The sequence below is a fragment of the Rahnella bonaserana genome, assembly GCF_019049675.1.
In the GTDB taxonomy this organism is placed as follows: Bacteria; Pseudomonadota; Gammaproteobacteria; order Enterobacterales; family Enterobacteriaceae; genus Rahnella; species Rahnella bonaserana.
Genome location: NZ_JAFMOW010000062.1, coordinates 57,672 through 173,014 on the forward strand (window position 1 = coordinate 57,672; position 115,343 = coordinate 173,014).

The window sequence follows — 115,343 nt, forward strand, 5'->3', positions numbered from 1 at the left end:
GTACCAGCGTGATGCCGAGCCCGGCAGACACCGCCATCGCGTAGGTTTTGGTGAATGCCAGCGGCGAGAACATCCGGCCTTCCTGCGCCTCCAGCGAAAATACCGGAATAAACGACAGTGTGATGATCAGCAAACTGCAAAACAGTGCCGGACCGACCTCTGTGGCGGCGCGCTCAGACACTTTCCAGTAATCCGCAGATGTTGGCTGCTGGCCAGGATGATCGTGCCGCCATTGTTCCAGCACCTTATGCATATTCTCGATCATCACAATCGCCGCATCCACCATCGCCCCGATGGCAATTGCTATCCCGCCAAGTGACATAATATTGGCGCTGACGCCCTGATAATGCATGACGATAAACGCGCCGAGAATGCCAAGCGGCAGGGTGATGATCGCCACCAGCGCCGAGCGGAAGTGGAACAGAAACAGCGCGCAGACGACGGCCACTACCACGAATTCTTCCAGCAGTTTGTGCGAAAGCGTTTCGACAGCGTGTTCTATCAGCGGCTGGCGGTCATACACCGGCACGATTTCCACGCCCGCAGGTAAGGTTCGGGCAAGAGCGTTAAGGCGCACTTTTACGGCTTTCAGCGTTTCAAGCGCGTTTTTGCCTGAGCGCATGACGATGACGCCACCTGCCACTTCGCCTTCACCGTTAAGTTCCGCGACGCCGCGCCGCAGTTCAGGGCCGGTGCGTACCGTCGCAACATCGGAAAGCAGCACCGGAATGCCGCTGTTTACCGTCACCACCACATTATTGAAGTCCTCCAGACTTTTAAGATAGCCGGAGGTGCGCACCATATATTCGGCTTCGCCCATTTCCAACAGCGAACCGCTGCTTTCCTGATTGGCGCTCTGTAATGCGCTGACTAACTGCTGATGGGTGACGCCACGGGCGCGCATCCGCTGCGGATCGGCGACTACCTGATACTGACGCACCATGCCGCCGATGCTGGCAACTTCAGACACATTCGGCACGGTTTTCAAATCATAACGCAGCGTCCAGTCCTGCAATGCCCGCAACTGCTCCAGACTGTGTTTACCGGTTTTGTCGATCAGCGCATATTCGTAAATCCAGCCGACGCCGGTGGCATCCGGTCCCAGCGAGGCTTTGGCTCCGGCAGGCAGTGAAGATTGCACCTGACTCAGGTATTCCAGCACGCGGGAACGTGCCCAGTAAGGATCGGTGCCATCATCGAACAGCACATAAACATAGGCATCGCCGAACATCGAAAAGCCGCGTACGGTTTTGGCACCGGGGACGGAAAGCAGCGTAGTGGTCAGCGGATACGTCACCTGATCTTCAATGATTTGCGGCGCTTTGCCCGGATAACTGACGCGCACGATCACCTGCACATCAGACAGATCCGGCAGGGCGTCGAGCGGTGCTTTCTGCAATGACCAGATGCCCCAGCCCGCCATCATCAGCGCGGCCAGTAACACCAGCAGCCGGTTCTTCAGCGACCAGCGGATCACGGCGGCAATCATAAATCACCTCCGTGCTGATGCGTTTCCAGGGCCGGAGTGTTGGCGGCAGGCAGCGCACTGCGCAGGCTGGCTTCGGAGTCGATCAGGAACTGTCCGGAAGTGACAACAGACTGACCTTCCTCAAGGCCGGAAATTACCTGCGTCCAGCCATCACGCATCGCACCGGTCGTCACTGCCTGCGGAGTGAAATGCCCGTTGCCGTCGTCGAGCAGCACGGTATTGCGGCTGCCGGTCTGGATCAGGGCTTCCTGCGGGATCGCCAGCACCTCCGTCTGCGCACTGACATCCGGCGAGAGATTGAGATACATGCCGGGGCGCAGTTTTTCCTGCGGATTATCCATTACCACCCGGGCTTTCAGCGTGCGGCTGACGGTATCGACATCCGGCAATAATTCGCTGATCGTGCCGTGAAATACCTCGCCCGGCTGGCTTACGGCGGTGGCGGTCACTTTACTGCCCGTCTTAATCTGACCGGCGGCAGAAGGCGGGTAGTCCAGAACAATCCACACCTGTTTCAGGCTGGTCAGTTCGAACAACGGCTGCGTGGCGCTGACCTGTGCGCCTTCGCGGACGAAAAGCTGGCTGAGATAACCGTCTTCCGGCGCGAGCACATCAATGCGGGTTTGCGGCTGCCCGGTTTTATCGACGCGGTGCAAAATGTCTTCCGGCATAAACTGTAACGCCAGACGCTGGCGTGCGGCGGCGTTGAGGTTGCGGTCACCCAGCTGACGCACTGCCAGATATTCCTGCTGCGCAGCGGTCCAGTCGGGTATCCACAGCGTCGCCAGTTTCTGGCCTTTCTTCACCGGCTGCTGGCTGGCGGCGACATACAGTTTTTCGACTAAACCGTTTGCACGCGCCGCGACCGTACGCAGACTGCGTTCATCGGTGCTGACAGTGCCGTAAACATTCAGCGGTGCCGATAACATCCGTCGTTGCACCTTTTCACTGCGCATACCGAGATTTTGCTGCTGACGGGCGCTGACCGTCACACCGCCGTCATCCGTCACTTCATCGGCATAGCGCGGCATCAGGTCCATATCCATAAAGGGTGATTTACCCGGTTTATCGAAACGCTGATCCGGTGTCATCGGGTCATACCAGTACAGCACTTTGCGTTCAGCGGGCGCGGCGGAAGCCTGCGTTTGCGCGGGCTGGCTGTGGCGGCCGGCGACATAACCGGCAGCCAGTGCGGCCAGGATGGCGGCAGCCAGCAGGCTGTAAGTTTTCATGCCAATCATTATTGATTCTCCTGTGGCGCAAGATAGCGCAGGGCGACCCAGGAACGGGCAACCTCCAGTTCGGCATTACGTTCGGCAAGCTGGCTGTCCAGCAGGGTGCGACGCGCTTCGAGGACGTCATTCAGGCTGCTTTTTCCTGCGCGGTACTGCGCCTGAATCACGCTGATACGCTGGCGTTGCAACGGGATAACGTCATTTTTCTGCCGCTGCCAGAGCGTACTGGCGGCCTGATATTGCGCCAGCAAACTGGTCAGCTGCGCCTGATGGTCACGCACCAGCTGTGCCAGCCGGTCATTACTTTCCAGCGCCATCGACTGATCGGCGGCGTGATCTTTATCCTGCCGCGACGCGGTAAACAGAGGCAGATCGACGGTAAACATCACACCCGCCAGATCCTCATAACGGTCGGCGCGGTGGGCGTAATACACTTCCACGCCGACATCCGGCAGGGCGGCAATCGCCGACTGCGAAGATTTCGCCTGCGCGACCTCGGCCTCACGCCGCGCCTGAATAATTTCAGGGTGCTGCTCGACGCTGCCCGACCGCGAAGCCTGAACCGGCAGGGACACAACATCCGGAATAGCGCCGTTGATTTCAGGCTGATCGATGCCAGTCAGCTGGCTTAACCGGGTACGCGCCAGCTGAACATCGCGTTCTGCCTGCGTCAGCTTGTCCTGCATGCTGATCAGGGTCAGGCGGGCATCGAGCACGGAAGCGGGCAGCGAACTGCCACTGCTGACACTGCCGCGTGAAACGCCAATCTGCCGCGAGCTCTCATCCACCAGCTGCTGTATCTGGCTGACGTTTTGCTCGCCGATAGCCAGCTCCATCCAGGCGAGGGCAGCATCACGCTGCAGGCGCGCCCGGATACTCTGGCTGGTGGCGGTGATCTGGCGGGATTCGGCGCGCAGCGTGTCGGCTTTTCGCTGGCGTTTATTGCTGCTGACGTAATCCTGCATGATGCCGATGCGTTCCATGGTCATGCCTTCACGGCTGAACCGGTCGGTATTGCCGCCACTAACCGGCAGATTTTCGATGCCAAATTTCAGCTTCGGATCCGGCAGCTGCATGGCTGAATCCGCACGGTTATCCAGCGCGTTAATCTGATGACGGCTGGCAGAAAGCTCGGCGGAGTAATCCTGCGCGGCGACCAGCGCCTGCGGCAAAGTGACGGGTGTGGCAAAGGCGCTGAGCGGCATAAAAGCCAGCAGCCATTGCCACGTCACCCCTGGGTGACGCGGTAAAATAAACATGGTGTAACTCCCGGTCAGTTTTTCAGCGGTGTCAGGGTCTGTAACTGATAAGCGGACTCAGTTTTGACAAAGCTAAAGGCGACCGGTGTTCCGGCGGGCAGGGAGCTGGCGGCAATTTCCGCCGGCAGGCCGAAGTTCATGGTCATCGCTGGCCATTTCAGTGCCGGAATAGCGTGATGTGAAATGCTCACGCGGTCAGACTGCCATTGAGTGATCACGCCCTGCGATTCATATATCTGCGCAGTTTGCTGCATCGCCATATGATCGTGATCCATTGGCATGGAATCCGCAAAGGAATAAACGGGAATAAAGAAAAGACTAATGAATAATAAATTTAAAACTGCACGCATGGGAATAACTCCAATACTGTCATCAGATAAAAATAGCCATTTTTCGGTTAAATTAATGGCAAATAAATTTCATTGAATATTGAGTGCTGAAAAGCACTCAGGACAGCGGGGGCTATTCTCTGTATCGGCAGAACTGAACTTCAGCGGGAGGCGCTATGACCGGCGGAGCAACCCAGTCCGCGGTGGTGACAGCTGTACTGGCATTGACGAGGATCACCGGCAAAGCAGGAACAACAGGCAGGGCAACAACAGGGGCAGAACCGCTGTCAGACTGGGTTCTTTCCGGTACACAATGCTTCTCACACAACACCGACTGACTTTGCATATGCTCAGGGGAATCAGGCATTTGCATCGTGATATTATGCGCCATTGCGGAGTTTTCCACCGGCGGGCGCATGTCGCACTGATGGCTGGCGAGCGCCAGCTGGGAATTGAGGATCAGCCAGCACAACGCGAACAGCAACGCACTGACCCGCTTGCCGGGCAAGCGCAGTGAATGCATAAACTGTGAAATCGCGAAACGCACTGACATGATGAATATTAATTCCAAAAGGAGAATGTGACCGAGTATATAAGGAAATAATGTGAAGAGGAAAGAAAGAAACAGGGTTAGTCAAAACTAAATTGTCAGGAAAATTAAAGAATGCGAATAACAGCCGTTTCTGTTATTCGCATGTTAATTAACTTGCTGCTTCCGGTGATAATAAACTTAAAGCCAGCCGGATTTTTTGAGTTTCCAGTAAAGCCATCCGCAACCGACGACAGTCACACCCAGTGTTACCGGATATCCCCACCAGTCGTCCAGCTCCGGCATATTTTTAAAGTTCATACCGTACAGACTGAAAATCACCGTCGGGATTGCCAGGATCGCCCCCCAGCCTGCCAGCCGCTGAACCACTTCATTCTGATGCACCGACACCAGCGCCAGATTGACGTGCATGGCGTTGGAGAGCATTTCGCGCACATCGTCGGTGGTGCGGATGACCTGATTGGCGTGGTCCTGTACGTCGCGGATATAGGCGCGCAGGCTTTTAGGCATCAGTTCTTCATAATGATGACTGAGCTGATTACAGATATCTTCCATGGGTACCGCGGAATTGCGCAGCGATAGTAAGTCACGTCGCAGGCTGTAAACTTGCTGAACTGCATGCTGATTAAAGGTGTTCTGGAACATCATTTTTTCGATGGCATCAAACTGCCCGGTATACTGATGCAAAATTTCCAGATAGTTATCAACGATGGAATCGAGCACGCAATACAGCGCATAAGCCGGCCCTTTACTCATCATTTCCGGGCGTTCTTCGGCATGTTTACGGATGTCTTTGTAACTGGATGAGGCACCGTGACGCACGGTGATCAGGAAGTTTTTGCCAAGAAAAAGGTGTGTCTCGCCGTACTCGATGGTTTCATTCACTTTCTGCGCAGTGTGCGTGACGATAAAAAGGGATTCGCCGTATTGCTCGATCTTCGGCCGCTGATGGGCGGTCAGCGCATCTTCAATCGCCAGGTCGTGCAGGCCGAATTCTTCCTGAATGCTGCGCATGTAGGCGTCTTCAGGTTGCCATAATCCCAGCCAGACAAAGGTATCTGGTTCTTTCAGCACTTCGCTGATGTCTTCGACCGTCACATCCTGCAATCGCTTACCGTCGCGGTAAGCCACGCTGTTGATCACTGAATCACAGCTGGGTTTTTTATCTTCGTTGGAAATGGAATTCATGGTTTTACCCGATTGTTATTCAGACGAAAATCCCGCCCGCAGGCAGGATGATTTCAGTGTCTGAACAGAATAGCGCAGTCTGATAGAAAAGCGCTGACCGGGAATCTTAAAAGATGAATCACTTTGTAACGGTTATCCTGACAGATTTTTCATTGCCTGCCCGACCACGCCTTCTGATTTTATCTCTTCGCATTGATCCTGTTGTATGAACTTGCGTTACGGTGTCACGCCGGACGTGGTTTGTACTTTCACATCTGGCGTCGCCGCCGGACCAAACACGGTATAGGTCGGCAAATCAACGTTCTGATAGGGTTCCCAGCCGCCGCCCAGCGCTTTATACAATGACACCAGGTCGGTGCTGGTTTTCACTTTCGCTTCAGCGGATTGCTGATGCGCCTGCGCCAGCTGACGTTGTGCATCAAGCACGTTGATGAACGTCGATAGCCCCTGGCGGTAACTGTCGCTGGCCAGATCAAACGCGGTTTGTAACGCTTCAGTTGTCTGGTCTAAACCGCTGACCTGATCCTGATCGGTACGGTAATTCACCAGCGCATTATCGACATCCTGTAACGCAGTCAGCACGGTCTGACGGTAATTCAGCGCTGCATTGGCCTGTTGCGCACGGGAAAGATGCACGCTGGACACCAGACGACCGCCCTGGAAAATCGGCAGGGAAATCTGCGGGCCAAACGAGTAGAAATGGCTGCTCCAGTTATCGAGATAACTCACGTCGGTATTACGCATACCGAACTGTCCGGTCAGGGAAATACTCGGGAAAAGCTGTGCGACGGAAACCCCGATATTGGCAGTCGCTGCGTGTAAATCCGCTTCGGCTTTACGCACGTCCGGACGACGGCGGGCCAGCTGTGACGGCACGCCGACCGGCACGGCAGCGGGCAGGGCAGGCATCGGTTTCGGCGCGGAAAGTTCAGCATCCAGCGAGCCCGGTGTCTGACCGAGTAACACCGCCAGTCCGTTCATCGCCTGACGTTCCTGTGCCTGATATTGCGGCAACTGAGCGCGCAAAGATCCTAACTGCGCACGGGCATTTTCAACATCTAATTGGGGAGAGAGCCCGTTCTGCTGACGGTTTTGCGTCAGATCTAACGTTTGCTGCGCCACGTCGATTTGCGTCTGAATGGCGGCTGTCACACTTTGCGCGCCACGCAGTTGCAGATAAGCACGTGCGACTTCCGCTTCCAGCGACACCAGTGCATCGTTGCGCTGTTCGATGGAAGACTGAGTCTGCGCGTTTGCGGCTTCGACCTGACGGCGCGTGCCGCCAAATAAATCCAGTTCCCAGCTGGCGTCGAAACTGCCCTGATACAAGTTCACCGGGCGGGTGGCGGTATCAATGGCACCGGACGCTTCCGGACCAAGTTCGTTGAGCTGCTGGGATGCGCCGCTGGAATCGAGAATACCTTTCAGGCCGAGCTGCTGACGCGTCATTTTCGCGCTGCCCTGCACTGAAGGCAGCCACGCACCTTCGGCCTGTTTCACCTGCTCACGGGCACCGGCGATACGCAATACCGCCTGTTGCAGGGAGATATTCCCGGCAATGGCGCGGGTGATCAGACTGTCGAGCTGCGGATCGTTAAACGCTTTCCACCACAACGGATTCGGCTCAGAAGGCAGGGCAATTGACGCGCCGTCTTTGTCTTTCGGAGGAGTCATATCGTTATACGCGGTCGGAGTCACCGGGTTGGGCTTCTGGTAATCCGGGCCAACAGAGCATGCTGCTAATACCAGCGTTAATGTCGAGAGTGTCAGGAAACGGGTGCCTGTATGCAAAACCCCCTCCCGGCCTCCCCCTTCGCAGGGGGAGGAGCAGGAAGGCATCACGGATGGCTGAATTCTCAGAGTAGAGCTTTTCTTGTTCAACTTAATGTGCTCCGGCATTACCTTCGCTCTTAACTGGCGAAAGCAGGAAACAAAACGGGATCAAAATAACGGCGACGATGGCGCAATAACCGAACACATCGATGTAAGCCAGAATGCGCGATTGCGAAATCATCTCCTGATACATGCGCACGGTCGCCAGCTGCATCGGGTCGCCGACGATGTGGGCGAAATCACGAATAGCCTCGGCGCTTTTGCTGACCGCCTGATTAAACTGTTCGTTGAGCGGCGACATGTTATGCACCATATGGGCGCTGTGTGCCTGCGTTCGTTCAGTCACACCGGCAGTCGCCAGCGAAATACCAATCGACCCCGCAACGTTACGGAACATGGTAAACAGCGCGGCGGCGTCGGCGTTCATTTTTTGCGGGATGGTAATAAATGCAATAGTCGTCAGCGGCACAAACAGGAAACCGAGGCCTATCGACTGCGCACTGCGATACATCACCAGCGTGGTGAAATCGACATTCGGTGTCAGCGTCGCCGAATAGATAAACGAAGCTGCCAGCAGGAAGAAACCGAACGCAATGATGTAACGCGTCTGCACGACGGGCATCAGTTTCAGCACCAGTGGTATCGACAGCACGATCAGTATCGCGCCCGGCGACATCACCAGCCCGGAAAGCGTGGCGGTATACCCCAGCTGCTGTTGCGCCAGTTGCGGGATCACCACAGAGCTGCCGTACAGAATCATCGCCATCCCGGCCATCAGCAGACCCGCCACGGCGAAGTTTTTATCCTTCATACAGCGCAAATCGACCACCGGTTTTTTGGCGTACAGCAACCAGTAAATCGCCCCGACAATCCCGGTCGCGGCCAGCACGGCGAAGGTCACGATGAAGCCGGACTTAAACCAGTCGTCATCCTCACCACGGTCCATCATCACCTGTAAGCACCCTAAGCCCAGCGCAATCAGCCCGATACCGATGTAATCAATACTGAGCTTGCCTTTGGCCTTACGCTCCCACGGTGGATCTTCCAGCAACTGATAAATCGCCAGCAGGGCGATAATGCCCACCGGAATGTTGATCAGAAACACCCAGCGCCAGCTGAAGTTATCGGTGATGTAACCGCCCAGCGTCGGGCCGACAACCGGCGCGACAATGATGGCAATCGAAGACAGACCAAATGCCTTGCCGCGATCTTCCGGTTTGAAGTAATCGAGCAGAACCGATTGCTGAATTGGCTGCAAACCACCGCCGAAAAAGCCCTGCAAAATGCGGAACAGGATCATCTGCCACAGTTCGGTGGCGATGCCGCACAGGAAAGAGCATACGGTGAACATACCAATACAAATCAGGAAGTAGGTTTTGCGGCCCATGACGCGGCTGAGAAACGCAGAAATAGGCAGCACGATACCGTTCGCCACCAGATACGACGTCAGTACCCAGGTCGATTCATCATAACTGGAGGACAGCGAACCGGCGACGTGCGGCAGCGCCACGTTGACGATGGTGGTGTCCAGGATTTCCATGAACACCGCAATGGTTACAACGGCGGCAACTGCCCACGGATTGGCCTTGGGTTTCCAGTAGCTGCGATCTTCATTCATTCGACGGTCACCGTCGGTTCGACTGACAGACCCAGCGGCAGGTGATGATTTTCATCCAGACCGCTGTCGATGACGATTTTCACCGGCACGCGCTGAACAATTTTCACGTAGTTACCGGTGGCATTTTCAGCCGGGAAGGCCGAGAAGCGCGAGCCGGTGCCTTGCTGAATACTGTCAACGTGGCCGTGAAGTTTGATGTCCGGGAAGGCATCAACGGTGATTTCCACTTTATTGCCGGGACGCATACGTTCGAGTTGTGATTCTTTATAGTTAGCGGCGATCCAGATATCTTTCGACACCACGGAGAACAGCGAAGTACCGGCCTGAACCAGCGTGCCGAGCTGCACATTACGCTTGGTGACATAGCCGTCGAACGGTGCCCGAACCTGCGCATAGGAAAGATTCAGCGTGGCAGTTTCCAGCTGGGCTTTCGCCTGCTCAACCTGTTGCTGGCGCGCCTCAACGTTAGTTTCGGCCTGACGGATATTCAGCTGCACCTGCGCGGCAACCTGCACCTGCGCTTTGGCATTTTCCAGATCAGCCGTTGCAGAACGTACCTGCGCATTGGATGTATCAATATTTTGTTGGGTGGTGGCACGTGGATCGACACCGCGCTGGCGGCGGAAATCCGCGGTGGCATTCAGCAAGTTGGCTTCCGCACGGGTTTGCTGGGCTTTTGCCTGCGCCAGCTGCGCCGGATATTGCACTTTCGCCAGGTCGTACTGCGCCTGCGCCTGATGCAACTGGGCGACGGCCAGACCGAGCTGCGCCTGTGCCTGATCGCGTTGCGCGGTGGCGTCACGCGGATCAATCTCGACCAGCAGATCGCCTTTTTTGACGAACTGGTTATCTTTCACCGCCAGTTTCGTGACATAACCGGCGATTTTCGGTGCGATGGTCACGGCATCGCCTTCGGTGAAGGCGTCATCGGTGCTTATCTGATCTTTGGTCATCAGCCACCAGACCAGCGACACCACCACCATCACTACCACGACAATCCCGAGGATGATCAGTGGCTTCTTGCCCGGACCTTTACGCTTTTCCTCGTTATCCTGATTGTCGTTATCGGACTCTTTATCGGACCCTTTCTGGTCTTTAGTGTCTTGCTTGTAACCTTCTCCTGATTTGACCTGGCTGGAATCGAGTTCTGAGTGTGCGTCTTCAGACGCGGAAGGCTTGTTGTTTTTTTCGTTTGTCATAATGCTCATCTGATTATCGGTGCGCGCGCGCCGGAACAAAGAAATCTTGTTTTAAGCTAGATTGTATTGATGTAAATGCAAGTAAATATAGGTCAATAAACCTCAGCGAGAGCACGAAGATCCAAACCATAGGGAAGGTCTTAAAATGACGAAATGGGTTATACTGCGGAGCTGGTATTTGTATTTATCAAATAAATTTGATTCTTTGCTTCAGGAAATTCTTGTGATCACTTCCCAAAAACATCTGCTCCGCAGGAGCAAACCATGAGCCGTCCAGCGCCTTCCTATAAAGGCCTGACGCGCATTGCCTCGCTGGTATCCTTGTGTGTGGCGCTGGTTCTGGTCTGCGTAAAAGTCTGGGCATGGGCCGCAACCGGATCGATTGCATTGCTGACCTCAGCGGCTGACGGACTGGTCGATGTGCTCGCTTCGATGGTGACATTAATCGGTGTGCGCTATGCCATCCGGCCGGCAGATAAAGGCCATCGGTACGGGCACGGTAAAGCCGAAGCGGTCGCGGCCTTTGTTCAGGCGTTGCTGCTGGGTGCGGCGGGGCTGGTGCTGGGCGGTGAATCCATCGGACGTATCATCAATCCTGAACCTCTGGCGCAACTTGGTTTGGGGATTTGGGTCATCATCGGCAGCTCCCTGGCGGCCACCGGTTTAGTGCTGATGCAAACGTACGTGGTGAAACGCACGGGTTCCACTGCCATTGCCGCTGACCGCGCGCACTACGTCACGGATGTCGCGGTGAATATCGCCGTCCTGCTGGCGCTGGTGTTCGAACGTTACTTCGGCTGGACGCGTTCCGACTCCATTGGCGCATTGCTGATTTCATTCTACATGCTCTGGAACGCCCGCGGCATGGCGGCAGACGCACTGAAACAATTACTGGACAGGGAACTGAGTGCTGATGACCGTAAGCGTGTCAAAGCGGCGGTATTAAGTGTCGAAGGCGTTCGAGGCGTTCACGACATCCGTACCCGCAACGGCGGCGACCGCGTGTTTGTCGAGTTCCACGTTGAGGTCGATGGCGCCCTGACGGTTGATATCGGACATGATATTGGTGATGCAGCTGAAATGGCGGTAAGCAAACTGTTCAAGTCAGCGGATGTGACAGCACATCTGGAGCCGGACGGAATTGATGACGATCGGTTAGATAATTTATTGCACTAAGGTTTAGGCATTGGGTTGCCACCCAAACTGGCCTTAAGGTCAAGACCGTGGGCGTCGGCCCACACCGACCAGAGACCCGGTAACGCGCGGGCCTCTGGACTCCGCGCTTTTTCACTGCGCGCTATCGCTGGAACGACGAACATGTTCTGGTGCATTGGTGAGTGGCGCAAAATGTCATCGCTGCGCGATTCCCGAGTTTCAGGTTTCGAGCCTCGGGTCTCGAACCATTCACTCGGTGCCATTTTTGATCACGCCAATCCACTGTTCTAAAAGATAAAAACAGTCTTCCTTTGATTTTAAGATCGTGCGGGCGATTCAGAAATCTTGCTGAACGGAGCGGCCTGGAGACCAAAGGCTTCAGGACCGAGAGAAGGAACCGCGCAGCGGCAAGATTTCCAGCCTGTCGCTGCGATACCTGAAACATAGCCAGCGAGCGGAGCGCGCAGTGAAAGAGCCGGAGATTCCTAAGAGGCGCGGCGATAGGCGCCTCTTAGGGCCAGTTTGGGTGGCAACCCAAGGTGTTGACGTTAGCAGCGTTCAATGCAACTGAGAAGCCGAAACTCACTCAATCCTGTTTAAAGGTTCCAAAGGGATATCCCCTTTGAAAAACCATCACTTGATCGCCATGGCATCCCGCATCGTATAGAACAAATCCGTCTGGTCTGTCAGACCTGTGACATTCGCGGCATGCGGTCCGAACGCGGCGATGCGCAGCTGTGTCCCGGTGTGGCCCTGCGAATCATCTTCTGAGTTGCCGTAGCTGATGGTCATCGGTGCGCCGTCTTTGGTGGTCAGCGTCTGCGTCAGGCCAGGGGCTTTGGCATCGGCTTCAATGATCTGGCTGGAATGCGCGTGGTCGGCGGTGACGATAACCAGTGTGTTGCCGTCCTGACGGGCGAACTCCAGTGCTTTCTGTACGGCTTCATCCAGATCGACCGTTTCTCCAAACTGTCCGCATGGATTAGCAGCGTGATCCTGCTTATCAATCGAGGCCCCTTCAACTTGCAGGAAGAAACCGTTTTGACTGGTTTTCAGCAGGTCGATAGCTTTTTCTGTCATCGCCGCCAGCGTCGGGATGTCTGCAGTGCGTTGCGGATTGGCTTCACAGGTCACGGCTGGCTTATCAATGTTGCCGTGATAAGTGGCTTTCGGACCCTGCCAGCGTACCGGCATGTTGCCTTCTGAGAACAGGCCCAGCAGCGGTTTCTTCTGGTCTGCCTGAGTGATTGCACTGAGCTGTTCAGCGTTCTCCACCCACACATAACCCTGCGCCAGCGCCTGGTCTTTCAGTGATTTACCCTGATACTCACCGGCTTTTGCCAGCTGGCTGAAAGATTTTCTGCCGCCGCCCAGTGTGACATCCGCGCGAGCCTGTAATAACTGTTCAGTGATTGAACCGCGCCCGCCGTTTTCCAGGGCATTGCCGGCACATTTCTCTGCCGTTTCTTCCGGGCCGTAGCATTTGCGCGAAGTGACATGGGCGATTTGCGCTGCCGGTGTGGCGTCCTGCAATTCAGCGGTGGAAACGTTGCCGGTGGCCTTGCCGGCTGCTTTGGCAATTTCAAGGATGGTCTGGTGATCTTTACCGTTTACATCCACGCCAATTGCGCCGTTATAGCTTTTGACGCCGGTGGTCCAGGCAGTGGCGGAAGCGGCGGAGTCGGTCACATAACTCGGTTTCTGAGTCTTCTTATCGAGGGAATAATGCGTGTACTGGCCGGTCAGCGGCAGGGCATCGATGCCTTTGAAATAGCCGCCTGCGCCTTCGGCATAGTTACGCGCAGAGGTAATTTCGGAATCACCCATGCCGTCGCCAATCAGCAGAATTACGTTTTTCACCGTTTTGTCGGACAACGATGCTTTCAGTGCGGCAGTCTGATCACCACTCAGGCGGCGTGCGCCACCCGGTTCTGTCAGCACACCTTTCGCTGCGCGGTCAGTCAGCGTGTCAGTTTCAGCGGCAAGGGCGGTTGCAGAAGTGGAAAGCAGCAGGGCGGCAGTCACGGCACGGGCGATCAGAGATACAGATTGTTGCATTGTCAAAACTCCTTTTTATAAACCTTAGGAAATAAAAATACACATATAGATATTTTTTGTTACCAGCAGGTTAAGGGAGAGTTGTGACGGTTTAATGACAGCCGGAGGCTGAGGTAAAGGTCAATAATGCGGTCTGGCAATATCTTAAAACTGGTCAGCGAGGGGGGGCGCGTAGTGAAAGAGTCCGGGGGACTTTGGAGGGCGGCAATAAACTGACTGGACGGTGTGGGCGGCGAGCCCACGACCTTATATCTGATTTCGAATTTCAATGCTTTAAAGTTTGCCCACCTGCAAAACCTGATATCCGAAGAAGGGCGCACTTGCTGCGCCCTGGATTAACCCGCTATTCAGGTGTAGCCGCCTTCTTATATGGAGGTCTTAATGGTCTTTCAACAAACTCCATCGTGACAGCATTAAAGTAACGACTGGGCCAAATCGTGGAGGGAGGAACCCCAATTGCCTGACCGATCAACAATTCGCCTTTTGGCCACGGGCGGGACAAAGCATTGGACAGAGTGGATGAACCCAGACCTGCCGCGCGTGACACCGCGGCCAGAGTGGTACCTTTTTTGCGCAGTGCCGCAATAATGTCGGCAGGGTGCCAGTCCTGAAAAGGAAAAGATATATTGGGTGGATAGTTTGTGGTCATTTCGCAGTTTCCGTTGCAAAGCGATGAGATAACTACCACAAGAGGTGCAAATCTCTGGGTGATAGCTCAGACGGAGTTTGCACTACCGGGCACAACGGATGCCGGCCAGTCCGGAGACTGCCCCCTCTGAGCCACCATTGAGACATGCATATTACACGAAAGCGTAATAAGCAACAGGTGTGCAAAGGCCTCGACATATAACGTAAAGTATATATATATCGACGTTGTGACATCCGGGGTGCAAATCCCGGCCACGGATTTTGCCGCAGCAAATGCACTATAGCGTAAATAGGTAGCGTAAACCAAGCGGATAAAAACAGGCATAAATGTTGATTTATTTAGAGTTTTTATCTGTTCAGCTAATACAAAAAAAAGCCTCCCGCATCAGGGGAGGCTGGAACCATGGCTATCAACGGGTTGGATGATTCACTTCAACCGGACGTAAATCAAACAGCAATACTTCTGCCTGATCCCCGTCGGTAAAGGTCAGTTTATCTTCCTGACGAACCCGCGCACCGTCGCCGGTTCTGAACTCGATACCGTTCACCTTAATGCTGCCGCGAGCCACGTGAATATAGGCATAACGTTCTGGATCAAGAGCAACCGTAGCTTGTTCAGCACCATCGAAGAAACCGGCGTATATCTTCATATCCTGACGAACGGTCAGCGAACCTGCATCGCCTTTTGGCGAGACAATCAGGCGGAACTGACCCCGTTTGTCCGCTTCCGGCACAGAGACCTGCTGATAGCCCGGTTTGGTGCCGTTTTCCGCTGGCACAATCCAGATTTGCAGGAAATGTACGCTTTCTTCACCGGAATGGTTGAACTCACTGTGCGTCACGCCGGAGCCTGCGCTCATCAGCTGTACATCCCCCGGGACGATCACTGAGCCGGTACCCATTGAATCTTTATGCGCCAGTGCGCCTTCCAGCACGTAAGAAATAATTTCCATGTTGCTGTGAGGATGCGCGCCAAACCCGCGACCCGCTGCCACCTGATCATCGTTGATGACCAGCAGATCTGAGAAACCGACCTGTTTTGGATCCCAGTAACTGGCGAAAGAGAAAGTGTGACGGGAATGCAACCAGCCGTGGTCACCTAAGCCGCGTTGTTCAGAGAGACGTTGTTCGATCATGGTGTACTCCTCAGTGTGTCAGGGAGGAAGTGCGTTTGCGCTTCCGATGAACAGAGAATACACGTAAACTAATTTGCTCAACAATGAGGTGGCTTGACTATCACTGTCACGTTTTAGTTGACAATAATGCGGCGTGTGCAAGAGGGGAGAAAGTGATGCAGATAGAAGATCTTCGTATTTTCGTCGCGGTGATAAAAGCCGGCAGTTTCACTGCCGCTGCCGAACAGCTGTTGTTGTCTAAACAGTACGTCAGCCGTCGTATGGCTACACTGGAAGCGGGGCTGAACGCCCGACTGCTCAACCGCAATACCCGCAAACTGTCGGTTACCGAATCCGGTCAGCTGTTTGCCACACACGCGCAGCGTATCCTCGACGATATTGAAGAAGCAGAGCGGGCGGTGTCGCAAAAGCGTCAGGTGTTGCAGGGTTCTTACCGCCTGAGTATTCCGATGTCGTTTGGTATCAGCCACCTTTCGCCGCTGATTGCCGAATTTCTGGGGCAGCATCCGGCAATTCAGTTTCAGGTGGAGCTGGTGGACCGGTATGTCGATCTGGTCGGGGAAGGATTTGATATCGCGCTGCGCATCGGTAATCTGGCCGATTCTTCGCTGGTGGCGCGCCGTCTCGGTGAACTGAAACGGGTGATCTGTTGCAGCCCTCAATATCTGGAGCGCATGGGCGCGCCGCAAACGCCGGAAGAACTGTTGCAGCATCAGTGTCTGCGTTATGGCCGTGAAGGACAGACCGGCTGGGAGCTGGATCACAACGGCAAACGCCGGTTATTCGAGGTGCGCGGGCCGATTGTCAGTAACAACGGTGAAGTGCTGCGTGATGCCGCCGTGGCCGGACTCGGGCTGGTGTTGTTGCCGGAATTCATCGTCGGACCGGCGTTGCAGTATGGCGCACTGGTGCGGGTGCTGGACGATTTTCACCCCGGCGCGCTGGATCTGCATGCTATTTATCCGCAGCACCGACAGCGTAGTGAAGTCACCCGCGTGTTCCTGGACTTTTTACAGGAACGCCTTAAAGCGCAGCGCGTCTCCGCGGCGTAATTTACGGATAAAGAACGACCTCGCCGGAAATAAATGTTGTCTCACACTTTTTTCGCCATCACACAAAAATCCAGTATTTCGTAGGTTTTGCATCGTTTTTTCCTATAAAAACTGCCGTACTTTGATGTTACGCAAACGTTAACTGAAGGGGCGAAACATGAACATGTCAACTGAACAGTATCTTGATGCACTCAGTGCCACACAACCGCTGACACCGGCGCAGGCCGACGAGCTGGAAACCCGGGGTTACATTGTTATTCATAATGTTATCGACAAAGACTGGCTGGAAGATATGCGCACAGCCTTTGATTCTCTGGTGGAAAAAGAGGGTGACAATCTGGCCGTTGAACATCATCAGGAAGCGACGGCGACCCGCATCGCTAACATGATTAACAAAGGTACGGTGTGGGAAAAGGTGTGGTCGCATCCGCTGATCCTGTCCGTCTGCCATCATATTTTCCGGGGCGCGTTTAAGGTTTCCAGCCTGAACGGTCGCGAAGCGCTACATCACGGCGGACATCAGCCGCTGCATGCGGACTGGAAAAAGCCGCGCCCGGATTTCCCGAAGGTGCATCTGGTGAATGCCATCGTGGCGATTGATGATTTGAGCGCAGCCAACGGCGCACCGCGCATTATCCCGGGTACCCATCACCGGCCGGAATTGCCGGAAGAGGTGCTGGCCGATGTCGGCCTGCCGCATCCGGATGAAGTGGTGTTTGAGGCACCGGCAGGCAGCGTGATGATCTACAACGCCCACGCCTGGCACGGCGGCACTAACAACCAGACCGGAACCCGCCGCCGTGTGCTGCACAGTTTGTATATCGACCGTGAAGATGCCCAGCAGCAGGATCAGCGCAAATGGCTGAAGCCTGAAACCGCCAGCCGTCTTACGCAGGCACAAAAATGGCTGCTTGATGTGCTCTGAAACCGCATAACTGATGTATGAACACCCAAAGCCCGGTGCTGTCCGGGCTTTGATTGCCCGTTATTTTCGCAAGTTGTTCCCGCCCGTTGATCCTGCTCACACTCTCCGATTTCTCTGCCGGTCCTTAGTTGTTACGGATATGTTATTCTGAAAAGAAATCACAGAGAGAACGCCATGCTGCCAGATGTGATAGAAACACTCTTCCGGTCGGTTTCCGGCAGCGATGCGTTCGCCATCCGGTTCCCTGATAATTCCCAACCACCACCCGAACTGGCCTCGGTGGTGAGCTTCCCGCGGATAGAATTTGTTATTGAAGGCGAAGTTCGCGACCGCAGCGTGCTGGCGGAAAAAGGCCTGCTGCGCGAAGGGGATGCCATTTATATTCCCGGCGGAAAATGGAATCTGACGGTCTGGCAGCGGCCAGCCATTTTGCTCAGCATTCTGTTCAGCAAAGAGAAGCTCGGGTTCAGTTTGCAGTTCTGGGATGGCGAAAAATTTACCGGTACGGATAAGCAGAGCGTGCCACGGCTCGGGCCGCGTGTCGGATCATTTCTGCTGCAGGCGATGAATGAAATTGTCTCTAATCCCGACGATCAGCAAACCGCCCGCTGCGTGGTGGCCGGGCTGCTGAGTCACTGTCAGGAACAGCTTGCTAACCGCGCGCAGATCCTCACCCGCAGCGGCGCACTGTTTGAAGTGATCAAAAAATACATCGAAGAAAATGCCTCGTTGCCTCTGACGCGCGAAAATGTCGCGAAGCGTTTTCATATCACGCCCAATTATCTTTCCCACCTGTTTCGCAAATCCGGCGATATTGGTTTCAGCGAATATCTCAATCATGTCAGGCTCGAAAGAGCGAAGCTGTTGTTAAAAGGCTACGAGCTGAAGATCAAAGAAGTGGCGACCAGCTGTGGCTTTGTTGACAGCAACTATTTTTGCCGTGTTTTCAGAAAAAGCACCGCCCGTTCTCCCTCACAATACCGCAGCCAGTGGTTGAGTCAGTTGCCGTAACGAAGATCATGAACAGGCAAGTTGGCAGGATCAGGCAAGAAATAAAGAGAACTGTGGCTTGTTGCTGCGGGCTTTAAACCTATAGTAAATGGGTCATTAACCATTCAGGAGCTGACTGATGAAAACTGTTGGATTTGCGGCCTACGATCCTAAAAAACCGCTTGCCCCGTACGCTTTTGAGCGTCGCGGCCTGCGTGATAACGATGTGGCAATGGAAATTCTGTACTGCGGTGTCTGCCATTCAGATTTGCATACGGCGAGAAATGACTGGGGCTGGAGCTATTATCCGATTGTTCCCGGCCATGAAATTGTCGGACGCGTGACTCAGATTGGCAGTCAGGTCAGCCGGTACAAGATTGGCGATCATGTCGCAGTTGGTTGCATGGTGGACAGCTGTCAGGAATGTGATCAGTGTAAAAAAGGCGAAGAACAGCTGTGTCGTGAAGGGAATACCGGAACCTACGCCGGTTATGACCGTTTCACAAAAGAGCCGACGCAGGGCGGATATTCCAAGCATTTAGTGGTGCGCGAAGAGTTCTGTCTGCGTATGCCGGAAGGATTAGATCTCTCCAAAGCTGCACCTCTGCTGTGCGCCGGGATCACCACCTGGTCGCCGCTCAAAACCTGGAACGTTAAACCGGGCAGCCGTGTGGGCGTGATTGGTCTGGGCGGGCTGGGCCATATGGCGGTAAAACTGGCGGTCGGTCTGGGTGCAGACGTCACCGTAGTCAGCCGTTCAAATGCAAAAGAAGCCGATGCACTGGCCTTAGGCGCGAACCGTCTGCTGGTCAGCGCGGACAGCGATGCCATGGCGCAGGCACACGATCATTTCGATTTAATCATCGATACCGTGCCGGTAAAACATGACGTCACGCCGTACCTGCCGCTGCTGGATGTGGACGGCACGCTGGTGCTGGTCGGGCAGGTCGGGCCGATGGACGAATTCAACACTGTTCCGTTGCTTTTAGGCCGTCGTCGCGTTGCCGGTTCGCCAATCGGCGGGATCCGCGAAACTCAGGAAATGCTCGATTTCTGCGCGGAGAAAAACATTCTGCCGGATTGTGAAATGATCCGTATGGATGAAATCAACGAAGCGTTCGAGCGTATGGAAAAAGCGGATGTGCGTTATCGTTTCGTGATTGATATGGCGTCGCTGGATGCCCCTGCGGCCGTCTGATCAGTGACATAAATTAAAATGGCTCCTGATGAAGGAGCCATTTTTTTATGCAGAAACCGGCAACGCTCTGCGTCTTTTCAGCGGCACGGTGATGAAAATCAGACACGCAATCACCAGCCCCATCCCCGTCCAGCCCAGCGCGGGCAGCCTTTCTCCGACAATAAGCACCGCCAGTACCGCCGCCACAGCCGGTTCAAGCAGGGTGATGGTGGTCGCCATACTCGCCGGTATCCGCGCCAGCGCATAGCCGAAACAGACGTACCCCACGAACATGGGGATCAGCGCCATGTAAGCACCGACCGCCGCATTATTCCATGACGCCAGCAGCGGGGTACCGGTGGCGAACAGCACCGGCATCAGAAACACGCCGCCGAGCCCGAAGGTGGCGCCCATTGCTGCCCGTGAGCCGATTCCTCGCTGCATAAGATGACGTGCCGCCCAGGAATAAAGTGCGTAAGTCAGACCGGCAATCAGTCCCAGCCCGATCCCGATAATAACGCCGGAACCCTGACCGGCTGCCGAATGACCGGTACTTTCGGCCACGCACAGCAAAATCATTCCTGCTACGCCGATGGCAGCGCCGCTCATCCAGCGGCGTGAAAGACGTTGCCCGTCGAGCGAATATTCAATCAGCGCCGACAACAGCGGGGCGGAACCGATGGAAATCACCGTGCCCACCGTTACACCGGCCAGATGCATGGAGGCGTAAAACGCCAGCGGATAGATGCCGACTGCCAGCGCGCCGGTGACTAACATCCCCCGGTTTTGCCAAAATCTTTGACGGCTGGCAATGATGCCTTTGGCGGAAATCAGCGCCTGCAATAATCCGCCCAGTCCCATCGCCACCGCGCCTATCGCCAGCGGGCTGACGTCGGGCGCAAAGGTCGCGGCGGTGCCGGTCGAGCCCCATAAAACCGAAGCGAACAAAACGGCGAAGATCCCCAGCATGCGTTCCCTGCGCCCGACCATTAAGACGCCTCCATCATTTCAGCCGCCATCTCCATCGCCTGACGCACGCACCTGCCGTTTCCTTCCAGTCCGGCACGGGAAATCGCGCCTTCCAGCAAAAACGAAAAGTGGCGCGCCATCCGTTGTGCTTTGGCCTGGTCAGCGGGGAAGAGTTCGCAAAGATGCGCGGTCACGATTGCTTCCACCTGTTCTTTGTGTCCGCGCACCGCCACCCGTCCGGGCGCACCGGCGGGCAGTTCAGCGGCGGCATTCAGCAACCCGCAGCCACGAAAGCCGCGCTCATAAGAAAACTCAGCATGATCGTCATACGCCTGAAACACAGCCAGCACTTTCTCTTTCGGCGTGACCGCGTTTTCCACTCTCCGGGCGTAAAGTTGCAGCCATTCGTCGTGGCGGATTTCAATGTACGTCGCCACCAGTTCGGCCTTGGATTCAAAGTTGTTGTAGAGGCTTTTTTTCGCCACACCGGCTCTTTTAATAATGGCGTCGATGCCGGTTGCGGCGATGCCGTCGTTATAAAACAGAACGCGTGCTGCACCCAGAAGGCGGTCGCGGGCGCTTTGCGGTGAAGAGTCTGATGTGGACATAAGTTTTCTCGTCGCAATGAATTTGCAGTAGGTATACCAGTCTACCTACTTGTTGTAAAGTCGGTCAGCGATCAGAAAAAGTGACGATTTTGGCCGTGCCTTTATTGTGGGAAAGGGACATAATCCGGCAAAAGCCGTGGAGAGACAGCAGGTTGGACTCATCCGGCGAACAGCATTGTCGTTAACTTTTGGAGAGAAAAATGATTCATGAATGGCTGAATGCCTTACACCTTATAGCAGGCGTGTTATGGACTGGCGGGTTACTGGCGCTGGCATTAGTGAGCGTGGTGTTTCGCAGTGCGGGAACCGGCGCAAAAGAGGGACTGCGTACGCTGGCCGTCGCCGTGCAAAAATGGAACCGTTGTATCACCAGTCCGGCGATGATCCTGCTGTGGGTGGCGGGGATCTGGATGATTGTCAGTCACGGTCAGTTCCCGCACGCCTGGCTGCTGATCAAAATGGTGGTGGTACTGGTGCTTTCCGCGCTGCACGGTCTGCTTTCCGGCAACTTACGGCGTCTCGCCAGCGGTCAGCCCGCCAAAGATTTTGCGCTGGTACGCAATGCCGGAACGGTGATTGTTATCGGCGTAATCATTATCGGCATTATGGCCATCATCCGGCCTTTTTAAGTCGCTGACTCAGCACAGATCCCCGGCAGATTGATCCACGTGAAAGCGTGGATTTTTTATGTAGCGGGGTACAGATTATCAGCAGTGATTAATAGTCAGGTATGTTTTGTTACAATCTTGAATCTGGTGCAAGGATTTGCAGCGTATAAAATAGTGTTTTGAAACACGCTGAGCTGTTGATTTAACGATGAAATGGTTAACAAAAAATGCGCTCCTGTTCTCAGTCAAAACCTGTATTGCGGCATTTTTAGCCCTGTATATAGCCCTCGAACTCAATCTCGACAAACCGGCCTGGTCGATGGTGTCGGTGTACGTCATTTCACAGCTCTATTCCGCGTCAACACTTTCCAAAGCCACGTACCGCTTTCTCGGCACCGTGCTGGGAGGGGTTTTTATTTTTCTGGTGTATCCGTTTACGGTCACCGATCCGGTGCTGTTCAGCCTCAGCGTGTCGCTGTGGGTGGCGTTTTGCCTGTATCTTTCGCTGCATGACCGCACGCCTAAAGGCTACGTTTTTATGCTGGCAGGCTACAGCGCGGCGATCATGGGATTTGCCGACGTCGATACCCCCATGTCGATTACTTATACGGTGATTTCGCGTGTCGAAGAAATCACCGTCGCGATTGTCTGCAGTACCCTGATCCACATGCTGGTGTTTCCGGTGCGGATGCGCAATTTGCTGGAGAACAGTGTCAACAACTGGTACGAAAGCGCCAAAAAGTTGTGCAATGAATTGCTGACCGTGACCGCCAAAGATCCGCTGCCGGAGCGCGAACATATCCTGGTGCAGATGGCGAACTATCCGCTTAACGTGGAAACGCTGATCACGCACTGCGTGTTTGAAGGGGATTCTGCGCGCAGGCTGATCCGCCTGGTGATGGCACAGTATCAGCACCTGTCGTATCTGATCCCTACGCTGACGGCCATCGAAAAGCGTCTGAATCTGCTGGCCGAACAGCAAATCCCGTTCCCTGATTTTGTCTCTGAGACGTTCAGCCAGTTCCTGCTGTGGCTGAACAGCGCGGAACTCAGCGGCAATGCGCAAGGCATACAGGCAGAAATCCGGGCCGCGCAGGCGCGCATCAAAATGCTTTATGAAAGCGGCGAAATGACGCCGGAAGAAGGGCTGCTGTTTACCGGCCTGCTCGAGCGTTTGCAAAACTTTGTGCATATCACTGAATCGTATTACGGCGTAACCGAGCGGGTAACGCAGTTCAGCAAGGAGAAAAAGCGCAGCAAAATAAAACTGGGGCTCAGAAAGCATATCGACGAAGGGATGATCCTGCTTTCGGCGTTTTGCGCCTTCACCGCGACCATGATGGGTTGCCTGTTCTGGATTGGCACCGGCTGGCGTGACGGTGCCTCTGCGCCGATGATGGCGGCGGTTATCTGCTCTTTCTTTGCCTCGCTCGACAGCCCGATTGCTTCAATGAAAGTCTTTCTGAAAGGGGTGCTGATCGCCATCGTCATCAGCGTAATTTACGCGGTGATCTTTATCCCGATGGCGATCACCTTTGAGTCGCTGATTATCTGTCTGGCACCCGGCCTGCTGGCGCTTGGGCTGGTCATTGCTAATCCTTCGACCAATTTTATCGGCCTGATTATCGCCACGCAGATCCCCGGTTTTATCGGCATGGGGCATGATTTTAAACCTGACGTACTGGTGATTGTGAATGCGGCGATGTCGACGATTGTCGGGATTATGATTGCGCTGCTGACCACCGCGCTTATCCGTAACAAACGGCCATCGTGGACGGCCAAACGTGCGTTGCGCAAAGGTATCAAAGAGCTTTTGCAGTTCACCAGCGAAATCAAAATCAATGCGTCTTCGCTGCGCGGGCGTCAGCAATATGTCGCCAGTATGCTGGATAAAGTGAACATTATTTTGCCGCGCAACAAAGCGGATCCGTCACCCAAAGTCGCGCTGGGCGGGAATCTGATCACCGAAATCTGGCTGGGTGTGAATTGCTATGATTTTTATGCGCGTCATCAGGACGTATTGAAAAATCATAACGTTGAAACGGAAGTGCTGATGTATGAGATTAATAATTACATCAAAAAGCGGCTGAAAAATATCTACATCGGACCGCCGGATTCGTTGCTTAATGAGCTGAATCAGGCGCTGGTGCGGCTTGAAGCGTTATGCCGCGCGGACATCGAACTGTTCACGCCGCTGTTCCATCTGTTTAACATCCGAATGGCGCTTTACCCGACCGCGCGCTGGCCGGAACTGGCGTAAATAAAAGGGCAAAACTGGCCGCGCCGCTGTTCCTGAAGATGAAACAGCGGCGCGTTTTTTTATGCTTCGTTTTGAACCAGTGCAATCAGCGTGCAGGGTACCGGCGGGGTATTGCCTTCCCTGAGCACCATCAGCGTGTCGTTTTCACGCACAGCAAACAGAGGCAGCACGCCGCTGTTTTTCTCCAGGTAGTCTATCCAGCCAAAACTTTCATTGAGCTGTGTGGCTTTAATCACCGCACCTTTTGCCAGCAAAGAACTGAGCTTCGAATAGGTCGCGTCGCTGCTGAACAGCACTTCATGGCGCTGAAAACGGCTGTTTTCCTGCGAGCGGGCACCTTTGAGCGCCGGGCCGGAGCGCACAGCAAACACCTTTTCCCGCCCGAATATATGACTGAAATGATATACCGCCAGCGCGTTCTGATGACGGTTAGGCGAAAGCGCCAGCACCTGCGATACGCCGCTCAGATCCAGAAAGTTTTCCGCATGTTCCGACCATGCATTGCCGTAATAGGCCGGAATGCCGTCCATCCGCGCCTGCCGGTAATATTCCCAGCTGCTGTCGGTCAGCCGCACCGGAATATCCTGCTTCATCAGCACTTTTCCCAGCATCCGCGCCACGCTGTTTGCGCCGACGATCAGCACGCCGCGCGGTGTTTTCTGCTGCACCCGCAGCGCACGGGAAATCGCCCGGCTGGTCAGACTTTGCAGCACCACCGTGCCGATGATAATGGCGAAGACGACGGTTACCAGTTTGTCGGCCTGCGGGTAACCCATGCGCTGTAACGTCAGGGCGAACAGCGAACTGACAGCCGCCGCCACGATGCCACGGGGAGAAATCCAGCACAGCAGCAGGCGATCGCGCCAGTGCAGGGAAGAACGCCACGTTGAGACGGCAATGCACAGCGGGCGGGCGATAAATTGGACTACCAGCAGCAGGCCAATCAGCGGCCAGCCCATTTCTACCAGCGCCTGAATATCCAGCCGCGCCGCAAGAATAATGAACAATGCAGAAATCAGAATGGCCGAGAGTTCCTCTTTAAAGGCCAGAATGTCAGTGGTATCGACATCGCGCATATTCGCCAGCCAGATGCCCATCACGGTGACGGTCAGCATACCGGATTCATCTGCAAGGGCGTTGGAAAGCCCGAACGCGGTCAGCATGACCGCCAGTACGCCAAGGTTTTGCAGATAAGCGGGGATCCACACACGGCGCAGTGCGACGCCCAGCACGTAACCAGAAACTGCGCCCAGTATCAGCCCGGCAGCGGCAGTTTCGCCCAGCGTCCAGAGAAGGTGCGTCAGCGATTCGGCGTGTTCGCGCAGGGTAATGAATTCAAACACCAGCAGGGTAAAAATCGCACCCACCGGGTCGATCACAATACCTTCCCAGCGCAGCACCTGGTTAATAGCCGCATTCGGGCGCACCACGCGCATTAACGGCGCAATTACCGTCGGGCCGGTCACCACGGTCACCGCACCGACCAGCGCCGCCAGTTCTGGCTCAAAACCGAGCAGCCACCAGCAGGCGAGGCTGATCACGGCGAACGTTACCAGCATCCCGATAGTGACCAGATTGCGCACCACGCCGCCCAGCCCGCGGACTTCGTCCACACGCAGCGTCAGCGCGCCTTCAAACAAAATGATGGCGACCGAAATCGACACCAGCGGAAACAGCAGATTACCGAACAGGGCATCGGGCTGGATAACATGCGTTACCGGGCCAAGTACGACGCCCAGTAAAAGTAAAGGCAGAATAGCCGGGATTTTTAACAACCAGGCCAGCCACTGCGCCAGCAAGGATCCCAGACCAATGATGACCAGCATCAGCGGAGCCGACAGCATCATAAAATTTCCCTTTTATTAAAAGACACGAAAGACCGGCTGACGGCCAGAGACAGGTTTTGTTAATCAGCATAATCGGGCATCAAAAAGCCCGCAAATTTGCGGGCCTGTTTTTATTGCTTAGAAACAAAATTCTTGCATAGAAACAGAATCTTATTTTTTCTTGTACACATCGGCATTGCCGTGAATTTTGTTGTTAGTGTTACCTGAGGTTAAAACGATAACGTCACCGCCTTTCTTATCTGCCTTTTTGGACAGATCTTCCAGCGCGCCAGACTGAGACGTTTTATTTGAGGTGCTGACAGTACCAATTTTGGTGTACTGAGATTCTACTTTTTTGAACTCAGACTTTTTCATCAACTGAGCAGAAAAAGCGCTGGAAGAAATCAGACCGGCCAGAGCCACTGCAATAACGACGCTAATCTTTTTCATGTATGCCTCAAATGTCAGAAACCCGTAAGGGAGTTAACTGTGCTTGCCATAAGCGAATTTATAATTACCCTGTTGGCGAAGAAACCTTGCTTTAAAACAACGGTTTATCGCTAATATTAAGTAATAGGCAAGGAACTGAATAATTTCAAGGCTGAAATAAATTATTTAGCGCTAAGTGCGTTTTTAAGCTTTCCATGCTCACCCCGTTTATTCCGTTTTCTGCCGCCTTTGTTGTACTGGTGTTAACCCCTATTCGAAATATGTTTCATCACCACACTTCAATGTAGATACCGGTCACAATAATGATGTTCGCACCCTCGGGCAGATTGTCAGAGATAAAAATCGCCCAGATAATGTTACCGATAACATGTTACCGGTAACGCCATGATGGCCTTCCGGGGCTTAATGGAGAACAAGATGACTGATGAGACACTATCCCGCGTGACGCAACGCATTATCGACCGCTCCGCGAAAACCCGTGAAGCCTTTCTGGTGCGTATAGCCGCTGCCCGTTCGCAAACCGTTCACCGCGCGCAGCTGGCGTGCGGCAATCTGGCGCATGGCTTTGCCGCCTGCCAGCCGGAGGAAAAGAATGCGCTGAAAAATATGGTGCGCAGCGATATCGCTATTATCACCGCTTACAACGACATGCTTTCTGCGCATCAGCCGTATGAACATTATCCGCAGCGTCTGAAAGAGGCGCTGAAAAGCGTCGGTGCGGTTGGGCAGGTGGCGGGTGGAGTACCGGCGATGTGTGACGGTGTCACGCAAGGGCAGGACGGGATGGAGCTTTCACTGATGAGCCGCGACGTCATTGCCATGTCGGCGGCCATCGGGCTTTCCCACAATATGTTCGACGGCGCGCTTTATCTCGGCATCTGCGACAAAATCGTGCCCGGATTAGTGATGGCGGCGCTGTCATTTGGGCATCTTCCCGCCGTGTTTGTACCTGCGGGGCCGATGAGTACCGGTTTGCCAAACAAAGAAAAAGTGCGCGTACGTCAGTTGTATACCGAAGGCAAAGTGGATCGTCAGGCGCTGCTGGAAGCAGAAGCCGCGTCCTATCACGGCATCGGCACCTGCACGTTTTACGGCACTGCCAACACCAATCAGATGGTGATGGAAGTGATGGGTCTGCATCTGCCGGGTGCCTCGTTTGTAGCGCCGGATTCTGCATTGCGTGATGCTCTGACGGATTGCGCGGCACGCCAGATTACGCGGCTGACCGAAAACAGCGGCAACTGTCAGCCGCTCGGTCAGATGGTAAATGAGAAAACGATCGTTAACGGCATTATCGCCCTGCTGGCGACCGGCGGTTCCACTAATCTGACCATGCACATGGTGGCGATGGCGCGCGCGGCGGGCATTATCATCAACTGGGATGACTTCTCTGAATTGTCCGACGCGGTGCCTTTGCTGTGCCGTATTTACCCGAACGGTCCGGCGGATATCAATCAGTTCCAGGCGGCCGGAGGTGTACAACTGGTTATCCGTGAGCTGCTGAAAAAAGGCCTGCTGCATGAAGATGTGAATACCGTCGCCGGTTTCGGGCTGGCGCGGTACACGCAGGAACCGTGGCTGGACAACGGTAAGCTGGCATGGCGTGAAGGAGCAGAAACGTCGGCGGATAAGCAGGTGATCGCCAGTGTGTCCCAGCCGTTTGAGCATCACGGCGGCACCAAAGTGCTGTCGGGCAATCTCGGACGTGCGGTAATGAAAACCTCGGCGGTACCTGCGGATAATCAGATTATTGAAGCCCCTGCGGTGGTATTTGAAAGCCAGCATGACATCGTCCCCGCATTCGAGGCCGGTAAGCTGAATCGCGATTGCGTGGTGGTGGTGCGTTTTCAGGGGCCGCAGGCCAACGGTATGCCGGAGTTGCATAAACTGATGCCGCCGCTGGGTGTATTGATGGATCGCGGATTCCGTGTCGCGCTGGTGACTGACGGGCGACTTTCAGGCGCTTCCGGCAAAGTCCCTTCCGCTATTCACGTCACGCCGGAAGCCTGTGACGGCGGGCTGCTGGCGAAAGTGCGTGAGGGGGATATTATTCGCGTCAACGGGCGAACCGGTGAGCTCGAATTACGTGTTGATCCTGCTGAGCTTGCCGCACGCAAGGCGTATCAGCCGGATCTGAGCGCTGAACACATCGGTTGTGGACGCGAATTATTCAGCGCGCTGCGCAGCCAGTTATCGGGGGCAGAACAGGGCGCGTGTTGCATCAGATTTTAAAGGCGCTTATTTTACGTTCCTGTCATTGCCAGTCAGCCGTCCGGTCAATAAGGAAAGTATGTTTTCACTCGAATCTCTTGAAGCCCTGATCAGAGCGCACGGCCTGCTGATCATGACGCCGCTGGCCATCCTGGAAGGGCCGGTGGTGACGGTCATCGCCGGTTATTTCGCTCGTCTCGGTTATTTAAGCTTAACCGGGATTTTTGCTGTGGTCATGGCAGTGGAAGTGTTCGGGGATCTGCTTTTTTATTCGCTGGGGCGCTGGGTTATCGGCGCGGACGGAAAACCGCCGCGCTGGCTTATCCGTCTCGGGCTGACGCAGGAACGGCTGGAAAAAGTGGTCAGCAGTTTTGGCAGTAAGGGCGGACGAATACTGGTGACAGGCAAACTCACGCATTCTGCTGGTGCGCTGGTGCTGACTGCCGCGGGTATGGCGCGTATGCCGCTGATGCCTTTTATGTTTTACAACATTATCGCGGCCATTCCCAAGACCTTGTTTCTGATGGCGATTGGTTGGTTGTTCGGCGATATGCTTGCCGAAGTGAATAGCTGGCTTCTTTACGTCTCTTTCATCCTGCTGATTGTGATGGGCGGATTGATCGTGAACTGGCTGAAATCAAAACAATAATCGCGTAAATTTTCACCTGCTTACAATTAACCCCTGTTTTTCAGCAAATTTACATTTCTCACGCAATCTGTTGCAAATCCTCATACTCCATTTCTTCCCAGTCATTGCGCCAACTGATATCAATTATCATTAATAATTTGATAATGCTTCTTGTTGCTGGAGTCACCTTTGTTAGCCACCTTTATCATCGGTCTGCGTGAGGGCCTTGAAGCCGCACTGATCGTCGGCATTATTGCGGCCTTTTTACGTAAAAATGGCAAAAGTCTTTTTGCGATGTGGGTGGGCGTCGTGCTGGCGCTGGTGCTCTCTGTCATTGTCGGTATTGCGCTGGAAATGACAGAGCGTGCCTTGCCGCAGGCCAGTCAGGAAGGGATGGAATCGGTCATCGGCGCGGTCGCGGTGTTCTTTGTCACCGGCATGATCATGTGGATGAACACCCACGCTCACAACATGAAAAAAGAGCTGGAAAGCGACGCCGCTGAAGCCATCAGCCAATCCAGTGCCTGGGCGCTGGCCAGTATGGCATTTCTGGCGGTGCTGAAAGAAGGATTTGAAACCAGCGTCTTTCTGTTGGCGACATTCTCGGTGGCGCAGTCTGCGATGTGGGCCGCCGTCGGTGCGGTGACCGGCCTTATCGTGGCGGTAATCATCGGCTGCGGTCTATATTTTGGCGGTATCCGCATCAACTTATCGCGTTTTTTCCGTTTTACCGGCCTGTTCCTGATACTCGTGGCAGGCGGACTGATCATCACTTCACTGCAAACCGCACACGAGGCGGGCTGGCTGAATATCGGTCAGCAACGTATCGCCGATCTCTCCTGGCTGGTGCCGCCGGGTACTGTCCGTTCAGCGCTGATCACCGGTGTGCTGGGTATTCCTGCCGATCCTAATCAGATCCAGACTGTGGCCTGGTTGTTGTATATCGGCATGGTTTCGGTGATGGTTTACTGGCCAGCACATCGTCGTCCGGCACCGGAAAAAGCGGCAGGTCTTTCGATGGTCTTCGCCGGTGTGATGGCGCTCGCTGCGCTGTCGCTGTGGTTATTTTATCCCCCGTTTACCCTGCAACTGCCGGACAGCGCGCCGCTGGTCAGTAATGCGCAAACGCCTGCCGGTCAGGTGCAACTTCTGGTCACCGCGGATAACGGCTATCAGCTCAGTGTGCAATCTGCCGCCGGGAAGATTACGCAGATACCGCTTGCGCGCGATGCCGCCATGAGCGGCGAACGTGCTGGTTTGCCGACCCGTGAATGGAATACCAAAACCTCCCTGACGCCCGCGGGTGCGCCGGATGTCGTCTCGCTGGATCAGGTCGTGGCGCTTTACGGTAACCGTATTCCCATCGGGCTGAATCCGGCCATGCATCCGGGGCCTTATCAGGCGCAGTGGACGGTGCATTGCAACGTTCAGGTTGTTGCTGCCGGTGATGCTTTACTTGACGCCAGCGGGCAGGCCGACGAGGTCATCACGCTTTCGGGTAGTGGCCTGCAGTCCCCACGCACGGTAACGGTCCGGACACCCACCGCCGACGTTTCTGCCTGCAACTGGCAGCTGAGCTACGCCTGGCAGCAGCACGTTTCTGAAGCGCTGCAACAGAGGCAACGTTATCAGGACACTTATCGTTTCTGGGCTTACATGCTGCCTGCTTTGCTGGCGGCGCTGGCCCTGATTTTTGCTGTATCTGCACTGCGGGTTTTACTGAAATTCCGACATGAACGGTCATCTGTCAGCCGGGAATATGACCTGTCGTTCGGTTCCCAACCACACACACATTTGCCAAAAAATAAAGGATAAGTAATTCATGCGTAAGAAGAATTTTAAGAAAAGAGAATCGCTGATGACCGCTGCGGGCCTGACCGCAATGTTGATGCTTTCGCTGGATGCTCCGGCCAGTGCCTCACAGGCACCGGTGACGAACGGCGTTTCGCAGGTGAATATCACCATGACCGGCGACAAGGGCGGCACCTGTGTGGTGGAACATCATTCGGCAAAAGCCGGTCCGGTGACATTTAACGTGGTTAATAAAACTGCGACGGCCATTACCGAACTGGAACTGCTGAGCAACAACCGGATTCTGGGCGAAAAAGAGAACCTGGCTCCGGGGCTTCCGGCGGTCAAATTCACCCTGACGCTGGATGGCGGCAAATATCAGATTTACTGCCCCGGCGCAGAACATGAGATGACTGATTTTACCGTGACCGGTAAAAGCGCCGCGCAACCGGCGGGCAGCACCGCAACTATTCTGGCGCAGGGCACCAAAGATTATGCCACTTATGTCAATGGCGTAGTGGATGCGATGGTGGTGGCGGTTAACCGCCTGAAAGCGGATATCGATGCCGGTGATCTGGCTACGGCCAAAGCGGATTACGCTAAAGCGCGTCCGTTCTACGAGCGTATCGAATCTGACGTGGACGGTTTTGTACTGCCGGGCTTCAAGGCGACCGAGAACTCCGGCAACCTGGATTACCTGATCGACATGCGCGCCTCAAATCTCGATCCGAAGGCGGGCTGGCACGGCTTCCACGCCATCGAGCGCGACCTGTTCGGACAGGGCAAAATCACTCCTGAAACCAGACAACTGGCGGCAGAATTGCAGAAGAACGTCGCGCAGCTTGATACGCTGACCAAAGCCCTGACCTACAAACCGGAAGATCTGGCTAACGGTGCTGCCGACCTGCTGGAAGAAGTGCAGAACACCAAAATCAACGGTGAAGAAGAAGCGTTCAGCCACTTTGATCTGGTGGATTTCGCCGGCAACGTCGAAGGCGCACAACAGGCGTTTGCCTTCCTGCAACCGGGGCTGGAGAAAATCGATCCGTCGCTCACGAAGCAGGTCGCCGCGCAATTCGCTGCCGTCCATGCGCAGCTGGAAACCTACCGTGATGCCAGCGTCCCCGGCGGATACAAATATTACACCGCTGAACTCAAAGCCTCTGACGCTGCGAAGCTGAGCCGTGCTATTCAGGCGTTGCAGGAACCCCTGTCTAAAATTGGTGAGAAAGTGGCAGCTAATAAGGGAGCCTGATGAATGAGTGAACAACGCGAACCGGCCAGGGAGGCCGGTAAGTTTTCCCGCCGTGATGTGCTGAAAGGCGCGGTAGCCGGTGCCAGTGCACTGGCGATCCCGACCGTTGCCCATGCGCACGTTCAGGCGGTGGCGGCACACGACCCTGAAGACAGAATCGACCTGTCGCGCCAGTATCCGTTTTACGGAAACGGCGGGCAGGTGGGCGTCACCACGCCGCCGCAGCGCCATATTATGTACATGACTTTTGATCTGACCACCACCAGCCGTCAGGATTTGCAGGTCCTGCTGGCGCGATGGTCATCGGCGATTGCACAGTTAATGAAAGGCGGCATCATCGGTCAGGTGGAACCGGCACGTGACAGCGGTGTGGGCATGGACACCGGCGAGGCAATGGATCTCGGCCCGGCGTCACTGACCGTCACCGTGGGGCTTGGTCCGCGTGTATTCACCGACACCTTCGGGCTGGCAAAACAAAAACCGCCACTCCTGCGCGAACTGATGCAATTGCCAAGTGACGATATGCAGCCGGAACTGACCGGTGGCGATCTTTCGTTGCAGGCCTGCGCTGACGATCCGCAGGTGGCCTATCACGCCATCCGCGATTTAGCGCGTATCGCCAAAAGCACTGGCGCGGCGGCAACGCGCTGGACGGTCATGGGATTTGGTCGCGCGTCTGCCGGTAAAGGGCAATCCACGCCGCGCAACCTGTTTGGCTTTAAAGACGGCACCCGCAACATCACCGAGAAAGCGGATTTTGATAAGTATGTCTGGATCAAAGATGGCGGTCCGGCGTGGCAACAGCAGGGCAGTTATCAGGTGGTGCGGAAAATCAAAATCCACATTGAAAGCTGGGATACGGACCGGGTCAGTGACCAGAATAATGTGTTCGGACGCCATAAAGTTTCCGGTGCGCCGCTGACCGGCACCAAAGAGTTTGATACCCCGCATTTCACCCAAAAAGATGCCGACGGCAATCTGGTGATCCCGGCAACGGCGCATATCAGCCTGGCGGCACATGAGAACAACGGTGGGATTAAAATCCTGAGGCGTTCGTATAACTACACCGACGGCCTGAATAACATGGCGCAACTCGATGCCGGACTGTTATTTATCAGCTATCAGAAAGACCCGGCGCAATTTGAAGCCTTGCAGACAAAACTCGGCGCATCCGATGCGCTGAATGAATACATCTCGCACATCGGTTCGGGGATCTTCTTCGTGCCACCGGCTCCGAAAGAGGGCTCTTATATCGGGGCGGAGATGTTTGAGGTGTGACGGTTTAAACGGTTTTACGCTGTATAAGGTTCATGCAGCGTAAAACCTACCAATAACCCAATCGGGTCATAAGAAACCAGGTAGCAAAACCTGTAAGTCCGGTACCAAAAACAATATATAAAAACACGTTAAAATAAAATCCAAAGTCACCGCGGTAATAATAATCCTTTTCAGGAGTGCCCTTTCTCGTCTCAATAATAAGCCCTGTCTGAAACCCTCGTATACCGTGTAACAGCATCCAAACCGCTGTAATGTACATAGCAAGCGCAATTCCAATAATTTCTAAATCCATACCATCCTCTGGTTTTATCTGTTTCCGTTATATCTGCTTACGGATAGTTTACCCTGCTGTGTAAGTTCACTGAATAACCCAGATTAACGTTCTCTGCCTGCAACGCCACATGCTAAAGCTACTCCATATAATATAATGCTTTGAGCAAATCTGCTTCACCCAACCCTCTGCGCAAATCCCTCCAGCAGCCAGTCGATAAATACCCTCAGGCGCTGGGGGACGTGGCGGTTTTGCGGATAAACCACGTGGAACGGATACACCGCCGGACGCCATTCTTTCAGGATTTCCACCAGCGTTCCCTCACGTAGCGCGCTGTTTGCCGAATAACTGAATGTCTGGATGATCCCGAGTCCCGCCAGTCCGGCGGCAAGATGGGCATTGCTTTCGTTGACGCCGACGCGGTGCGCGACTTTGATTTCAGTTTTTTCACCGTCCCGTTCAAAACGGAAAGGGAAGGCGCGGCCATTTTGCGACGAGACATAGCTGACCAGCCGGTGACCGTTTTTTAATTCATCGGGATACGCCGGGGTGCCAAAAGATTTAAGGTAAGCCGGCGTTGCGCAGGTGATAAGTGTGGCGACGCCAATCTTGCGGGCAATCAGCGACGAGTTATCCAGCGGACCGCCGCGGATCACGCAATCTATATTATCGCTGATCAGATCGACAGGCCGGTCAGAGACGCCCAGATCCAGGCAAATGTCAGGATAGCGCGTCATGAAGTCAGGCAGCATCGGGATCAGAACATCACGCGCCGTGGAACCACCAACGTCAACGCGCAACAGCCCGCGTGGTTTGCTGCGCGCGGTGTTGAGCGAGGTATCGATGTCTTCCAGGTCGCGTAGCACACGCGCTGTTTTTTCATAATACCCGCGACCTTCCGGTGTGACCGTCACCCGCCGCGTGGTGCGCTGCAACAGCCGCACGCCGAGATAGGCTTCCAGATCCTGCACCAGTTTGCTCAGGGTTGCATTGGGCATATCCAGTGAATCTGCCGCTTTGGTAAAATTTCCGGCTTCCACCACGCGGGCAAATGCCCGTATTGCTGTCAGCTGATCCATCCGATTTTCTCCGCCAGTCAGTCTGTTTTGATTATACACAGCCATGAATAGTCATTTTCATTTTCCACTATTTTTCAATAAACCGTGCAGGACTACAGTAAGTCCATGCCGCAAACGCGGCTCACCGAAAACTCCACAGATAGTAAGGAATGAAAATGGGCAAATTACTGAAAGGAAAAATTGCACTGGTTACCGGCGGCACCAGCGGTATTGGCCTGGCGAGCGCGAAAGAACTGGCTGAGCAGGGCGCAATGGTATTTATCACCGGTCGCCGTCAGTCAGAACTTGATGCGGCAGTCAGCGAAATCGGCAGCGCCGCAACGGGGATCCGCGCGGATGCCTCGGTGCTGAGCGACCTCGATGCGGTTTATGCGCAAATCTCTAAAAGCGCAGGACATCTGGATATTCTGTTTGCTAACGCGGGCGGCGGCGATATGCAGCCACTGGGCGCAATCACTGAAGAACATTTCGACCGTATTTTTGGCACCAACGTGCGCGGCGTCCTGTTCACCGTACAAAAAGCGTTGCCGTTGCTACGCGAAGGGGGTTCGGTGATCCTCACCGGTTCGACGACTTCGATTCAGGGGACGGAAAGCTTCAGTGTCTACAGCGCGAGTAAGGCCGCGGTGCGTAATTTTGTCCGCTCCTGGGCGCTGGATCTGAAAGGGCGCGGCATTCGTGTGAACGTCGTCAGTCCGGGACCGGTACGCACGCCGGGTCTTGGCGGGCTGGTGCCTGATGAACACCGTCAGGGATTATTTGATGCGCTCGCCGCACAGGTGCCGCTGGGACGACTGGGTGAGCCGGAAGAAATCGGCAAAGTGGTGGCGTTTCTGGCTTCCGATTCTGCCAGCTTTATCAACGGTACTGAGCTGTTCGTAGACGGCGGTATGGCGCAGGTGTGATGCGCGATTAATTTCAAGATAAAAAAAACCGGCCAGCGGTGATCCACGGGCCGGTTTTGCTTTTTCAGAAAGCGTATCAGAACATCAATACCATCCACGGATAGGCAATCAGCATCATGCCGCCGAGGAAGATAGCACCGAAGATGGTGCCCAGACGCCAGTAGTCTTTGGTTGGCAGATAGCCGCTGCCGTAGTAGATCGGACTCGGGCCGGTGCCGTATGGGGTGATGATCCCCATCACACCCAGCGATGTCACCATCATCAGGCAGTAAACCGGCATGTTGATGCCCGGAATAGCCGCGGCAATCGTCAGCATCGCCGGTAACAGCGCGGTGGTGTGTGCCGTGGTACTGGCGAATAAATAGTGCAGCAGGAAGAACGCAATCAGTAGCATGACGGCCGCAACCTGCGGGTCGAATCCATCCAGCAACTGACCGCCTTCTTTACCCAGCCAGGCAATAAAGCCGACACGGGCCAGACCATCCGCCAGTGCCACCAGCGTGGCGAACCACGCGAAGGTGTTCCAGGCCGGTTTGTTACTGGTGATATCGTTCCAGTTCAATACACCGGTCCACAGCATCAGCACGACGACCAGCAGCGCAGCCATCGCGGGTTCAATCCACGACGCGGCAAAAATCCACATCAGCAGGGCAGAACAGACGAAGATCAGCAGCAGGATTTCGTTGCGTGAAAGTTTACCCAGTTTGTCGAGCTCACTTTTCGCCCAGCGGGGCACTTCGTCATTAATTTTTACTTCCGGCGGATAGAACCAGTAGGCCAGCAGCGGCATGGTCAGGATCAACAGCACGCCCAGTGGCAGGAACGCCAGGAACCACATGCCCCAGGAGATAGTAAAGCCGGTGATGCTTTTGACTAACGCCAGCGCCAGCAGGTTCGGCGCCAGTGCAGAGAGAAACATTGAGCTGGTGATACAGGCGGCGGTAATCGCCACCCACATCAGATACGAACCGATTTTGCGTGCGCTCGGGTCATTGGGCTTGGAGCCATATAAAGGCGGCAGGTTGGCGATGATTGGGTAAATCGTGCCGCCGCTGCGCGCGGTATTGGACGGCGTGAAGGGCGCCAGTAACAGGTCGGCGAAAGTAATCGCATAACCGAGCGTCAGACTGCGGCGACCGAGATATTTCACCAGGATCAGCGCCAGACGGCGGCCAAACTGTGTTTTGTCATACCCTGCGGCAAACATAAACGCGCCGAAAATCAGCCAGACCGTTGAGTTACCGAAGCCACTCACCGCCCATTTGAACGCTTCGGTGGGCATTTTAAATTTAGGGTTGGCGATTTCTTCCGGGCTGAATAACAGCCACTGGCTGAAGAGGGCGATGACGACCACGCCGGTCAGGCCAATGACAGCGCCCGGCAGGGGTTCGAAAATCAACCCGACTATCACGCCGACGAAGATGGCGAAGAAGTGCCATGCATAAGGTTCAAGCCCCGCGGGTACTGGCGTCAGCAGTAACAGCACTGCCACCAGGACCGGCAGGAATAGCATAATAAGATGTTTTTTTTGACTCGCGGCAGGCGGTGCGGCCTTGGCGGGATCATTGAGCGTGGATGTGGGTTTCATAAATTTTTCTGCCCGTAATTGAGAGTGAGCCTGATGCCCCGGTTATCGTGTTCTGGTTCAACGAACCCTTAATTATGCTTTATCAGAAATGTGTTAAGCGGTACGTAATGATGATGGAGCCTCTGTGACGCAATTAAGTCGTTACTATTATTCTTAGGATAAATGAAGAGAGAATTCATTTATATTTAACCTAATATCATTACAAAAATTGTGGTTATTTATTTCTTACAAGAATCCGCTTGTGTGAATGTAGAGTAAATTTGAGTAAACGCCAACTTTCACATCCAACTTGCTGATTTTGCAGGTGAGATTTTTTATGTTAATCTAAAGTTGATTTTTGTCAACTCATCATTAACACTTGAGGGTGGTATTGGTTTTCATGTCGGGTAAATAAACAACTCCTGCTTCCAGCACGTTTATAACGCCAATTTCATCGCCTGATGCAAATAAATTAGCCAATAGATTTCTATATTCGCCTGCTTCGGATTGCTTAATTAATCGGTAGTTTTCTAACGGTAAGTAATGCGGCCACGGAAAAATTCAAGACTTACATATTTCGGAGTTGATCATAATGAATAAGCTGACCCCGGTACTAAATCCGCTCACGCTTCCTAACGGCGCGGTACTGAAAAACCGTCTGCTGATGGCACCCATGACCACCTGTACCGGCTTTTATGACGGTACCGTTACCAGTGAGCTGGTGGAATATTACCGCGACCGTGCCGGCAGCATCGGCACGATCATCGTCGAATGTTGCTTCATTGACCGTATGGGCCCGGCGTTCCCCGGCGCTATCGCTATCGACAGCGACAACAAAATTGCCGGTCTGAAGAAAATTGCTGATGCGATTAAATCCAAAGGCTCAAAAGCGATTTTGCAGATTTATCACGGCGGAAGAATGGTGGAGCCGGAACTGATCGGCGGCCGCACACCTGTCGCGCCAAGTGCCATCGCTGCTCCGCGTGAAGGCGCAACCCAGCCGAAAGAACTGACCGGCGAAGAAGTGGAAACCATGATCACCAAATTTGGTGATGCCGTTAACCGTGCCATTAAAGCCGGATTCGACGGCGTGGAAATCCACGGTGCCAACACCTATCTGATTCAGCAATTCTATTCGCCTAACTCCAACCAGCGCACCGACAAATGGGGCGGTGACCGCGACAAACGCGCCCGTTTCCCGCTGGAAGTCTTGGAAATCACTCATAAGATGGCAGAACGCTTTGCCGACAACTCCTTTATTATCGGCTACCGTTTTTCGCCGGAAGAACTGGAAGTGCCGGGCATCCGCTTTGACGACACGATGTATCTGCTGGAAAAACTCGCCGCGCGCGGGCTGGACTACGTGCATTTCTCGGTCGGTCAGCTGCTGCGTCCTTCCATTGTCGATACGCAGGACCCGACCCCGCTGATCACTAAGTTCCGCGCCATGCGCTCAGAAACGCTGGCTAAAGTGCCGGTGATTGGCGTCGGCGGTGTGATCAATAAAGCGGATGCCGAGAAAGGGCTGGAATACGGCTTTGATCTGATTGCCGTCGGTAAGGCCTGCATCGCCTATCCGGACTGGGCCGATCGCATTGTTAATAACGATCATCTCGAGCTGTTCATCGACAGCCATAAACGCGAAGAACTGAAAATCCCTGAGCCGCTGTGGCGCTTCTCACTGGTTGACGCCATGATCCGCGACACCAGTGTTACCGGCCGTAAATACAAAGCCGGTGTCTATCAGGAGAAAGTCGAGGCCGAAGCACTGAAGCTGAAAATCAGCGTCACGCTCGACACCGACCGTATTACTGATATTGCGCTGGTCAAAGACGACTCTCTGGACGTCGATTTTACCACCACGTTCGAGAGCCTGCGTACCCGTATGCTGGTTGCCAACAGTCCGCACGTTGATGCGATCACCGGCGCGACCACGCAGAGTGAGGCGTTGAAAAAAGCCGTTTCCCGCGCGCTGGCGACGTCCAGCAAAGAGCATGTGATTGAAGAAGGCGGCAACCCGCAGGCACCGCAAAACTTCGACGTTGTGGTGATCGGCAGCGGTGGCGCAGGTCTGGCAGCGGCTATCCAGGCGCACGACGAAGGTGCGCATGTGGTGATTATCGAGAAGATGCCGACTATTGGCGGTAACACCATTAAAGCGTCAGTCGGGATGAACGCCGCAGAAACGCGCTTCCAGAAACTGAAAGGTATCGAAGACAGTAAAGAGCTGTTCTATGACGAAACCCTTAAAGGCGGCAAGTTCAAAAACAACCCGGTCCTGCTGCGTGAGTTTGTGGAGCTGGCACCGGAAGCCGTCGAATGGCTGGCAGCGAAAGAAATTGAACTGAATGACATCACCATCACCGGCGGGATGAGCATTGACCGTACGCACCGTCCGGCGGACCGTTCAGCTGTGGGTGGCTTCCTGATCAGCGGTCTGGTGAAAAACATCAACAGGCGCGAAATCGAAGTGCTGCTGGAAACGTCGGTGGCAGAAATCTTGTCCGATAATGGCGTCGTGACCGGCGTGAAAGTGGTGGATGAATACAACGACAGCCGCATCCTGAATGCGAAAAGCGTGATTGTCGCCACCGGTGGTTTCAGTGCTAACCGCGAGATGGTGGTGAAATACCGCCCGGAACTCGATGGTTTTGTGACGACCAATCATGCGGGCGCGACCGGCAGCGGTATCGCCATGCTGCAAAAACTGGGCGCGGATACCGTGGATATGGGCGAAATTCAGATCCACCCGACGGTGGAGCAGACAACGTCCTATCTGATTTCCGAAGCTATCCGTGGCGGTGGCGCGATCCTGGTCAGCCAGGCCGGGAAGCGTTTCTATAACGAGATGGAAACGCGCGACAAAGTGTCTGCTGAAATCATTGCCTTACCGGAGAAAAGTGCCTGGGTTATTTTCGACGAACAGGTGCGGTCGAATAACAAAGCGGCCGACGAGTATATCGCCAAAGGCTTTGTGATCAGCGCGCCAACGCCGGAAGAACTGGCGGTGAAGCTGAATATGGATCCTCAGACGTTGTCGGAAACCCTGCTGCGCTACAACCTGTTTGTGGTGGAGAAAAAGGACGAAGACTTTGGCCGCACCACCGCGCTGCGTCACCCGCTCAATCAGGGACCGTTCTTTGCCATCCGCATCGCGCCGGGCGTGCATCACACCATGGGCGGTGTGACCATCAACCCGGATACTGCCGTGCTTGATGCGCAAAAACAGGTGATCACCGGTGCGTGGGCCGCCGGAGAAGTGGTCGGCGGTATCCACGGTGCAAACCGTATCGGCGGTAATGCCGTCGCCGATATCATTATCTTCGGTATTCTCGCCGGGAAAAACGCGGCGGCGCTGGCGAGGCAATAATCGTCAGAATGTGAAAGCGGTTAACTGAAAACCCACGTGAGAACGTGGGTTTTTTTATGGTGGAAGGGACGTCTCAGCCAAACGTCTCCCGGACAGCCTGAATAAAACTGCGGATCTTCACCGTCTGGCGTAATCCTGCCGGTGTCAGCACATGCATCGGACGTGAAGGCCCGCCGTAATCCGGCAACACCTGTACCAGCCGTCCCGCCCTGATTTCCTCACTCAGTACATCTTCCGGCCCCAGCGTTACACCGTATCCGCTGACGGCGGCGTGCAGCAACGCGCGCCAGTCATTGGAACGCAGACGGCCTGCCGGCTGGATTTCCTGCATTTTACCGTCCTGGTAAAACTGCCAGCGGCAGGGTGCCTGAGGCGACCAGATACCGTAAACCAGACACGAATGGGCGGCGAGTTCCGCAGGGGTTTCCGGCACGCCGTTCTGTGCGAGATAACCGGGGGAGGCGCAGGCAATCAGCCGGTAGGGCCGCAGCGGATAAGCAATCATCTGGCTGTCGCTGAGTTCACCGATTCGCAGGATCACTTCGTAACCTTCCTCAACCGGATCGACCATCCGGTCGCTGAGCGTCAGTTCCACCTGCGTTTCGGGAAACTTCGCCAGATACTGCGTAATGAAAGGCGCCAGCGAAGACGTGCCGAAGGTCACCGGCGCATTGACTCGCAGGGTACCGGAAGGCGTGACTTTCATCTCAAGTGCGATGGCATCTGCCGCTTCAGCCTCAGAAAGCACGATTTTACAGCGCTCATAATAGCTGCGCCCGATGTCTGTCAGGTGCTGACGGCGCGTCGTACGGTTAATCAGCGCTGTCCCCAGCCGGGATTCCAGCCTGGCGATATGTTTCGCCACCATCTGCGGGGAAATACGTAACGCCTCCGCCGCGGCTGCGAAAGAGCCCAGATCCGCGGTTCTGACGAACACATTCATGCTGGTTAAGCGGTCCATGATTCCCTCTTGTTTGTTGTTTGTTTATGGCTGTGAAGGAGATTTATCAATATTGAGTGTGGAATTATTCTTACCCCATCGATAACAAAATGAAAGGTAAGAATCATGAAAATAGGCATTATTGGTGCAGGGTTTGTGGGCAGGGCGGTGGCTAAACTGGCGATCAAAGCCGGACATCAGGTCATGCTCAGTAATTCACGTGGTCCGCAGACGTTGTTCAGCCTGAAGCCGATGATCGGTTGTGAAATCGGTACTGCGACACAAGCCGCTTCCTTTGGCGATATTGTGGTAATTGCGGTGCCACTGACGGCTATTGGCCAACTGCCGGTGGCGGAAATCGCCGGAAAACCGGTAATCGATGCGGTGAATTATTACCCGGAACGCGACGGGCAGATTGCTGAACTTGATGATCAGTCAACGACCACCAGCGAATATCTCGCAGGTTTTCTGCCACATTCACAAATCACCAAAGCATTCAATGCGATTCAGATGACAGATCTCGAAAGCGACGGTTTGCCCGCTGGCGACCCGCAGCGTCGCGCACTGCCGGTGGCCGGTGATGATGTGGAAACCAAAAGGGCAGTGATTGCGCTGTATGACGCTTTTGGTTTTGATGCTGTCGACGCAGGCGCACTTTCTGAAGGCTGGCGCTTCCAGCGCGGCATGTCCTCTTACTGTGTGCGGATGACGGAAAGCGAATTACGGGCGGCGCTGGAAAAAGCGGTAAGGCCGGAACCCGCGGCACGATAAAAGAGCGGTTTGTATTTTTCCTCCCTCTTCGCAGGGGGAGGCGCTGCCCGAACAGCCGGTAAGTCGTTGAGTGAGTTTTGCTTTTCTCCTGTCTTTAAACCCCTTCCGGTACCCAGGCCCCCTGCAAATCTACCTGTGGGAATCCTGAGGTCAGAATGCGCAATTCGGCATCGCGCGGGGTGTTGTCGCCCTGACCCTGAATGCTGACGATGTCTTGCGGACAGGCTGAGAAGGCGACATAGCAGTCCATTTCGGCGCGCAGGATGATGTAATCGCCAGGACGCGTGACCACGGGCAGCGTTTTTAAAGTGCGGCCATCCGGTTGTACCTGAATATTCATAAAAATATTGAACGAGGCCAGGTTGCCGTGCGGCAGTTTTACACCCAGTTCCGCCATACCTTCGAACAGGTTGTCATGGCAGTTGCGGTGCGGTTTGGTGCAGCCGAGCAGTTCATAACGCCGGGCATCGCAGGCGGCCATAAAGGTGTCATGCACGCCCGGTGAGGTGTCAGCGACCAGCGTCAGAATCGGGTGGCGCTGGCTGGTGATAAAGCTATCACCCACCTGTGGATTCAGCCGCTGGTTCCACACGCGGGTGGCTTCCATACACATATACTCGCTGACATCTTCAGCGTTATACGCCCAGCAATCCACCACCTGCGTGCCGTACAAATTCACCACCTGAACGGCTTCTCCTTTTGCCAGACGCACGGCTTTCCCGTGGCGGGCGGCAATTAACTGGATGTCACGATGCTCAAATTCAGCCGACATTTTTTTCTCCTGGTTAATGTTGCATGCCGCGACGATAGCGCGTCATGCGAAATTCAATATGGCGCGCCAGCCAGTCAATCAGACTGTTCAGCACCCAGTAACACAGCGCAACCGTGAGATAGATCTCCAGCGGCGCATAAGTCTCAGAAATCGCCTGTTTGGCGGCGTACATAAATTCCTGCACCGACACAATCGACAGCAGCGCGGAATCTTTAATCAGGCCGATCATCAGTCCGACCAGCGGCGATAACATCTGCGGCAGCGTTTGAGGCAGCACCACGTCGCGTAGTTGTTCTGTACGGCTCAGTCCTAAAACGCGACAGGCTTCCCACTGGCCGCGCGGCAACATCTCAGTCGCCGAGCGCACCACCTGCGCGATATACGGCGCGTAATACAACGTCAGCGCCAGCACGCCGACCTGCGGCGAAGTAAAAGTGATGTCGTATTCCGGCAACACGAAATAGAGCAGATAAATAACGATCAGCAGCGGAAGCGCCAGTGTCAGGCTGGTATAAAGATGCAGCAACCGTTGCCAGAAAGGTGGGGCACGCATCAGTGCGACCGCCATCAGCGTGCCCCACAACAGCGAGCAGAACGCCGCAATCGCACAGAGTTTTAGCGTGGCAATCATGCCAGCGCCCAGCGACGGTAAAGAGGTGATGATTGCCTGCCAGTCCATTATGCCGTCCTCCGTTTTGCCTGCAGATACCGCACCGCGCTAATGAGCGGCAGGGCGATCAGCAGATATCCGGCAGACACCAGCAACAGCACCTGAGTGGCGTCATAGGTGCGGGCGATAACGATTTGTCCGGCGTAGGTCAGTTCGGTCAGCGCCACGACCGACGCCAGCGGTGTGGTTTTCAGCAAAATGGTAAACTCATTAACCAGCATTGGCAGGCTGGCGCGGATCACCTGAGGGTTGATCACGTACCACCACGTCAGCCAGCGACTCAGCCCCAGGGTGCGCGCCGCTTCACGTTGTCCGCGTGTTACCAGACTCTGATTAACCCGTAAGATTTCGGCAACGTACGCGGCGCTGTTCAGGCCAATCGCCAGTACCGCTGCCAGCATCGGCTGACCGCCGAGGCCGAGACGCGGCAGGGTGAAGAACACCACAAAAAGCTGCACGATGGCCGGTGTGCCGCGCATCAGGCTGACATAGAACCGCCCGATGCCACGCCACAGCCAGGCATTGCGCAGCTGGAGAAAGCAGATGATTTGCCCGAACACCAGACTCAGCAGCGCCGCGAGTACGGTCAGCGTCAGCGTCATCAGCAGGCCGTGACCTAATTCGGGAAGTGCCGCAATCACCTGTTCATCCAGCCCCAACATGCGTTATTCCTCGCCAAATGCTGACAGGTTTTCCGCCACTGAAAGCCGCAGCGGAGCGGGTTTATCATTGCCGTCGATGCCCGTGCAGCAGGCGGAAACGATAAACAGCGTGTCTGCGACCACGCGACACGTGATGCTGTCACCCGTCTGTGTGCGGTTGGTTTCCGGCAAGATATCGCCTTCACGCGTCAGCCGGACGTGCATAAACAGATTGATAGGATCAGGCAGTTTCGGCACGGTCATCCCCAGCCGCGCAAGCTCTGCGCTGACTGATTCGATGCAACCTTCACCCTGATAACCGCGTTCTGCCAGCCATGCACTGGTCGATGCCGGCAGCAGCAGGTCATGACGTTTTACACTGTCTTTGCCCAGCACCATCACCGGACGACGACGGTTATTTACCAGACGCATTCCTGAACCCAGCAGATAGCTGTTGCTGAATACGCGGGTGTGATGGACTGACAGCCAGACCGCAGGATCGCTCAGGCTGAAACCAAACAGAGAGGCCACCGCGCCTTCGCCTGCCGCCGTAATACGCAACAACTGCCCGCGCAGCACGCGGATGGAGCCCGTTTCACCGGCTTTGATATCCACCGGCGCGGCCAGAGGACGAACTTCGTTTTCGGCCCAGGCCTCACGCATTAACAGCATGCTGGATCTCCCCGTGGTAATGGTTGCTGATCTGAATATCAACCGGCGTCACCTGTAAACCGTTGCCGGGAATGATGTCCTGCGGACAGGACGACACCGCGCAAATCAGGTCACATAATGCTTCGAAGACAATAAAGTCACCGGCTTTACTGTTCGGATCGGTCACTTCCATACGGCCATCGGCGGTGACGGGGCCGTTCTGAAACAGGTTGAACGGCTCCGGCAGACTGAAATAGGTCACACCGTGCGCTTTCATACCCTCCAGTAGGTTATCGACACAGTTGCGATGGCCTTTAACGCCGAAATCGACACTGAAACGCGTGCGGTCGCAGGCCGGAACATTGGCGTCATGAATACCAATGGTGTCGGCGACGATACGCAGCATCGGTCGGTTTTCGCTCGACCACAGCGCATCTCCCGGTTTGAAGAACAGTGAGCGCAGATGCTGACGCGTATGCACCGGCGACAGTTTTTCATTCAGGTTCGCGGCATTTACAGCCACAAAATCGGCGGCTTGCTGACCGTCGGCGTCAATGACGGTGATAAATTGCCCTTTGTTCACGGTAAAGGTTTTGCCATGACCAGCGGGCACCGTCAGCAGGGATTGGCACATAACTTACTCCTGGGGAATGAAATCGCTGGCGGGCACGGTAAACGTGGTGCCGAGATATTGTTTTTGCAGCGCGGTGAGTTCGCCGTCTTTTTGCATCATCAGGATGTGATCGCTGATGGCTTTGTTCAGGCTGGTGTCGTCTTTACGCGTGGCCCACGCCATCCACTGTGACGGGCCAGCCTCGCCAACCTGAGCGACTTTGTTCGGGTATTTTTTAACGATCGGGGCGAGCACCGAGATATCGTCAAACACGAAATCCGCACGTCTGGTCATCAGCGTGCTGACGGTTTGATCCAGCGTATCGACGCTGATAATCGTGATCGGCTTTTTACCTTCTTTGGTCAGCGTTTCATTAAAGCCCTTCAGAAGCTGTTCCGGCACACTGGCGCTTTTGACGGCACCGCTCAGGCCCGACAACTGTTCAGGTGACAAATTTTTGCCGCTGAATTTTTTAACATCACTTTCACGGACCAGCACGCCGTTGACGGTCTTGCTGTAGGGCACTGTGAACAGCACTTTTTTGGCGCGTTCAGCGGTGACGTTAAGGGAAGAACCTTCGGCATTGAAAGAGCCGGAAATCAGCCCCGGCAGAATGCCGCTGAAAGCCGTTTTCTGAAATTCCAGTTTCACGCCCAGATCTTTGGCAAAAGATTGCATGATCGCCACGCTGTAACCGGTGATCTCGCCTTTATCGTTGGTGAATTCATAAGGAGGAAAGGTCGGGTCGATACCGACGGTGATTTTGCCGCTGCTTTTAATGTCTGACAGCGTGTCAGCCTGTGCTGTGGCAGCCGCGCCAACAGTGACTAGAGCGGCGATCAGCAATGCTATTTTTTTCATTATGGTGGTTCCCTGGTGTTGGTGAAATGTCACTAACCTCAGAGCAGTTTTCATGCCACATTTTTAATCAGTCGCAGCCGGAATCGGACGAGAAACAGTTTTTTCTCAATGAATCAATGAGAAACAATTGTTTCTTATTTTGATATTTTAATTTCACTGATTTCACAAGCGAAAAGGGGAAAGCGACAGGGATGCCTGTCGCTGCACTGATCTGGAGCGAAACTATTGATCCAATGCGTCAGCGTGGCGCATTACTCCAGCTCTTCCAGACTCTGGTGCAAGGTTTCGATGGAGGCGAGATGGTAGCTGCCGGTTTTTCCCATTCTGCGGGCGACCAGCGAACAGAGCAGATTACAGACGCCGGAAAGGGCCACGGTGCTGTCGAAAATCAGATTCACGTCAGTATGGCAACGCAAAACCCAGTTAGCATATTTCGCCGGCTTACCTGCAAGCACATCGGAGATATACAGCATCGGCACCTGCATTTCAGAAAGGGCGCTCATGGCGGTTTCCAGTGCAGGCATCCGGCGGCGCAGTCCGACGCAAATCACCACATCCTGCGGGCCAAGGGCGGCCAGATGTTCCGCCAGTGAATCACCGGCTCGCGGCAGCAGACGCACATCAGGATGGATGTGGATCAGATCCCGGTAAATCAGCATGGCGATCGTCTGACTATGACGCCAGCCCATCACCACAACGCGTTTCGCGCTGGCGATAGCCTCAACGCAGGCTTCAAGCTGGTCGTCTTCCAGTGAACGGAAGGTGTTTACCAGACTGGACACCTCTTTTTCCAGATGATCTTGTATCAGTGTGCCGAGTGGCGAAGCGCTGGGTGCCGCCTGAAGATACAACGGCGAGCCGCTATTTTGCATTTCACGCGCCTGACGGCGTGCCGCGTCATAGCTTTCATAACCGATATGACGAAAGAATCGGGTGGCTGTCGCCTTGGATACGCCAGCGCTCTGTGCCAGTTCGGTGGCGGTATTCATCGCTAACTGGCCCGGCGCGGCTAACAGGACATCCGCTAAACGTTGTTCGTGCAACGAAAGCTGATCCCATTGCTGCCGGATGCGGCTTTCCAGCGATGCCGTTTTTGCGCTCATGAATGATCCCCGGAAAGAAAAAACTCATCCTGCACAGAACGTGCCGGGTTGTCATCAGGAAAATTGGCTCTGGCCTGATCATGACCAAAACCGGGCGGGGCGGTCACAATCCTTTACTGACCAGTTCTGCCGCCTTCACAAAGATTTCATCCTCCAGTCCGTCACCTTTTTTGCGTCCCAGCCTGCGAAGCTCCTCGGTGATGCTGTAACTGTTAATGGTTTTCCCGCTGGCAATCAGACCCATGACCGCCGCACCGATCGCCAGACCGATCAGGCTGGTTTTCTCGTCTTGTTCCTTCATCTTCACTCCGGTTGTTTTCTTTAAACTTATCAGCCGTCAGTTTGTCAGGCCTGAAAATTATTTTAGAAGCGTTTTTGCGGATTATGAAGAAGAGTTAATCTGATATCAGGCGGGAATTATGTCAGACAGACAGCTTTTCTAAGGCTGCCCCTCTTATCCGAAAAATCCTCAGATAAGAGGGGAATCACTGGCTTACTTAATTTCAGTCACGAAGTTCTCGCGGCTGCGGCGGACTTTTTTCAGGTTCACCAGCCAGTCGCCTTCGTGAGCGCGATAGCCCAGCGGCAACATCACCACGCTGCGTAAGTTTTTCTCTTTCAGGCCGAGGATTTCATCAACGGCGGCAGGATCGAACCCTTCCATCGGTGTGGCATCGACTTCTTCAAAGGCGGCAGCAATCAGTGCCGCGCCCAGGCCAATGTAGGCCTGACGTGCGGCGGCCTGGTAATTCGCTTCAGTACCGCGTTCAGCCACAATGCCCAGCAGCATCTGGCGGTAGTTTTCCCAGCCTTCGTTTTTAAAACCACGCACGTCGTTGGTCAGGTCAAACATCATGTTCACGCGCTCCGGCGTGATGTCATCCCATGCTGCGAATACCAGCAGGTGAGAACAGTCGGTAACCTGCGCCTGATCCCAGGAAACGGTGCGAATTTTGGCACGGATATCCGGGTTAGTGACCACAAACAGTTCGAAGGGTTGCAGCCCGCTGGACGTCGGTGCCAGACGAACGGCTTCGAGAATGCGCTCCAGTTTTTCAGTTTCTACAGTTTTGGTGGCATCAAATTTTTTGGTGGCATAGCGCCACTCAAGGCGTTCATTTAAGGTCGTCATATTTCATTTCCGTGGATGTGTGTAAAGCGTGAATATTCGCATGATCCCGCAGTGCAGTTTTATGCATTTGAGCCCTGCGCAGGCCAATACGGTGAAGGGTAAATAACGTGGGTATTCAATAAGGTTCCGGCGTATTTACGTGCGTAGTCAGCTCTTGCATAAAGTGCTCGCAGAAAGCGGATACCAGCGGCGCAGGGCGGTTGGGAAGCCTGAGCAGGTGCATCGGTCTGGGGACCGGCGCGTAATCAGGTAACACGCGGCGCAGCCTTCCGGCATCGATATCCTCCTGCAACATCACGCAAGAATGCATGACGATCCCAAGCCCGGATAAGGCGGCCTGACGGATAGCTTCACCAGAATCGACGGTAAGTCTCGGAGAAACCTGTGCATCAACCAGCCCCTGCGGTCCGTTAAGTGGCCAGAGATGATCGGCACGCCACTGGCTGAAACTGATGCAGTCATGTGCAGATAAATCAGCGGGAGACGCGGGCGTGCCCTGTTTATCCAGATACGCAGGCGATGCCGCCAGCACCATTTCATAGGGCGGAAGCGGCACGGCGATATAGCCTTCATCCTGCAGGCTGCCAATGCGGATGGCTATCTGAAAGCGTTCTTCAATCATATCCACGCGCCGGTCGCTCAGTACCAGACAGGCATTCACGGCAGGATAACGCTGCAAAAATGTCGACAATATCGGCGTCAGGATCCGCTGTCCGAACGAGACCGGTGCGCTGATACGCAACAGACCGGTGACTTCTTCGTTAAGATGCCGTGCCAGTGAATCCGCATCCTCCACGGTCGCGAGGATCTGCACGCCGTACAGATAAAAGCGGTGCCCGGCCTCTGTCAGTCCCTGACGCCGTGTCGTGCGGTTGATCAGCACGCAGCCGGTGCGTTTTTCCAGCATCTGGATATGTTTGCCTACCATCGCTGGCGTAATGCCCAGCTTATCGGCGGCTGCGGTAAAACTGCCGGACTCTGTCGCGCTGATAAAGGATTCAATGCACTTTAAGTAATCCATTGTTTCGTCCGGTTGGAATAAAGAATCACATTATAAAATTTTATTATCGAATTAATAAAGCAGACGTCACTTTATCTGTGCTATCCACATGCCGATAATCGCCGACATACTCGTAAAATTCATTTTAAGGAACGGCAATGCAGGCACTGGTTTTTGAAGTTACAGGTACGGCAGAGGTGTTACACATGCATGAAGCTGCAGATCCGGTGCCGGCCGCCGATGAACTGCTGGTGGCGGTGACCGCAGCCGGGCTGAATTTCGCCGATATTTACCGCCGTCAGGGGCGGTATCCGCTGGCGGGTAATTCACCGTATATCGCCGGTTATGAAGGTGCCGGGCGGGTGATTGCCGTCGGAGAAAACGTGAAAGGCTGGAAAACCGGCGATCGCGTCGGTTTTGCTGATGTCCCTCAGGCACATGGCAGCCAGCTCCGTGTGCCCGCTGAACACGCTATCCGCCTGCCGGAATGGTTGTCAGAATCTGATGCCGCAGCCGTGTTATTGCAGGGGCTGACCGCCGATTATTTGCTGCACGATGTGTTGCCTCTGCGTGCAGGAATGCACGTCGCGGTGCTCGCCGCGGCGGGGGGTGTTGGCCGCTTGTTGTTGCAGATGTTGAAACATCAGGGCATCCACGCGTTTGCCGTCGCATCGAACCAGGATAAGCAGGCTGCCTGCCTTGAACTGGGCGCGGAAGCCGCTGCCGGTTACGAAACGTGGGCTAAAGAGGTGAGGGAATGGCAGAGCGCAGGGATTGACGTTGTCTTTGATTCCGTAGGAACCACGCTTTCCGAAAGTCTTGATTCGCTGAAAGACGGCGGGCGGGTGGTGTTGTTCGGTATGTCAGGCGGCGCGCTTTCTGCGTTTGATCCCTCACGTCTTCAGCTGAATTCGCACGGCATACTGGGTGCCGATCTCTGGACGTATCTGACATCCGGTGAAGAGCGCCAGCGTCGCGCAGATCGTCTTTTCGCCCTGATAAAAGAAGGAAAGGTGACATTGCCGCCGGTGACTGAGTTTGCATTATCGTCCGGGGCAGAGGCTCACCGTCTGCTCGAAACCCGTAGCTTCAGCGGCAAAATTATTCTTAAGCCTTAAAAGTCTGCACCGGAGAATGTTGTTAACAACGGTTGCCTGATGAAATGAAAAATCCACGGTTTGCGTGGATTTTTTGTCAGTGCCTGAGCGCCTATTTTTTCTGAGGAAGTGTTCTAGAATTGAAGCACAACTTGTCTGGTAAATAGCTTCTTACTTGCTGATAAGACTTTCTTAAAAGAACAATTATTCTCAAACCTGGGTGGGTGCTGTTTATGGTTACGCGGCGTGACTTGATTACTTATACTTCATTTTCGATGGTGCTTTCCGCGCTGGGTTTCACGCCAGCCGTCTTTGCTGCACAAGGTTTAAAACTGGGAGCGGATACGCCTTTTAACTTCGAATGGCTGATTCAGCAAGCTAAAGAGAGCGCCAAAAGTCCCTATGTTGCGCCCACGCAGGTGCCCGACAGCGCAGTGGCCAGCATCAATTACGACGTTTACAGCAAAATCATGTATAAGCCGGAATATGCGCTCTTTAATGAGGGCGTCAGTCGTTTTCCGGTGACCTTCTTTAGCGTCAGCAGCCTGCATAAATTGCCGGTAAAAATGGCGGTGGTCGAAAATCAACGTGCGCGGGAAATCCTCCAAAATGCGGATTACTTTACCTTCCCGGACAATAGTCAGGGTGCGCTTTCTGCCTTGAAAGGTAACGTTTTTAGCGGATTTCGCGTACTGGATCGTCAGCAACCCCTTAACAAGCCAGCAGTGAAAGACTGGGTTTCGTTTCTCGGGGCGTCCTATTTCCGTGCTGTGGGCGAACTCAGTCAGTTTGGGGTGTCTGCACGCGGGATAGCGATTAACACCGTTTTTGGTGACACCAAAGAAGAGTTCCCCGATTTCACGCATTTCTGGTTCGAAACCCCGGAAAAAGACAGCGATCATCTGGTGGTTTACGCGCTGCTGGATGGCCCCAGTATTTGCGGTGCCTACCGTTTTGACATGCAGCGCACCAGCGGTGTGGTGATGGATGTCGACTGCGTACTGTTTTTACGCCGTGACGTCGGTCGTTTAGGTATCGCCCCGCAAACCTCAATGTTTTGGTTTTCCGAAATGGCGAAAGGATCCGCTTCTGACTGGCGACCTGAAGTCCATGACTCCGACGGATTAGCCCTGTGGACCGGCAGTGACGAACATATCTGGCGGCCACTGAACAATCCGTTGCAGATCAGAGTCTCGGCATTTAGTGACAATAATCCGCGGGGTTTTGGCCTTATGCAGAAACAACGTGACCCGGAGAGTTATCTTGGCTCGGCCGGATATGAGCGGCGGCCGGATCTGTGGGTTGAACCGAAAGGTGACTGGGGCAAAGGCTCGGTACAGCTGATAGAAATCCCTACCGATGACGAGATATTCGATAACATTGTCGCGATGTGGGTACCTGAGCAGGAAGCTAAAGCAGGCAGTGAGTATAAGTTTAGTTATCGCACGCACTGGCTGGCCGATGAGCCTTATCCTTCAAAACTGGCGCGCTGTGGAATAACGCGACTGGGAAGAGGGGGCAATCCCGGTGCTTATACCGATCCTGCGGCTCGCAAATTTATGGTCGAATTCCACGGCGATGTACTGGAGCAACTGCCCGCAGACGCACACATCGACGCGGTGGTCAGTGCATCACGCGGCACGCTGAAAGATATTAAGGTGAACAAAATCCCTTCAGATAAAGGCCACTGGCGGACGTTTTTTGATTTGCACGTCGACGGTAAGGAACCGGTTGAACTCCGGCTCTATCTCAAATCCGGCGAAAAAACACTTTCCGAAACCTGGATGTACCAGTACCTGCCATTTACCTCGTCACCGAAACCGATGCAGGGAGTCTGACGGCAGGATAGCCGCTTGCTGAACCCGCATAAAAACGGGGATGCAAATTGCATCCCCGCTGATAATAACAATCGGGATCAGAAGTCGTAAGTCATGGAGACTTTCAGAGAACGCGGATCGCCCTGATAGATATAGGTGCCGGTACTGTCGATATTTGACCAGTATTTTTCATTGGTCACGTTATCAACGCCGGCACGCCAGACCATATCGTTCTGGTTGATTTTTGTGCGGTAACGTACACCAAGATCCAGAACGGTGTATGAGTCAATTTTCTTGCTGTTGGCAGAATCTGCCCATTGTGAACCAGAATGATTAATCAGCGCCGTTGCCGTCAGGCCTTCCACCGGTTTGATGTCATATTCTGCGCCCAGCACCAGGTTATAGCGCGGCACGCCAATCGCGTCTTTCCCGTTGTAAGTATTGTCTTCAGTTTTGGTCATCTTCGGATCAATCCAGGTCGCGCTGCCGTTTAAGCGCAGGCCCAGCACCGGTTCGCCAAAGACATTCAGCTCCACGCCACGGTTACGCTGTTCCCCGTCCATGCCGTAGTAACCATCACTGTTAAGGATGCCGGAAGGCTTTTTGATCTCAAAAAACGCCAGTGATCCCCCGATGCGACCAAAATCTGTTTTTACGCCCACTTCGTTCTGTTTTGAATGCGCGATCCCGGTGGTTGCACCGTAGTTTTTCGCGGTGTCCGGCGCCACATCGCCCGGCTGTAAAGACTCGGTGTGGTTGGCGTAGAGAGATAGTACCTGCCACGGTTTATAGACCACGCCGTAGGTCGGCATCCAGCGGCTGGCGTCGTAACGCGATGAGACATCTTCCGCGCCGGTCTTATTGCTGTAGTTGCGCACGACCACTTTCTGATGACGGGCACCGACGGTGAATAACAAGGTGTCATCGAGCACGCCCATCGTGTCGCTGAGTAAATAGCCCTGAGTGCGGTTACGTCCGGTCGTCAGCGGATCGTCGTAATTGCCGCCAGAGAGATTAGGTGTCGGGTTCGGGACATTGGTGGTGTCATAAATATTGGTGTTTTCAGCATTGGCACCGTAAGCCATCCGCCAGGCTGTGTTATTGCGCGAAGTCAGCGCGGAATAACCGAAGTTCACTTTGTGGGTGATGAATGCAGTATCGAAATTGCCGCGAACGCCCGCCATACCACTGAAATTATTGATGATGCGGTTCGTATCCAGACGACCTATCGTTGCCGTTCCGTCTGCATCTTTCAAAGCAGGGGACGCATAGTCGCCAGTTTCATGCGAATGCTGAGCGCCTGCGCCGCCATAGACAGTCCAGTTATCCGTCACATCGTATTCTGCTTTTGCCATCCCGAACTCAGATTCAATGTTGCTGTATACCCAGTCCTGACTGTAGTTGTGGCTGTTAGATGGCACTTTCGGGATGAAATCCACACCACTGATATTCACGCCAAGACGGGCGTCGTGGAAGGTTTTCTTCTGATAGCCCATGTCTACGGAAGTGCGAAGGCGATCGCCGCGATAATCAAGCCCCAGAGAAGCTGCCGTGGTGCGTTTTTTCTCACCATCAATATCGGTTTCGCCTTCGCGGTTAACGGCATTGAGACGGACACCAAACTGATTGTCATCACCAAAACGACGCCCCAGATCCAAGGTGCCGCCGACCTGTGAGGAAGAGGTGTAGTCGACACCCACGCGGGTCAGGGGTGTGTCATCCGCATGTTTAGGTTCGAGGTTGATCATGCCACCGACGCCTGTGGCTGCCGCGCCGTTCAGCAATCCGTTGGCACCTTTAAAGATTTCTACCCGGTCAATTAATGAGGCATCCATTACCTGACGGGGAACGACGCCCGGCAGTCCGCCATAGGTCATGTCATCACCATCGAGCTCAAAGCCACGGATGCGATAGGTTTCGGCGAAGTTGCCGTAACCCTGAACATTCTGAACGGTGGCATCATTACGTACCACGTCTGCGATGGTTTTGGCCTGCTGATCCTGCACCAGTTTCGAGGTGAAGCTCATCACGTTGAATGGGACATCCATCGCATTCTGTTCGCCGAGCATTCCGAGACGGCCACCGTGCGCAACCTGTCCATCGAGATAAGCCGGAACCAGCTCATTCCCACCCGGTTTGAATTCGTTATCCGGCGCGCTGACGATGGTCATGGTATCGCCTGACGCTGCGGTCGAAGAGGTCGCCGGGGCAGGGGCGTTTGCCGCCATTGCAGGCAAGCAGGTGACGCTGACAAAGAGTGCCAGCAGGCTCGGTTTAAACCCTGTAATTGTTACTGAATCGCGCATAATGTAACCCTGATGTAAAGAGGACTGAGAATCATTATTATTTGGATTTGCGATTATGCTTATGACGATCCGGGATGCAAGGAAAATCTTAGGGGACTCACTTATTTGGCGGGGACCACCTGGCGGAGCATAAAAAAATCCACGGCATGGCGTGGATTTTGGTTAAAGAAGAGGTTTTAAATTTTGCCTCAGGAGCGGAATCGACCCTATTTCTTTTTATTCAGCATCGCCTGTAAATCAGCAAAAGGGTTGTAGGTGGCAGCACCGACATCTTTTTGCGCATCTTCACCTGCCACTACGCGAGTACCGTACTGGTCGGCTTCGGTGTACTTCGAGTGCTCATGGTCATGGCAATACAGACACAACAATTCCCAGTTGCTGCCATCTTCCGGGTTATTAGTGTGGTCGTGATCGATATGATGAACCGTCAGTTCGCGCAGATTTGAATACACAAACTCCCGCGAACAGCGGCCGCACACCCACGGATAGATTTTGAGTGCTTTCTCGCGATAGCCGCTTTCCAGTCGCTGGTAGTTTTTTGGGATAAGTGCCATTGAGATGTTACCCGTTACGAAGAGAAAATTTTAAAGTATGTCGCCATTATATCCTGTAACGGGGCGCCAGGAAAAATGAAAGCGTTGCCGGATGGTCGCTTTTACACAGAGCATTTCTGCCTCAGCGTTTTGCCAGTATCGACCTTCCTGAGTGCATAGCGCCATGCCCAGGAAACTTTATACTAAGCCGTAACGTGTTTTTAATCATACGGCGGTAACAGGCATTATTTCATGCATGTTATAAATTCATGGATTGGTCTTTTTTTTTATTGCATAATATTACTAAAAATCAGGGGGAGGGACGAGTTGACAATGCGTTTTACAAATCTCATTCATTAACTAAATAAACCTTTTTAAAGATATTGGAAAATATAATGGAATGTCGCCCAGGAAGGGAAGTTCTTGACGAACATCTTGAAGTACTCTTTGCGTTACTGATTCCTTACTCTGAAAAAATTGATATTTGTGACTCTGGCCATATTTTATTTACTGAAAACCATGAGGATTGTTTTATATACCTGATCAAGTCTGGTTGCTTTTTGATTAGAGACGTAATAACAGGATTTAATACTAAAACTATCTCACCGCCGGCTATGTTAGGCATTGGTCAGTGTATGTACCCAGGATGGATAAAAGGTTTTTCCATCGAACACATATCAAATGGCGTTATTTATAAAATTGATAGTCAGAGGGCATTTGAAGTTATTGACTCCAATCATTGCTGGCGTTCGGTTGTTTATATTCTTTCCTATCAGTTAGGATTTATGACAAACAGGCAATGCCATTTATTAAATAAAAGCAGTTATATCTTGATAAAGACCTTACTTCTGGAAATGAGTCAGGAGCCAGAAAAAATACTTAAAAATGTGAGTGTGGAGAAATACATTTCTGAGCGATGCCATCTGGGCCGGAGCGTCATTATGAAAATCCTTTCTGATTTGCGAAAAGGGGGATATATAGAAATAAACCGAGGTAAATTGGTGAAGGTGATTAAATTACCAGAAAGATATTAGTTAGTCATCAAGAGCCCGGTGAATGGGTCCTTAATAATTACTATTTCTGTAGGGGGTCAATCATAAAGGATGTTAAAGGTTGCTTTAGCGTTAGCTTTACCGGCAGTGACAATCTGACTGGTCTGATAATACTCTACGCTAAATGGAAGTGATGTTCTTCCTGATGGGCCGCTAAAAAAAGGTATTTTATTTTTTAAAATAATGGGCTGGTTTTTATACTTAATTCTTATCGAAATCCCCTGTGCACTTCCGGCTGTATTATCTAACGCCACTAACCCAGTTGATGGTTTAACGCTGGGTTCGTGGCCATCAAAAATTACGTTGTATTGCATATGAGCATCGCAGTTTAGTTCAATATTGAAGGTTTTTTCACCCAGCGTTGTTCCCGGCCCGGTGAAATTTTTCACATCAAACTTACCAAGATCAACCTGGATATTTTCATCCTGAATACTACAGGTAGCAGGTGTGATTTTTGTGCCATTAATATGAAGCACGGTAATGTCTTTGCCATCATCTGTTTTAACTGCTGCGTAACGCCCGGAAATTAATGTGCCGGCAGTGGTGTTGCGATCATTTGTTTTAATCAACTCCAGTTTATATTGCGTATCCATAGGGAAATCGTGCATGCATTGCGTGCTGTTACATTTTAGAACCATGCCATAGGGGAATGGGTTTCCGTTCACAGAAAACCGATATCCGATTCCCGGGATATTAGTAGAAAAGATATTGTTTTTTAATAAAGTACCCGGAATGTTTCTGGCATAAATTTTCCCTTCGCCCTGACAGTTAAGCGTTTGGCCAGAACCACTACCGTGCGGGTCCGAAAGTGTCTGCTCATAAAGAACATATCCGGCTGGAAGATTATGCGAAATAACAATATCCCCAGGTGTGAAAAAAATATCGCGAGTTTCAGATTGGGCAGTGCATTGTGCATAAGCTTGCGATGGAGTACAAAATAAAAATAATATTGCTGCCGAAACCGGTAAAAAGATAAATAGTTTCTTCATTACGTTTTTAATCTGTTGCTGTGACATGATTATTATCCTCTAAATGCAAAGGGCATCGATTTCTACTAATGATATTTTGTGTTCTGCTGTATCATTTTCTGCGGGCAACTCAAAGGGCGCTTCACATTGTTCGCTGTTTTCTTCACCCCATGTTACTTTTACGATCCCTTTACGTGGCATACCAATTAAATACACTAATCCGTCATCAGCAACGATACTGCTGCCCGTGTCTTCTCCCGCCGTCGCCATCGCACCAAAAGGAATGCTTTTATTTGCGGGGCGAGACAGTGTCATTAAAACACGCTCACCTGAACGTACACTGAAATTAGCTAATATCATCGCTCCGTCAGAGGGCGTAACATGATTAATTGTTGAGGTGATATCGAGTTTATTATCAAGTCTTTCAGTATTGATGCTAATGTCATTGATTCTGTAAGGTTGTAAGTTAGGGATCACGGCATATCCACGTGAATCTGTTTTAATTCCTGCTCCATTATTGATGGGAACGCCACCCTGGTCTGGAATACGAACTAAAGCCAGAGACGTGTCATCGGATAAATATTGAGAAAGTGTAACACCATAGGGATGTGTTACAATAGCGCCACGCATTCCATAACTTAAACGCCGGGTTGACAGTGTTTCACTATAATTACCATTGAATTCAGCCTGTGATCCTTTATAGTTCGCGGTAATACTGCCACCATCACTTTCACTTCCTTTGCTACCATTTATCCCGTAATTAAGATTTCTCTCTTCAAGAAGGGTTCCGTTTATTCCGACGGTTTGAGTAATGTGATGTGAGCTGTCAGATGTCATAGAGTAATTAGCCCAGGTTTGTGGCAATAGGCTTTCCAGGGGAATTTGCACATTTAAAGCAAGTTGCCTGTCAGGTTCACCGGTATCGCTGTGCGTGTAACTGTAGCTAAGACTCAGGTTCATGCCATTGTAATTCCCATTGTATGAGAGGGAAAAATAATTTTCAGGATCATTAATCCAGTAATTCTCACGGCTGGCGTATAATGAAATTGAACCATACTCACTTAGCGGTTGACTCAAACTCACTTCATATCGGTTTCGCTTTTTATCAGTATAAAAAGAGCTCGTTTGTGGATCACTCTCTGAAATATTTAATGAGTCTTCAAAGGTATAATAATTTTCATCAGGAAAATGAAATACGGATGCATTGATCTCTGTACCCGTCATTGAAACTGACTTCGAATACTTAAGACGATATGCTTTCCCACGCAATTCTTTTTCCTGATGCCTGGTTATTGCCTGCGTAGCATCTATTGACACTGAGCCAAATATTCCCAACCCCATACCATAACCAGCCTGACCTGCAGAATATTTTTCACTTTTTGTTATGCCGCCATAGAGAGTTGTATCATGAGGTAAACCATAGAGGCCCGTCACCACAAAAACATTGGGATCTGCTGAAGTATTGCTCTCATTATTATACTTACCGGCCATCAATTCATATTTCAGATGACCTTCGCGTTGCATTATTGGTACAGAACCAAAACTTTGTGTGAAAATACGCTCGCTGCCGTCAGACTCTTTTATAGTGACTTGAAGGTCGCCACCGCCCGTGCTGGGGAATAAATCTGTAAGTTCAAAGGGGCCAGCCGGCACATACGACTGGTAGACGATGTAACCTCCCTGACGAACCGTGATCTGTGCATTAGCCATTTTCGCTATACCGCGGATGACAGGGGCGAACCCGCTCTCCCTATTTGTTAGCATGCGATCCTCAGAAGCGATGCGTATGCCACTAAAAGCGAAGCTGTCGAAAACATCGTCCTGAGTTGAATCGTCACCCAGAGTTAACTTGCCTTTGATTTGAGAGATGTCACGTTGAAGATAAGTATTTATATTGTCCCATTGGTCATTTCCCGAAGAGTTATGACTGTACGTAGTATAATTTCTGAGTCGCCACGCACCCAGATTGACCCCATTACGTAAACCCAGATATTGGTCCTGTTCTGTCGAGTCTTGTGTTTTATTCAGGCTCTGCGCGCCACTGAGATCGTAACTGGAGAACATGGCTAAGAGGCCATTATCCCATTGGGAAGGATCAATATAATCTATAGGGCTTTTATTCATTAACGCCTGCGGGATGTTGATATTCAGGCTTTGTTTTTTGAAATTAAAATTTGTATAGGCACCGTCGATTATTTTATCCAGACCGGTGACGACATCCGTATCCTGTTTATTTTTTAATTCTTTAATGTCGTTGATTTTTAATCCTGCATTTCTATACTCTTTTAACAAAATTTCTGGTGTTAAGTTTTTTTCTTCGTCTTCAACAAAATTGACGTCGTGTTTACCTGTGTGTTTATTATTGATGAATATATCAACATGGTAAATCCCCGGTAACTGCTTCCCAGGCGTTGTAAAACGTGAGAGATCAACTGGCTGTATGCCATCTGGACCTTCTAACTCCAGCGCACTGGCATCAAAGTATTTTTCTACCCCCAGGGCTAATGGGGAATACAAAAGTATCAGTAATTCTGCGCTGGCAAGGCAGACTAACTTTCTCCGATATCTGAAGATAAATGTTTCAACCTTCGACGTAGCCAACTTTTGCATTATTAATCCCTGATCCCTAACTCTAACTTTCAATACCAGTGAAACGAAATACACCAAGACTGTCTGGAAGCTATTATTATTTTATAAAAAATGTTCTTATTTGACGTTAACTAACGTTAAACTTAAGATAACAATAAAAATTATTTAATCAGTTATAATTTGGCTGACATGGCGTCAGTTATTTGCCCTAAATCGCCCAGTGTTTCCCAACTGACAGTCTTTGTATTTGAATATTTCCCTAAGTCGTATCGTTGCGATGAACGCGGAGAAAGCATTACCTTATCTTTGATTGTTAATTCATGACCATCTGCTTTCAACGAAGATAACGTCAGGTAATACGGAGTAGGGTTTTCTGCAATTAAATGATTTCCATCTTTTTTGAAAGTGATATTTTGATAGGCATTGGTAGCTTTTTCTCCTGATAGCGCTTCCGGTCGATAAATGAGTTTCAGGGAAGATTTCACTGAAAAAATCACCATGTTCGTGTCTTTTTTTTCTGTTTCTGGTATTGATTTAATATTCAGCCAAAAAATAGACTCCTGGTCTGCGGGTAATACTTTTCCGTTATGAATAATACGGATAATGTTCTCTTCGCCGGCAGAGATGCTAAAAAGAGGTGGGGTGACAACAAAAGGACTTTTAAATTTCTCTGCAGGTTTTTTTTTGACTTCATTTACTGCAGGCTCAGTTTCTGTAAAAGTACCAACCCAGGACTGGATGAGGTAATTACTCATTTTATCTGGATTTGATATTTTTAGAACGGCATCCTGTTTTTGTTCTTCATAAATGACGCGCGTTGCACCGATCTGAATTCCGGCAAAAGAACAGGAAGTAAAAAGTGGTTAATAGAAGAGGTAGTATGATCTTTTTAAACAATGACATGCTGTACTCCGAAACTTAAAAGGGCGTGAATGCGGGTAAAAAAACTTCCATCCCTGGAAGTTTCTCAGGTTATTTCTTAAAACGAATAAAATTTAGTCATATTTTACGGAGATGTTTGAGGTCATACTAAAAGAGCCACTTCCGGCTGTGCCACGTGTTGAAACAATACTGGCAGTGAATGGCACGCTCAGTTCACCGTTTCTGCCAGATGGTGTCGCTATGTCTACCGGCGTATTTGGGGAAACTTTAGAGCCGTTAGCATCTTTTAACTGGATAACCAGGCCATCGTCTATGGATCCAACAATGGCGAAATCGCCACTCGAGGCATCTTCGACACCGTCAAACTGGATCCGGTAGTTGGAGTACCCTGTCGGGCAACTTTTCATCGCAACGTTAAAAGAAACAGCATCAGAAGTGGCACCAATGGTGCTCATTTCATCTGCATTAACGGTGCCGAGATCGACATTACCTGTTTCTGCACCGGTATTATTAATATCAATAACGCAAACGCTGCTTGTGAGTGAACCTTTAAAATTAACTGTTGCTGCAGAAGCATTGCTGATAGCGGCAGCTGAAAATAACATGCCGAGAGCGAGGGAAATAAATTTCTTGTTCATAATATATCCATATACAGTTTTATTCATTAATGTGAACTTCATCGTTCTAAATGTGAAAGGTAAATTTGGTTCTGGTCATCAGTTGTAAACAATATTCACAACCGTTGGCATATTAAAGCTACCTTGATTAATGAACTGGTTGAGAGCGATCAGATTTACAGTGAAGTCCATTGATTTAGACGAGTCTGTTGCTGACATCCCTGTAGAGATATTCTCATTAGCTTTGATGTTATTACCCGCGGCATCTTTAATCTCGTAGAATACACTCCCGCCCATTGCTGCAGGTGCCGCGAAGCGATCGCCGCTGGCAATCCCGCCAAAGTTAATAGAATAGCCATTTGTTCTGTGCGCACAGTGTGTCAGAGCCAGAGTAAAAGCGACGGGGGCTGATGTGCCACCGTACATACCGTCTGCCGCTAATACGTTAACAGGGATTGCACCCATATCAACATCACCCGTATCAGAACCCGTGCCATTGATATCCACATTACAGGTATTACCCGAAACTTTTCCGGTGAATGTGACTGAGGCGGCTGAAGCCGTATTAATCATTCCTGACAACATTATTGTGGTCAGAGAAAGAGTGAGTAGATTCTTTTTCATATTTAGTCCATTAATTTGAGTGTTGCATGCGGTGTATCTATAAATACAATGAATAGATATTTAAATGCATATAGAACACCATCTATAAGCAGACTAATTATGAATCCTGTGCGTAACTGTTTTAATTTATTAAATTGTCCGAATATGGATTTTGAAGTCCATTTTATGACTCGTCAAATTAATGATTAATTCAGTTTTGATGATATTTATTGTTACTTCCCCGTTGATTTTAAAACAGACGTGTTTATAAATATCTTGAGGAAGGGAGTGTTATTTACAAAAAAAACGTATCAGAAATTGATTATTCCCGGTGTGCTTGCATAGTTTAAATTATTCAGGCAATAAAAAACCCACGTCAATGCGTGGGTTTTAAGTCAATGCAGAAACTAAAGTGCGGTTTAGACGTTAAACAGGAAGTTCATCACGTCGCCATCTTTAACGATGTAGTCTTTACCTTCTGAACGCATTTTGCCGGCTTCTTTCGCGCCTTGCTCACCTTTGTAGGTGATGAAGTCTTCGAACGCGATAGTTTGTGCGCGGATGAAGCCTTTCTCGAAGTCGGTGTGGATTTTACCGGCAGCTTGTGGCGCGGTAGCGCCGACAGGGATGGTCCATGCGCGGACTTCTTTCACGCCAGCGGTGAAGTAAGTTTGCAGGTTCAGCAGTTCGTAACCTGCGCGGATCACGCGGTTCAGGCCCGGTTCTTCGATGCCCAGTTCAGCCATGAACTCTTCACGGTCAGCATCTTCCAGCTCTGCAATATCAGATTCAACTGCGGCACAGACTGCCACAACCACGGAGCCTTCGGCGTCAGCGATTTTACGCACAACGTCGAGGTAAGGGTTGTTCTCGAAACCGTCTTCGTTGACGTTCGCGATGTACATGGTGGGTTTCAGCGTCAGGAAGCTCAGATAGCGGATGGCTGCTTTGTCTTCTTCGGTCAGATCCAGTGCACGCAACATACCGGCGTTTTCCAGCTGTGGCAGGCATTTTTCCAGCGCAGCAAGTTCTGCTTTGGCATCTTTGTCGCCGCCTTTGGCGCGTTTCTGCACGCGGTGAATGGCGCGCTCACAGGTATCGAGGTCAGACAACGCCAGCTCGGTGTTGATGACGTCGATATCATCAGCCGGATCCACTTTATTGTTAACGTGGATGATGTTGTCGTTTTCGAAACAACGCACAACGTGGCCGATCGCTTCAGTTTCACGAATGTTGGTCAGGAACTGGTTACCCAGGCCTTCACCTTTAGAGGCGCCTTTTACCAGACCAGCGATATCAACGAATTCCATGGTGGTTGGCAGAATACGTTGTGGTTTTACAATCTCGGCCAGCTGGTCGAGACGCGGATCAGGCATTGGCACCACACCGGTATTCGGTTCGATGGTGCAGAACGGGAAGTTTGCTGCTTCGATACCCGCTTTGGTCAGCGCATTGAACAGAGTAGATTTACCGACGTTCGGCAGGCCCACGATACCGCATTTGAATCCCATGTTTTTCTCACCTTAATAGCTTAGTTATCAAGCGGTTAACTCTAACCGCACGATGTAATGACCATAATTCCCCGCATTATACACGTAAACGACATTTATCTCGATCCGCTTGTGAACCCGCGCGATGCAGGCTGCGGATTAAACCTTGCCTCGGTTCAGGCATTTTTAGATACTTGTCACAATTTTTTAACTGAGCTGGAAATAGAGCGGATGTCTTATGTTTAGCCTGCGTGGTCTGAAGTTGTCAGAAGTGAAGAATGAAACGCTGGCCGGATTTGTGGTGGCGGTGTCGATGATCCCGGAGGCGGTCGGGTTCTCGCTGGTGGCCGGATTGTCACCGATTGTCGGTTTGCATACGGCGTTTATTATCGGGCTGGTGACTGCGCTGTTCGGCGGGAAACCGGGTATGGTCTCCGGTGCGGCGGGTTCCATTGTGGTGGTGCTGATGAGTCTGGCGGCGCAGCACGGTATGGGATATGTGCTGTGGGCGACGATTTTTGCCGGAGTGATCCAAATCCTGATTGGCGTTTTCCGCCTCGGTAAATTTATCCGTCTGGTGCCGTTGCCTGCGGTTCATGGCTTTGTGAACGGGCTGGCGATTGTCATTATGCTGGCGCAGTTACACATGATTGCCGGGCAGGGGCCGCTGATGTACGGACTTGTTCTGCTGGCGATTCTGGTGGTGGTGCTGTTCCCTAAACTGACCAAAATCATTCCGTCTTCGCTGGCTGCGCTGATTGTCGTCTCCGCCGTCGCGATTGGTTTTAACCTGCATACTTTACGTGTGGGAGATCTCGCGGATATTTCCGGAGCCTTGCCGCATTTCAGTCTGCCGGTCGCGCCGTTCAATGCCGAAATGCTGAAAGTCGTGCTGCCGTATGCGGTCGTTATCGCGCTGGTCGGTCTGATTGAATCGCTGCTGACCATGACGGTGCTCGATGAAATGGGCAACCAGAAAGGCAATGGTAACCGCGAAAGTATTGCGCAAGGCGCAGGAAATACGATTTGCGGGCTGTTCGGCTGTTTCGCTGGCTGTGCAATGATCGGACAGTCGATCATTAACTTTACTTCCGGCGGTCGCGGGCGCATTTCCGGTACGGTAGGGGCGATTTTACTGATCTTGTTCGTGGTCAGTCTTTCCGGTTATATCGGTCTGTTGCCGGTCGCAGCGCTGGCCGGGATTATGCTGGTGGTCTGCTACAACACCTTTGAATGGAGTTCGCTGCGTCGCTTGCGCCGTATGCCGAAAGCCGATGTGCTGGTGATGCTGATTGTTACGGTCATCACCATCTTCACCGATCTGGCGGTGGCGGTGATCAGCGGCGTGATTATCTCGGCGCTGGTCTTCGCCTGGCAGCAGGCGCGTATTCGTATTCGTGAGCATAAAACCCAGGGTGACCTGACGGTGTATAAACTCGACGGGCCGCTTTTCTTTGGCTCTGCGGCGACCTTTGCCGAGCTGTTTAATCCTGAAAATGACCCGCAAAACGTGGTGCTGGATTTTGCCGGTACGCGGGTGATGGATTCGAGCGGGGTAGAGGCGATTGATAAGCTGACGGCGCGTTATGTTGATGCGGGTAAAACCATCCGCCTGCGTCATCTGAGCAATGATTGCGTGAGTCTGCTGAAGAAAGCCGGGCCGTTCTGCTCTCATGAACTCGATGATCCGCACTATTATGTCGCGGAAGATACTCTCTGAAATCCTCAGTGTGCCGCCTGAAAACGGCACACCTCTTATGTCACTTTCCTTCTAAAAATGGCTGGCAGAAACCTAATCTGCCGGTCGTTCTGTCTTGCTGATAAATGCTTACAATTCGTGGCAAAAAAACGGCCAAATTCATATCGCTGAAAATTCTGTAATGTTATACCGTTACGCTCAGCTGACTACGTAATTGCTGGCTCCGTGCCCGCGTCGCGGGTTATTTTTTCTCTGCCGGAGCAGATATGAGCATAAACAAGGCAGCCGGGACTGATGACGCCGGTAAACTTCTGCGTTTTCAGGCAGCCGCCTCCCACACACGCTGGCTGACCGGACTTATCAACACCATTATGGTGATCAGCAGCGTGTTGTATCTGATATTGCTGATGCTGTATATGGTTTCTCCGGACTCAGTCTGGCCATGGGTGACCGGCAATATTATGGCTGCCCTGTGGGTTTGTGCCGCCTCTCTGCAATGTGCGCGCCGCATTACCCGCTGGCGCGGGCAACAGTTTGCACCCCAGGTTGAACCTGTACCGCCGGAAAAATCACCCGCTTTTTTGCATCGGCTGACCTCTTCAGCCCGGATGCGTCCGCTGCTGCGTTATGTAGATGCGCATGTATTCTTTCAGGCACTTCCTGCATTAGCCGCATTACTTCTCATCGTTCTTTTGTGGCAACTGCCTTTACCCGCCAGCGAAGCGGGCGAGGCCGGATATTTTGCCGGCGCATTCTTCATACTTTGCGCCTTTGCGGTGCTGGTGCTGGAACGTCACTGGACATTAAAAAATCCGCGGGAATGGCCGGAAGCTGCAAGACTTGCACCGCTGCTGCGCATGCTGATTGGCGTTTTGCTGCTGAGCGCCGCAGGAGTGATGTTTGACCGTGGCACGGCGCTCTGGCCAGCGCATTTGCTGATGCTCACCGGACTTTTACCGGCGCTGGTGGCACTGGAACTTTTCCTGCGCGCGCTGATGGCGCTGTTTTCGCCGCCGCGTGAGGATAAAGAACCGGCGTTTATCGCGGGCAGTCTGCTGGCGGCACAAATCAGCTGGCCGCCACGTCCGCTCCAGTTTGTGCAGAACGAATTACATCAGCATTTTGGTATTGATCTGCGCCAGATCTGGGCATTCCATTTTATCCGCCGCGCGCTGTTACCGTTGGGCGCTCTTTTGTTGCTGACCGGCTGGTTGCTGACGGGGGTCAGTCAGGTCCCGCTGACTCAGCGGGGGATTTATGAATCCTTCGGGAAACCGGTTGCTGTCAGGCCACCCGGTTTGCATCTTGGGCTGCCGTGGCCTTTCGGGCATACACAAATGGTCGATAACGGTGAAGTGCATGAACTCACCACCGGCTCGGAAGAACCGGTGACTGCCACGCCAGTCGAGGTTGCCGATACCGCCGAAGGCCCCGCGCCGGAAAGCGCCAACCGGTTATGGGATTCCAGCCACAGCAGCGACAAATCACAAATTATCGCCAGTGCGGGTAATGACCGGCAAAGTTTTCAAATCATGGATATGGACGTGCGGTTTGTGTACCGCATCGGCATGAACGATGACGCGGCAATGGCGAGTCTGTATCACACCGAAAATATGCCGGTGCTGATCCGCAGTATCGCCAATCAGGTGCTGGTGCATGATTTTTCCTCCCGCACGCTCGACAATCTGCTGGGCAGCGAACAGACCCGTCTGGCCGCAGACATCGGGCAAAAAGTGCAACACCAGCTGGATAATCTTCATAGCGGCGTGGAACTGCTGGCGACGGTGATTGAATCCATCCATCCGCCAGCGGGCGCGGCGGATGCTTACCACGGCGTTCAGGCGGCACAGATTCTGGCACAAAGCGCGATTGCCGGTGAGAGGGGACAGGCCGCGCAGCAGCTCAATGCCGCTCAGCAATTTTCACGTCTGGCGCTGGATGCCGCCAGCGCACAAAGTCATGAAAATCTCGATCAGGCGCAGGTGATGGCCTTGCGGTTTAATGCCGAAAATCAGGCGTATCAGGCCGGCGGGCAGTCTTTCCTGACTGAGCGTTATTTCAGCCAGCTGACACAGGCGATGCAACAGCATCCAAAAGTTTTGATTGTCGATCACCGTATTGGTGGCGAAACGCCGCCGGTTCTGGACCTGAGAAATTTCACCCTGCCATTTACGCCCGCAGCGGATAAAGCGGCGCATTCTGTTAAAGCGGAGACTACCCGGTGAGTGATTCCCAACATACTCAGACCCACGGACACGACCACGGCGCACATGACGGGCATCATCACGGTGGCGGACATCACCATCATCACCATCAACATTCAGGTCCTGCTGCGCCGAAATTCTGGCGGCGGGCGACGGTGGCTGTGGTGCTGGTGGCGCTGATAGCCGCGTCTGCCTGTCTGGTACAGGTGCGTTCTGGCGAAGCAATGGTGATCACCCGATTTGGCGATCCGGTCAGGGTACTGCTCAGACCGGGGCTGGCGTGGCATCTGCCGGTGCCGCTGGAGACCGCTATTCCGGTGGATTTGCGTATCCGCACCACGTCGAGTGGTTTGCAGGATGTCGGCACGCGCGACGGCCTGCGGATCATCGTGCAGGCCTATACCGTCTGGCAGGTGAAAAACGATCCTCAGCATGTGCAGCGTTTTATACGTGCGGTACAAAATCAGCCGGATTTGGCTGCCGCGCAGATACGCACGTTTATCGGCTCGGCGCTGGAAACCACCACCAGCGGTTTTGCGCTGGCTGATCTGGTGAATACCGACGCCAGCAAAATTCGTCTTTCCGGTTTTGAACAGCATTTGCATGACCAGATTGCCCGCCAGTTGCTTGACAGTTACGGCATCGAACTTGTGCAGGTCGGCGTTGAGCGCCTGACGCTGCCTTCCGTGACACTTGATGCAACCGTGGATCGTATGCGTGCGGAGCGCGAAACCATCGCCACCCAGCGTTCTGCTGAAGGCAAGCGTCAGGCGGCTGAAATACGTTCTGCCGCCGAGCGCGATGCCCGCGTGATTAAAGCCGATGCATCGGTTAACGCCGCCAATATCGAAGCGCAGGCGCAGGTGCAAAGTGCGGCGATCTACGCTAAAGCGTGGGCCGGTAATCCCCGGTTGTATGATTTGCTGCGCTCGCTCGATACGCTCAACAGCGTGATTACGCCGGGTACCCAACTGGTACTGCGTACCGATGCGGCGCCGTTCCGACAACTGGTCGAAGGCCCTCCGGCTTTACCCGCTGCTGCTGACGGGCCGCACCCATGAATCCGCTAGCCCGTTTTCAGAATAATGCCTGGTTTCAGGCGGGACGCATGGCGTATCTGGCTTTGTTTGCCATGACGCTGATTGCTGCCGCCAGCTGGCTGTTCTCCAATGTCCGCCAGATTGAGCCAGACAAACGCGCGGTGGTGATGCGCTTTGGGGTCGTATCACGCACGGCAGGTGCCGGTCTGCTGCTGGCGTGGCCGGAACCGCTGGAACAGGTGGAAATCTTGCCCGCCGCCGACCGGGTGATCGAACATCATGTTACGGCTTTGCTGAGAAAAGACATTGTGCCTGCATGGACCAATACCGGCGGCGAGAAAAGTGATGCGGTCGCCGGTGCCGGATATTTACTGACCGGTGATTCCGGCGTGGTTCAGCTGGATGTGCAGGTGTATTACGTCATTACCGATCCGGTAGCGTTTGTGTTGCAAGGTGAGCACGTGATACCGGCGCTTGATCGCTTAACGGAGCACGCGGCGGTGGCGATTTGTGCCTCACGTGACCTCGATACGATTCTGGTTGCGCGACCTGAAATGGTGGGCAACGGTAACCCTGTCGCCGAACGTCGCGAGCGGCTGCGCGGCGATTTGCGTCAGGGTATCAATCAGCAACTCGCTGCCCTGAGTGCAGCAGGCAGCAGTGCCGGTATCGCAGTGATGCGCGTTGACGTGCAGTCATCTTTGCCGCCCGCGGCTGTTGATGCATTTAACGGCGTTCTGACCGCCAGTCAGCAGGCAGAACAGAATATTGCCAGCGCCAGTAACGAGGCCGCCCGCGTGCATCAGGACGCTGTTCAGTCGGCAGATCGCGCCTTACAGGTTTCGCAGGCCAAAGCCAGCGAGCAGATTGCACGGGCGTCCACCGATACCGCAACGGTTGTGCAGCTGGCTGATGATCACTCTCCCGAATTGTTGTGGCGTCTGTGGCGCGAGCGGATGCCTGCGATCCTGGCTCATGCCGGCAGCGTGACGGCTGTTGATCCCCGTGACGACGCGCATCTGGTCCTGCCAGGGCCAGGCCGTCCATCCTCTCAACCCTGAGGTATTTGTCCTGTGACTTCTTTTTCTTCTGAAGAACCGGCAGTGAAAAGCGTGTTGCTGACGCGCCATGAACAGCGGAGCATGGCGGTGCAGCTTCTGCTGGCGATGGCCGCTTTCGGTCTGCTGCTGTGCGGCTGGATCTGGCAATGGTTGTTTCCGCAGCAAAGCGACGTGGGACAAATCCTGTTTGGTGTGGCGTCTTTGCTGGTGGCGGTGCCGGTATTACGCTCGGCGATGTACAGCTTACGCAGTCCCAGCCTGCACGGCGTTACCGATCAGCTGATTGCGCTGGCGATGCTGGGCGCGTGGGCTACCGGCGACCTGATGACCGCCGCATTGCTGCCGGGCATTATGATTTTTGGTCATATTCTGGAAGAGCGCAGTGTGATCGGTTCGCAGGAGGCGATTGATGCGCTAAGCCGTCTGACCCGCAGCCGTGCGCGACGTATTTTGCCCGGTGGTGAAATTGAAGAAATCGATAATCACCAGTTGCGAACCGGTGACCGGGTTGAAGTACGTGCAGGCGATCGGCTTCCCGCTGACGGACGTGTCATCTCTGGCAGCGCAAGTCTGGATACAGCGCCTATCACTGGCGAATCCGTGCCACAGGAAGCCCGCGCAGGAGACGATGTGTTCGGCGGTGCCATTAATCTGGACGGATTGCTGTATGTTGAAGTCACGCGCACCGGCGCGGATGCCACGCTGGGTAAAGTGATTGCGCTGATGCAAAAAGCCGAACATGCCAAACCACCGATCACCCGTCTGCTCGAACGTTATGCCGGACAATATCTGGTGCTGATTTTGCTGATTGCCGCGGCGACCTGGTTTATCACGCGCGATGCCCACGCTATGCTGGCGGTGCTGGTGGCGGCCTGTCCGTGCGCGCTGGTACTTTCCGCACCGGCCACGGCAATTGCCGGTATTGCCGTGGCGGCGCGTCACGGGATCCTGATCCGCAGCTCTGCCTTTCTTGAGGAACTGGCCGATCTCAATGCCATTGTGGTCGATAAAACCGGCACTCTGACGCACGGCGAACTGCATCTGCAACGCACGGTGCTGCAAGAAAACGAATCTTCTGATGCGGTGCTTGTTCTGGCGGCCAGTCTCGGCGCGTCCAGCAGCCATCCGGTCAGCCGCGCCCTGGCGCAGTTACTGCCCCGTGATCATTATTTACCGCTGGAAGCGTTTTCAGAACAACAGGGCATGGGCGTGCGGGCGCGAACTGCGCAGGGCGAGGCATTACTGGGGCGTCCGGCTTTTTTCAGTCAGAACAACGTCGCGGTGAGCGATGTCCCTGAGCATGACGGGCCGCTGGTTGGTCTGGCGCTGAACGGGCGTTTTTTAGGCTGGCTGTTGCTGGCAGATTCTGTACGGCCTGAAGCGCAAGGTGCGTTAGCCGAACTGCGTCAGCTTGGGCTGCAAAGGCAGCTTTTACTGACCGGCGACCGCGCCAGTGTGGCACACCGTATTGCCGGCGAACTGGGCATCAGTGATGTGGTCGCCCAGGCTTTACCGGAAGACAAACTGCATCAGGTATCCGCTGAAATTGCCCGGGGCTTCCGTCCGATGGTGGTCGGCGACGGCATTAATGATTCGCTGGCGCTGAAAGCAGGCGTGGTGGGGATTGCGATGGGCGCGGGCGGCAGCGATATCGCGCTGGCGTCGGCCGATGTGGTGCTGATTGGCAGCGATCTGCGACGCCTTGGGACGTGCGTCAGACTGAGCCGGGCGTGCCGCAGAACGCTGAAAATCAATGTGTTCATCGGCCTGGGCTGGACGCTGGTAGTGATGGCGGCGGCCGCCCTGGGATTCCTCGGCGTGGGGGGCGTAATGATCGCCGCGTTGCTGCATAATCTGAGCACCTTGCTGGTACTGGGAAATGCCGGGCGTTTACTGCGTTTCGATGAGCCGCTCTAGGAAAAGTTAAACGGCAGTTTGGCTGCTCTATATGCGAAGATTAGCTATCTTATTTCGGGGAGGGAAAATGCTGGATTTTATTCGGCGTAATTTTGCATACCTCTTTATTTTATGGGAGGTGTTTTCTGCGCCTCTGTTAATTTCGGGCTAATTTAACTTAATATGTTATTTAACATACTAAATAGGAATGGTTTCTTCTAAATGGTATTGTTTTCTCCTTTTACTAGGAGGCATCCATGTTCAGGCTTATCAGAGATTTTAGAGCTGTATATAATGACTTTTTATCAAGAGATAATAATGATGGGTATTGCATGGGGTTGAGTTTGACTTGGTTGGGGGATATGTTAAAAAATAGAACCATAAGAAAGCCTGCCCCTTCTGCTTTTCAAAGATATCCTAAGGAATGTATTTTCCCCTCGGTCGAAAATACAAAATTACTCATAGATACTTTTGAGCGTGCAAGGCTTAAGCAGCTCAACATGGAGAAAAGGGTGGGCGACTATTTTAAATATTCGCGAAACTATTTTGAAACTGCTTTTTTTATTGCAAAATATAAAAATAGAAAACAAATTTTCTTAGAGGAAAAGTATAAAGTCCCCGGTATGAGATATACTCATTCGAACATTAGTACACACCGGGAGATTAAGGGTTTGGATATTAATGAATCATCATCTCTCTCAAAGCAGGGTGTTATAATTATTATCGATTTTGGAGCGGCGGACGACAGCAGTCATGCTGTTGCGGCATTTCGATATAATAAAAACTCGGTATATTACCTGGATGCTAACTACGGATTGTACCATATTACAGGGAGTAATCCGACTGAAGATATTGAAAGAATAATTCGTCAGAAATATGGTAAATTTACATTCAGAGGGCAAATTTTAATTACTGCTTAAAACATACATCTTCTCTTAGCAATCCAAAAATTTTAATAATTAAAAGTGTCAACCGGGTACAAAGCTTTGCACCCGGAAGATAATTTACCAAAATGGAGCAGATTAAAGCTCAGCTTTGAAGGTATGCAAACGACGCATGGTTTTTTCCAAACCTTCCTTCATCAGCAATTCAGTACAGCGCAGTGATTCATCAATCGCCTCATCGATCAGCTTCTGTTCACTGGCTGGCGGCTTGCCCAGCACAAATCCCACCACTTTGCTTTTATCGCCCGGATGGCCGATACCGATACGTAAACGGTAGAAGTTCGGGTTGTTACCGAACTTGCTCTGAATATCTTTCAGACCATTATGACCACCGTTACCGCCACCGAGTTTAATTTTCGCCATGCCCGGCGGGATATCCAGCTCGTCATGCGCCACCAGAATTTCGTCCGGCTCAATGCGATAGAACTGCGCCATTGCCAGAACGGCTTTGCCGCTGAGGTTCATAAAAGTGGTCGGCACCAGCAGACGGACGTCCTGACCGGCCAGTGACAGGCGCGCGGTGTAACCAAAAAACTTACTTTCTTCTTTCAGCTGCTGATTGTGCTGACGGGCGAGAAGATCCACATACCAGGCACCTGCGTTATGGCGGGTCTGGGCGTATTCTGCGCCGGGATTGGCCAGTCCAACGATCAATTTAATGCTGCTCACGATTTTCGCTTCTTTATCCGGTGAGGTTTAGCGGGATAGTTTACCTGTCGCGTTTCACTGTGCCAAATATCACAAAGAATAATTCGTGCCAGTTACGCGAAATATTGAATAGTTCATTGGGCTGACTATTAATCCTCCGAAGCTATATGTCTGGAAAACGTAAAGTTTTGTCGCTGAATGTTCTCTGTCTGTGATCGCTACCGCAAAGTGAACCGGATGGGACGTCTATAGTTAAAGGCAGGAAAAGACAAGACAGCAATGATGCTAAGACTATCGACAACTGGAGGTGACTTATGAAACGTAAAACCGCACGAATGATCGGCAATGGCCTGATGGGACTCGGTTTGCTCACAATGGTCGGTGGTGTTGGTTATTCGATTCTGAACCAGATGCCTGAACTCGGGTTGCCTCAATTCCTGGCTCATGGTGCGATCGGCAGTATTTTCGTCGGTGCCATTTTATGGGTCGCAGGAGCGAGAGTCGGTGGGCATGAACGCGTCGCAGACCGTTACTGGTGGGTACGTCATTTTGATTCCCGCTGCACGAACAGCAAAACACACCGTCATTCCTGATTTTCTAAAATAAGGTTTCTTAAACAATAAAAAACCGTTGTCGCTCGCGCGATAACGGTTTTTTTGCATTTCTGTTTCTGGCAAAACGTATTCAGGCAAAACAAAACGCCCCTGAAAACAGGGGCGTAATGATTAATGCTCGAACATCGCAGAAATGGATTCTTCGTTGCTGATGCGGCGGATAGCCTCAGCCAGCATGCCTGACAGGGTCAGGGTACGCACTTTTTTCAGCGCGCGGATTTCTGCGGACAGCGGGATGGTGTCACACACAATCACTTCATCGATGACGGAGTTCTTGATGTTTTCCACTGCATTGCCGGAGAAAATCGGGTGGGTAGCGTAAGCGAATACGCGTTTAGCACCGCGTTCTTTCAGTGCTTCGGCGGCTTTACAAAGAGTACCACCGGTGTCGATCATATCATCGACCAGTACGCAGTCACGGCCAGCAACATCACCGATGATGTGCATCACCTGAGAAACGTTTGCGCGTGGACGACGTTTATCGATGATAGCCATGTCGGTATCGTTCAGCAGTTTTGCCACAGCGCGGGCACGAACAACACCGCCGATGTCCGGAGAAACCACAATCGGGTTTTCCAGGTTCTGTTGCAACATGTCTTCGAGCAGGATAGGGCTGCCGAAAACGTTGTCTACAGGTACATCGAAGAAGCCCTGAATTTGCTCTGCATGCAGGTCTACAGTCAGAACACGGTCAACGCCGACGCTGGACAGGAAGTCAGCAACAACTTTAGCAGTGATGGGTACACGGGCAGAACGTACCCGGCGATCCTGACGTGCATAGCCGAAGTAAGGAATAACGGCTGTGATACGACCAGCGGAGGCGCGGCGTAAGGCATCAACCATTACGACCAGTTCCATCAGGTTATCGTTAGTAGGCGCGCAGGTGGACTGGATAATGAAAATATCTCCGCCACGTACATTTTCGTTAATTTGCACGCTTACTTCACCGTCGCTGAAACGACTGACGGCGGCGTCACCAAGGCTGGTGTATAAACGGTTGGCAATACGTTGTGCTAGTTCCGGGGTGGCGTTACCAGCAAAAAGCTTCATATCAGGCACGAGAAGAACCTCAGGCTTGCGTCCAGGGAAGACATTGGCTTTTGGTACCACCGGGCGGTGAGCGGTACCAAAGCATTATGCTCACGATACTTCTAAATCTTACTACTTAAATCTGTTGAATAATTGGCTGGCAAAGAACAGACACAAAACCACTGTGACTCTCTACGCTTTGCCCGCAGTTCTCAACCAGATTTCGCGAAAACGGTGCAACGGCGAGATATTAACACCTTGCGCGACAAAACCCCGACTCCACGATGGCATTTTGTCCAAAACCTGACGGGCGGCAGACCCGGTGTCGAATTCTGCAAACACACAAGCACCTGTCCCGGTCAGTCGCGACGGCGCGTATTCTAACAGCCAAGAAAGTAGCTGTTCAACCTCGTAAAAACGTTTTCTCGCAATCGGTTCGCAATCATTTGCGTATGGCGTGTCCAAAAGCACATTAACAGGGCGTTTTGGCGTATTTCTGGTCAGATCAGGATCGCCGAAAATCACCGGCGTAGGAATGCTGACGCCGGGATGTGCAATCAGATACCATTTTTCTGCCGGTTCGACCGGCTGTAAAATCTCGCCAATTCCTTCGGCGAAGGCGGCATGGCCCATCACAAAGACCGGCACGTCCGCACCCAGTAACACACCCAGTTGCGCCAGTTCGGTATCGGAAAGCCCGCAATTCCAGATCGCATTCAGCGCCACCAGTACGGTCGCCGCGTTAGAAGAACCGCCGCCCAGACCGCCGCCCATCGGAATACGTTTTTTCAGCGCAATGTCAGCGCCCTGAGATGTACCCGTATGCTGCTGCAACAAACGCGCGGCGCGCACCACCAGGTTATCTTCATCAGCCACGCCCTCAACCGGCGTGGTCAGCACGATATCACCGTCGTCACGGGCGCTAAAACTCAGGCTGTCACCGTAATCGACAAACTGAAACAGCGTCTGCAAATCATGGTAGCCATCAGGGCGCTGCCCGGTGATATAAAGGAACAAATTGAGTTTAGCCGGAGAAGGCCACAATTGCTGTGTCATCTCAGTTCAGCGTCCAGTTATCCATTTTCAGTTTGATACGCTGTTCGCCCTGTGTCATTTCCAGACGCTGCGGCAGGGAAGGTTTGGCGTCTTCGTCATAGCTCTGATACACCACAGTGCCCGGTTTACCGTTCTGCGTGAACTTCACCTGAGACAGGCGATACTGGCTGTCGAGCGTGAAATCGGTGCCATCACCCGGCAGGCCAAGCATCCACAGACGCAGATTAGCCAGCGGAATCGACATGCCGGTCAGCTTTTGGATCATGTCATCTGGATTATCGCTGGTGTAATGCTTGCCTTGGTTATTGGTCAGCTGAGCAATACCGCTTTGCACTTTCAGCTCCATTTCGGTGCTACCCAGCGGGTTGGTCAGCAATAAACGGTAGCTATCGGGGGAATACTGTTGCCAGAAGAAGCGGGCATAGACTTTTTGTTTATCAGAAAGATAAGCGAAAGAACCGCGGGTCTGATAATGCTCGAGCTGTTTAACCTGAGCTTCATGTTCACGCCACTGCGGAGAAGTCGGGCTGGTCGCCGGGCCTTTCGGCGCGTTAATCGAACAGGCGGCAAGAACTAAGCTTGCCAGAGGAAGAAGGCGGACGAAGTGTGCTTTACGCATTGGCATAACAGATAAAATCCTTTGTGCTTTGGCGAAATGGGATGCCAGGGCAAATTTGGCGTGCGTTAGTTTAGCACAGCAGAAGCGTTGGATGATCTCAAGCCTGCGCAGATGATCAGCGATCAATCCGTTTTGGGACAATGCTGATGTGTAAAAGGATTTGTCACTGTAAGGCACATTATCAACGATGCCGCAACAGACGAGTTTGAAGATATTCTAAGGATGTAAATAACCCTGCCCACGGCCGGGTTGTGCTTACGTTCTCTTTTTCAGTAAAAAGGCGATAAACCAGATCAGGGAAATGTTCAACAGGAATGAAGTCAGATGAATGAGAGTCATAAAAATATTTGCCCATGATTCTTCTGTAATAAAACCTGTTTTTTCTGTCAAAAGTGAGTACGCAACATTTTCTGGTATTAGTGCGAAAATGGTGACGAGTATCACAATAAAAGACACCGACCCCGCAATCCAGATCAGAACATATTGGGATGGCTTCATCAATACACCTGTACCGTGCCAAAAGCTTTCAGTGTAGGACTAACCATCGTGGTGGGCGTTGTTAGTAGCGCTTCTTGAAGGATGGCAAAGTGTGACTTGCTTGTAAATGTAATGCAGCCGTTGCTGATCCCCCGATATCCGGCCGGATGCAACCTGAAATTTCCCCGTTCGACATCCTCAATAAACGTCGTGTCGTCAATCAGGTTGTCATCGCGAAATAAAGCAAACCACGATTCATGATCTGAACCGCTTACGATCGACTTTACCCAATCACGTTGCTTAAACATTAAACCACCGACCGGACGGGCAACAATGTAATATCTGCCTGGTGGTAGTAGCCCTATGTCTTTCACTGTTGTTTGTTCTGGATCGTTGCGTTGTTCGGGATTACCTGAGTATGCAGGGAAAAAACCAACCCCTGGGCAGCTTAGCGTTGATATGCCCGCTCCGTTTAATCGAAATGTGCATTTGATCATCTGTCATTCCACGCATCTGAAAAAATGATATTCCCATCACAATGTTTCCAGGTTATTCGCTCGTAACGCAGGGAGACGGACTCAAGGTGATTATGTTTTTCAGTGGCAGGGTTTTTGCAATCATGCATGAGGGGAAAAACAGATACGACTTTCACATTTTCCAGATGCATATTGAAGTACTCAACTTCCTGACCAGCATCATTGATGCGATACCAACGGAACTCTGCTGATTTAAAGGTTTGGCCTTTTGCGACGGCTTTATAAAGGTATGGCGAGGAACTGTCGAATTCTTTTTCAAAAGTCAGTGCGGAATGTACACGGGTTCCGGTGATTTTTCCTGTGTAGTTATCAGTAGGCAAAAACAAGCCATGACCGAATCCCAGAACCTCAATACTGCCCTCGCGTCCATTCACGTCAACTGATCCTTTAATGTCTGCGCCGCCGTCGTCTTTAAGCCACAGGTATGCCGGTATTGCCATTTTCATAAATCCATTTTAAAAGTGAGGCTTTAGGTTATTCCTTCGTTCAGTAGGAAAAATTAGCGAACCTTGTAAAAAGTAAATTTTCAGAGATTTATTATTGATGGCAGTTAATCACCGCAGCGTGGGATTACCCTGAGATGCTCTTCGGGGCATTTTTGGGCAGTACGGAGCTTAATAGAGATGAATTAATGTGAAAAGGGCTCGGCTCACACATTACCTAAATCAGGCTACAAGCCGCTTTCTGTGCGGTTTTACAACCAGAACAGAAATAAACCCACATCATATTTAACCGAAGGTGCTGTTCGCCTTTTATTGATCTCGCGCATCTTGTAGAATGCGCAGCAGACGTAAACCCATACTATTATAAAGTATAAGCCGATAACCGCTTCCCATATGACCCTGCTTGCATTAGGTATCAACCATAAAACAGCCCCGGTGTCTCTGCGTGAACGGGTAACATTTTCACCCGAGACCCTCGATCAGGCGCTTTCCAGTCTTCTCCAGCAACCGCTGGTGCAGAGCGGAGTCGTGTTGTCTACCTGTAACCGCACTGAGTTGTATCTCAGCGTCGAACAGCAGGAAAATTTGCAGGAACAGCTGGTTAAGTGGTTATGCGATTACCATCATCTGAGTGAAGATGAAGTCCGCAAAAGCCTTTACTGGCACCATGATAACGAAGCTGTCAGCCATCTGATGCGCGTTGCCAGCGGACTGGATTCGCTGGTTCTCGGCGAGCCGCAAATCCTCGGGCAGGTTAAGAAAGCCTTCGCCGAATCGCAAAATGGTCAGGCCGTTTCCGGTGAACTTGAACGTCTGTTCCAGAAATCCTTCTCGGTAGCCAAGCGTGTGCGTACTGAAACGGATATCGGTGCCAGCGCTGTTTCGGTGGCTTTTGCTGCCTGTACGCTGGCGCGTCAGATTTTCGAATCCCTTTCCGATGTGAATGTGTTGCTGGTCGGGGCGGGTGAAACCATCGAACTGGTCGCGCGTCATCTTCATCAGCACAACGTGCGTCACATGATGATTGCCAACCGTACGCGCGAGCGTGCGCAGGCGCTGGCGACGGAAGTGAACGCAGAAGTAATCAGTCTGCAGGATATCGATTCCCGTCTCGCTGAAGCCGACATTATCATCAGTTCCACCGCCAGCCCTCTGCCGATTATCGGTAAAGGCATGGTTGAACGCGCGTTAAAAGCCCGCCGTAACCAGCCAATGTTGATGGTGGATATTGCCGTTCCGCGTGATATCGAACCGGAAGTCGGCAAACTGGCGAACGCCTATCTGTACAGCGTCGATGACCTGCACAGCATCATTCAAAACAATCTTGCACAACGCAAAGCGGCGGCCATTCAGGCTGAAACTATCGTTGAGCAGGAGAGTTCAAACTTCATGGCCTGGCTGCGTTCGCAGGGAGCCGTTGAAATTATTCGTGATTATCGCTCACGTGCTGATATTATTCGCGCCGACGCACAAGCAAAAGCTCTTGCCGCCATTGCGCAGGGCGCTGACGTCGAAGCGGTGATCCATGAATTAGCCCACAAATTGACAAACCGCCTTATTCACGCGCCAACCCGTTCTCTGCAACAGGCAGCAAGCGACGGTGATGTGGAGCGTTTGCAAATTTTACGCGACAGCCTCGGGCTGGGTCAGCAATAGTTCTCCTTTTCTCACAGGGTTAAACACCACGCATGAAGCCTTCTATTGTTGCCAAACTGGAAGCGTTACAAGAGCGCCACGAAGAAGTGCAGGCGATGCTTGGCGATGCCAGCGTCATTGCCGATCAGGATAAATTCCGCAGTCTTTCCCGCGAATATTCACAGTTAACGGCTGTTTCTGAATGTTTTCTGGCCTGGCGTAAGGCACAGGAGGATTTAGAAACCGCTGAGATGATGCTCAACGATCCTGCTCTTAATGATAAAGAAATGCGCGAAATGGCGCAGGATGAGATCAAAGAGTGCAAAGCCAATATCGAAGAACTCGAAGAAAAATTACAGCTTCTGTTACTGCCAAAAGATCCGGACGATGAACGCGGATGTTTCCTCGAGATTCGTGCGGGAACCGGCGGTGATGAAGCGGCTATTTTCGCCGGTGACTTGTTCCGTATGTACAGCCGTTACGCCGAAATGCGTCGCTGGCGTGTAGAAATCGTGAGCGCCAGCGAAGGCGAACACGGCGGTTATAAAGAAGTGATCGCCAAAATCAGCGGCGAGGGCGCTTACGGTCAGTTTAAATTTGAATCAGGTGGTCACCGTGTGCAGCGAGTACCGGAAACCGAATCTCAGGGGCGTATTCATACCTCAGCCTGTACCGTGGCGGTGTTGCCTGAAATTCCTGAAGCCGAACTACCGGAAATCAACGCCGGTGATTTGCGTATCGATACGTTCCGCTCGTCGGGCGCGGGCGGTCAGCACGTTAACACCACTGACTCGGCTATCCGTATTACGCATATTCCAACCGGTATCGTGGTGGAATGTCAGGACGAACGTTCACAGCACAAAAACAAAGCCAAAGCGATGTCTGTGCTGGGGGCGCGGATCCGTGCTGCTGAAATGGCAAAACGTCAGGCTGAAGAGTCTTCGACACGCCGTAACCTGCTTGGCAGCGGCGATCGTTCAGACCGTAACCGCACCTACAACTTCCCGCAGGGTCGCGTAACTGATCACCGCATCAACCTGACTATTTATCGTCTGGATGAAGTGATGGAAGGTAAACTGGACAGTCTGATCCAGCCGATCGTGCAGGAGTATCAGGCCGATCAGCTCGCCGCGCTTTCAGAGCAGGATTGATGGATTTTCAGTCCTGGCTGCGTGACGCCACCGGTCGGCTTGCCGCGGGTGAAAGCCCGAAGCGCGATGCTGAAATCCTGCTCGGCTTTGTGACTGGCCGGGCAAGAACCTTTATCATGGCTTTTGGCGAAACGCAGCTTTCCGCTGAACAGCTTCAACAGCTCGAAACCCTGCTGGCGCGACGTGAGCAGGGTGAGCCGGTTGCTTATCTGACGGGGGAGCGCGAATTCTGGTCGCTGCCTCTCTCTGTTTCTCCTGCCACATTAATCCCGCGCCCTGATACTGAATGTCTGGTCGAACAGGCGCTTGAACGCCTGCCGGCTGAACCCGTCAGTATCCTCGACCTGGGGACCGGCACTGGTGCTGTCGCGCTGGCTTTAGCCAGTGAACGGTCAGACTGCCAGGTCACTGGCATTGACCTGCAACCCGAGGCGGTCAGCCTCGCAAAACACAATGCGCAGAAGCTGAATATCCTGAATGTGCAGTTTTTGCAGGGCAGTTGGTTTACGCCGGTTGCCGGAAAACGCTTTGCGTTGATTGCCAGTAATCCCCCTTATATTGATGCCACAGACTCACACCTGTTTCAGGGAGATGTGCGTTTTGAGCCCGCCAGCGCACTGGTGGCAGATAATGCCGGTCTGGCTGATCTCGCGCATATTATTGCCGCTGCACCCGCGTATCTTCAGAAGGGCGGCTGGTTATTGCTTGAGCATGGCTGGCAACAGGCGGCGCAGGTGCAAACGCTTTTCCAGGATGTCGGTTATCAGCAGGTAGCGACCGTAAAAGATTACGGCGGTAACGATCGCGTCAGCCTTGGACAATGGCCGCTGTAACTGAAATCAACAATTTCTAAGAATATTACTCTTTAAGAACGTCATTCTTTAAGAAAATCAAACACAAAGGAAACAGACAATGGCGTATGTCTGGATTAAAAATCTGCATTTGCTGACAATCACGCTGAGCATTGCGCTATTTGTCCTGCGATTTTTTTGGAAATGGGCGGGTTCTGCTATCATGCAGAAACGTTGGGTGAAGGTTGTTCCACATATTGTGGATACTTTACTGCTATTAAGTGGTATTTCGCTTATCTTCATCACACACTTTTATCCGTTCAGCCCACAGGGAACCTGGCTGACCGAAAAGATTTTTGGCGTTATTATCTATATTGCGTTGGGTTTTGTAGCCCTGAGCAAGCGACCAGTGAGTCAGAAAACCCGCTGGCTGGCCTTTATCCTGGCGCTTGCTTGCCTGTATGTGATTCTTAAACTGGCGCTGACGAAAATACCGCTGCTAATGGGATAACTATGAGTACCCTTGCTGATTTTGAATTTAACAACGCCCGGCTCAGTGCCGGGGTGATCAAAGTAACAGAATCCGTGCGTTTTGATTTTAATGCGGACGACGTTCGCCATCAGTTGCAATTGCTGGTTGATGAAGCGCGCAGCGTCGTTCCTGTGGATCTTGATCAGGATCAGCAGCTCGAAGTGTTGATTGAACTGTTTTATCGTACCTGGGGTTTTGGTGGCGCGGGGGGCGTTTATCGCCTGTCTGACGCTATCTGGATAGACAAAGTGTTGTCATCCCGCCAGGGAACCCCGGTTTCGCTGGGGGTGATTTTCCTGCATATTGCGCATGAACTTGATCTGCCGCTGATGCCGGTCATTTTCCCGACACAACTTATCCTGCGTGCCGACTGGCTCGATGAAGAGATGTGGCTTCTCAATCCTATCAACGGCGACACGCTCAATGAACATATGCTCAATGTGTGGCTGAAAGGCAATCTGGGCGTGACCGCGGAAATCGAAGATGATGATCTCGATGAAGCAGAAAATACGCTGATTGTGCGTAAAATGCTCGACACTCTGAAAGCCGCGCTGATGGAAGAAAAACAGTTTGAACTGGCTCTTCGTGCCAGTGAAACCGTATTACAGTTCGACCCGGAAGACCCGTATGAAATCCGTGACCGCGGGCTGATTTACGCCCAGCTGGAATGTGATCACGTGGCGATTAACGATCTTAACTATTTCGTTGAGCAGTGCCCGGAAGACCCGATTTCAGAAGTGATTAAAGTGCAAATCCACTCGATTGAGCACAAGCAAGTGACACTACATTAATTGATAATTACCTCTCGTTCCATCTGATAAATGTTGATAAAACAGCCGGTTATGGCAGCTTCAGATGAAGGATTTTTTACTAAAAGGCCAAAGTATGAAACATAAAGTGGTTAGCATTCAGGACATCAAAGTCGCCAACGATCTGCCGTTTGTGTTGTTCGGTGGGATGAACGTGCTGGAATCTCGCGATATGGCGATGCGCGTTTGTGAACATTACGTCACCGTGACCCAGAAACTCGGTATTCCTTACGTGTTTAAAGCGTCTTTCGATAAAGCCAACCGCTCATCTATTCATTCTTACCGCGGTCCGGGCCTGGATGAAGGCATGAAAATCTTCCAGGAACTGAAAAAAGCTTTCGGTGTAAAAATCATCACTGATGTTCACGAATCCTGGCAGGCACAGCCTGTTTCTGAAGTGGTTGATGTGATCCAGCTGCCAGCGTTCCTGGCGCGTCAGACTGATCTGGTTGAAGCCATGGCGAAAACCGGTGCTGTCATTAACGTGAAAAAACCCCAATTCGTTAGCCCGGGTCAGATGGGTAACATCGTTGATAAATTCAAAGAGGGCGGCAACGATCAGGTTATCCTGTGCGATCGCGGCAGCAACTTTGGTTACGACAACCTGGTGGTCGACATGCTGGGTATGAACGTGATGATCAATGCGACTGGCGGTCATCCGGTCATCTTCGACGTGACCCACGCACTGCAAACCCGTGACCCGTTTGGCGCAGCATCAGGCGGTCGTCGTGCTCAGGTGGCAGAACTGGCACGCGCCGGTATGGCGGTCGGTATTGCTGGCCTGTTCATCGAAGCACACGAAGATCCGGCTCACGCAAAATGCGACGGTCCTTCGGCATTGCCGCTGGATAAACTGGAGCCATTCCTGGTGCAGATGAAAGCTATCGACGATCTGGTGAAAAGCTTCCCGCCACTCGATACCAGCAAATAATCTGCCTCAGCCAGATAAAACAAAGGCGACCTTCGGGTCGCCTTTTTCGTTTAGTGGTGATGGTGAAGGGCATCCTGCAGAGAACTGTAGAAACCCAGTTTTCCTTCCACTGGATGCATTCTGGCGCGGGCCATAGTTTTCAGTGGCTGGAAGGGGATCTCAGCAATCCGCAGTTCGGTTCCTTCCGGCAGGGCATTGATATAGTGCTGCAAAGCATTAACGCCACCGGCATCGAGCACGGCCACACGATCCCACAGCAATACAATGATTTTCTTACCGGAACTGCGTACCTGTAATTCACTGAACAGGCGCTCAGCCGCAGCAAAGAACAGCGGACCGTTGATACGCAGAACCAGCGTATCTTCCGCAACTTCACCAGGGACTTCCGTCAGGCGGGTCAGCTTTGCTATCCGTCGCATAAACAGTAATGACGCCATCACGATACCGGCGGTAATGGCGATCACCATATCAAACAGTACCGTCAGGCTCATGCAGGTCAGCATCACCAGAATGTCGTCTTTCGGCGCGCGGCGCAGAATATCCACGACTTTATGTGCCTCGCTCATATTCCACGCCACCATCAAAAGCAGCGCAGCCATTGCTGCAAGCGGTAACCATGAAAGCAGCGGTGCGAGAATAAGCAGGGCGAGGATCACCAGCAACGAGTGGATCACCGCAGAAACCGGCGATGTCGCACCGGCACGGACGTTAGCTGCGGAACGGGCAATGGCCGCCGTGGCGGTGATGCCGCCAAAGAAAGGGCTGACCATATTGCCAATACCCTGACCGATCAGCTCATTGTCCGAATGGTGTTTCTTGCCGGTCATACCATCGAGAACCACGGCGCACAGCAACGATTCAATTGCGCCCAGCATCGCCATAGAAAACGCGGCGGGCAGCAGCGCTTGTACCAGAGACCAGCTCAGTCCGCTGCCGTCGGGTTGTGTCCACGGCAGGGCGAACTGCGGCAAAATAGGCGGAATGCCGTTACCTTGCGAACCATCCGGTAAAAGGAAATGAAAGCGAGAACCGATGGTCGCGACCGGATGTCCGGCCTGCATGAAAATAGCCATTACCGCGCAACCGGCCAGCAGCGCCGGAAGATGGCCGGGAATGCGCAATCCCAGTTTCGGCCAGAGGATTAAGACCCCGAGCGTCACAATGCCAATCGCCGCATCGCCAATATCCAGCGTCGGCAATGCCATCGCCAGCGCCGCCACTTTACTCAGATAATGCTCGGGAACGCTGGCCATCGACAGCCCGAAGAAGTCTTTAAGCTGCATCGTACCGATGGTAATCGCAATGCCGGAGGTAAACCCGAGCGTGACGGGCAACGGAATATATTCAATCAGTCTGCCAAAACGCGCCAGTCCCATCAGCAGCAACATAAAGCCGGACATCAGTGTCGCCAGCAACAGGCCGGATAACCCGAATTGCTGTGAAACGGGATAGAGGATCACCACAAATGCCGCGGTCGGTCCTGAAACGCTAAAGCGAGAGCCGCCGAAAATAGCGATAATTATCCCGGCAACCGCCGAGGTATAAAGCCCGTATTGCGGCGGCACGCCGCTGCCAATGGCCAGTGCCATCGCAAGGGGGATCGCGATAATTCCGACGGTTACGCCAGCAATGGCGTCTTTTAGTAAACGTTGAAAGGTATATTTTTCACGAAAACAGGCGTCGGTCAGAGCACTGAAAAGTCTGATACGGCGACTTCCTGAGATATTCATAGGGCGTAAACCACCTGGGGAGAAGAATTGATAATAACCCGGTATTCCGTCACCGGAAAAGTCATAGCCTACGCCGGTCTGACTCAGGTTACGTAGATATAAATCAAGACTCGATAACACTTTCCTGCGTAGTCTTCGTTTTATTGTAATGGGTGGCAATGTGATATGCCGCCAGTTATTTCACATACGGATACGACGAAGGCATTCATCATCTATATTTATGTTAATACCCGTGAATCGACAGGTAATAGCGTAAGAGGACGCATTTAATTATGCCGGATATATTTTCGCTGACCAGCCTGTATGCGGATATTTGTGTCACGTACGCCACGCTCTCGATCAGCTTTTTTGTCCTCAGCCGCAGTGAACCTTTCACATTTAAAGGCTCGTACTGGAAACGGATCGTGTTCGGCCTGGTGGCGGGCATTACGTCGCTCTATTTACGGGGCAACCAGCTGGCGCTGACGGACAGCCTTTATTTTAGTTTTGAAATGTTGCCGATGATTTTAGTGACTTTTTTCGGCGGCTGGCTGAGTGGGTTATGCAGTTATGTGGTGGCATTTTTCTTCAGTGGTATGTTCACACTCAATAATCTTTTTATCGCAATAATCCTCGGCACCCTGTTTTTATTCCGTGTCTGGCAACGGCGGAAACACCGTGAACTTTACATTACCATTGTACTGGTCGGTATTTTTCGTCTGGCGCTGGTTTCAGGATTACATGGCATTAAGGTCCCGTGGACGCAGCTGATTTTTTATCAGATGGTTGCCGCTTTCTGCATGATTCTCTGCTATCACGCGCTGAATTATAAAGAAATCTACATGAGTAAAGTGTTCACCATCCGTGTGAAGGCAGCGACTGATGAACTGACGCAAATTAATAACCGGGCCAGTATTGATTACTGGCTGGCGCAACGGCAAATACAGCGGGAAGCCTGCGGCTTAATTCTGCTCGATATTGATAACTTCAAACGGGTGAATGACAGCCTCGGGCATCTGGCGGGCGATCGGGTGTTAATTGAAGTAGGACGTTTATTACGCCATCTGACGCGTAATGAAGACTTCGCCGGGCGTTACGGCGGTGAGGAGTTTCTGGTCATGACGTCGGCGTATGACCCGCCGACACTGATATCTATTGCGGAACGCATTCGCCAGGAAGTCGAAAACTGCCTGATCATTCTTGAAGATGGCAGGGAACTTAAAGTGACGGTATCACTAGGAATTTCACTGTATTTGCCTGGAATGATTATCCGCAAGTCGCTGAAACTGGCCGATTTGTCTTTATATGAGGCGAAACGGCAGGGTAAAAACCGTGCGGTGGCCAGTTCAATCCTGACACTGGCGACGCTTGGTTCAAGACGGCATTCGCATAAGCCTTAGCCTTCAGGAAATGCGATTTCCATAAACGTAAAAAGGAGCTTCGGCAGCTCCTTTTGTCGGTTGCACGACCCTAAATTACTTCTGTGTGCCTTCTTCGATTTTCGGCGGATACGTCAGGTCAGCCGCTTTACGGATTTTTGCGACGTCTTTGGCGGTGACGGTCGCCGCTGCCGGATTACCGAATTGTGTGCTGACATAATTACTCAGCGTCGCAATTTGCTCGTCATTCAGCTGATTGGCAAATGACGGCATAATGATTTCGCCTTTATCCATATGACGCTGCACGCCGTTAAGGATCACCGAAACCTGATTCCGGTTATCGTAAGAACCGGTGCTGGTGTGGCTGAACAGCGACGGATACGCGTGGAATCCCTTGCCGCTGCCTTCGCCACCTTTACCGTGACAGGCGGCGCAGCTGGCATTAAACAGCGCTGCGGCAGACTGGTCGATTGTCTGACCTTCGGCACGCAACGGATAAACGTCCTCAGTCTGCTGACCCCACTCATCGCGAGGTTTGGTTTGCTTGTCATCAGCAATCGCCGGAACTGAACGGATATAGGTGGCAATCGCGTTCAGGTCGCTGTCTGTGAGGTGTTGCAGACTGTGCTCGATGGCTTCGGACATCGCACCGGAAGCTGACGCTTTGCCCGCCACAAAACCGGTTTTCAGGTAAGTCACCAGTTCCTGTTGCGACCAGGTACCGATCCCGGCGTTTTTGTCTGGCGTGATGTTAAAGGCCACCCACGAGCCTAAATCACCGCCGGAAAACGCTTTGTCGGTATCCATACCCATCGTCAGCGTACGTGGCGTATGGCAGGTGCCGCAGTGTTCTAGCGCTTCCACCAGATACGCGCCACGGTTCCAGTCCGCTGATTTGGACGGATCGTTTTTCAGTTCGCCTTTGTCGAAGTTAAACATCTTCCACACACGCATGCCCCAGCGCTGGTTAAACGGGAAGGACAAGTCCGTTTGCGGTCCGGCAGAATGTACCGCAGGTTGCGACATCAGATAGGCTTTGATCGCCAGAACGTCTTCGCGTTTCATTTTGGTGAAAGAATCGTAAGGCATCGCCGGATACAACTGTTGTCCGTCTTTGCCGACACCTTCACGCACCGCGCGCACGAACTCATCGTCACTCCAGCTGCCGATACCAAATTCTTTATCAGAAGAAATATTGGTGCCGTAAATCACCCCGAAAGGGGATGCCAGCGGATAACCACCGCCGAACCTGGCGGTTTTATCCGCGCCCGGCGCGGTGTGGCAGGCGGTGCAGTCACCAGCAATTGCCAGATATTCACCGCGTTTAACCATGTCCGCGTTGCCTGTTGCATCATCAGCCCAGACGCCGGCCGCTGCCATTAATGGCAGAGCTGCCAGCACGAATTTCATTTTCATTGCTCAATCCTCAGAAAATCCATCAGGCCAGGCTTTTCAGCACTGCGTCAGCCATACGTAACGCCAGTGCCGTTCCGGACAGCGTGGAGTTCACCGTCGAAGCAGAAGGCATAATGCCGGTACCGGCGATAAACAGGTTCGGGTGGTCATGGGTACGGCAATTTCCATCCACCACCGAATCTTTCGGGTCGCTGCCCATGATCATGGTGCCGGTAATATGCTGGTTGTTGTCGTAAACGCCACGCTTGCTGTACACCACTTCGGTGCCGCCCATCTCTTTGACGATTTTCTGGAAGTCGAGCATCGACTGATCATATCCGCGGTGAACGTAGTCCGGGAATTTGTAGTGAACTTCCAGACGCGGGATCCCCCATTCGTCCTTCTCGGATTTGCTCAGTACTACGCGGTTTTCAGGCTCCGGCAGCATTTCCAACAGGCATTTCAGCTGAATGAAGCGCTCAGACTGATAGGTCAGTTTGTCGTTCAGCGCTTTGCCGTAATAACCCTGACGCACGAGGCGCTCGGTCAGATAACGTACCGGCGAGGTATTGGCGACATCGATACGCAGCGCAGAACGATCGCGGCGGAAATCGCCATCACGCAGGTTGTTGATACTGCCCGGACGCATCGGGCCGCGCCCGAAATACACCGGCTCATCGGCATAGAATTCAACGGAAGTGCCAGGGTGATCCATCAGATTGCGACCGACCATGCCGGAGCTGTTTGCGATGCCGTCCGGGTATTTGTCACTGGTGGACATCAGCAGCAGTTTCGGGCTTTCGATGCCGTTGGCGGTCAGCACGAAGCGTTTACCGGTAACTTTGTGCGTGACTTTGTCGGCATCGAGATAATGCACGGCCACGATTTCGCCACTGTCATTAGCCTCGATTTTGTATACCACGGCGTTGGCAATGACGCGCACACCGGCTTCAATGGCTTTGCGCGCGGAAATCCCGCCGTGATACTGCGCGTCAATCGGGCAGACCGGCATACAGTTGTTGTTGCCACAGCAGGCAGGGCGGCCATCGTAAGGGATACTGTTGCGCGCCTGCGGACCAATACCCAGTATGTAACCGAGTTTGGCGATGCGTTTACTGATGCGGTCGAACCCGTAAGGAAGCGGGATACCCGGCAGCGGATAAGGCTGCGAGCGCGGGGAGTCCAGCGCGTCATCACCCGAAACCCCCATCTGAATTTCTGCTTCGGTGTAATACGGTTCCAGATCTTCATAGCTGATCGGCCAGTCGCGACCGACGCCATACAGCGTTTTGATCTTCATATCGTTTGGCAGCAAACGGAACGCCTGTCCCGCCCAGTGCCAGGTCGTACCGCCAACACCGCGCAGATATTGCGCAGCATAGAGATCCGGGCCTTTCTGGATCAGATAGTTGTTATCTTTTGGCTGGAACTTCGGTTGCGGTGCCCAGGGTTTCGGCGGATACGGCTCGGTGAAATCCCCTTTCAGCGGCGACTGACGGAACAGTTCTACCGCTTCATCGCGTTTGATCACCGGTCCTGAATCGAGCATCAGCACGGAAACACCGGCTTTCGCCATTTTCAGCGCAGCGAGCGAACCGGCGATACCCGCACCAATAACAACGACATCTGCATTCAGTGCATCAGCCATGAGCAATTACCTCTGTGGAATTTTGTTGCAGTTCAGCAGGCTTGTTGACCCAGAAATTCGGTTCGCCCGGCGCATAACTTGGCGGAAGCAGGTTATTTTTCAGCAGCTGATAGCTGACGATATTTTCGAATCCGATACATTTCTGACTGCCGGGCTGACCGACCACACCGAGATACCACCCGCTGACCAGTTGCTGATACAGCTGCGCCAGCTCTGCTGGTTGTGCGGCCAGCAGCTGATGCAAATCATCACCGACAACATTGCTGTGCGTGGTGATCAGCGCCGAAAGCGCTTCCAGCTGCGTATCAAGCTGCGCATTACCTGATGACTGATGCAGCCAGCTGTAGAGCGCCTGACCGAGGTGCGGTTCGGGTGTGTCCATGCCGGTAAGCTGTTTAGAAAGCGCCATAAAACTGTCCGGCATTGTCACGGCGGAGGCCAGCGGTGGCGCGGCGTGGGCGAGGGTGGTAAATACGCCACCGCCCAGCATCTGGCTACCGATACCCGCAACCATGACGCCCGCAGTGCCGAGAATCCACCGGCGACGAGAGAGATTGATCATGCTGAAAGTCCGTAAATGTTCCGTATAAAACGGCCACGGGCGTGGCCGTCAACAAGAAGGAGTGATTAAAAGTGCCTGTTATTTCAGGACGCTGGCCGCTTTTTCTGATGACTGATTATCGATGTCCTGCTTCGGTGTGCTGACACCGACGGCACCGACCACTTCGCCGTCAATGGTCAGCGGGAAGCCGCCACCCAGTGCCACCGCGTGCGGGATGGCCAGTACGGTCGTTTCGCCGCCTTGCAGGCGTTGCATGAATTTCAGCGAAGGGGCGTGATACAGCGCTGAAGTGCGTGCTTTACCGATGGAGGCTTCGACGCATCCGGCAGGAGAGCCGTCAAGACGCTGGAATGCCAGTAATGAACCAGACGCATCAACAACAGCAACACAACCGGTGCTGTGTTGCTCAGCGATGGTTGCTTTAACACTGTCGATGACTTTTGCAGCCTGCGCGTTATCGAGCTGAGGATACCCGGCGGCGAAAGCGGAAGTGGCGGAGAATAATAAAGCGGAAGCACAAATTACAGCACGTGCTGTGTGTTTATTAACAGACATAGACTCATCCCTTGTAGCGGTAGCAAAACATTGCTTAAAAAAGATCTGGAAAAATAATTGCATTAAATCAATATCTTTAAAATTCAGTGGCATCATGAGCTGAACACTTGATGTGTTTCTTAATGCCATGCAGATGAAGCGGGCATTGAATTTTGTTTCCCGGATGTTAATTCAATTAACATCCGGGAAAAAGTGACGGTTGCGTGTGGCAACTAATTTTCAGGAGGTTTTGTGAGGGTGTTTTCGGCAAAACGGGCTGGCAGGCCTTGTTAAATAAGGACTGAACATTTTGTGCGGTTATGTACCAGATGATCCGTTTGTATTAATGAAATGTGATGAAGTTAACAAAAAAAGCCTCCGCAAAGGGAGGCTTTAAAAACCGGCGCGGGATTAACGTTCAGACTGCCAGCTGCTGCGGCATTCGTCGCGGCGGAAGCTCAGAACACGGCTGCGGTTTGAAACGAGTTTGACGTTGTAACCCTGGAAGTAAAGACAGAAGGTTTTCTGCCACGGTCCGTCGGGTAATTCCACCAGCAAACGTCCAGCCCCCAGCGAGGTTAACTGACCGCTGGCGCGCTGTGTGCCAACGCCAGTCCGCAGTTTGTCGCCGTCGATATCAAAGGCGGCTTTTGACTCCGGATGATACCAGCGCCCCTGAACCATTTTCAGGCAGTTATTAGGTTCAATTGGCCGGAAGTAACGTGGTGCGTGGCCAATTTCTCCTTCAATGGCATGACCATTCCAGCGTAAGCGCATGGGCATATGCGCCGAAAGCGTAATGGCCTCACCGGTATCCTCGCCCTGATACAAATTATCGGCGGAACCCAGATAGCTGGCGGTGCCATTGCTGACTTTCAGCCAGTAAGGATCTGCAATGCTGGAATACAAACCATCAGGCAGGGCGTAACTGCGGGCGGGAAGCGGTGTCGCCAGTAACGCAGACATGACTTCCAGTGCGTGCGTATACGCGGTGGTATCTTCGCGGTTGGATACCAGCGCGATACCGGCGTCCAGTTCAGGGTGAAGCAGGAAATAGGTTTTGTATCCAGCATGGGAACCGCCATGCCCGTAAACCGTATGTTCACCGATTTGCGACGACGTGGTTCCCAGTCCGTAGGCGGAAGGGATATTGCCGTGAAGATGACGTTGCGCGGTCAGTGCTTTCAGCACGCCTGCACCCGGACCGCTGTCGGCCAGCAGGCTTTGCAGCCAGACGGAAAGCGACCGTACACTGCCGGTCAGACTGCCGGAAGCCGAAAGATGTAAACCGGCGACCGCCGTTTTCCAGCCGCTAGTGTCCTGCCAGTAACCGGGTACCAGATCGGGCACAATATCAAACCAGGTTTCCGGTGCACGGAATGCAATATCCAGAGGCTGTGCGATGTGTTCCGTCAGCAGATCTTCAAACAAAATCCCTTTTTGCCTGAGAATTTCCTCCACCAGCCGGTAACCGGTATTGCTGTATGAAATCTCCGTACCGGCGGGGAAGTTCAGCGCACCGTCCTGCGCCAGAAACGCCATAATCGCCTTGGCGTCGCTGACGTTATAAACCGAAATCCCCAGCAGGGAGAGCGTTTCGCGCACGTCGGGTAAACCGCCGGTCATGTCCAGTGCCTGACCGATCGTTACTTCTGACATCGGTGGCTTCAGGTCAGGCAGATACTGCCCGAGGCGGTCTTCTGTTGACAGCCCGGCATCACTTTTCATTAAGGCCAGTGCCGCGAAAATATGCTTGGTGACGGATGCATAGCGCACCACGGAATCAATGCTGAACGGCTCTGATGTCGTCAGATTAGCCAGACCGCCGGTGGCGAAACCGCGTAATGTTTTGCTGTCGAAAAGAGTGATTGCCCCGCCGGGCTCACCGGGCTTATCCCAGTTTTTAGTAATGCGTTTTGCTGTCGCCTCAGCGGCTTGCCACTGTAAATCAGATGTCATTAGAATCTCCACAGACTGTCTATCAGTGAATAAGAGGGCAGCCGGACTGCCCGCGAGACCGGAATAATGTCCGTTTATGCAACGGCTATTCAGGCTCCTCTAAACTGAGACTTAACGATCGAAGTTCTGCTGTATGCGGATGGGTGACGTTGCCCGTCCGTAAATCGTCTGCGCTCAGAAGTTCGACCATTTCACCACCAATCATTACGCCAATGCTGGTGCAAAGATGCGTTACTACGGCCAGATTGTGGCTGACGAGAATATAAGTCAGTTTCCGCCGTTCACGCAGGTCGCTTAGCAGGTTGAGGATCTCCGCCTGTACCGACACATCCAGCGCGGAAGTGGGCTCATCGAGCAGTAAAATTTCCGGTTCTGAAATCATCGCCCGCGCAATGGCGACACGCTGACGCTGTCCGCCGGAAAGCTGATGCGGAAAACGAAAACGTACCGCCTGCGGCAGACCGACTTCAATAAGGGCATCGGTTATGCGCTTCTCGATGTTAAGAAAACCATGCACGATCAGCGGCTCACTGAGAATGCGGTCGATGGTCTGGCGAGGATGCAGCGAGCCGTAAGGATCCTGAAACACCATCTGCACGCGGCGAAAGAAGCGTTTCTGGCGTACCGGCAGCTGATCTTCACCGCCAATCACCATTTCTCCTGACCATGACTGATTCAGTCCGGCCAGCGCGCGTAAAATAGTGGATTTTCCCGAGCCACTTTCGCCGACAATCCCGAAGCATTCGCCCGGCGCAACACTGAAACTCACGCCTTTCACTACTTCAGTATCACCAAAAGCAATTCGCAGATTGTTCAGAATGATTTTGCTGTTATCTAAATCCTGATTGAAAAGAGGGGATTGGTCAGTCATGAGGTTTTCCATGCTTCGTCACGCACCAGCACCGGCAGCCTGTCGCGCGGATGTTTCAGCGACGGCAGACATTCCAGCAGCCCGCGGGTGTAAGGATGTTGCGCTTTCAGCAGGTCGCCAGCCTGCAGGGTTTCGACGATACGTCCTGCGTACATCACGGCCACGCGGTCGCAAAATTTGGACACCAGCGGCAAATCATGGCTGATCAGAATCAGCCCCATGCCGCGACTGGACACTAAGTCATCCAGCAGACGCAAAATCTCAGCCTGCACGGTGGCATCCAGCGCGCTGGTCGGTTCATCGGCAATCATCAGTTCCGGATCCGGTGCCAGCATCATGGCGATCATTACGCGCTGCCCCATGCCGCCGGACACTTCATGCGCATAACGTTCGGCGACTTTATGCGGGTCGCGGATACGCACCTGATCCAGCAGTTCTATGGCGGCGTTCATTGCCTGTTTTTTCGAACCGCCTTTATGCGTTTGCCAGGCTTCGGCGACCTGTTTGCCAATCGGCATGACCGGGTTCAGCGAGTATTTCGGATCCTGCAAAATGAATCCGACGCGTTTGCCGCGTATCTGGCGCATCTGCTTTTCACTGGCATTGCGCAGATCAATACCGTCGAAGGACAGGGTTTCGGCGCGACATTTTGCGCCCGAAGGCAGCAGGTTCATCAGGCAGCGCGCGGTCAGGGATTTCCCCGAACCGCTTTCGCCGACAATACCGAACTTTTCTTTACCCAGAGACAGGGACACACCGCGAACAGCGTCGAAACTGCCGCTGTTAGTCTGGAATGTGATATGCAGATCTTTGATATCAACCAGCATTATTTCTCCTTAGGATCGAGGACGTCGCGCAGACCGTCGCCGAGGAAGTTAAACGCCAGTGACGTGACAAAAATCGCAATGGCCGGGATCAGAGGCACCCACCATTCGCTGAACAGGAAACGGCGCGCAGTGGCAATCATCGCGCCCCATTCCGGCGACGGCGGTTGTGCGCCCATCCCCAGAAAACCGAGGCTTGCTGCGGTGATAATGATCGAACTCATATCCAGTGTGATGCGTACCACCAGACTGGGTACGCACAGCGGCATGATATGGCGCAGCACAATACGCGCCGGTGTTGCGCCGGTCAGACGGCAGGCGGCAATATAATCCGTGCCGCGAACCTGCATGGTCTCGGCGCGGGCGAGACGGGCATACGGCGGCCAGGCGGTAAGGGCGATCGCCAGAATGGCACTTTCGATACCGGGCCTGAGCGCCGCCACAAAGGCCAGAGCCAGGATCAGACGCGGGAACGCCAGGAAGATATCGGTTATGCGCATCAGAATACGGTCAAGCAATCCGCCCGCGTAACCGGCCACGCAGCCAATCAGCAGGCCGAGCGGGGCGACGATCGCTACCACGATAATCACCATCCCGAGCGTGATACGTCCGCCGTAAAGAATACGGCTCAGGGTATCGCGTCCCAGTTCGTCGGTCCCCAGCCAGTGCAGGGAAGACGGTTTCGCCAGACGGTGCGCCAGATCCTGCGCACCCGGATCGTAACTGGTCAGCCACGGCGCACAGAGGGAAATCAGCAAGACGATAAGCACGGTGAACAGGCCGGTGACGGCCAGCGGATTTTTGCGCAGACCAAGCCAGATGCGGTAACGACGCCCCCAGACGGCTTGTGTCCGGGTAAGCGGTGTATCTGCCAGCAGCCAGGCGCGGCTGCCTGCGCGGGGTTGAGGTGTGTCCGGAAGAGTGCTCATTTTACGCGGGGATCCAATAGTCGGTAGAGAAGGTCGGCCAGCAGGTTGAGCAGCACGTAAATCGCGCCAATAAGAAGCGTGGAGCCGATCACCGGGTTCATATCCGCATTCATCAGCGATACGGTGAGGTATTGCCCGAGGCCGGGCCAGGAGAAGACGTTTTCAGTGACCACGGCACCTTCCAGCAAACCGGCATACGTCAGTGCAAGAACCGTAATCAGCTGCACGCCAACGGTCGGGAAAGCATGTTTCCAGATCACGCGTTGCGCAGAAAGCCCCTTGGCGCGGGCCGTTATCACATATTCGCCCCCGAGTGCGTTGAGCATAAAAGTACGGGTCATGCGGGTGATGTAGGCCATGCTGAAATACGCGAGGATCAGCACCGGCTGGGCCATATGCGCGAGGGCATCCCAAAATGCGCCCATGTCACCGGCCAGCAGCGAATCCACGGTAAGCAAACCGGTGACCTGCGGGATCATATCCTGATAAATGATGTCCTGCCGCCCCGGCCCCGGCGCGATACCCAGCGCGGAGTAGAAAATCAGCAGACTAAGCAGCGCCAGCACAAACACCGGCAGGGAGTGACCGGCCAGACATACCACGCGGATAGTCTGATCAATCCAGCTGCCCTGACGCGTTGCCGCCCAGACACCCAGCGGAATGCCGACAATGGCCGCAATAATAATGGCCGCCGTCGCCAGTTCCAGGGTTGCCGGGAAAAAGCGTGCGATATCGGTAGTCACCAGATTGGAAGTCAGGGCAGAACGGCCTAAGTCCCCGTGAAATACCTGACTGAGATAGTGGAAGAACTGCATCCAGAGGGGCTGATCCAGCCCCATTTCATGACGAACCCGTTCGACGACTGCCTGCGGGGCGTTATCGCCAACCGCAGCCAGAACCGGGTCTGTCGGCATCACGCGACCAATGAAAAAAGTCACCACCGACAGACCAAACAAAGTAAGACAAACGCTGATGCAGGTACTCAGAAATCCTTTGAGTCTCTTGCTCACGCTTTAACAACCTTCTCGTAAGGGCTGGTGCTCATTACTGTTAATACCACGCCGGAAATCACGTTACGGCAGGCGGCGGTCATAGTGGGCTGCAACATGATGGCAAACGGGCTGTTTTCCATATGTCTGGTCTGCAACTCTTCATAGAGTTTGATGCGGGTGGCCGGATCAGACTCTTTCAGCGCTTTGGTGCTGAGATCTGAAATGTCTTTATCCTGCCAGCTGCAACGCCATGCCAGTGTGCGGCTCTTGGCTTTATCAGTGTTATCCGGATTGCTGCAAAAGGCCTCTGCGTTGGAGTTCGGGTCGAAGTAATCCGCACCCCATTGGGTCATCGCCAGTTGCTGCTGACGCGCACGCATTTTGGTCAACACCTGACGACTTTCAGCAGCCAGTAACGTGACTTTAATCCCGACGTCAGCGAGGTTCGACTGCAATGCCTGCACGATGTCAGAAGAAGGTGAGGCTGAGTAGTGATCGAGGGTGATTTCAAAACCATTCGGGAAACCGGCTTCTGCCAGCAGCGCTTTGGCTTTTGCCACATCACGTTTGTACATGATGGTATTCACCGCCGCCGGGAAACCTTCCGGCAGGAAGCTCTGATGGATTTTGTGGGTCAGCGGAACGATATGCTGCTGGATGTTTTCGTAATCGATGGCCCATTTGATCGCCTGCCAGACCTGCGGTTTGGCGAGATTCGGATGTGCGGTATTGGCTGACAGCATAAAGGTGCCGGCAATGCCTTTCTGTACCAGCGTGAAGTTCTTGTCCTTCATCAGCGGACGTAACTGTTCAGTGGTCAGGTTGCGGGCGATATCGATATCGCCTTTCTGTAACATCAGCAGCTGGGCAGAAGGGTCGATAATATGACGCATGATAATGCGCTGGATTTTGCCTGCGTGCGGGTTGTTTTTGTTGCTTTCCAGAATCACCGATTCGCTGACCTTCCAGTCGCGCAGCTTGAAGGCACCGGAACCGGCGCTGTTTTTCTTCAGCCATGCGTTACCCAGATCGTCACCCGCCTGATTCGCCAGGCAGGCAGATTTTTGCACGATGCTGCCCACGTTAGCTGTCAGGCAGTAAAGCAGGAAAGACTCAGAAGCCGGTTCAGTGGTCTGGATCACCAGCGTTTCGGCGTCCGGTGCGGTAATCAGACTGTCGACGTTATCTTTGGTATAGCCGAACTGGTTAATGATGTAAGCCGGGCTCTTATCGAGTTTCACCACACGCTGCAGTGAAAACGCTGCATCTTCTGCGGTCACCGGTTTTCCATCGGCCCATTTTGCTTTCGGATCGAGTTTGAACGTGAAGGTTTTTTTATCGTCGGAAGCGGTCCATGAAACCGCCAGATCGCCTTCGATTTCATCAGGGGAGGCCAGTTTTGGTTTCACCAGTTGCTGGTACATATTACCGGTAATTTCACTGCCCACGGACTCGAAACTTTCATGCGGATCAAGGCTGGTAATGATATCGAGCTGGATGGCCATCACCAGAATTGAGGCCGGTGTGGCAGCAAAAACAGCATCGAATTTCAGGTAGGAAAGAACAGGTATTGCGGAAAAACCGGTAACAAACTGACGCCTGGTAACCATAACTACTCCCATCGTGTTGATATATAAAAGTAAAATTAAAAATCACGTTGGCTCACCCTTGACTTAACTCCGGGCAACTGGCTTAAATGAAAAACCGTTGCTTTACACACCTCGACGTTTCATATCGAAAAAACTAATGTGAAGCGTACTGTGCTTGTTCTTTGCTGGTGCAATATCACGCGGTGAGTGCACCCTGGCTGAACAAATCTCCGTTGTCTTAGTCATGCTCAATCAAAGGTAGACCTTTTTTATGAATAACGTAGCGCACGGAACTGAAGAATTAATGCCGGTTTTTGATGGACATAACGATGTTTTGCTACAACTTTGGAACGAGCATCGTCAGGATCCTGCACATACATTCCTTCAGGGACCCGCCAGCGGACAATTAGACCTGCCGCGCTGTCGTGACGCAGGCTTTGCCGGCGGGCTTTTCGCCGCCTGGGTGCCTACTCCTGAAGTGGATCTAGCAAATAGCGTGCCTGATCGTACGGTGGATACCCGTTTTCTGCCGGAAGGTACTCAAAAACATCCTGATTTTTCCCCGACACCTTCTTTCGATTTTGCACGTGACGTCACATTTGGCATGATGGCATTCCTGCTCAGAATCGAAGAGAAGTCGCAGGGAAAGGTGAAAATTTGCCGTACCGCGCAGGAAATCAGACAGTCGATAGATAACCATGCATTAGCTGTGGTTATGCATATCGAAGGGGCGGAAGCCATAGATGAGGATTTGTATAATCTGGATGTGCTTTACAGCATGGGGCTGCGTTCTCTCGGGCCGGTCTGGAGTCGCCCGAACATTTTCGGCGAGGGTGTGCCATTCAAATTCCAAACGTCGCCGGACACCGGACCGGGGCTCACCGACGCGGGTATCCGGCTGATCAAAGCCTGTAACCAAAAACGCATCATGATTGATTTGTCGCATCTGAACGAAAAAGGCTTCTGGCAGGTGGCTGAACTGAGTGATTCGCCGCTGGTGGCCAGCCATTCTAATGCGTTCAGCATTTGCCCGATGTCGCGTAATCTCACTGACAATCAGCTTGGCGCAATCAAAGAGAGCAGCGGTTTTGTCGGGCTGAATTTTGCGGTGCCATTCCTGCGTGAAGACGGCAAACGCAGCGACGATACCGGTACAGACATCATGGTGCGTCATGTGGATTATCTGGTTAAACATCTGGGTGAGGATGGCGTGGGCTTCGGTTCGGATTTTGACGGGGCATCAATGGCACCCTTTATGAAGGACGTGCGAGGTTTGCCGGTGCTGGTTGAGGCACTGCGTAAAGCGGGGTATGGCCAGGCACTGCTGGAGAAAATCTGTTACAAGAACTGGATTAATGTGCTGGAACGTACCTGGGGGCAGTAAGCTGCGGGAAAAATGTTCGCGGCAAAAGAAAAGGCAGCCATTTCTGGCTGCCTTTTGCTGTTTCCGGCTCAGACTTATTTGAAGAAGTCTGCGCTGACGGTGAGGTTGCCACCGCTTTTATTCTGCCACTGACGGGTAATGTGGTAGAACTTGGCGCCTTTGGCAGCTGCACGGTTTGCCACTTCCTGTGAAACGTCCGTGGTGCTGTTGAAGTGACCGGTGAAGGTCGTGGAATCAAACGGCACCATCTGAGCAGCGGTCACGTCATTCACTTCCTGAATTTTCGCACCGTTGGTTGCTGTGACGGTGTAACGTTTACCGGTAGATGACTGCGTTTCGAAGAAGCGGCCTACTTCACGGCTCGGGCTGCCGGAAGAGGCCACGCCTGGGATCTCAACTTTCTTCGCTTCTGCGCCACCGGCTGCCAGTGCTGCACGACCTGCATCAGAATCAGCAGGAATAGCATCAGGAGACTGAACCACACGTTTTGGCGCATCTTTCTTATAAATAAACGCAGTGATGTACTGGTTGCCGCCGCTGTTGGCATCAATCTGGCGAACGATGAAGAAGGAGTAAGCCCCTTTATCTTTCGCTGCTTTTGTAATGGCATCGTTAACGTCTGGCTGGCTGCGATAGAAACCGCTGACAGTCACAGTATCAAAAGGCTCAAGTCCATAAGCGACGTCTTTCGGCAGCTCTACCACGCCATTAATGACGCGATAATGTGGATCATTGCTCACTTCTGGCGCATCTTTTTTATAGATATCTGCAACTACGCGCCAGTTACCGCTATTGTTAGTGCTGTTGGTATCTTGAATATAAAAATAATCTGCACCCAGCGTATCGGCACGGCGGGAGACGGCATCAGCCGCATCGCCCAGCGTGTTGAAACGCCCGGTAATAACAATGCGATCAAAAGGCTTAATGGCTGCAGCTTTCTGCGGGCTAATTTCCTGCGCGGCATGGGCAGCCGACAGCGCAGAAACAGAAAACAGGGCCGATGCGATGATCGTTTTTGTCAGCTTCATAAAAAATCCTTTCACCTTGCGCAGTAATGTTGAAACGTGCTGAATTCTTGATGTGTAACAGGTTAGCGGCCGATTATTGCATGTAACAATGCCGAGTGTCTCAGCAATTTATGGCAATAATGTGTGCGCCACCGGCAATAACAGCTACTTTTTTAACTATGCATAACTTATATAAGTTTGTTGAATATTCCAAGTAGTGAAATAAATGTTAATTATTCACTATTTTCTAACTTTTATGCCCGACCTGAGCGGGTTATGGCAGGGAAACCCTCAGTGATTGATCGGGTATAAAGCCGGTTCTCAGGTGGATTAAATGCCTGTTTACTCAGGTTTGCAGCAGGTTTGCGGCCCATATCAATTTTTTTATTATTAATTGTCTGACTATCGCTGTGATACGTAGATTATTGATTAGATATTCAGTAGGTTATAAGCGGCCTGAAAAAATACAAACCGGGGGTTACTATCAACCGGCAGGCATGAAGTTGACTTGTTATGACGATGACATAAATCATCAATGAAAAGGGTGAAGGGAAGACTATGCGTATTGGTGTACCAAGAGAGCGGTTGACCAATGAAGCCCGGGTTGCAGCCACGCCGAAGACGGTGGAACAACTGCTTAAACTCGGCTTTACGGTCGCTATCGAACAAGGAGCCGGTAAATTAGCCAGCTTTGACGATGCAGCTTATGAACTGGCGGGTGCATCTGTCGTCAGCGGCGATGATGTATGGCAATCAGATATCGTATTGAAGGTGAATGCGCCTGAAAACGATGAAATCGATAAATTACAGGCAGGCACCACGCTGGTCAGCTTCATCTGGCCTGCGCAAAACCCTGAGTTGATTCAAAAACTGGCTGACCGTCAGGTGACGGCAATGGCAATGGACTCTGTGCCACGTATTTCCCGCGCACAGTCTCTGGATGCCCTGAGCTCAATGGCTAACATCGCCGGTTATCGTGCGATTGTGGAAGCCGCCCATGAATTTGGTCGTTTCTTTACCGGGCAGATCACTGCTGCGGGTAAAGTGCCGCCGGCAAAAGTCATGATTATCGGTGCCGGTGTGGCTGGCCTGGCTGCCATCGGAGCAGCAGGAAGCCTCGGCGCTATCGTCCGTGCTTTTGATACCCGTCCAGAAGTGAAGGAACAGGTAAAAAGTATGGGTGCGGAGTTCCTCGAGCTGGACTTCGAAGAAGAAGCAGGCAGCGGTGATGGCTACGCAAAAGTCATGTCAGAAGCCTTCATTAAAGCGGAAATGGCGCTGTTCGCAGCCCAGGCCGAAGAAGTGGACATCATCGTTACCACCGCGCTTATCCCGGGACGTCCGGCACCGAAGCTCATCACCAAAGAGATGGTCGCGTCGATGAAACCGGGCAGTGTGATTGTCGATCTGGCAGCACAAACGGGCGGTAACTGTGAACTGACGGTCGCTGACCAGATTACCACCACAGAAAACGGCGTGAAGATTATCGGTTATACCGATTTGCCAAGCCGCCTGCCGACGCAGTCCTCTCAGCTTTACGGCACCAATCTGGTTAACCTGCTGAAATTACTGTGCAAAGAGAAAAACGGCGAAATCGAAATCGATTTTGAAGATACCGTTGTGCGCGGTGTGACCGTGGTGAAAGCCGGTGAAGTGACCTGGCCGGCACCGCCGATTCAGGTTTCTGCTCAACCACAGGCTGCGAAAGCCGCTGAACCGGTAGCCAAAGCGGAAGCAAAACCCGCGTCACCCTGGACCAAATTTATCATCATGGCGGTAGCCATTGTGCTGTTTGGCTGGCTGGCGAATGTGGCGCCGAAAGAGTTCCTCTCTCACTTCACGGTGTTTGCGCTGTCCTGTGTGGTCGGTTACTACGTGGTGTGGAATGTCAGCCATGCGCTGCATACCCCGCTGATGTCGGTAACTAACGCCATTTCGGGGATCATTGTGGTCGGTGCCGTACTGCAAATCGGTCATGGCGGATGGGTCAGTTTCCTGTCTTTCATTGCCGTGCTGATTGCCAGTATCAATATTTTCGGCGGATTCACCGTCACTCAGCGCATGCTGAAGATGTTTCGTAAGAACTAAGGGGAATATATGTCTGGGGGTTTAGTTACAGCAGCATATATTGTTGCCGCTATTCTGTTTATTTGCAGCCTTGCCGGGCTGTCGAAACATGAGACATCCAAACAGGGTAACATTTTCGGCGTCACCGGGATGGCCATTGCGTTAATCGCCACCATTCTCGGGCCTGACTCAGGTAACGTGGGTTGGATCATCGTCGCCATGGTGATCGGCGGTGCGATTGGTGTTTATCTGGCACGTAAGGTCGAAATGACTGAAATGCCTGAGCTGGTCGCCATCCTGCACAGCTTTGTGGGTCTGGCAGCGGTTCTGGTGGGCTTTAACAGCTATCTGGATCATGGTGCTGTGCCGATGGAAGGGGTGATGGAAAACATCCATCTGACCGAAGTCTTCCTCGGCATCTTCATTGGTGCCGTCACCTTCACCGGTTCGATTGTGGCGTTTGGTAAACTGCGCGGCATTATCTCTTCCAAACCGCTGGCTTTACCGCATCGTCATAAGCTGAATCTGGCAGCGCTGGTCGTTTCTTTCCTGCTGATGGTGATGTTTGTTCGCACTGAAAGCGTCGGTCTGCAGGTATTTGCCTTGCTGATCATGACCCTTATCGCGCTGGCGTTCGGCTGGCACCTGGTGTCTTCCATCGGTGGTGCGGACATGCCAGTAGTGGTGTCCATGCTTAACTCGTATTCCGGTTGGGCAGCGGCGGCGGCGGGCTTTATGCTCAGCAACGACCTGCTGATCGTGACCGGTGCGCTGGTGGGTTCTTCGGGTGCGATTCTGTCTTACATCATGTGTAAAGCGATGAACCGCTCGTTTATCAGCGTCATTGCCGGTGGCTTTGGTACTGATGGATCTTCTACAGGCAACGCCGAAGAAATGGGTGAGTATCACGAAGCAAGCGCGGAAGACGTGGCAGAGATGCTGAAAAACGCCAGCTCAGTGATCATCACCCCAGGCTACGGCATGGCGGTAGCTCAGGCACAGTATCCGGTGCACGACATTACTGCAAAATTGCGCGCTAAAGGCATCAAGGTCCGTTTCGGTATTCACCCTGTTGCAGGGCGTTTGCCGGGCCATATGAATGTCCTGCTGGCTGAGGCGAAAGTGCCTTATGACATCGTGCTGGAAATGGATGAAATCAACGACGATTTCAGCGATACCGATGTTGTGCTGGTTATTGGTGCTAACGACACCGTGAACCCGGCAGCTCAGGAAGATCCACGCAGTCCAATTGCGGGTATGCCGGTGCTGGAAGTGTGGAAAGCGCAGAACGTGATCGTCTTTAAACGTTCAATGAATACCGGTTATGCCGGTGTGCAGAACCCGCTGTTCTTCAAAGAAAATACTCAGATGCTGTTTGGCGATGCCAAAGAAAGCGTTGAGAAAATCCTGCGTGCTCTGTAATTTCTGAGCCGTAATTAAAAAGGCCAGTCAGTTGACTGGCCTTTCTTTTGCGTGCAATTCAGACATTATTCTCAGAGATTGTTTTCAGAGATCACTCATCGTCATCTTCTTCATCGTCATCAGAGGTAATCGGGCATTCAAAATCGTCCGGTTTGATGGCCAGTAAATCGCATTTCAGATGGTCGATCACCTGTTCCGTGGTATTGCCTAAAAACGCCGCAGAAAGACCGGTACGGCCAATCGCGCCCAGAACAACCACACCTGCCTGTAAATGCTCGGCAAGGTCCGGAATGACTTCTTCCGGCAGGCCTTTTTCCACGTGTGTGAATTTTTCGTCAAGCTGGAATTTCTGCCGCAATGCTTTCATCGCAATCAGATGCTGACCACGGATAGCATCGTTGTAGACGCTCGGGTCAAAGTCAGGCAGTTCGATGGCAATATTAATCGGCGTGACCGGATACGCGCCCACCAGATGCACTTCCGTCTGATTAACGTGCGACGCCAGTTCGATGGTTTCTTTCACCAGTTTGATATTGAGCGGGTCGTGATAGGGCTCTTCGCTGGAAAGGTTAACGGCGACTACGGCTTTACCGCCTTCAGGCCATGGCTGGTCTTTGACCATCCACACCGGGCAAGGGCACTTACGCAGTAAATTCCAGTCTGTCGGTGTGAAAATTACGGATTCAAGACGGTCGTGCTGGTGGGCCATTTTCAGCAGCAAATCATGATTACCGGCGAGCACTTCCTGAATAATCGCTTCGAAAGGTTTGTTGTGCCAGACCACTTTGACGTCGATTGGAATACCTGCTTCCACATAGTAGCGACACTGCTCTTTTATCCATTCTTCCCGTTCGCTGATTACGCTTTGTCGCATGCCGATTCGCTCGTCTGGCGAAAGCATGGTGGTCATCTCGTAGGAGAAATCATAAATCGACAAAAAGGCTTTGATACTGCCGCCGTTACGTTGCACCAGATAAACGGCACGACGTAACGCGGGTTGGTCATCCTGATTGGGGTCGATAGCAACGAGTAAATTCTGATACTTAGCCATGGGGACTCCTTAACACCTGTAAGAGAACGGCGGTCAGTGTATTAAGTACAGAGTAAACCAAGATTAAGCAATCGGATAGCGGAGAAATTGAGTCGGATCAACAAATTATTCCTTGATGATCCGACGCAATAATTGTCAGGCGGGAGCCTGACAGATCAGGCAGAGACCGGCGCAGACTGACCGGCTAATTGAGAAAGCATTTCATGATTCTCAATCGTGATGTATTTACCTTTAACACTCAGCATTTCTGATTTCTGGAAACGGCCGAGCAGGCGGCTGATGGTTTCCACGGTCAGACCGAGGTAGTTACCGATATCGCCACGGGTCATCGTCAGGCGGAATTCGCGCTGAGAGAAACCACGCTGAGCGAAGCGGCGGGAGAGGTTATAGATAAATGCCGCCAGGCGTTCTTCCGCATTTTTCTTCGAAAGCAACAGGATCATATCCTGATCGCCTTTGATCTCACCACTCATCAGACGCATCATTTGCTGACGCAGATTTGGCATTTTGCCGGACAAATCGTCCAGCGTTTCGAACGGGATTTCGCAAACCATTGAGGTTTCCAGCGCCTGAGCAAAGCTCGGATGCTGCAAGCCACCGATAGCATCGAAGCCGACTAAATCGCCTGCCAGATGGAAACCGGTAATTTGTTCGTCACCTTGTTCGGTAATGGTGTAGCTCTTGATAGTCCCGGAACGAATGGCATACAGGGATTTCAATTCGTCACCCGCTTTAAACAATGCCTGACCTTTTTGGATCGGCTTTTTCCTTTCGATAATGTTATCGAGCTGATCAAGTTCATGCTCATTAAGCGTGAAAGGAATACAAAGCTGGCTAATGCTACAGTCCTGACAATGGATCGCACAGCCACCAGATTGGATACGTCGAATAATACGCTTTTCCGGGATCATAAGAGTCACTCTGGCAATATTGATATGGGTCAATTTTAACATCATTTACGCCGAGTGATAAGTAGCTTAATGGAGCGAAAAGAGCGAAATGTTAAAAAACCCCGATTTTAAAAGGTTTTTTTTAAATAAAAAATTGATCTTCACAAGGAATTAAGCCGAACTGAGAATCAATGAGGTTTAAATCAGGATCAATTTATTGATGAAAAGAATATTTGGAGCTGGGGAAATATAGGTTTTAAATCAATTTATAGCAGGCCAGGAAGGAATTTTTTGCCCGTTTTGCATTATTTTAGCCCTGGCTAATCCTGAAATAAGCAACACAGAATTATGGCATAAACGCTCAACCGGATCGACTTTGATACCCATTCGCCTCACAACCGCTTACAATGCTCCCTTCGTTTAGCATTCGTTTACTTTTAGGAAAGGTGTCATGCAGTCCGATTCCCTGGGTTTTCCGCTGGAAACAACCATTGTCTTTGTCGTCGTGGCGGTTGCCGCGTTATTAACTGACATCTTTGCGCACCGCAGCCACAAGCCGATTGGCCTGAAAAGCGCTTCTCTCTGGACACTGTTCTGGATTGCCGTTTCCCTGAGTTTTGCCGCGTTTTTATATGTCCATCATGGCAAAGAAGTCGCCAGTCTTTTCCTGACCGGATATGCGCTGGAGCAGGTGCTTTCTATCGACAACCTGTTTGTGATTATGGCGATTTTCGCCTGGTTCAAGGTGCCTGACGGCTACCGTCACCGGATTTTGTACTGGGGTGTCATTGGCGCAATCGTATTCCGCGGAATTTTCGTGGTGATCGGCACCAGTTTGCTGGCGCTCGGGCCATGGGTGGAAATGGTGTTTGCCGTAGTGATCCTCTGGACGGCGATCCTGATGATGCGTGCAGGAAATGATGACGAGGAAAATGATGATTACTCAGATCATATCGCCAACCGACTGGTTCGCCGTTTCTTCCCGGTGTTTCCAAAGCTGGTTGGCCCTCATTTTCTGGTCAGCAGTGAACAGGTTGAAGCTGAGCTGGCGAAGCCGGAAAATCAGGGCTTTAGCTTTACAGTGAAAAAGGGTGTTCGTTACGCGACGCCGTTGCTGTTATGTATTGCCGTGGTAGAGATTTCTGACCTGATGTTTGCCTTTGACAGTGTGCCGGCTGTTATCGCCGTCAGCCGCGAGCCGCTGATTGTCTATTCCGCCATGATGTTTGCCGTACTCGGTTTACGTACTATGTATTTCGTGCTTGAGGCGTTGCGTAAATATCTGGTGCATCTCGAAAAATCAGTGATTTTCCTGCTGTTCTTTGTGGCGGCAAAACTGGCACTCAATTCCAGTAATCATCTGTGGCATCACGGGATTGAAATCAGCGCCTTAACCAGCCTCTACGTAGTTCTGGGCGTTCTTGCGCTGGGCATTATTGCCAGCTTCTTGTTTCCCGGCAAAAAAGAAGCCGCATAAAAGCACATGACGTTGAGGCATAAAAAAACGCTGCGATTGCAGCGTTTTTTGTTTTTTACTCTGCCGGAAAGCGACGTTAAACATCACCCTCGTTATCTTTTTCCACCGCTTCGTGAATGCGATCCAGCATATCAGGGAAGGCCGACTGTACACGGCTCCAGCTTGGAATAAAGGGCTTTTCGCTCGGCGTATCCACAAACGCCTGACCGGCTTCCATAATCGCCCCTGAAAACAGCTCCACGGCAGATTCCTCGCTGTGGCGGTCAAATGATAATCCGTTCATTTTTGCGTCATTCTCAAACCCGTCGATCATATCCAGCGCGTTACGATAGTAGGTAGCTTTGAGGATACGGAATGATTCGCTGGTAATATTCACGCCAAGTATCGCCATTTTGCGGTAAAGCGCCTTGGTGATATCGATACTCATGCGCTGAAGCCCGTTAGTCGCGTCATCTTCGGACATCGGCTGATGCTTGTGATCGTAGGTATCGGCGATATCGACCTGACAAATACGCTTGGTCGCCGTATTACGATGAAGTTCTGAAAGTACGCCGATTTCCAGTCCCCAGTCGCTCGGGATACGCAGGTCATTCAGAATGTCCGTGCGCATCGCGAATTCACCGGAAAGCGGATAGCGGAAGGTACGCAGGTATTCCAGAAAGTCAGAGTGGCCGTAAACAATTTGCAGCGATTTCAGCAGCGGGAAGACCAGAAGACGTCCCACGCGGCCATTAAATTTACCGTCGGCGACTCGGGCATAATACCCTTTACAGAAGTCGTAATGGAAATTGGGATTGGCCACCGGATACATAAGGCGGGCCAGCATATCGCGGCTGTACGTGACAATGTCACAATCATGTAGCCCGACAACTGACGTGCGCCGCGATGCCAGCGTATAACCGGCACAGAACCATACGTTGCGGCCTTTGCCCGGTTCATTAGGTGAAAGATTTTCTTTTTTCAGTTCTTCATCCAGCGCTTTCAGGCGCGGACCATCATTCCATAAAATACGGTGGCGCTGCGGAAGGCGGGAAAAGAATTCACGGGCAAATAAAAACTGATCGCGATCGGCGCGATCTAAACCAATGACGATTTCTTCCAGATAGGGGACTTTCGTGAGTTCATCCACAATGCGGGTCAGTGCCGGACCTTCAAGTTCTGAGAACAACGAAGGTAATATTAATCCCATAGAACGGCGGCCTGAAAAAACCTGCAAATCGTATTCCAGCTCTTCGACTTTGCGGTTAGTCAGATTATGAAAATTGGTAATGACTCCATCCTGATAAAAATCGCTCATACGGTATTCTCCAATTTTAGAATAGATAAAATTATTGGAAGTCTTCTCTGTAAATACAGAACGATAAACAATGTGAAAACAATCTATTAATAAACGTCATTTTCCTCTTAAAATTTACCCTAAAAAACCGGGATAAAATGACTCAGCCCCTGACTCCAGCCCTGCGGGCCAAATTCACTGGTACGAAAAACGTGTGAGATATCGTCACGATGCAGCGGCATTTCATGGTCATGATGGCCTTTGATCACCACGGCGTAATTCACTGCCTCCAGCATGGATAAATCATTCGGGCCATCGCCAATCCCGATGCTGATGACCGGTTGACCGCGTTTTTGCTGATAGCGCTCAGACAACCATTGCACCGCCTGACCTTTACCCGCACCGGCTGCCATGACGTGCCAGAACCTTCCGCCACGGGTGAGTGCCAGACCTTCGCGGGCCAGGCATTTTTTCAGATACGCAAAATCCAGATCGTTACCAAACCAGACCAGTGGTTCAGATGCCTCGCGCTGCATGGCGAGTTCTGCTTCCGGCTCCGATAAACCCGTCCAGACGGCAACCTGATTTGGCGTGACATCGCCAAACCCGCGAAACTCAAAATCATAACGCTGACGCAGTTCCACCAGCGTCTGGCGGATCTCGCTGTAGCCCGCGCCGTTAATATGAAACGGGACTTCATCACCGGTTCGCCACCCGGGCGGCAGATGGATCATCGCTCCATTTTCAGCAATAAAAGGCTGATGCGTCAGATGTAAAGCCGATTGCAATGCCGCGACTTCTGCTGGCGTTTTGCTGGTAGTCAGAACAAGCGGAATATTTGCCGCCGAAAGTTTGTCCAGCCAGGGTTGAGCCGGTTGCCAACTGTAATCATGATGATCGAGCAGGGAGCCATCAAGGTCAGTAAAAATAATCAAGGGATCGTCAAGGTAAGGCATCTTTTCTCCTCAATTCAGCCGGTAACAGACGCAAATCTTTAACCTTTTACTTCTGTCCCAGCAGCTAAGTATAGATAGAAAAATGAGTTTTATTGACCGTGCCGGCATTTCAGGATTTTTTACCGCCCCAGGCTGGTTTGCTGGCAGCTTTACCCGCAGGGGGTTTACAGGGATAATTTGCAGCAGTCCCACCGCTGAAAAGAGGTAAGCAGATGAGCAAAGATGATGATTTATTCAGTCAGGAAATGGCCGGAGTTCAGCCACTGGCGTCGGATAAACGGGTGGTCTACCTCAAAAACTCAGTCTCCGGACAGAAGGTCAGCAACGCAGAAGAAACGGAAAAACGTGAAAATCCTCTGACCACTGGCTTTCTGAATATCCAGCCGTGCGACGAGCCGCTCGGGTATAAGCACGATGGTGTGCAGCAGGGCGTCCTCGACAAACTCCGTCAGGGAAAATATCCGCTGGAAGCCAGCCTGAATCTGTTGCGCAAACCGGTCGAACAGTGTCGTCAGGAGCTTTTTACTTTCTTCTGCCAGGCTCAGGCCGAAAATCTGCGTACTTTGCTGATCATCCACGGTCGCGGGCGTGATGATGAAAGTCATGCCAACATTGTGCGCAGTTATCTCGCCAAATGGCTGAAACAGCTTGATGACGTTCAGGCGTTCTGCGTGGCCATCCAAAAAGATGGCGGTGCCGGTGCCTGTTATGTCGCGCTGAAAAAATCCGCGCAGGCGAAACAGGAAAACTGGGAACGTCACGCTAAACGCAGTCGCTGATGTTTGCCGGCACGTTAACTCAACGTTTGTTGCAGCGTGGTTTAAGCGCTACCCCTTACTGTCCTGACACTTTTCCATGCCCGGAAACGGGCACTTAATTGAGCTATTTGCATGTTCCTGAAACCGATTTATTTGCGCGGCGCGCTGTTGCTTTGCGGCGTCACTCTCTTATCTGCCTGTGATCGTAACGCGGCTGAACAGGGCGACACGATGGTGATTGAAGGTAAAACCATGGGCACGTTTTACCGCGTCAGTCTGGCGGGTGTGGACAAAAGTCGTGAAGCTGCACTGCGTGAACAAATCGAGGCGCAGCTCAAAGAAGACGATCACCAGCTGTCGACATATAAAGACGACTCGGTGCTTTCGCGCTTTAATCAGTATCAGGGCAACGTGCCGCAACCTGTCAGCGCAGGCATGGCCGATGCAATCGTCACGTCGATGCGCATCGGGATGCTGACCGGCGGCGCGATGGATATCACCGTTGGCCCGCTGGTCAATCTGTGGGGCTTCGGGCCTGACAAACAACCAGTCAAAACGCCGACGCCGGAGCAGATTGCTGCCGCACGTAAACTGACCGGATTACAGCATCTGAAAGTGATCCAGCAAAGCGACGGACAGTATCTGCAAAAAGATTTGCCGGGAATGTATGTCGATCTTTCAACCGTTGGCGAGGGTTACGCCACGGATCATCTGGCGCGGCTGATTGAAGGCAACGGTATCAGCAATTATCTGGTGTCCGTGGGCGGCGCAGTGGTGTCCCGCGGACATAATGCGAAGGGCAATCCGTGGCAGGTGGCGATTCAGAAACCGACGGATAAAGAAACGGCCGTGCAGGCGATTGTCGATTTACAGGGCATGGGCATCAGCACGTCCGGCAGCTATCGCAATTATTATGAACTGGATGGTAAACGCCTTTCGCACATTATTGATCCCGCCACGGGTTCGCCGATCACGCACAAGCTTGTATCCGCGACGGTGATTGCGCCCACCGCGCTGGAAGCCGATGGCTGGGATACCGGACTGATGGTGCTGGGCACGCATAAAGCGCTGGCGCTGGCGGAAAAACAGCATCTGGCGGTGTATCTGATCACCAAAGAAGGCGACACGTTTAAAAGTTATATGTCGCCACAGTTCAAAGCCTATCTGAAAGATCCGGAATAATTCTGCGTACTGAATGTCCGGATTACATCGCCCCGTGCAGTTTTTCTGAGAGAAAATCCAGAAACACCCTCAGCGCGGGTGACTGGCCTTTATGACTGGCATACAACGCAGAAATGGAAGACGGCTGCGTTTGCCAGTCAGGTAGCAGAGACGTCAATTTGCCTTCGTGCAGACTTTGTTTGCAGGCCATTTCCGGCAACAATGCGATGCCCATGCCATCCACCGCCGCCTGATGTAAAACCAGTAAATTATTGCTGATCAGGCGGGGGGTTAACGATACCTTTCGGGTTCCTTCCTGCGGATGAACCAGTTCCCACTGCGAACCGGCCCACGGTGTTTTACGCGCCAGCGTTGGCAGATAACTCAGCTGATCCACAGAGGGTGGCGCAGGTAATGCCGCAATAAACGACGGACTGGCAACCAGCACGTAATTCAGCGTCCCGAGCGGTTTGCGGTACAACCCGGAATCCTCCAGAGGTTCGCTGTGCGAATGTATCGTCACATCAAAATTCTCCTCGAGTAAATCCACGCTGCGGTTAATAGCCAGAAGTTCCAATGTGATAGCCGGGAAACGTGTCAGAAACCCGGTCATCAGCGGAGCTACGATCATTTCCGCCATCATTACCGGTGTGCAAACACGCAACAATCCGCTGGGATTTTGCTGTAAGTCGTCAATCACCTGTTGTGCCGTTTGCGCCTGTTGCAGCAGTTTCTGGCATTCGATGGCGTAGCACTCGCCGGTGCTGGTCACGGAAAAATGGCGGGAAGTGCGTTGCAGTAACCGAACCCCCAGACGGGTTTCCAGTGCGTCAATCCGGCGGCTGAGCAGGGATTTTGAAACGCCCAGCGCCCGCGCTGCGGCGGTGAATCCCTGATGCTGGACGACGGCGGCAAACAGCGCCATATCATTGAGATTATCGTTCATCTGGCTTCTCACATTCATCGTTGCAAAAGAGCAACGATGTGTTGCCATATTAGATATTTCAGGCCATATGAACAACGATTATCCTGTGTTCATTCCGCTAACTATCTGCCTGCAGGACATAAAAATGAAAATATTACATATCGATTCAAGCCCGTTTATTAACGAGTCCGTTTCACGTGAACTTTCGGCGATGATTGTGACGGAACTTTGTTCACGTCATCCGGAGGCCAGCGTAACCTATCGCGATCTCGGTACCACGCCACCGCCGCACCTTTCAGCCAGTGCCATGAGCCTGCTACACAACGCGCAGGATGTGACAATCACGCCAGAGTTGCAGGCCGAACTTGACGGGATTTACCAGTCAATCGAAGAACTGATCGCCTGCGACGTGCTGGTGATTGGCGCTCCGATGTATAACCACTCCATTCCCAGCAACCTGAAAGCGTGGCTGGATCAGGTCTGTCAGAAGGGCAAAACATTCCGTTATACCCCGCAGGGCGTGGTCGGGCTGATCCCGGGTAAGACGGCTTTTGTTGCTTCAAGTCGCGGTGGCGTTTACAGCACCCCGGAAACTCTCCCGCATGATTTTCAGGAGCCGTATCTGGCGTCGATTCTGGAACTGATGGGCGTAGCGGATTGCCACATTATTCGTGCTGAAGGCGTGAGCCGTCAGGCAATTGGCCGCGAGAAAGGGCTGGCAGAGGGAAGGGAAACGCTGCTTCAGATCCTCAGTAACTGAAACAGCGTTGCCTGGTTTTAGTGTTTTGCGGTACTGATCAGCTCAAAAAGCACCACGGTGCGGGATGTGCAGATGTACTCGCGACCAAATTCGAAATTATGTTCGTTAACGTCATCCGGCTGGAAGGTGTCGAAAATATGCCGCCAGCTTTCGCCGTGTGCAACGGAAGGCAGGGTGAACACCACGTCTTCATGTGAGGCATTAAACAGCAGCAACACCGTACTTAATGACCCCTGACGCAGTAAACCGGTCGGTTGCGCGCGGCCATCAAGCAGCATCGCAATGCATTTCGCGTGCGGATCTTTCCAGGCTTCATCGCTCATTTCCGGCCCCTGTGGCTGGAACCAGCTGACATCTTTCACGCCCAGCTTTTCGTGTACCGCGCCGGTGAGAAAACGCCCGCGATGTAAAATCGGGAAGCGCTTACGCAGTGCAATCAGACGATGGGTGAACAGTAATAATGCCTGACCCTTTTCTTCGATATTCCAGTTAATCCACGCAATTTCAGTGTCCTGACAATAAGCATTGTTATTGCCATTCTGTGACCGCGCAAACTCATCTCCGGCCAGCAGCATTGGCGTACCCTGCGAGAACAAAAGCGTCGCCAGCATGTTACGCATCTGCCGCAGACGCAGTTCATTGATCGCCGGATCATCACTCGGGCCTTCCACGCCATAATTGGCCGAAATGTTATTATCGCTACCGTCCTCACCGTTCTCGCCATTGGCTTCGTTGTGTTTACTGGCATACGAAACCCAGTCATTGAGCGTAAAACCGTCGTGCGCGGTAATAAAATTCACGGAAGCGTAAGGCTTGCGGCCACGGTGATTGAACAAATCTGCTGACCCGGAAAGTCGCGTGGCGAACTGCGCCAGCTGGCCTTCATCACCGCGCCAGAATTTGCGCACCGTATCGCGGAAACGGTCATTCCATTCCATCCAGCCGGGCGGGAAACCGCCAACCTGATAACCGCCCGGACCGCAGTCCCAGGGCTCTGCAATCAGTTTGCACTGGCTGAGAACAGGATCCTGGCGGCAGGTATCGAGAAAACCGCAGCCTTCATCAAATCCATAGCTTTCGCGGCCGAGAATGGTAGCCAGGTCAAAGCGGAAACCATCGACCTGCATTTCTGTCGCCCAGTAACGCAGCGAATCGGTAACCATTTGCAGCACACGGGGATGGCTGAGATTGAGGGTGTTACCGGTGCCGGTATCGTTGATGTAATAACGTTTATTGTCCGGCATCAGACGGTAATAGCTGGCGTTATCGATGCCTTTAAATGAGAGCGTTGGCCCGAGTTCGTTACCTTCCGCCGTGTGGTTATACACCACATCCAGTATCACCTCGATATTGGCGGCGTGCAGGGTGGCAATCATTTGCTTGAACTCATTTACGGTCTGCGTCGCCATATACTGCGGATGCGGCGCAAAGAAACTGAGTGTGTTGTACCCCCAGAAATTATGCAGTCCTTTGTCCTGCAAATGCCGGTCATCGGTAAAAGCATGAATGGGCATCAGCTCAACCGATGTCACGCCCAGGGATCGGATATATTCCACAATGTGCGGCGTACTCATGCCGGAAAAGGTTCCGCGCAGATGCTCGGGAACTGCCGGATGGCGCATGGTATAACCGCGAACATGCGTTTCGTAGATCAGCGTTTTTTCCCACGGAATGTGTC

The 115,343-nt window shown here is 52.6% G+C and carries 102 protein-coding genes (2 of these 102 cut by a window edge); 39 read left to right on the forward strand and 63 right to left on the reverse strand.

Translation table 11 applies throughout. The features are described 5' to 3' along the window. The 9 genes from J1778_RS11790 to J1778_RS11830 all read right to left on the reverse strand — a co-directional run. Positions 1 to 1,489: the beginning of an efflux RND transporter permease subunit gene (locus J1778_RS11790; protein ID WP_217173312.1), read on the reverse strand. 1,634 nt of this gene lie to the left of the window's left edge; the window shows 1,489 of its 3,123 coding nt (coding positions 1-1,489); its start codon is at positions 1,487 to 1,489; the stop codon falls past the left edge of the window. Beyond that, a complete protein-coding gene (locus tag J1778_RS11795) occupies positions 1,486 to 2,730 on the reverse strand; it encodes an efflux RND transporter periplasmic adaptor subunit (RefSeq protein WP_217173313.1) in 1,245 nt (414 codons plus the stop codon). Before J1778_RS11795 ends, J1778_RS11790 begins: the two co-directional genes overlap by 4 nt. Next, the gene (locus J1778_RS11800) at positions 2,730 to 3,983 is read right to left on the reverse strand and encodes a TolC family protein (RefSeq protein ID WP_217173314.1); all 1,254 of its coding nucleotides are present in this window, start codon (positions 3,981 to 3,983) and stop codon (positions 2,730 to 2,732) included. Before J1778_RS11800 ends, J1778_RS11795 begins: the two co-directional genes overlap by 1 nt. Before the next feature lie 14 nt (positions 3,984 to 3,997). Next, entirely contained in the window at positions 3,998 to 4,258 is a 261-nt protein-coding gene (locus tag J1778_RS11805) for a copper-binding protein (protein WP_238484678.1), read from the reverse strand. A 187-nt stretch (positions 4,259 to 4,445) separates the two neighbouring features. Then, entirely contained in the window at positions 4,446 to 4,865 is a 420-nt protein-coding gene (locus J1778_RS11810) for a hypothetical protein (RefSeq protein WP_217173316.1), read from the reverse strand. A 177-nt stretch (positions 4,866 to 5,042) separates the two neighbouring features. After that, positions 5,043 to 6,050 carry a magnesium/cobalt transporter CorA gene (gene corA / locus J1778_RS11815; protein ID WP_217173317.1) on the reverse strand — a complete coding sequence of 336 codons (1,008 nt, stop codon included), beginning with the start codon at positions 6,048 to 6,050 and terminating at the stop codon, positions 5,043 to 5,045. Positions 6,051 to 6,266: 216 nt separating this feature from the next. Further along, complete coding sequence (locus tag J1778_RS11820; protein WP_217173318.1) at positions 6,267 to 7,949, reverse strand: efflux transporter outer membrane subunit; 1,683 nt, start codon at positions 7,947 to 7,949, stop codon at positions 6,267 to 6,269. Then, entirely contained in the window at positions 7,933 to 9,501 is a 1,569-nt protein-coding gene (locus J1778_RS11825; RefSeq protein WP_217173319.1) for a DHA2 family efflux MFS transporter permease subunit, read from the reverse strand. The genes J1778_RS11820 and J1778_RS11825 overlap by 17 nt, the downstream gene beginning before the upstream one ends. Continuing rightward, entirely contained in the window at positions 9,498 to 10,700 is a 1,203-nt protein-coding gene (locus J1778_RS11830) for an HlyD family secretion protein (protein WP_217173320.1), read from the reverse strand. Before J1778_RS11830 ends, J1778_RS11825 begins: the two co-directional genes overlap by 4 nt. A gap of 264 nt (positions 10,701 to 10,964) precedes the next feature. On the opposite strand from J1778_RS11830, the gene J1778_RS11835 reads away from it, so the two are divergent. Beyond that, a complete protein-coding gene (locus J1778_RS11835; protein ID WP_217173321.1) occupies positions 10,965 to 11,876 on the forward strand; it encodes a cation diffusion facilitator family transporter in 912 nt (303 codons plus the stop codon). 612 nt (positions 11,877 to 12,488) lie between these two features. On the opposite strand, the gene phoA is transcribed toward J1778_RS11835, so the two are convergent. The 4 genes from phoA to J1778_RS11855 form a co-directional block, all read right to left on the reverse strand. Continuing rightward, positions 12,489 to 13,913, reverse strand: coding sequence for an alkaline phosphatase (gene phoA / locus J1778_RS11840; protein WP_217173322.1), 1,425 nt, complete (start codon positions 13,911 to 13,913; stop codon positions 12,489 to 12,491). Between the two features lie 343 nt (positions 13,914 to 14,256). After that, positions 14,257 to 14,562, reverse strand: coding sequence for a helix-turn-helix domain-containing protein (locus J1778_RS11845; RefSeq protein WP_217173323.1), 306 nt, complete (start codon positions 14,560 to 14,562; stop codon positions 14,257 to 14,259). 66 nt (positions 14,563 to 14,628) lie between these two features. Continuing rightward, the gene (locus tag J1778_RS24875; RefSeq protein ID WP_217173324.1) at positions 14,629 to 14,886 is read right to left on the reverse strand and encodes an ash family protein; all 258 of its coding nucleotides are present in this window, start codon (positions 14,884 to 14,886) and stop codon (positions 14,629 to 14,631) included. An 85-nt stretch (positions 14,887 to 14,971) separates the two neighbouring features. Continuing rightward, positions 14,972 to 15,697: a pirin family protein gene (locus J1778_RS11855; protein ID WP_217173325.1), complete on the reverse strand. Its 726-nt coding sequence runs from the start codon at positions 15,695 to 15,697 to the stop codon at positions 14,972 to 14,974. Positions 15,698 to 15,852: 155 nt separating this feature from the next. On the opposite strand from J1778_RS11855, the gene J1778_RS11860 reads away from it, so the two are divergent. The 4 genes from J1778_RS11860 (at position 15,853) to J1778_RS11875 (ending at position 19,862) form a co-directional block, all read left to right on the forward strand. Then, positions 15,853 to 16,749 carry a LysR family transcriptional regulator gene (locus J1778_RS11860; RefSeq protein ID WP_217173326.1) on the forward strand — a complete coding sequence of 299 codons (897 nt, stop codon included), beginning with the start codon at positions 15,853 to 15,855 and terminating at the stop codon, positions 16,747 to 16,749. A 157-nt stretch (positions 16,750 to 16,906) separates the two neighbouring features. Next, positions 16,907 to 17,674, forward strand: coding sequence for a phytanoyl-CoA dioxygenase family protein (locus tag J1778_RS11865; RefSeq protein WP_217173327.1), 768 nt, complete (start codon positions 16,907 to 16,909; stop codon positions 17,672 to 17,674). Between the two features lie 174 nt (positions 17,675 to 17,848). Then, a complete protein-coding gene (locus tag J1778_RS11870; protein ID WP_217173328.1) occupies positions 17,849 to 18,685 on the forward strand; it encodes an AraC family transcriptional regulator in 837 nt (278 codons plus the stop codon). 118 nt (positions 18,686 to 18,803) lie between these two features. After that, positions 18,804 to 19,862 carry an NAD(P)-dependent alcohol dehydrogenase gene (locus J1778_RS11875; protein ID WP_274388751.1) on the forward strand — a complete coding sequence of 353 codons (1,059 nt, stop codon included), beginning with the start codon at positions 18,804 to 18,806 and terminating at the stop codon, positions 19,860 to 19,862. Between the two features lie 45 nt (positions 19,863 to 19,907). Here J1778_RS11875 and J1778_RS11880 read toward each other — a convergent pair whose 3' ends face one another. Together J1778_RS11880 and J1778_RS11885 are read right to left on the reverse strand one after the other, a co-directional pair. Further along, a complete protein-coding gene (locus J1778_RS11880) occupies positions 19,908 to 20,831 on the reverse strand; it encodes a DMT family transporter (protein ID WP_217173329.1) in 924 nt (307 codons plus the stop codon). After that, entirely contained in the window at positions 20,831 to 21,418 is a 588-nt protein-coding gene (locus J1778_RS11885) for a TetR/AcrR family transcriptional regulator (protein ID WP_217173330.1), read from the reverse strand. The genes J1778_RS11880 and J1778_RS11885 overlap by 1 nt, the downstream gene beginning before the upstream one ends. Before the next feature lie 200 nt (positions 21,419 to 21,618). On the opposite strand from J1778_RS11885, the gene J1778_RS11890 reads away from it, so the two are divergent. After that, positions 21,619 to 22,047, forward strand: coding sequence for a CopD family protein (locus tag J1778_RS11890; protein ID WP_217173331.1), 429 nt, complete (start codon positions 21,619 to 21,621; stop codon positions 22,045 to 22,047). Positions 22,048 to 22,234: 187 nt separating this feature from the next. Next, positions 22,235 to 24,286, forward strand: a complete 2,052-nt coding sequence (locus tag J1778_RS11895) for an FUSC family protein (RefSeq protein WP_217173332.1) — start codon at positions 22,235 to 22,237, stop codon at positions 24,284 to 24,286. A 59-nt stretch (positions 24,287 to 24,345) separates the two neighbouring features. Here the strand turns inward: J1778_RS11895 and J1778_RS11900 are convergent, their stop codons facing one another. Both J1778_RS11900 and yahO read right to left on the reverse strand, forming a co-directional pair. Further along, positions 24,346 to 26,133 (reverse strand): cation:proton antiporter, encoded by a 1,788-nt coding sequence (locus J1778_RS11900; RefSeq protein WP_217173333.1) that lies wholly within the window; start codon positions 26,131 to 26,133, stop codon positions 24,346 to 24,348. Positions 26,134 to 26,283: 150 nt separating this feature from the next. Further along, positions 26,284 to 26,562, reverse strand: coding sequence for a DUF1471 family periplasmic protein YahO (yahO, locus tag J1778_RS11905; protein WP_217173334.1), 279 nt, complete (start codon positions 26,560 to 26,562; stop codon positions 26,284 to 26,286). 417 nt (positions 26,563 to 26,979) lie between these two features. Between yahO and edd the strand changes: the two genes are divergently transcribed. The 5 genes from edd to efeB all read left to right on the forward strand — a co-directional run bounded on the left by edd (position 26,980) and on the right by efeB (position 33,725). Next, positions 26,980 to 28,794, forward strand: coding sequence for a phosphogluconate dehydratase (gene edd / locus J1778_RS11910; protein ID WP_217173335.1), 1,815 nt, complete (start codon positions 26,980 to 26,982; stop codon positions 28,792 to 28,794). Between the two features lie 58 nt (positions 28,795 to 28,852). Then, the gene (locus J1778_RS11915; RefSeq protein ID WP_217173336.1) at positions 28,853 to 29,422 is read left to right on the forward strand and encodes a DedA family protein; all 570 of its coding nucleotides are present in this window, start codon (positions 28,853 to 28,855) and stop codon (positions 29,420 to 29,422) included. A 168-nt stretch (positions 29,423 to 29,590) separates the two neighbouring features. Beyond that, the gene (efeU, locus tag J1778_RS11920) at positions 29,591 to 31,216 is read left to right on the forward strand and encodes an iron uptake transporter permease EfeU (protein WP_217173337.1); all 1,626 of its coding nucleotides are present in this window, start codon (positions 29,591 to 29,593) and stop codon (positions 31,214 to 31,216) included. Between the two features lie 7 nt (positions 31,217 to 31,223). Further along, positions 31,224 to 32,447: an iron uptake system protein EfeO gene (gene efeO / locus J1778_RS11925; protein ID WP_217173338.1), complete on the forward strand. Its 1,224-nt coding sequence runs from the start codon at positions 31,224 to 31,226 to the stop codon at positions 32,445 to 32,447. 3 nt (positions 32,448 to 32,450) lie between these two features. Further along, on the forward strand, positions 32,451 to 33,725 hold the full coding sequence (gene efeB, locus J1778_RS11930; protein ID WP_217173339.1) for an iron uptake transporter deferrochelatase/peroxidase subunit: 1,275 nt from the start codon (positions 32,451 to 32,453) through the stop codon (positions 33,723 to 33,725). 46 nt (positions 33,726 to 33,771) lie between these two features. Here the strand turns inward: efeB and J1778_RS11935 are convergent, their stop codons facing one another. After that, positions 33,772 to 34,017 (reverse strand): hypothetical protein, encoded by a 246-nt coding sequence (locus J1778_RS11935; RefSeq protein WP_217173340.1) that lies wholly within the window; start codon positions 34,015 to 34,017, stop codon positions 33,772 to 33,774. Between the two features lie 155 nt (positions 34,018 to 34,172). Next, positions 34,173 to 35,075 carry a LysR family transcriptional regulator gene (locus J1778_RS11940; protein ID WP_217173341.1) on the reverse strand — a complete coding sequence of 301 codons (903 nt, stop codon included), beginning with the start codon at positions 35,073 to 35,075 and terminating at the stop codon, positions 34,173 to 34,175. A gap of 155 nt (positions 35,076 to 35,230) precedes the next feature. Here J1778_RS11940 and J1778_RS11945 point away from each other — a divergent pair, with 155 nt between their 5' ends. Continuing rightward, entirely contained in the window at positions 35,231 to 35,980 is a 750-nt protein-coding gene (locus J1778_RS11945; RefSeq protein WP_217173342.1) for an SDR family NAD(P)-dependent oxidoreductase, read from the forward strand. Positions 35,981 to 36,056: 76 nt separating this feature from the next. On the opposite strand, the gene J1778_RS11950 is transcribed toward J1778_RS11945, so the two are convergent. Further along, a complete protein-coding gene (locus J1778_RS11950; protein ID WP_120162499.1) occupies positions 36,057 to 37,568 on the reverse strand; it encodes an anion permease in 1,512 nt (503 codons plus the stop codon). Between the two features lie 571 nt (positions 37,569 to 38,139). Here J1778_RS11950 and J1778_RS11955 point away from each other — a divergent pair. Then, entirely contained in the window at positions 38,140 to 40,917 is a 2,778-nt protein-coding gene (locus J1778_RS11955) for a flavocytochrome c (RefSeq protein ID WP_217173343.1), read from the forward strand. A gap of 73 nt (positions 40,918 to 40,990) precedes the next feature. On the opposite strand, the gene J1778_RS11960 is transcribed toward J1778_RS11955, so the two are convergent. Then, on the reverse strand, positions 40,991 to 41,878 hold the full coding sequence (locus tag J1778_RS11960) for a LysR family transcriptional regulator (protein ID WP_217173344.1): 888 nt from the start codon (positions 41,876 to 41,878) through the stop codon (positions 40,991 to 40,993). Positions 41,879 to 41,983: 105 nt separating this feature from the next. Between J1778_RS11960 and J1778_RS11965 the strand changes: the two genes are divergently transcribed. Further along, positions 41,984 to 42,628 carry an NADPH-dependent F420 reductase gene (locus J1778_RS11965; RefSeq protein ID WP_217173345.1) on the forward strand — a complete coding sequence of 215 codons (645 nt, stop codon included), beginning with the start codon at positions 41,984 to 41,986 and terminating at the stop codon, positions 42,626 to 42,628. Positions 42,629 to 42,722: 94 nt separating this feature from the next. On the opposite strand, the gene J1778_RS11970 is transcribed toward J1778_RS11965, so the two are convergent. The 10 genes from J1778_RS11970 to J1778_RS12015 form a co-directional block, all read right to left on the reverse strand. Further along, positions 42,723 to 43,400 (reverse strand): DUF1989 domain-containing protein, encoded by a 678-nt coding sequence (locus J1778_RS11970; RefSeq protein WP_217173346.1) that lies wholly within the window; start codon positions 43,398 to 43,400, stop codon positions 42,723 to 42,725. 13 nt (positions 43,401 to 43,413) lie between these two features. Continuing rightward, positions 43,414 to 44,079, reverse strand: a complete 666-nt coding sequence (locus tag J1778_RS11975) for an amino acid ABC transporter permease (RefSeq protein ID WP_217173347.1) — start codon at positions 44,077 to 44,079, stop codon at positions 43,414 to 43,416. After that, positions 44,079 to 44,732, reverse strand: coding sequence for an amino acid ABC transporter permease (locus J1778_RS11980; RefSeq protein WP_217173348.1), 654 nt, complete (start codon positions 44,730 to 44,732; stop codon positions 44,079 to 44,081). Before J1778_RS11980 ends, J1778_RS11975 begins: the two co-directional genes overlap by 1 nt. 3 nt (positions 44,733 to 44,735) lie before the next feature. Beyond that, positions 44,736 to 45,383, reverse strand: a complete 648-nt coding sequence (locus tag J1778_RS11985) for an urea carboxylase-associated family protein (protein WP_217173349.1) — start codon at positions 45,381 to 45,383, stop codon at positions 44,736 to 44,738. Continuing rightward, entirely contained in the window at positions 45,367 to 45,996 is a 630-nt protein-coding gene (locus J1778_RS11990; RefSeq protein ID WP_217173350.1) for a DUF1989 domain-containing protein, read from the reverse strand. The genes J1778_RS11985 and J1778_RS11990 overlap by 17 nt, the downstream gene beginning before the upstream one ends. Positions 45,997 to 45,999: 3 nt before the next feature. Further along, positions 46,000 to 46,836 (reverse strand): transporter substrate-binding domain-containing protein, encoded by an 837-nt coding sequence (locus tag J1778_RS11995; protein ID WP_217173351.1) that lies wholly within the window; start codon positions 46,834 to 46,836, stop codon positions 46,000 to 46,002. Positions 46,837 to 47,087: 251 nt separating this feature from the next. Further along, a complete protein-coding gene (locus tag J1778_RS12000; protein WP_217173352.1) occupies positions 47,088 to 47,939 on the reverse strand; it encodes a MurR/RpiR family transcriptional regulator in 852 nt (283 codons plus the stop codon). Positions 47,940 to 48,042: 103 nt separating this feature from the next. Further along, a complete protein-coding gene (locus J1778_RS12005) occupies positions 48,043 to 48,240 on the reverse strand; it encodes a hypothetical protein (RefSeq protein WP_217147851.1) in 198 nt (65 codons plus the stop codon). 192 nt (positions 48,241 to 48,432) lie between these two features. Next, positions 48,433 to 49,071, reverse strand: coding sequence for an NAD(P)H-dependent oxidoreductase (locus J1778_RS12010; protein WP_217173353.1), 639 nt, complete (start codon positions 49,069 to 49,071; stop codon positions 48,433 to 48,435). A gap of 115 nt (positions 49,072 to 49,186) precedes the next feature. Further along, positions 49,187 to 50,092: a LysR family transcriptional regulator gene (locus tag J1778_RS12015; protein WP_217173354.1), complete on the reverse strand. Its 906-nt coding sequence runs from the start codon at positions 50,090 to 50,092 to the stop codon at positions 49,187 to 49,189. A gap of 185 nt (positions 50,093 to 50,277) precedes the next feature. Here J1778_RS12015 and J1778_RS12020 point away from each other — a divergent pair, with 185 nt between their 5' ends. Further along, positions 50,278 to 51,189 (forward strand): zinc-binding dehydrogenase, encoded by a 912-nt coding sequence (locus J1778_RS12020; RefSeq protein WP_238484679.1) that lies wholly within the window; start codon positions 50,278 to 50,280, stop codon positions 51,187 to 51,189. A gap of 230 nt (positions 51,190 to 51,419) precedes the next feature. After that, a complete protein-coding gene (locus tag J1778_RS12025; RefSeq protein WP_238484680.1) occupies positions 51,420 to 53,006 on the forward strand; it encodes an OpgD/OpgG family glucan biosynthesis protein in 1,587 nt (528 codons plus the stop codon). Between the two features lie 77 nt (positions 53,007 to 53,083). On the opposite strand, the gene J1778_RS12030 is transcribed toward J1778_RS12025, so the two are convergent. After that, positions 53,084 to 55,291, reverse strand: a complete 2,208-nt coding sequence (locus tag J1778_RS12030; protein ID WP_217173357.1) for a TonB-dependent receptor — start codon at positions 55,289 to 55,291, stop codon at positions 53,084 to 53,086. A 206-nt stretch (positions 55,292 to 55,497) separates the two neighbouring features. Then, positions 55,498 to 55,845, reverse strand: coding sequence for an HNH nuclease YajD (gene yajD, locus J1778_RS12035; protein WP_015697413.1), 348 nt, complete (start codon positions 55,843 to 55,845; stop codon positions 55,498 to 55,500). A gap of 374 nt (positions 55,846 to 56,219) precedes the next feature. On the opposite strand from yajD, the gene J1778_RS12040 reads away from it, so the two are divergent. Next, entirely contained in the window at positions 56,220 to 56,858 is a 639-nt protein-coding gene (locus tag J1778_RS12040) for a helix-turn-helix domain-containing protein (RefSeq protein ID WP_217173358.1), read from the forward strand. A 56-nt stretch (positions 56,859 to 56,914) separates the two neighbouring features. Here the strand turns inward: J1778_RS12040 and J1778_RS12045 are convergent, their stop codons facing one another. From J1778_RS12045 to ychF, 6 genes are all read right to left on the reverse strand, one after another. After that, positions 56,915 to 57,892: a fimbrial protein gene (locus J1778_RS12045; protein WP_217173359.1), complete on the reverse strand. Its 978-nt coding sequence runs from the start codon at positions 57,890 to 57,892 to the stop codon at positions 56,915 to 56,917. Between the two features lie 12 nt (positions 57,893 to 57,904). Beyond that, positions 57,905 to 60,454 carry a fimbria/pilus outer membrane usher protein gene (locus J1778_RS12050; protein WP_217173360.1) on the reverse strand — a complete coding sequence of 850 codons (2,550 nt, stop codon included), beginning with the start codon at positions 60,452 to 60,454 and terminating at the stop codon, positions 57,905 to 57,907. A gap of 152 nt (positions 60,455 to 60,606) precedes the next feature. After that, on the reverse strand, positions 60,607 to 61,266 hold the full coding sequence (locus tag J1778_RS24790) for a fimbrial biogenesis chaperone (protein WP_338019643.1): 660 nt from the start codon (positions 61,264 to 61,266) through the stop codon (positions 60,607 to 60,609). Between the two features lie 162 nt (positions 61,267 to 61,428). After that, positions 61,429 to 61,953, reverse strand: a complete 525-nt coding sequence (locus tag J1778_RS12060; RefSeq protein WP_217173362.1) for a fimbrial protein — start codon at positions 61,951 to 61,953, stop codon at positions 61,429 to 61,431. Positions 61,954 to 62,031: 78 nt separating this feature from the next. Next, entirely contained in the window at positions 62,032 to 62,556 is a 525-nt protein-coding gene (locus J1778_RS12065; RefSeq protein ID WP_217173363.1) for a fimbrial protein, read from the reverse strand. 398 nt (positions 62,557 to 62,954) lie between these two features. Then, complete coding sequence (gene ychF, locus J1778_RS12070) at positions 62,955 to 64,046, reverse strand: redox-regulated ATPase YchF (RefSeq protein WP_217173364.1); 1,092 nt, start codon at positions 64,044 to 64,046, stop codon at positions 62,955 to 62,957. Positions 64,047 to 64,263: 217 nt separating this feature from the next. Here ychF and J1778_RS12075 point away from each other — a divergent pair, with 217 nt between their 5' ends. The 6 genes from J1778_RS12075 to J1778_RS12100 all read left to right on the forward strand — a co-directional run bounded on the left by J1778_RS12075 (position 64,264) and on the right by J1778_RS12100 (position 72,845). Next, positions 64,264 to 65,745 carry a SulP family inorganic anion transporter gene (locus J1778_RS12075; protein WP_217173365.1) on the forward strand — a complete coding sequence of 494 codons (1,482 nt, stop codon included), beginning with the start codon at positions 64,264 to 64,266 and terminating at the stop codon, positions 65,743 to 65,745. A gap of 245 nt (positions 65,746 to 65,990) precedes the next feature. Next, positions 65,991 to 67,949, forward strand: coding sequence for a protease modulator HflK (hflK, locus tag J1778_RS12080; protein ID WP_217173366.1), 1,959 nt, complete (start codon positions 65,991 to 65,993; stop codon positions 67,947 to 67,949). Then, the gene (gene hflC, locus J1778_RS12085; RefSeq protein WP_217173367.1) at positions 67,946 to 68,989 is read left to right on the forward strand and encodes a protease modulator HflC; all 1,044 of its coding nucleotides are present in this window, start codon (positions 67,946 to 67,948) and stop codon (positions 68,987 to 68,989) included. Before hflK (J1778_RS12080) ends, hflC begins: the two co-directional genes overlap by 4 nt. Then, positions 68,986 to 70,029 carry a protease modulator HflK gene (gene hflK / locus J1778_RS12090; protein WP_217173368.1) on the forward strand — a complete coding sequence of 348 codons (1,044 nt, stop codon included), beginning with the start codon at positions 68,986 to 68,988 and terminating at the stop codon, positions 70,027 to 70,029. The genes hflC and hflK (J1778_RS12090) overlap by 4 nt, the downstream gene beginning before the upstream one ends. Positions 70,030 to 70,041: 12 nt before the next feature. Further along, the gene (locus J1778_RS12095) at positions 70,042 to 71,946 is read left to right on the forward strand and encodes a cation-translocating P-type ATPase (RefSeq protein ID WP_217173369.1); all 1,905 of its coding nucleotides are present in this window, start codon (positions 70,042 to 70,044) and stop codon (positions 71,944 to 71,946) included. A gap of 236 nt (positions 71,947 to 72,182) precedes the next feature. After that, on the forward strand, positions 72,183 to 72,845 hold the full coding sequence (locus J1778_RS12100) for a hypothetical protein (protein ID WP_217173370.1): 663 nt from the start codon (positions 72,183 to 72,185) through the stop codon (positions 72,843 to 72,845). Positions 72,846 to 72,947: 102 nt separating this feature from the next. Here J1778_RS12100 and pth read toward each other — a convergent pair whose 3' ends face one another. Continuing rightward, positions 72,948 to 73,538: an aminoacyl-tRNA hydrolase gene (pth, locus tag J1778_RS12105; RefSeq protein WP_217173371.1), complete on the reverse strand. Its 591-nt coding sequence runs from the start codon at positions 73,536 to 73,538 to the stop codon at positions 72,948 to 72,950. Positions 73,539 to 73,831: 293 nt separating this feature from the next. On the opposite strand from pth, the gene ychH reads away from it, so the two are divergent. Further along, entirely contained in the window at positions 73,832 to 74,110 is a 279-nt protein-coding gene (gene ychH, locus J1778_RS12110; RefSeq protein WP_217173372.1) for a stress-induced protein YchH, read from the forward strand. A gap of 132 nt (positions 74,111 to 74,242) precedes the next feature. Here the strand turns inward: ychH and prs are convergent, their stop codons facing one another. The 5 genes from prs to J1778_RS12135 form a co-directional block, all read right to left on the reverse strand. After that, positions 74,243 to 75,190 carry a ribose-phosphate diphosphokinase gene (gene prs, locus J1778_RS12115; RefSeq protein ID WP_013575591.1) on the reverse strand — a complete coding sequence of 316 codons (948 nt, stop codon included), beginning with the start codon at positions 75,188 to 75,190 and terminating at the stop codon, positions 74,243 to 74,245. Positions 75,191 to 75,352: 162 nt separating this feature from the next. Next, positions 75,353 to 76,216: a 4-(cytidine 5'-diphospho)-2-C-methyl-D-erythritol kinase gene (gene ispE, locus J1778_RS12120; RefSeq protein WP_217173373.1), complete on the reverse strand. Its 864-nt coding sequence runs from the start codon at positions 76,214 to 76,216 to the stop codon at positions 75,353 to 75,355. Position 76,217: 1 nt separating this feature from the next. After that, positions 76,218 to 76,841 carry a lipoprotein insertase outer membrane protein LolB gene (gene lolB, locus J1778_RS12125; protein ID WP_015697397.1) on the reverse strand — a complete coding sequence of 208 codons (624 nt, stop codon included), beginning with the start codon at positions 76,839 to 76,841 and terminating at the stop codon, positions 76,218 to 76,220. Positions 76,842 to 77,332: 491 nt separating this feature from the next. After that, positions 77,333 to 77,809, reverse strand: coding sequence for a DUF2778 domain-containing protein (locus tag J1778_RS12130; RefSeq protein ID WP_217173374.1), 477 nt, complete (start codon positions 77,807 to 77,809; stop codon positions 77,333 to 77,335). Continuing rightward, positions 77,806 to 78,288, reverse strand: coding sequence for an Hcp family type VI secretion system effector (locus J1778_RS12135; protein WP_217173375.1), 483 nt, complete (start codon positions 78,286 to 78,288; stop codon positions 77,806 to 77,808). The genes J1778_RS12130 and J1778_RS12135 overlap by 4 nt, the downstream gene beginning before the upstream one ends. A gap of 396 nt (positions 78,289 to 78,684) precedes the next feature. On the opposite strand from J1778_RS12135, the gene hemA reads away from it, so the two are divergent. The 6 genes from hemA to kdsA all read left to right on the forward strand — a co-directional run bounded on the left by hemA (position 78,685) and on the right by kdsA (position 84,140). Beyond that, complete coding sequence (gene hemA / locus J1778_RS12140) at positions 78,685 to 79,947, forward strand: glutamyl-tRNA reductase (RefSeq protein WP_217173376.1); 1,263 nt, start codon at positions 78,685 to 78,687, stop codon at positions 79,945 to 79,947. 32 nt (positions 79,948 to 79,979) lie between these two features. Further along, positions 79,980 to 81,077, forward strand: coding sequence for a peptide chain release factor 1 (prfA, locus tag J1778_RS12145; protein ID WP_129638275.1), 1,098 nt, complete (start codon positions 79,980 to 79,982; stop codon positions 81,075 to 81,077). After that, the gene (gene prmC / locus J1778_RS12150; RefSeq protein ID WP_217173377.1) at positions 81,077 to 81,910 is read left to right on the forward strand and encodes a peptide chain release factor N(5)-glutamine methyltransferase; all 834 of its coding nucleotides are present in this window, start codon (positions 81,077 to 81,079) and stop codon (positions 81,908 to 81,910) included. Before prfA ends, prmC begins: the two co-directional genes overlap by 1 nt. A gap of 79 nt (positions 81,911 to 81,989) precedes the next feature. Then, entirely contained in the window at positions 81,990 to 82,379 is a 390-nt protein-coding gene (locus J1778_RS12155; protein WP_217173378.1) for a SirB2 family protein, read from the forward strand. Between the two features lie 2 nt (positions 82,380 to 82,381). Then, a complete protein-coding gene (gene sirB1 / locus J1778_RS12160; protein ID WP_217173379.1) occupies positions 82,382 to 83,191 on the forward strand; it encodes an invasion regulator SirB1 in 810 nt (269 codons plus the stop codon). 94 nt (positions 83,192 to 83,285) lie between these two features. Then, positions 83,286 to 84,140, forward strand: coding sequence for a 3-deoxy-8-phosphooctulonate synthase (gene kdsA, locus J1778_RS12165; protein WP_217173380.1), 855 nt, complete (start codon positions 83,286 to 83,288; stop codon positions 84,138 to 84,140). Between the two features lie 50 nt (positions 84,141 to 84,190). Here kdsA and dauA read toward each other — a convergent pair whose 3' ends face one another. Further along, entirely contained in the window at positions 84,191 to 85,870 is a 1,680-nt protein-coding gene (gene dauA / locus J1778_RS12170; protein WP_217173381.1) for a C4-dicarboxylic acid transporter DauA, read from the reverse strand. Positions 85,871 to 86,142: 272 nt separating this feature from the next. Here dauA and J1778_RS12175 point away from each other — a divergent pair, with 272 nt between their 5' ends. After that, entirely contained in the window at positions 86,143 to 87,249 is a 1,107-nt protein-coding gene (locus J1778_RS12175; RefSeq protein ID WP_217173382.1) for a GGDEF domain-containing protein, read from the forward strand. A 75-nt stretch (positions 87,250 to 87,324) separates the two neighbouring features. Here J1778_RS12175 and J1778_RS12180 read toward each other — a convergent pair whose 3' ends face one another. The 10 genes from J1778_RS12180 to J1778_RS12225 all read right to left on the reverse strand — a co-directional run bounded on the left by J1778_RS12180 (position 87,325) and on the right by J1778_RS12225 (position 98,552). Continuing rightward, complete coding sequence (locus J1778_RS12180; protein WP_217173383.1) at positions 87,325 to 88,644, reverse strand: cytochrome c; 1,320 nt, start codon at positions 88,642 to 88,644, stop codon at positions 87,325 to 87,327. A gap of 22 nt (positions 88,645 to 88,666) precedes the next feature. After that, positions 88,667 to 90,271 (reverse strand): GMC family oxidoreductase, encoded by a 1,605-nt coding sequence (locus tag J1778_RS12185; RefSeq protein WP_217173384.1) that lies wholly within the window; start codon positions 90,269 to 90,271, stop codon positions 88,667 to 88,669. Beyond that, on the reverse strand, positions 90,264 to 90,833 hold the full coding sequence (locus tag J1778_RS12190; protein WP_217173385.1) for a sorbitol dehydrogenase family protein: 570 nt from the start codon (positions 90,831 to 90,833) through the stop codon (positions 90,264 to 90,266). The genes J1778_RS12185 and J1778_RS12190 overlap by 8 nt, the downstream gene beginning before the upstream one ends. Positions 90,834 to 90,911: 78 nt before the next feature. Beyond that, positions 90,912 to 91,388, reverse strand: a complete 477-nt coding sequence (locus tag J1778_RS12195) for a GlcG/HbpS family heme-binding protein (RefSeq protein WP_217173386.1) — start codon at positions 91,386 to 91,388, stop codon at positions 90,912 to 90,914. A gap of 390 nt (positions 91,389 to 91,778) precedes the next feature. Continuing rightward, positions 91,779 to 93,326: a serine hydrolase domain-containing protein gene (locus J1778_RS12200; protein ID WP_217173387.1), complete on the reverse strand. Its 1,548-nt coding sequence runs from the start codon at positions 93,324 to 93,326 to the stop codon at positions 91,779 to 91,781. Positions 93,327 to 93,411: 85 nt separating this feature from the next. Next, entirely contained in the window at positions 93,412 to 94,197 is a 786-nt protein-coding gene (locus tag J1778_RS12205) for an ABC transporter ATP-binding protein (protein WP_217173388.1), read from the reverse strand. Beyond that, positions 94,194 to 95,024 (reverse strand): ABC transporter ATP-binding protein, encoded by an 831-nt coding sequence (locus tag J1778_RS12210; protein WP_217173389.1) that lies wholly within the window; start codon positions 95,022 to 95,024, stop codon positions 94,194 to 94,196. Before J1778_RS12210 ends, J1778_RS12205 begins: the two co-directional genes overlap by 4 nt. Then, the gene (locus J1778_RS12215) at positions 95,024 to 95,950 is read right to left on the reverse strand and encodes an ABC transporter permease (protein WP_217173390.1); all 927 of its coding nucleotides are present in this window, start codon (positions 95,948 to 95,950) and stop codon (positions 95,024 to 95,026) included. Before J1778_RS12215 ends, J1778_RS12210 begins: the two co-directional genes overlap by 1 nt. Beyond that, positions 95,947 to 96,960 carry an ABC transporter permease gene (locus J1778_RS12220; RefSeq protein WP_112288693.1) on the reverse strand — a complete coding sequence of 338 codons (1,014 nt, stop codon included), beginning with the start codon at positions 96,958 to 96,960 and terminating at the stop codon, positions 95,947 to 95,949. The genes J1778_RS12215 and J1778_RS12220 overlap by 4 nt, the downstream gene beginning before the upstream one ends. Next, on the reverse strand, positions 96,957 to 98,552 hold the full coding sequence (locus J1778_RS12225; RefSeq protein WP_217173391.1) for an ABC transporter substrate-binding protein: 1,596 nt from the start codon (positions 98,550 to 98,552) through the stop codon (positions 96,957 to 96,959). Before J1778_RS12225 ends, J1778_RS12220 begins: the two co-directional genes overlap by 4 nt. 250 nt (positions 98,553 to 98,802) lie before the next feature. Here J1778_RS12225 and J1778_RS12230 point away from each other — a divergent pair, with 250 nt between their 5' ends. Continuing rightward, the gene (locus tag J1778_RS12230) at positions 98,803 to 99,915 is read left to right on the forward strand and encodes a dipeptidase (protein WP_217173392.1); all 1,113 of its coding nucleotides are present in this window, start codon (positions 98,803 to 98,805) and stop codon (positions 99,913 to 99,915) included. Between the two features lie 74 nt (positions 99,916 to 99,989). On the opposite strand, the gene ydgH is transcribed toward J1778_RS12230, so the two are convergent. Further along, on the reverse strand, positions 99,990 to 100,943 hold the full coding sequence (ydgH, locus tag J1778_RS12235) for a DUF1471 family protein YdgH (protein ID WP_132964074.1): 954 nt from the start codon (positions 100,941 to 100,943) through the stop codon (positions 99,990 to 99,992). A 537-nt stretch (positions 100,944 to 101,480) separates the two neighbouring features. Here ydgH and pntA point away from each other — a divergent pair. Continuing rightward, on the forward strand, positions 101,481 to 103,010 hold the full coding sequence (gene pntA, locus J1778_RS12240) for a Re/Si-specific NAD(P)(+) transhydrogenase subunit alpha (RefSeq protein ID WP_217148901.1): 1,530 nt from the start codon (positions 101,481 to 101,483) through the stop codon (positions 103,008 to 103,010). Between the two features lie 9 nt (positions 103,011 to 103,019). Continuing rightward, complete coding sequence (gene pntB / locus J1778_RS12245; protein ID WP_217173393.1) at positions 103,020 to 104,411, forward strand: Re/Si-specific NAD(P)(+) transhydrogenase subunit beta; 1,392 nt, start codon at positions 103,020 to 103,022, stop codon at positions 104,409 to 104,411. Positions 104,412 to 104,502: 91 nt separating this feature from the next. Here pntB and uspE read toward each other — a convergent pair whose 3' ends face one another. Next, positions 104,503 to 105,462 (reverse strand): universal stress protein UspE, encoded by a 960-nt coding sequence (gene uspE / locus J1778_RS12250; RefSeq protein ID WP_217173394.1) that lies wholly within the window; start codon positions 105,460 to 105,462, stop codon positions 104,503 to 104,505. 155 nt (positions 105,463 to 105,617) lie between these two features. Beyond that, positions 105,618 to 106,373, reverse strand: coding sequence for an FNR family transcription factor (locus J1778_RS12255; RefSeq protein ID WP_013575564.1), 756 nt, complete (start codon positions 106,371 to 106,373; stop codon positions 105,618 to 105,620). A gap of 430 nt (positions 106,374 to 106,803) precedes the next feature. Between J1778_RS12255 and J1778_RS12260 the strand changes: the two genes are divergently transcribed. Then, the gene (locus tag J1778_RS12260) at positions 106,804 to 107,829 is read left to right on the forward strand and encodes a TerC/Alx family metal homeostasis membrane protein (protein ID WP_217173395.1); all 1,026 of its coding nucleotides are present in this window, start codon (positions 106,804 to 106,806) and stop codon (positions 107,827 to 107,829) included. Between the two features lie 76 nt (positions 107,830 to 107,905). Here the strand turns inward: J1778_RS12260 and J1778_RS12265 are convergent, their stop codons facing one another. Both J1778_RS12265 and J1778_RS12270 read right to left on the reverse strand, forming a co-directional pair. Beyond that, positions 107,906 to 109,126 carry a glycosyltransferase family protein gene (locus J1778_RS12265; RefSeq protein ID WP_112288685.1) on the reverse strand — a complete coding sequence of 407 codons (1,221 nt, stop codon included), beginning with the start codon at positions 109,124 to 109,126 and terminating at the stop codon, positions 107,906 to 107,908. Between the two features lie 119 nt (positions 109,127 to 109,245). Next, positions 109,246 to 110,061, reverse strand: a complete 816-nt coding sequence (locus J1778_RS12270; RefSeq protein ID WP_217173396.1) for a mannosyl-3-phosphoglycerate phosphatase-related protein — start codon at positions 110,059 to 110,061, stop codon at positions 109,246 to 109,248. Positions 110,062 to 110,273: 212 nt separating this feature from the next. Here J1778_RS12270 and smrA point away from each other — a divergent pair, with 212 nt between their 5' ends. Together smrA and apbE are read left to right on the forward strand one after the other, a co-directional pair. Then, complete coding sequence (gene smrA / locus J1778_RS12275; RefSeq protein ID WP_217173397.1) at positions 110,274 to 110,840, forward strand: DNA endonuclease SmrA; 567 nt, start codon at positions 110,274 to 110,276, stop codon at positions 110,838 to 110,840. A 111-nt stretch (positions 110,841 to 110,951) separates the two neighbouring features. Further along, entirely contained in the window at positions 110,952 to 112,001 is a 1,050-nt protein-coding gene (apbE, locus tag J1778_RS12280; protein WP_217173398.1) for an FAD:protein FMN transferase ApbE, read from the forward strand. A gap of 22 nt (positions 112,002 to 112,023) precedes the next feature. Here apbE and J1778_RS12285 read toward each other — a convergent pair whose 3' ends face one another. Then, a complete protein-coding gene (locus J1778_RS12285; RefSeq protein ID WP_217173399.1) occupies positions 112,024 to 112,926 on the reverse strand; it encodes a LysR substrate-binding domain-containing protein in 903 nt (300 codons plus the stop codon). Between the two features lie 124 nt (positions 112,927 to 113,050). Between J1778_RS12285 and J1778_RS12290 the strand changes: the two genes are divergently transcribed. Further along, positions 113,051 to 113,665: an FMN-dependent NADH-azoreductase gene (locus tag J1778_RS12290; RefSeq protein ID WP_217173400.1), complete on the forward strand. Its 615-nt coding sequence runs from the start codon at positions 113,051 to 113,053 to the stop codon at positions 113,663 to 113,665. Between the two features lie 17 nt (positions 113,666 to 113,682). Here the strand turns inward: J1778_RS12290 and glgX are convergent, their stop codons facing one another. Beyond that, a protein-coding gene (gene glgX / locus J1778_RS12295) for a glycogen debranching protein GlgX (RefSeq protein ID WP_217173401.1) crosses the window boundary here: on the reverse strand, positions 113,683 to 115,343 show its 3' portion. Its footprint extends 622 nt past the window's final position; only the last 1,661 of its 2,283 coding nucleotides appear in the window; its start codon lies beyond the right edge, outside the window; it ends in the stop codon at positions 113,683 to 113,685.

Coding starts and splice junctions, on each gene's coding strand:
- J1778_RS11795 (WP_217173313.1), bottom strand. CDS start 2,730: ATGATTGGCATGAAAACTTACAGCCTGCTGGCTGCCGCCATCCTGGCC.
- J1778_RS11800 (WP_217173314.1), bottom strand. CDS start 3,983: ATGTTTATTTTACCGCGTCACCCAGGGGTGACGTGGCAATGGCTGCTG.
- J1778_RS11805 (WP_238484678.1), bottom strand. CDS start 4,258: ATGGATCACGATCATATGGCGATGCAGCAAACTGCGCAGATATATGAA.
- J1778_RS11810 (WP_217173316.1), bottom strand. CDS start 4,865: ATGTCAGTGCGTTTCGCGATTTCACAGTTTATGCATTCACTGCGCTTG.
- corA (WP_217173317.1), bottom strand. CDS start 6,050: ATGAATTCCATTTCCAACGAAGATAAAAAACCCAGCTGTGATTCAGTG.
- J1778_RS11820 (WP_217173318.1), bottom strand. CDS start 7,949: ATGCCGGAGCACATTAAGTTGAACAAGAAAAGCTCTACTCTGAGAATT.
- J1778_RS11825 (WP_217173319.1), bottom strand. CDS start 9,501: ATGAATGAAGATCGCAGCTACTGGAAACCCAAGGCCAATCCGTGGGCA.
- J1778_RS11830 (WP_217173320.1), bottom strand. CDS start 10,700: ATGACAAACGAAAAAAACAACAAGCCTTCCGCGTCTGAAGACGCACAC.
- J1778_RS11835 (WP_217173321.1), top strand. CDS start 10,965: ATGAGCCGTCCAGCGCCTTCCTATAAAGGCCTGACGCGCATTGCCTCG.
- phoA (WP_217173322.1), bottom strand. CDS start 13,913: ATGCAACAATCTGTATCTCTGATCGCCCGTGCCGTGACTGCCGCCCTG.
- J1778_RS11845 (WP_217173323.1), bottom strand. CDS start 14,562: ATGACCACAAACTATCCACCCAATATATCTTTTCCTTTTCAGGACTGG.
- J1778_RS24875 (WP_217173324.1), bottom strand. CDS start 14,886: ATGCCTGTTTTTATCCGCTTGGTTTACGCTACCTATTTACGCTATAGT.
- J1778_RS11855 (WP_217173325.1), bottom strand. CDS start 15,697: ATGATCGAACAACGTCTCTCTGAACAACGCGGCTTAGGTGACCACGGC.
- J1778_RS11860 (WP_217173326.1), top strand. CDS start 15,853: ATGCAGATAGAAGATCTTCGTATTTTCGTCGCGGTGATAAAAGCCGGC.
- J1778_RS11865 (WP_217173327.1), top strand. CDS start 16,907: ATGAACATGTCAACTGAACAGTATCTTGATGCACTCAGTGCCACACAA.
- J1778_RS11870 (WP_217173328.1), top strand. CDS start 17,849: ATGCTGCCAGATGTGATAGAAACACTCTTCCGGTCGGTTTCCGGCAGC.
- J1778_RS11875 (WP_274388751.1), top strand. CDS start 18,804: ATGAAAACTGTTGGATTTGCGGCCTACGATCCTAAAAAACCGCTTGCC.
- J1778_RS11880 (WP_217173329.1), bottom strand. CDS start 20,831: ATGGTCGGGCGCAGGGAACGCATGCTGGGGATCTTCGCCGTTTTGTTC.
- J1778_RS11885 (WP_217173330.1), bottom strand. CDS start 21,418: ATGTCCACATCAGACTCTTCACCGCAAAGCGCCCGCGACCGCCTTCTG.
- J1778_RS11890 (WP_217173331.1), top strand. CDS start 21,619: ATGATTCATGAATGGCTGAATGCCTTACACCTTATAGCAGGCGTGTTA.
- J1778_RS11895 (WP_217173332.1), top strand. CDS start 22,235: ATGAAATGGTTAACAAAAAATGCGCTCCTGTTCTCAGTCAAAACCTGT.
- J1778_RS11900 (WP_217173333.1), bottom strand. CDS start 26,133: ATGATGCTGTCGGCTCCGCTGATGCTGGTCATCATTGGTCTGGGATCC.
- yahO (WP_217173334.1), bottom strand. CDS start 26,562: ATGAAAAAGATTAGCGTCGTTATTGCAGTGGCTCTGGCCGGTCTGATT.
- edd (WP_217173335.1), top strand. CDS start 26,980: ATGACTGATGAGACACTATCCCGCGTGACGCAACGCATTATCGACCGC.
- J1778_RS11915 (WP_217173336.1), top strand. CDS start 28,853: ATGTTTTCACTCGAATCTCTTGAAGCCCTGATCAGAGCGCACGGCCTG.
- efeO (WP_217173338.1), top strand. CDS start 31,224: ATGCGTAAGAAGAATTTTAAGAAAAGAGAATCGCTGATGACCGCTGCG.
- efeB (WP_217173339.1), top strand. CDS start 32,451: ATGAGTGAACAACGCGAACCGGCCAGGGAGGCCGGTAAGTTTTCCCGC.
- J1778_RS11935 (WP_217173340.1), bottom strand. CDS start 34,017: ATGGATTTAGAAATTATTGGAATTGCGCTTGCTATGTACATTACAGCG.
- J1778_RS11940 (WP_217173341.1), bottom strand. CDS start 35,075: ATGGATCAGCTGACAGCAATACGGGCATTTGCCCGCGTGGTGGAAGCC.
- J1778_RS11945 (WP_217173342.1), top strand. CDS start 35,231: ATGGGCAAATTACTGAAAGGAAAAATTGCACTGGTTACCGGCGGCACC.
- J1778_RS11950 (WP_120162499.1), bottom strand. CDS start 37,568: ATGAAACCCACATCCACGCTCAATGATCCCGCCAAGGCCGCACCGCCT.
- J1778_RS11955 (WP_217173343.1), top strand. CDS start 38,140: ATGAATAAGCTGACCCCGGTACTAAATCCGCTCACGCTTCCTAACGGC.
- J1778_RS11960 (WP_217173344.1), bottom strand. CDS start 41,878: ATGGACCGCTTAACCAGCATGAATGTGTTCGTCAGAACCGCGGATCTG.
- J1778_RS11965 (WP_217173345.1), top strand. CDS start 41,984: ATGAAAATAGGCATTATTGGTGCAGGGTTTGTGGGCAGGGCGGTGGCT.
- J1778_RS11970 (WP_217173346.1), bottom strand. CDS start 43,400: ATGTCGGCTGAATTTGAGCATCGTGACATCCAGTTAATTGCCGCCCGC.
- J1778_RS11975 (WP_217173347.1), bottom strand. CDS start 44,079: ATGGACTGGCAGGCAATCATCACCTCTTTACCGTCGCTGGGCGCTGGC.
- J1778_RS11980 (WP_217173348.1), bottom strand. CDS start 44,732: ATGTTGGGGCTGGATGAACAGGTGATTGCGGCACTTCCCGAATTAGGT.
- J1778_RS11985 (WP_217173349.1), bottom strand. CDS start 45,383: ATGCTGTTAATGCGTGAGGCCTGGGCCGAAAACGAAGTTCGTCCTCTG.
- J1778_RS11990 (WP_217173350.1), bottom strand. CDS start 45,996: ATGTGCCAATCCCTGCTGACGGTGCCCGCTGGTCATGGCAAAACCTTT.
- J1778_RS11995 (WP_217173351.1), bottom strand. CDS start 46,836: ATGAAAAAAATAGCATTGCTGATCGCCGCTCTAGTCACTGTTGGCGCG.
- J1778_RS12000 (WP_217173352.1), bottom strand. CDS start 47,939: ATGAGCGCAAAAACGGCATCGCTGGAAAGCCGCATCCGGCAGCAATGG.
- J1778_RS12005 (WP_217147851.1), bottom strand. CDS start 48,240: ATGAAGGAACAAGACGAGAAAACCAGCCTGATCGGTCTGGCGATCGGT.
- J1778_RS12010 (WP_217173353.1), bottom strand. CDS start 49,071: ATGACGACCTTAAATGAACGCCTTGAGTGGCGCTATGCCACCAAAAAA.
- J1778_RS12015 (WP_217173354.1), bottom strand. CDS start 50,092: ATGGATTACTTAAAGTGCATTGAATCCTTTATCAGCGCGACAGAGTCC.
- J1778_RS12020 (WP_238484679.1), top strand. CDS start 50,278: ATGCATGAAGCTGCAGATCCGGTGCCGGCCGCCGATGAACTGCTGGTG.
- J1778_RS12030 (WP_217173357.1), bottom strand. CDS start 55,291: ATGCGCGATTCAGTAACAATTACAGGGTTTAAACCGAGCCTGCTGGCA.
- yajD (WP_015697413.1), bottom strand. CDS start 55,845: ATGGCACTTATCCCAAAAAACTACCAGCGACTGGAAAGCGGCTATCGC.
- J1778_RS12040 (WP_217173358.1), top strand. CDS start 56,220: ATGGAATGTCGCCCAGGAAGGGAAGTTCTTGACGAACATCTTGAAGTA.
- J1778_RS12045 (WP_217173359.1), bottom strand. CDS start 57,892: ATGTCACAGCAACAGATTAAAAACGTAATGAAGAAACTATTTATCTTT.
- J1778_RS12050 (WP_217173360.1), bottom strand. CDS start 60,454: ATGCAAAAGTTGGCTACGTCGAAGGTTGAAACATTTATCTTCAGATAT.
- J1778_RS12060 (WP_217173362.1), bottom strand. CDS start 61,953: ATGAACAAGAAATTTATTTCCCTCGCTCTCGGCATGTTATTTTCAGCT.
- J1778_RS12065 (WP_217173363.1), bottom strand. CDS start 62,556: ATGAAAAAGAATCTACTCACTCTTTCTCTGACCACAATAATGTTGTCA.
- ychF (WP_217173364.1), bottom strand. CDS start 64,046: ATGGGATTCAAATGCGGTATCGTGGGCCTGCCGAACGTCGGTAAATCT.
- J1778_RS12075 (WP_217173365.1), top strand. CDS start 64,264: ATGTTTAGCCTGCGTGGTCTGAAGTTGTCAGAAGTGAAGAATGAAACG.
- hflK (WP_217173366.1), top strand. CDS start 65,991: ATGAGCATAAACAAGGCAGCCGGGACTGATGACGCCGGTAAACTTCTG.
- hflK (WP_217173368.1), top strand. CDS start 68,986: ATGAATCCGCTAGCCCGTTTTCAGAATAATGCCTGGTTTCAGGCGGGA.
- J1778_RS12100 (WP_217173370.1), top strand. CDS start 72,183: ATGTTCAGGCTTATCAGAGATTTTAGAGCTGTATATAATGACTTTTTA.
- ychH (WP_217173372.1), top strand. CDS start 73,832: ATGAAACGTAAAACCGCACGAATGATCGGCAATGGCCTGATGGGACTC.
- ispE (WP_217173373.1), bottom strand. CDS start 76,216: ATGACACAGCAATTGTGGCCTTCTCCGGCTAAACTCAATTTGTTCCTT.
- lolB (WP_015697397.1), bottom strand. CDS start 76,841: ATGCCAATGCGTAAAGCACACTTCGTCCGCCTTCTTCCTCTGGCAAGC.
- J1778_RS12130 (WP_217173374.1), bottom strand. CDS start 77,809: ATGATCAAATGCACATTTCGATTAAACGGAGCGGGCATATCAACGCTA.
- J1778_RS12135 (WP_217173375.1), bottom strand. CDS start 78,288: ATGGCAATACCGGCATACCTGTGGCTTAAAGACGACGGCGGCGCAGAC.
- hemA (WP_217173376.1), top strand. CDS start 78,685: ATGACCCTGCTTGCATTAGGTATCAACCATAAAACAGCCCCGGTGTCT.
- prfA (WP_129638275.1), top strand. CDS start 79,980: ATGAAGCCTTCTATTGTTGCCAAACTGGAAGCGTTACAAGAGCGCCAC.
- prmC (WP_217173377.1), top strand. CDS start 81,077: ATGGATTTTCAGTCCTGGCTGCGTGACGCCACCGGTCGGCTTGCCGCG.
- J1778_RS12155 (WP_217173378.1), top strand. CDS start 81,990: ATGGCGTATGTCTGGATTAAAAATCTGCATTTGCTGACAATCACGCTG.
- sirB1 (WP_217173379.1), top strand. CDS start 82,382: ATGAGTACCCTTGCTGATTTTGAATTTAACAACGCCCGGCTCAGTGCC.
- kdsA (WP_217173380.1), top strand. CDS start 83,286: ATGAAACATAAAGTGGTTAGCATTCAGGACATCAAAGTCGCCAACGAT.
- dauA (WP_217173381.1), bottom strand. CDS start 85,870: ATGAATATCTCAGGAAGTCGCCGTATCAGACTTTTCAGTGCTCTGACC.
- J1778_RS12175 (WP_217173382.1), top strand. CDS start 86,143: ATGCCGGATATATTTTCGCTGACCAGCCTGTATGCGGATATTTGTGTC.
- J1778_RS12180 (WP_217173383.1), bottom strand. CDS start 88,644: ATGAAAATGAAATTCGTGCTGGCAGCTCTGCCATTAATGGCAGCGGCC.
- J1778_RS12185 (WP_217173384.1), bottom strand. CDS start 90,271: ATGGCTGATGCACTGAATGCAGATGTCGTTGTTATTGGTGCGGGTATC.
- J1778_RS12190 (WP_217173385.1), bottom strand. CDS start 90,833: ATGATCAATCTCTCTCGTCGCCGGTGGATTCTCGGCACTGCGGGCGTC.
- J1778_RS12195 (WP_217173386.1), bottom strand. CDS start 91,388: ATGTCTGTTAATAAACACACAGCACGTGCTGTAATTTGTGCTTCCGCT.
- J1778_RS12200 (WP_217173387.1), bottom strand. CDS start 93,326: ATGACATCTGATTTACAGTGGCAAGCCGCTGAGGCGACAGCAAAACGC.
- J1778_RS12205 (WP_217173388.1), bottom strand. CDS start 94,197: ATGACTGACCAATCCCCTCTTTTCAATCAGGATTTAGATAACAGCAAA.
- J1778_RS12210 (WP_217173389.1), bottom strand. CDS start 95,024: ATGCTGGTTGATATCAAAGATCTGCATATCACATTCCAGACTAACAGC.
- J1778_RS12215 (WP_217173390.1), bottom strand. CDS start 95,950: ATGAGCACTCTTCCGGACACACCTCAACCCCGCGCAGGCAGCCGCGCC.
- J1778_RS12225 (WP_217173391.1), bottom strand. CDS start 98,552: ATGGTTACCAGGCGTCAGTTTGTTACCGGTTTTTCCGCAATACCTGTT.
- J1778_RS12230 (WP_217173392.1), top strand. CDS start 98,803: ATGAATAACGTAGCGCACGGAACTGAAGAATTAATGCCGGTTTTTGAT.
- ydgH (WP_132964074.1), bottom strand. CDS start 100,943: ATGAAGCTGACAAAAACGATCATCGCATCGGCCCTGTTTTCTGTTTCT.
- pntA (WP_217148901.1), top strand. CDS start 101,481: ATGCGTATTGGTGTACCAAGAGAGCGGTTGACCAATGAAGCCCGGGTT.
- pntB (WP_217173393.1), top strand. CDS start 103,020: ATGTCTGGGGGTTTAGTTACAGCAGCATATATTGTTGCCGCTATTCTG.
- uspE (WP_217173394.1), bottom strand. CDS start 105,462: ATGGCTAAGTATCAGAATTTACTCGTTGCTATCGACCCCAATCAGGAT.
- J1778_RS12255 (WP_013575564.1), bottom strand. CDS start 106,373: ATGATCCCGGAAAAGCGTATTATTCGACGTATCCAATCTGGTGGCTGT.
- J1778_RS12260 (WP_217173395.1), top strand. CDS start 106,804: ATGCAGTCCGATTCCCTGGGTTTTCCGCTGGAAACAACCATTGTCTTT.
- J1778_RS12265 (WP_112288685.1), bottom strand. CDS start 109,126: ATGAGCGATTTTTATCAGGATGGAGTCATTACCAATTTTCATAATCTG.
- J1778_RS12270 (WP_217173396.1), bottom strand. CDS start 110,061: ATGCCTTACCTTGACGATCCCTTGATTATTTTTACTGACCTTGATGGC.
- smrA (WP_217173397.1), top strand. CDS start 110,274: ATGAGCAAAGATGATGATTTATTCAGTCAGGAAATGGCCGGAGTTCAG.
- apbE (WP_217173398.1), top strand. CDS start 110,952: ATGTTCCTGAAACCGATTTATTTGCGCGGCGCGCTGTTGCTTTGCGGC.
- J1778_RS12285 (WP_217173399.1), bottom strand. CDS start 112,926: ATGAACGATAATCTCAATGATATGGCGCTGTTTGCCGCCGTCGTCCAG.
- J1778_RS12290 (WP_217173400.1), top strand. CDS start 113,051: ATGAAAATATTACATATCGATTCAAGCCCGTTTATTAACGAGTCCGTT.